Consider the following 97,492-nt stretch of genomic DNA (forward strand, 5'->3'; position numbering starts at 1 on the left):
TAACCAATTCCAATTTTCAGACAAGCCCAGCTGGGATACCTACATTTTAGACAGATAGCAAAAAGCACCGACCACATGGCCGGTGCTTTTTAAGGAGATTATGAAAAATATTTAGGATTGATACTAGTATAACTCACTCAACCTGTTCAGGCATCAGCCTTAAGACCGATTTTACAAAAAAGAACTCCCTTTCGGAAGTTCTTGAATTGTCGAGTAGTCTATCAGTTTGCTTTTATAGTAGTTTGAATTAGGAAAAGGACAGTTTTAAGTTATAGTGTTAATAACCCACTCCTAAAATAACTTTAGAGTTCTCAAATTGACAAACTTAGATATATCCTGTTTCTAATTCACTCGACTATAGTAATCGCTTCAAAGGTTTGGGGAACCTTTGAAGGCTAGAGATAGTGCGAACCAAGTTCGCTTCAAAAGAGCCGTACAGCTTGTAAAGCAAGTCACATTCGTGAAGTACAGCTCTCAATATGAAAAGAACCCCCTTTCGGAAGTTCTTGACTATTCATTATTTACCAAGAGCTGCTGCCATTGTCGCTGCAACTTCTGCTTCAAAGTCGTTTGAAGCTTTCTCGATACCTTCGCCTACTTCGAAACGAGCAAATTCTACAACTGAAGCGTTCACTGAGTTCAAGTAAGCTTCAACTGTTTTGCTGTCGTCCATGATGTAAACTTGTGCAAGAAGTGTGTAAGCTTGGTCAACTTGAGTGTTGTCAAGCAAGAAGCGATCCATTTTACCTGGGATGATTTTGTCCCAGATTTTTTCTGGTTTGCCTTCTGCTGCTAATTCTGCTTTGATAGCTTCTTCAGCTGCTGCAATCACTTCGTCAGTCAATTGAGCTTTTGAACCGTATTTCAACAATGGCAATGCTGGTTTGTCAACCATTGCACGGCTTTCGTTGTCTTGTTCGATTTTGTGGTTGATTTGTGCCAACTCATCTTTAACGAATTGCTCGTCCAATTCAGTGTAAGAAAGAACAGTTGGTTTCATCGCAGCGATGTGCATTGAGATTTGTTTTGCAAGAGTCTCATCGCCACCGTCGATAACTGAGATAACACCGATACGGCCGCCGTTGTGTTGGTATGCACCAAATGCTTGAGCATCTGTTTTTTCAACCAAAGCAAAGCGACGGAATGAGATTTTCTCACCAATAGTTGCAGTTGCGTTTACGTATGCTTCTTCAAGAGTTTCACCTGAAGGCATAGCCAATTTAAGAGCTGCTTCGTTATCAGCTGGTTTACCTTCTGCAATTACTTTAGCAGTAGTGTTTACCAATTCAACGAATTGAGCGTTTTTCGCAACAAAGTCTGTTTCAGCGTTAACTTCAACAACTGCTGCTACGTTACCATCAACATAAACACCAGTCAAACCTTCAGCTGCTACACGGTCAGCTTTCTTAGCTGCCTTAGCCATACCTTTTTCGCGAAGCAATTCAATCGCTTTTTCGATATCACCTTCAGTTTCAACCAATGCTTTTTTAGCGTCCATAACGCCAGCACCTGATTTTTCACGCAATTCTTTAACGAGAGCTGCTGTAATTTCTGCCATGTCTATTCTCCTTGTTTGTATTTATAAAATAGAGGAGCGGGCTCAGCCCTGCCCCTCTAGGATTGTTTTTGTGTTTGATAAATGATGTAGAATGTACTCGGACTAAAAAGCTAGAATTTAGATATATCTAACGCTTTTCTTAATGTCTTCGTTACTTATTCAATTGTACTCAGGCTAAAATCTTAGTGAAAAAGATAAACTTCCTTGTATGCAAGCATATTGCGTCAGTTGCCTATTTTCGCTTTTGAGTTTTTATGTTCAAACTTTTACAGTCCACTGGACTGTAAAACTCATACAGATTTCTAAACGCCTTCGTTACTTATTTTCCTTCTACAACTTCAACCAATTCTTCGATTGATTCTGTAGATGCTGGCTCAGTTGCCAATTCAGCTTCAACTGCTGCTACGCTGTCTTCACCTTGGTTGCCTTCGATGATAGCGTCAGCCATTTTAGCTGTGATCAATTTAACAGCACGGATAGCGTCATCGTTAGCTGGGATGATTACATCGATATCATCTGGATCTGTGTTTGTGTCAACCATCGCTACAACTGGGATACCCAATTTCTTAGCTTCTTTAACAGCGATTTGCTCTTTGTGTGGGTCAACGACGAACATTACGTCTGGAATGCGTGGCATATCAGCGATACCGCCCAAGAATTTTTCAAGACGAGCACGTTGTTTGTTCAACAATGCTACTTCTTTCTTAGGAAGCACTTCAAAAGTTCCATCTTCTTCCATACGGTTGATTTCTTTCAAACGAGCGATACGTTTTTGGATTGTACCCCAGTTTGTAAGAGTTCCACCCAACCAACGGTGGTTGATGAAGTATTGACCAGCGCGGATAGCTTCGTCTTTAACAGCTTCAGCAGCTTGTTTTTTTGTACCTACGAACAAGATAACTGCGTCGTTTGCTGCAGCGTCACGGATGAATTCGTAAGCTTGGTCAGCCAATTTTACAGTTTGTTGCAAGTCGATAACGTGGATACCGTTACGCTCTGTGAAGATGTACTTAGCCATCTTAGGATTCCAGCGACGAGTTTGGTGACCGAAGTGTACACCAGCCTCAAGAAGTTGTTTCATTGAAATTACTGCCATGAGTATTTCTCCTTTTTGTTTTTTCTCCTCTCCCGAACTTCGACTTGCAGCCCAACCTTTCGGCAACAAGACCACAATTGGTCCGAGATGAGTATTTGTTGCACAGCAACTCTATTAGTATATCAGAATACCTGTCTATTTTCAAGCAAAATAGTAGAGAAATTCATGAAACTCTGCCATCAAATCCGATTCCTGATTTTATTCAAAGTAGGTTTCGGCAACCACCGCATAGGTCCCTGCAACAACATCCATTTTTTCTAACTGACCGTTAGCATTGATCCTGTAAAAACCTGCTGCTGGGGCTACATTAGGATCAGTCCCCTTCACATTTGGACTGCTGTGGTCTTCTCTAACCTCAATGTAAACCAATCCATCGGATGACTGAACATTTGTAACCACGTGTGATAGAAAATCATCTTTCGTAAAAAGTACGCCATATCTTGTAGCTGCATGCGCCTTGGCCCAGTTAGCAGCCTGTTCGATTGTCAAATTCTTGGTGTCTACAGAAGTATTGGTGGCAGTCACAGAACTGATTTCAGTTGCTACTGTTGAACTTCCACCGAGGACCAAGTTTTCAAAGAAAGCTTGTAATTCCTGGTTCTTAGTTGGTCGGAAATACAAACGCTTCTCTGGGTTGCCTTGATTTTGCTCGGTAATCCAAGCAATCAACTGACCATCTTTAATCGTAAAGAGATACAGATGAGCCAATTGTGATTTTGAAGCTTCAATATCCGAATAGATCCCAACTACTGCTGTTTTTCCTGCCTCTACTTGACCAGTTTCACTCCAAACTAGGTCAGGAGTTTCTCCTAGAAAATCAGGCGTCATTTGCTGCCCTGAGCCACTGAGAACACCTGAGGGCAAGGTCACACCAAAAAAGTCTCCCGTACGACTTGGGCTATAGGATACATAATTTTGGGGAGGCGAGAATGAAGATCCCCACTGGTCAACCACAAAATTCCTCAAAACCTCTGCCTTGCCAGCATCCCAAGGACCGACCTGACTACTTAAACTGCTGGACGTAGATGTTGTGGAACTTTTAGTTGATGTACTGGAACTAGTACTTGTCGAGCTAGAGCTAGCCCTTTCTTTAGATGAGGACACTGCCTCCTGCTTCTGATTTCCGCAAGCTGTTAACATACTTGCAAGAACCATCACAACAAAACTTGATGCGATCAAATTCCGCTTCATTTCCTATCTCCTTTTTCACACTAATCATCCACGCGGTAGAAGTTTTTTGACTAACGCCTCTAGCACTTATGGAGTTCTGGACATTTGCTTGTATTTACATTATCGACAAATGTTCATTTTCCACTTGACCAAATTCACTATTTAAGGTAGAATATTCTTTGTTATGGCGGTATAGCCAAGTGGTAAGGCACGGCTCTGCAAAAGCTTGATCGTCGGTTCAAATCCGTCTACCGCCTTTATTATAGGAATTTATCCGAATTTATACAAGTCAAAAGCCCGATTTTTCGGGCTTTTTTTGATTTTTCATTCGGTTAAATTCGGTTAAGTTTGGTAAAGTTGGTGGGCAAATGGTGGGCAAATTTCTATCTACAATCTAAAGGCGAAAAATATAAAAGAAATCGAAAAAAGTTTTTAAAAACACTTGACTACTGCTAAAAATAACGGTATAATAGATACATAAGGTAAGGGGAGGTTACCTTAGACAAGGAAACGAACAGAAAGGAGTACTAAATGTTTAGGTACTTAAAAAAGCCAATCAAGATTAGAACTGATAAGCTGGTCATCAAACTCAATCTTATCATTCTAACTCTTGAATGGCACATAGAATTGGATAGTGAGTAATCACTATCCACCCCTTCGGGGGTGTACTTAAATATTATCAAAAAATGCTATGAAAGTAAAATACAAAGTAAACAAACATGGTTTTGACTGGAAAGCCTTCTTGGTGTGGTCATTGCTGATTGCATTGCTACTCTGGTTGGTTTTCAAATAAGGAGTATCTATGATCCAAGTATTATCCAAGGAAGAAATGATGAACTTCTTCCAGACACATTCGCGCTATCAAATTGCACAAGCTACAGGTCTTTCTGAGTCCACCTTGGCAAACTACGTCAAAGGTCGGACTGATGTTGGCGGTATGTCTTTTGATAAAGTTATCAAAATAACAGAATACTACAATAGTTTGCATGGAAAGAAATATGGTTACAGAGACCCTAAACTAAAATAGGGTCTTTTTGTGTCCGTAAAAACGGCAATTTTTAAAAATGTCCGTGATAAAGGCAAGTATTTTGCTATCGAATTTTGAAAAAACGCTATTTTTTTGAAATTCGGGCAACAAAAAAAGCCCAGCAGACCGCTGGGCTGAAATTATTTTAGACCTTTGATTAGTTTGTTAACTGTCTCGTCATCCAAGCGGTCTAGATTTGACTTGTGTTGGAAATTATCAAAAGTCGCTTGGGAGATTTGCATATGTGGTACACCCTTGTCCCAAAATGCGACAGGGTCTTTTGCGTCAAGCAAAGCGTAAAATGTACCGCCTGCAACTAATGCAATCCCTCGTCCTGGTGCTGAAATTGTAAACATATCTTGTTCCTCTACTTTCTTTTCTTCTGGTGCCTGTGCACCATTTTTTAGTTGGTCCAAATAACTCTGGACATTTTGCTTAAACCCTACCCAGTTACCATTATCCAATATTCGGTGTGGGCAATATTTGCCAGACCAATCTTGATGCTTGCGGATGCGGTCAACGCCCCAACCCATCTGATGCAAAATAATCGCTGCTAATTTAGCTCCGTTATCCTCAGCTTTTGCATATTTAGGATGCCCAGGAGTCAGACTATAACAAATCTCAATACCGATTGACTTCCGGTTTCCGTTGCCACTGCCACCGTCACCGCAATGCCAAGCGTTACGATTGTGTGGAATGGCTTGGATAGCCTGCGCATCATCAACAGCCCAGTGATAAGATACCTCGTTCCCATTACCAACCATGTAACTGATTTCAGCCAACGCAGAAGCGTTATTAGCTGTATTGTGGATAGTGATATACTCTGCGGTCATTGTGTAAGGACATTTGATATCTTGCTTTTCTGATGGTACAAGCATTTGAACCATTTTAAGGCCTAGATTACTCATGTTCTACTCCTTTACCATCTAAATCATCCGGCTCCGCAAATGTATGCCGGGCAATATTGTCTTGATATTTTTCCTCGTCAAATTCTAAAATTTCGTCAAATTGCATGATTAGTCCTCCTTAATAAAATCGATTTTCCCCTCATCCAAATCTACTTTAATCTTTTCAGACTGGATAATACCGGCAGAATTTTTTCTGGCATCAAGGGTTTTAGGTTCACTTCTAACTAATTTTTCAAGCGCGACAATCACATTTGCAAAAATGCTTGTATCCCCTTTTGCTTTACCGTAGTTTTCAACCAAACTCTTAAAAGTCAAGATTAGATAACCAACGTAAATTGTGTATAGGAAGGCCACACCTGTTTGTTCAGGCAGCAAGACAGACATCGGAATCAATACAGTAAGTAAGATAATCCCCATCATCTTGCGAATCAGGCCGTTAATACCGATTTTAGATTGATAATCTATATCTGGATTAATCATTGCAGCAAACGTACCTGACAAAAAATCAACAATTTCCATGACCACAATTAACCCAAGCAAAAAGAGGACTAGACCGTCCTCTGTTGCAATAAGTTCTCGTAGAAAATCAAACATTCCTGCAGGATGCGGTGGCATTTTAGATAACATTATAACCATGCTTTACGCCTCCGCTCCTGCTGTCGGGTCTGTCCAGTCTGGATTTCCGTTTTCATCAAATTTCATGATCCAATATTCCTCACTGAGCATATCAGCGATATTAATTGTCGCAGCGGTACCCCCCCATTGATTGAAAGCCCAGATAGTTTCCACATCGACAAATTTACGGCGACCATTCACAATTGCAGGACGTTTCTGCACGTCACGGTACATATAGAAGTCTTGCGTTGCCGACTTACAACGGATAAATTCTCCATGTTCTTTCATGTAGGTCAGCGCTGTTGCAAGGTCAAATGGTTGTGTTGTTTCTTCGAGGTTAAGCAATGTGTTGTTAGTAGTTTCAGTCATGATTTTCTCCTTCAATGATTTCGTCCTCTGGTTTAGTAGCTTCATCTAGTTGCTGAGTCAAATCTGCAATCTGCTCCTGCAGACTAGCGATGTTCTGCTGTGCCTCAGTTAGTTGCACAGCGAGCAAGTTCTTCGTCGTCATTTCCTCGGACAGTTTCGTCACGAGGTCGTTATTAGTCAAGCGTAGCGCTTGGTTGATTAGTTCTTGTTGCATATACTTCTCCTATTGAATTTTATTGAATGTGTAATCAAGATTGTCTTTTATGAGGTCGTATGTTTTCTGAGTCATACCACCGTACGCAATCTGATGAAAACATGCTCGAACAGCATCTAAAAACGCTCTTAAGCTTACAGCGTTCTGGCCAACATAATAATCAAATGAATAGACATTTTTCCAGCGGTTGCCTAATCGTCCTAGATCGAACATGCCAGACAATTGTGGATAAAGGTATTGTCTATTTTTAAAAACAAAGCCATCTGATTGACCGCCACCGCCGTCCACGATAAATTCATCGGTGTATGCATAGATTTTATCAATAAGACCGCCATTTGCAGTTGACCGAGATTGGATTTGGAATCCCGTAAAATCTGCAGTACCAATCGACTCATCGTTAGCTCTCCGATTGGCTCCAATGGTTGTATAGGTCGCTCTGTTAGTGTAGGCAAATTTTAAAAATTGCGACTGACCGTTTGTCACACGTCGAATGGCGGATGTATCACTATTGAACTCTATAGATGGACTGCCATTATTAAACGTTAATTTACCCGTAGACAAATCCAAGGTAGTGCGGTCGTTAAACGCTTTTAAAACACCACTCGTTATCTGCGTAGCAGATAAGGTTACAGCTTGGATACTTGTTACAACAGCATCTTTTGCAAAGAAATCTTTCACAAGAAGCTTGTTCGCTGCTAATGCATCAAAAAACGCTTGGTCGACTTTTAATTTTGCGGCGGTAATACTGTTTGCGTCCAATCGTTCCGCGCTAATATAACCGCTAGTAATCTTCCCTGCGTCTAGGCTTGCGATTTTTGCGGATGTAATCACCCCATCTTGGATGTAAGTCGTTCCAGTTATCTGCACCAACTTACCGTCAATCTTAACCGAGCCATCCTTGTTTAGATTAAGCTGATTGAGCACTGTACCCGCGCTGGTCAGATTTTTCACCGCCCACGAATTGCCGAGCTGGTTAACCTGTGTAGCTGTACCGCTGATGGCATCCTTAACATCTGTCTGAAACAGACTATCAGCCATGACCATGCGGGCAACCTTGTCCTTGATACCAGTTTCTGTTGAGCCGATGATACGCTCGTAAAGCTGGGCTGTCTCTTTGACAGATTGGAAATCTACTTGGTTAGCCTTCTGAGATTGCAAGGTCGCAAATCGTCCGTCGACCGTGGTCTTATATTCAGCGATTTTGGTGTCTGTATAGATCTGTTGGTCTTCAGGAGCTGGTGACCAATCAGTCGCAACTGTACCATTTTCCAGTTGATAACCTGCTACACTAAAACCGCCCTCATCTGTGCTTAAGATGGCAAATCGAGGTTTTAATATACCTGACCGAGTAACTTTAAAAGTGATTGTAAACCGCTGAAAGTTGTTCCCGACATCTCGAATTAAAGTCGCACGAGGGACATTTGCAGTCGCAAACCATGTTTCATGCTCATCATACAGATAAAAATAAACGGTTCCTGCGTTTTCTTTCTTGATATAGGCGCTAAAGGTATAGGTGTCCCCTGATTGTACAGAAATATTGGCTATCGGTGAGGCTTTCATGCCACCGACCCAAGTCAGGATACCAGCACCTTTATAAAGTGACTCCTCTAATCGCCACGTACCTTGCTTCTCCCAGTGTGTACCAGAGAAAGTTGCAGTACCTGGAATCAGATTTCGTCCTCCAACCCGCAAACTCTCAAACCTCTGCGTCACACCTCTGGCATTTTCCTCGAAGGTTGACTTAGCCACATAATTGGCTGATATTACAGTCCGTTCAGCAGATAACTGTTTGGCGGTTTCGGTTCGACTGGCGGATAGATACTGTTCGGCTCGTGTACCTTCTTCATTTTTGTAGGTTTCTAGACTTTCCAGCCTTGTCTTGATTGCATCAGCCGTCTGCTGGGCGTAGGTCTTAGCATCTACTGCTTTACCATCTGCCAGTTGGATTTGACGGGATAGTTCTGTGCTAGATTCCTCGGCAGTGCGCTTGTAAGTTGCAATTTCTGAGCGTAGGTCTTCTTCGGCAGCGTGTGGTGTCGTAGCAATATTCCCATCTTCCAACTGCGGGTCACGGATATAGAGCACATCCCCGACCTCCCAGCGACCTGTATGATTATAGAAGATAAAGCTGTGCCAACGGTTAAATTGCACCTTACGACTGCTTGCATACCGCTTCCAACCTGTCGTCACGTCAATCAATTGGCTACTTGCATCTTCAAACGCTTCACAACCATACTTCAAACGAACGGACTTCGAACACTTGATATCCACCGCAAACGTCATCATCTTACCTTGCCAGTCGGCGCCTCTAAGGTCAAAGAAGTCAGCCCCCATACCGCCTGTGCCAGCACCTGTACAAGTCGCTTTCAGGTGATAGCCACTTTTTGCCATAGCATCCACCACTCGCTCAAACTTCCAGCCGGATACGTTGGTAAACAACCTGCCCAGATTAGCAAAACCAAAATCACGGATATAATTCCTCCCACCAACCTGCAAACTCTCAAACCGCTCCGTCACGCCGTCGATTCCACTCTGTAAGTCAGCGGTCTTGCGATTGATACTATCAATCTGCCCTGTCTGAGTATTGACAGTCTGTGTCAGAGCCTCGTATTGGGTCCTCGTTTGGTTCAAGGTGTCTTCTACCGTCTTGGTTCGACTGATAACACTAGTGATGTCTCCTGTGGCTTTAGACACGGTTTTAGAGAGTTCTGCGACTGTTGACCTCGTCCCATCTGCCAGAGTTTCAACTGTCGTCACACGATTGGTCAAATCCGTCTGAGCCTGCGCCTGTGCCAATAATGTCCTAGCCTGCGACGCAACATCGGTCCGAATTGTCCCCACCGACTGCTCCATCTGATTGACTTTTGTAGTTGACTGATTGACCAAATTTGTCAGCGCAACCCTGGTTTGCTCAATATTCGCTTGTGTACTTTCTGCAATGTTTTTTGCCACATTAGCCAAATCTGTTGAAGTGCCAGCTTTACGCAAACTCTCCTCGATTTGCCTATCCTGCTCTTGCTGATTGGTTTGAAATTGACTATCTAGCTCTTTGATGCGAGTAGATATTTCCCGCTTGATAGTATCCGCATAGGCTTCTGCTTCTGCTTTTGATTTTTCGATACCGTCGTTGATTTCCTCGACTCGCTTTTCAAATTCAGCGTCGAAATGGCGGTTTGCATTGTCAATTTCCTTCTGCAGTTTCTGTTCAAAGGATGCTGATAATGTATTTGTAGCTTTATCTACACTGCCAGCAACCATACTAGCCACTGTAGAGCCGAATGACTGCGACACCTTACCAAATCCGATTGACTTCAATCGCTTAGACATCGGTCCGAAATGGTAGCTAGTAATTTTCAAACGCAAATCCACATCGAATCGCTCGTGGAATACACTTACCGTGTCGAACAACTTAACAGACACGTCAGACTTACCTTTAACATCCAGATTGATAGAATTTTCTACCAAGTCGCAAAGGGTCGAGCTAAAATACCGTTGACCGTATGCTGTTAGAGTTGCTTCGTCCATAACATCCTGGTCGTTAACCTCGATATCTGCTTCATAGATTTGACGATATTGCCCAATCAACGGACTGTCCACTGTCACAGCAATAACACGGTCTGCCTCACCCTCGGACTGTCCTTGGATTGTCTTTTTGAGATGCAATCGTGTCTTTAAGTTGTTAATGTTCTCAGACTCTTCATAGCTACTGAGATTCTTTTTATACATAAATAGCGACTCATTCTCAATACCGCCATTTTTTAACAGTTTAACCTGGTACTTGTCACGCACCAAGTCGCCACCCCACTGTCCAACAATAGAGTGTTTATCCTTGGTTAAAGCATCCATAACCGAAACATTTGACTCGTTAAACGTATGACGATCCATGATGTCGCTGAAAAAAGTAAACGGACAGTTCCGCTTGATACTACCAGCTAAAGCGGTCATAACTGTCTGCCCTGGTACCCTATTAACCGATATAGTATTGATAGAGTAGTGATTCAAAAGTGTTGCGACCTGCTTAGCATAAACCTGAACATAGCCATTTACTTTCTTTACTTCAAAAATGAAAAACTCTTGCTCGCCGTGCAGATCATCAGCCAGCAGAAAGACTTCCCGTCTAAGCAGATTCCACTTATCATCAGTCAGCGGAAATTTAAAAGATAGTTGGTAGGAACTGTTGGCTTCCTGCACGATGTCATCATCGTAAGCAAGATTGAGCGGGATATTCCCGTCTTTAAGATAGATCAAACCTTATACCTCCAATTCCCCTTAATCGTTATTTTCGTAACTGTCCCACTTGTTGCGACACCGCTCCGACCGACAGGTATCTCGAAGAATGGGCCACGTTTGCGAATGGTGTTTTTCACAGCACCATTCTTGTCATAGATATTTTGTCGCTTATGCCGACAGTCGATGGTCGCACGAGTATCTAGTTCTAACTCCATCAATTGTTTACCAATAGTCAAGGTCACACGACCAGAACCCTCAAGAATAATGACTGGCTCCGAATAGACCGTTCCAGGATTCTGAATAGACCCAGATGAAGTCAAAACGACATCAGCTAGATTTTTGATATAACGGAACGGATGCATGGACACCGTAATTTCCACCTTCCAACGATGTGGCCCGAGTGGCATATAGCTACTAGACACCAAATCACAGTAGAAAAGGCTATCCCTCAGATAGCCAAATTCCACCGTATTATTTTCCGACTGAAAAACCTCAATCAAGCGCATAGCATCTGTCAAATGCCGTAGCGTGATGATAAATGTCCTGTTGTATCCCTCGTAGGCACCCTCACTGACATGTAATTGCCCGTTTGCACCATAGACTTCCACTAACTCAGCCCGCTCAACCGAAGTTTGTGCTTTGCCAAAGTCAAGGACATGGCAATCTGCCAAGGTCGAAGTATCTAAGCCGTTGACGATCATATAGTTCATTAAATCCCCTCCCTTGCCATAATCGCACCTTGATGCATATAGCTATTTTGAGCTAATTTTTCACCGTCCAAATAAACTGCCAACTCCTTATCCACCAAGGCAGACAGGAAGCGCTCAATATTTGCCAAACGAGCACTCAAGCTACTACCTCCATCACTTCCAGCCAAATCACCAGATGATGATAACAAATTTCGACGTACATCCACCGATGCACTTGAAGTCATATCATAAGCCAAGGACTGATTTTCAAAAGGCTTAGCAATTGCTCCAGCCATACCAGAAACGGTTCCCATCACATCCTTGAAACCAACTTGTAAGTTGGTATTTAAACCTTGCATGATAGCAAGACCAGCAGGTTTCAAGAGTACTCGGTCGTATGAGATAGGACCCTTGTTTTTCGCAATCCAATCAGCAATCCCTCCTACAAAACTTGTTACTTCTCCCCACATGGAGCGTAATCCGTTAACGAAACCGCTTAAAATTGCAGCACCAGCATCAAATAGGTCGATGTCCTCAACACCGCCTAGCAACTCAGCACCAATATCGAGTGCTACTTGACCAATATTCCCTAAAATGCTCAGAATTCCACTGATTAGAGTTGTTAAAATTTCCACACCAGCAGACAATATATCTGGTAATTTCGATAAAAGCATCGATAAAAACTCTCCCGCAAGCTCTAACGCTGTGGAAGTGAGTTGGGGTAATTCTTGAACTAATCCATTCACAATATTGACGACAAATTCAACACCCATCTGTAAAATATCTGGAAGATTTTGTGTCAAAAAATCTATAAACATTCCGACCAATTCAATCGCTGCACTACCGATTTCAGGCAAACGCTCAACAATGCCCTGCACCAAATTAACAAGAATTTCGGAACCTTTTTCCAACATTTGAGGCAACGAGCCTTGAATAACTTCCGTAAAAGACCTAAAAATTTCTTGCGCCGATAACAGCAAGTTTGGAATATTTAAGATAATTCCATCAATGAGATTTAAAAGCAAGTCAGAACCCGCTTGTAACATCGTAGGTAAAAAGTTCGCAAATGCAACAACAAGATCAAGAAAAATATAGCTAAATGTTGTCAACAGGTCTGGAATAGCACTGATAATCCCTTGTCCGAGATTAGAAAGTAATTCTACGCCTGTTTGCATAAGTGTTGGAAACTCTTCGATAAACCACTGACGAAAGTTCGCTGTCAGACCTGTAACCAACATTTCAAACTCTGGTAACCCTGTCTCAACTCCAATCACAAGACCAGACAACAGTGCCTTTCCTTGCTCCAAAATCAGAGGCATTGCCTCAGTGATAAACGTTCCAATCGCAGATGGCAAACCCTTGAATACATTCCCAACCATCGGAATAAAGTTTCCGAATAAAAAATTAGACGTTGTCGACGCTAAGGCTTGTAATTGTGGCGTGATATTCTCTCCCAAAGACAAACCTGCAAGTGTATTAGCCCAACTTGCCTTCATTGCAGCAAGCGAACCCGTGTAGGTATTCTCAGCCTCTGCAGCTGCTACACCTGTCAATCCCATGCTTTCTTGGACAAGGTGGATAGCCTCTACCACATCCGCATAGTTACTGATATCAAACTTGCGACCCATAGCAGACGGCAAGCCCTCAGCAGTCGTCAACAAACGTTCCATTTCAGCCTTTGTGCCACCAAAGCCGAGTTTAAGATTATCCAGCATGGCATAGTTGCCACGGGCTAAACTTTGATAGGTCTGTTGGATGACACCGATATCGGTACCCATTTTAGCCGCATTGTCCGTCATATCCATGATAGCCACGTTTGCCATGTTGATGGCCTTGGTCGAATCACCACCAAGAGCCTGTTTCAGGCTAGCCCCCATGGACACTGCTTGTTCAGCGTAGGTGTTCGCGGATATACCAGCTTTATACGCTTCCTTGGCAAAATTCTTAGCAGACTTTTGAGCGCCGTCATAGATAGTATCCAAACCACCAAAAGATTGTTGCAAATCAGCACCAGCTCCAAGAGCCGAACCGATAATTTTCCCAATCCCTGCAGCTGCAAGTGCTCCACTTAAAGCAGAGACGAGCGAGGCGCCAAGACTTGACCCGGCAGATCTACCTGCGCTATCAACTTCGCCACCCAATAATTTTGAAATCGACCCGCTAATGCCTTTTGCAGACGGAACTATCTGCACATAAGCAGAACCCAAATCAGTCGCCATGCTCCTCACCTCCAATCTCTATTTCTAGCGCACGCATAGCACGTTCAAACTCCTCACCAGATGAGAAGACCCTCTCTTCACGTTCCACTTTCGACCCTTCCAAGGCTTGAGCGACAGAGTTTGGACGATTCCGTCCAGCCTGTCCGTCCTTAGTTTTAGCCCAAAAGAGTAAGCGAACCGTATCATAGATACCTGCAAGTAGCAGAGTATCCAAGTCTTCCTTCTGACCAGATAAGACCTTCTTAATCCGTGATTTCTCGCTTAGCCCACAAGCGAAAACAGCTACCCGAGTTATAGGTAGCTGTCGATAATCATATATGCCATAAGTTTCAGCCAAATCACAGATAAGAGCATTCTCATCTACCGCAATCATTCTGGCGAGGATTGCGAGTTTTTTAAGTCTTTGACTTGTTCAAAGACATCCTTGATTTCAGCACCAAGAGCAAGAATAGGCACCAGTCCTTTTTCTGTACGGACATGCTCCTTGAGTTTCTTCGCTTCTTCACCGAGTAACAAATTGACAATCCGAATCATGGCACTGCTGTCTCCAGCTTCTTCAGCAGCGATTGCCTCAAAAAGCTCATAGTTTTCCAAACGGTCTTGGTCAATGCTAAGCACAAGACCTGTACTAGTTTTTACTTCAAACATTCAAACCTCCTTACGATGACGATGGCGAGCTTATTCCTGTTGACTCGCTAGCTCCCTTAATGTACTCATAGTGTGTATTGCCTTTGCTATCTGGCAGAGCTTGGATAGTGGTTTCATAACCAGCCAAGTCACTGTCGGCGTAGGTAATCTCCCCAACCTCCAGCACCTTAGCATTTGGGATGACAATCCGCTTCTTCGCACCATTTTTCAGCAGCATATCCACTACCAATGGATGCGTAGGCAATTCCTTAGAGTTGACCTCCACAGTAATCCCTGATGCAAGGTCGCCTTTCACATTTTCAGGACCATAGACCTCTTTTAAGACATCCACATTTAACACCTCAATGAGTGTGTAGGTAAATTTGTCTGATTTTCCTGTTTGAGGAGTATCAACCACATCACCGCCCCAGGCTTTCAGTTCTTCCGATTCACGAGTATCCTCGTTGGTCAACCCATCCTCTGAAATGTAGCCTAAGTTTTTAAAAGCTGTGTTTAGCTTAGTAGTCGCATTGGTCGGCAAGCTCGTTCCCGTTGGAGCTGAGGAAATCGCCCCAGCAATATCAGGTTTTGCCGATGACACAAGTTTTGCATCTGCCATTTAACAGTCTCCTTTTCAAAAATAAATAAAATCCACCACCGCCTGATAGCGATAGCGTTTGGTTTCCGTATCTGTAAAATTATAGTCCGAGTTCAACTCAACCCTGCTGATAGACGGCAATGCCACCATCTTCTCAACGGCTTGTTTGACCTCTTCATTCAAAAAGGCAGCCTCTTCCAAAGACTGCCCATAAGATTGTATCGCCAAAGTCGCTTGATTCAGATGGTTCTTCTTGCCACCGCTCGTCTTTTCAAAAATCACAAAACGCTCAGGCATTCCCTCCTGATGTTCCGTATAGACAGGCACAGAAAGATGCTCGGTTAAAAAGTTCAACGTGATGACTTCAATCATGACTTCACCGCCTTTAACAAGGTATTGTGCTTCTTGTTGTCCCGTTTAGCTTGAAAGCTATCCGCATAGACCATAGCGTTGGCACGAGTCTTACCGACATAGATATCCGATTCATATCCATCGCCTGCACGGTTTCGGATAGCATTTGCCTTGTCAGTCAAAACTGCCTGCATCTCAGGCGACTTTAACAAGTCACGGACACCTGCACGGTTCAACTTAAATTTCATGCTAGCCATATCGTTCCACCTGCACTTTCTTATTCCATTCAAGCGGGATCAGATGGTCAAGACCTTCCAGCGGTTCACCAACTGTTCGCCATCGCTGACCGAAAAAACGAACTTCCTTGTTCGTCCAGTTGTGAACATCGCCTTTAGGAATTGCAAGAGTATAGACAACTTTTTTACCAGTCAGATTGATTTGATTGGTGATATCCTCAGTTGATGCAGGAGCAATCAAGACATTCTCAACCACAATCTCCACATCTGCAGTCTTTGGATGACCAAACGAATCCTTGCCAATAACCTGTTTGTCAATCAAGACAATCGGTATACCTTTAATCCGTCCCATAAATATCCCTCGCTCCAAAACGTTGTTTCTTCAATCCTAATCGCTTCAGCTCGCTATCTTTGATAAAGAGCCCTCCGCCAGGAACCAAAAACGAACCAGACACCGAATAACCAAGAGCTGACTCGTTAAATTGAGTCATAGGTTCTTGGTCTGTTGATGTCATGAGAGTACGGGCGACCACATCTACCGTGACAGATTTGACAACAGAAGCAAAGACAGGATTGTCCGAAATCAACGCATCCAAATCCTTCCCGACTTTTTGAGCTTCATAACGAATAGAGTTTGACACAACTTCAAGCAGGGCTTCTGCCCGCTCCGTTTCGTCAAATTTCAACACCCGCCACAAAGTTTCCAAATCGGATATTGTCGCAAAAGGAGTCATAAGCTACTCCTCTTCATTCAGATTCTGGCTTTCTTGGTAAAGTTGCAACAACTCATCTTTATTCGCTTTCGGATTAAATTCAATCCCCAATTCGGTCAACATCGACTTCAATTCAGGCACTGTCGGAGTTTTTTGAACATCCTTCTCTTTAACTAGTTCCCAATCGCCTTTTAGTTCGCTATCTGTGACAACAACCGCACCTGTTTCTTTATGTTTATAAATAGCCATAGGGCACCTCCTAAGCTTGTTCGACACGAGCAAAGGCAGTTTCATCAAGGATACCCCAACCGATAAACGCCTCTGTACGTAGCAAAATCTCATTGTAAGCTTTCAAATCACGACCTGAGCCATCTGGATCACCATACTCAATGATTTCCATCGGGATATTTTCAGCATACCCCCACTTAAATTTATTTTTAAAGTCGCCCACAATGGCATGGTCAGTCTTGGCAGTACCGACAGTCACGGTTAGCGTCTTGTTGATGTCAAGGTCCATGTTGAAGAAGTTATTTGGTCGCTGACCAAATCGGAATTCTGGGTACATAATACCATCAAATTTATCCTTGATTTTAGACATAGCCTGACCTGCAACTGGTGACATGGCAATACCGGTCACTTCGTTTCCGTTAATAACAATAGTTTGAACAGCTGCATCAATGTTGTCATCGATTTTATCTGCACTATAGGTAATAACATTTCCTGTAACTACACCATCAAAAGAATTAGTCGCTTTAAACGATGCATCTGTTAAAGATTTTGGTTCAAGACCATGTAATGCAGCGATGTCAAAAGCCTCTGCCATCTTTTTGGCGAATCCATCGGCATAGTGTTTCAAAAAGTCCAACTGCTTCTCTTCTGATGCGTATTTAAATTCATCAGTCAAACGGGCTTGATAGACAAACTTAAGTGGTTTGATTACTTTTGATGTGACCGTAGCTGAACCAGCTCCCTTTAACTCCCCTTCCCCAACAATCTGTGCATTACCATCCAGATTAAAGATGAATTGCTCGGTACCATTGAATGGAATTGGAGTTTGAGTCGATAGTTTAGCAAGAGTCGAATGACCTTGAACCTTCGACATAATTTCTTTTACTAATTCTGATTTAAAAAGTGTTCCAGCTTTCATAGATGTTGGCATAAATTATTCTCCTTTATTTAGATCTTTTATAACGTCTCGCCATGCGGCGTCTTCGCCTTTTACTTCTGGCTCAATACTTTTAAGTGGTGGAATTGGAGTTTGTGGTTTCATGAGACTTGCAAAGCGTTCAGCATCAGCCGTAAGGCTTGCTTCATCTTCGCCCTGCAAACGATCAGCAAATTCAATAGGCAAGCCATATTTAAGAGCAATAGCCGTCTTCGTTTTCGCAGTTTCATAACCTGTAATAATTGACTTATACTCCTCGATTTGGCTTTCAAAATCAGCTGCAGTCTGATTTGATTTTGCGACCGTTTCTTTGAGCCCAGCGTTCTCCGCTTCCAACGTTGAAACACGGGATTTCAGTTCGTCATAGTCAGCATATTGCTCTTTCAGACGATTTAAACGAGCCTTGATAATCGTATCTAGCTCTTCCTGTGTTTCGATTGCTTTAAATTCAGACATATCAATGTCTCCTTTCTCCTGCTTTCCCGGCAGTTCGGTAATATTTTTTGCATTAAAAAAGTCAGGTCGCCCCTGTCCACTTAATACCTAATCTGTTGCTTTTTCTTAGGCTTGGTTGTAGCACAAGCCCAATGTGCCAGCAAAGCACTGTCCATTAAACTAATATCCATATCGTCAAAATGCGAGCGATAGCCAAAACCACCATTTGAGCCAATGTTCCGCTTGTCACAGTTGGTCACAACCTTTGCCAACGACGGTTGCCCGTTATGACAAATCGTGTGCTGGTAAATTCCCTGCTCCCACATAGAGTTAGCAATGATGATTTCCTTGACGGTTGGCAAGATGACATTACGGATTTTAGAGTCTTTCAATTCCTCTTCTAACATCTTCTGCCCACTAGCTCCGTCAATGACAATCTGAGCCACATCTGCCTGCTTCAAAAAGGCTACCAGCCAGGCACTACCATTCCGCACAGATTGACAGTCGATAGTTTCCACAAAAAATTGACTGTCTTCTGTCCGAACAGCAATAGACAAGGCTACGTTGGTGCCGTCCTGCCCAAACTTGATGCCAGCAAATAGCTTGCCAGTCAGCTTCGGCATATCGTCAATCTTGAGTGCGTTCCACTCAGTCTCAGATATAGCTGATTTCTGGTTGTAAGTCGGCCAGAAACCCAAACGCTGTACATTATGGTCTAACTTGTCTTCGCCAAGCTCAGCCTCAATCTTCCTCTCGTTGAGATGATAGCCCATGGACGGATTAGAGTTGTACCATGCTGCTACATCGTCAATCTCTTTCTCTTGGTCCACAGACCATTCAGCCCAACCCGAATACTTACCCTTGCCAAACAGACAGGTCTCACGGTATTTGGTAAATACCGTACCGCTTGAAACGGGTGTCGGAGGAGTTCCACACATGATTGTCATCGGATTGTCCGAGTCTGTAACAGTGTACTTTAGAGCTGATTCCTGCTCTGTCGTGTACTCCTGCGCCTCGTCAATGATGAGTAGGTCAAATCCCTCACCAAGACCACCATTGGATGTTCTGGTACGAAACTGGACCACACCACCAGTCTCATAGAGTTCGATTCGCTCCTGCCCCTTGGCTCGAATGGAATTAAAATCCTCACCGTCCACATAGCCCATCTTTTCCAGATAACGCTTGACCTTCTCAAAGGACGAATGCGATGTAGAAATGCGATGGGCTGTGTGTAGGATATTCAGCCCATTGTGCAAGCCCCAAATCTCCAGCATATAGAGGATTTCAGACTTACCATTCCGACGTGGGATTGAGTAACCAAACTTTTGATGTACCCACAGGCCATTCTTGTCGACAGCCATGATTGGATTGAGCAAATTGACCTGCCAAGCGTAGCAAGACAGACCTGTTCGCTCATAGAGTTCTATCGCTTCTTTGGCTTTAGAATTTCGTTTAACGTATTTGAGTATTACCGATTGAGTAGGATTTTGATTGCCAAGTTTCTTTCTTGCCATATTTTCGTCCTTTCAATCGTCTGCCTAGTTTTCTGTCATACGGCAGGACAAAAAGAAACCGCCTCGAATTCGACACGGTTCCTATTGCATTTCTTCCAACAAAATAGCTTTACCAACTTCCAACATTCCTAATGCTTCCAGACTACTGTTTCTGCTGTAAGAGACGTTAATCTGATTATCTTTATTCAGGCTAACGATAACGATTGATTCAATATTGGCAACAGTGTCTAATTCAGCCTTGAGGATGCCACGGCAGCCGACACCTCGTTCTTTGTTCTTTGCTAATTCATCAATAGTAACTACTTCGGCCATCACTTCCTCCGTTTATACCATGGTTTCTTAAGCTGTTTGACTTCACGCTCTAACGTTTCAATCCGTTTTTCGTACTCTTCAAACTTACGATTGATGGTCTGGATGTTTGTAGATTCAATGCCTTTCAGATTATCCAAACGATTTTCCAAACTATCAAGTCTAGCAACATGTCTATTCAATCTAAACATAATCCATTCCATACAATCCCATAATTCTTTGAATGGTTTGTATTTCTTTTTGATACGCTTGTTCATAGCATCCTCCTTTCCAGAAATTATAATCTTTTAGTGACCTTACCGCACTTTTTGCAATAATAAAAATCAATCTTATAATGCCCTAAATCTTTGAACCAAAAATCATGAACACATAAGAAAGTCTTGACGAACCATTTTTTTATTTTACTTAGTTGGTACATACTCCCTCCTTTTTTTTGCAACAAAAAAGCACTCGATATCTCGAATGCTTAGTAAAATACGTTTTCTGGATCTGGCTCAATCGGGACGCCACTGTCTATTGCTTTTTGGAGGTCGCCAATAGCTGACTCCAAACAATTTTTCCAATAAATTGGGTAATCGTGAGGTTCCCACAAAAAAACATTGTCCAATGAGTGTTCGCCAAATTTTTCAAGATAAATTTCTACTTTCTCGTCATATTTTTGACGAAGTTGTTGATGTAATTGATCCATAACTTGTCACACTTTCACAAATAATCCGATAATAAAGTTTAGGAATTCAGGGTCGTCATTGATTGTCTTTTTCTCATAGCTCCAATTCTGCCTATTATATGATTTAACAAATAGTTCCTCCGGAACAAATATTCCTTGTAGTCCCATTGTAAATACCTCAGCAGCATCACGATAATATTTACCGATATATGGATCAACGAAATCATCTTTCTTCGTGACTTCTCTCGGTCCATATGAGGAACCTGGGAAAATATCTTTGAGCCGTGAATCCATTTCTCCAACAGTACGTTGGTCTACCCAAGCTTTCTCTAAACGAACCAAATCAGGGGTTGCCCATTCTACCAAATGTCCAATTTCGTGGAATGGAGTAGATTGTCTAACTCCATTAGTTGCAATAACAAGATTTACATCATAGCCAGAGAAATATCCGCGTTTTCTTTTAATGGCTGACAGTTGTTTCCCGTGTTTCTGTGGTATTTTAGCCCATTCTTTTGGATAATACGAAAAAGCATTTTGCAATTGGTCTTTTACAACCTTAGAAGAACCTTTAGCCCAAACTTCTTTAGGAATTTCTCCGCCAATATCACGAAAATTTGAAAAAATCTCCTTGAGTTTTGCGTTGTTTCCGATATGTTCTGATACGTTAAAGTGATAATTGATTCGCTTCCCTATCTCAATTATATCATTTGGAGTGGCTGTTGTCATGTTAATCTTAGCAATATCCTTTTTGAGTTGCAAAACACCTTCACTAAACACTGCTTCAGAGACTCTTTTTTCAGCTTCTTCTTGTTTTTTTTGCTTCCGCCACAACTTACTCCAAATATCCTGAATTTTCCCATTCTTTGGATCATAATCCACTGTGCATCTGCATCGTTGATGCCTGCGATAGGCATCTTTCGGAACTTTTGGATACTGGTAGATTCCAACAACTTCGCGACACCAGTCACAGCATTTGCCACCTTCTTTGCGGATAATCTGAGGAGATAGTCCCGAATCGTAATGAAACTCTGCATTTGCTTTGATACTATCATCCACAATCGACTGCGTGAAATTGACAATCGGTTCCTGCAACATCCAAGCAACCTTATCAAAATCATCTTCGAATGACAAACGATTGACAAGACCGTCAATCCTGTCCTGATTGATTTCTGGCACCTGCACCTGTAGACCAATATTTGCAGACTTATTCAAATCCTCCTGGACTTGAGTAGTATAACCACTCACAAGCTCGAAATTCCGCCCTAGCGTGTCCGCCAAGAGCCTATCCGCTATGTTGTAGTACATTTTACCGTCTGGCAACTTATCGCCCCTTACAGACGAACTGAGAGCCTCTGCCAGAATGTCTCCAACCTCCAGAGCAAAATCATTTGCTGTGGCATAGGTCGCCCTCTTCTTTTTCAACTCCTCAAAAGCACGACGGACAACCTCACTCTTACCATAGGATGCTTCAAACTTGTCCTGCACTTCCTTTAGCAAGTCTGGTAACATATCACGTTCCATTCGCCGTCACCTCTGGAATCACAGGTTTAGCTTCACTGTCACCAACAATTCCCGTCAAATCACGGATAGTCTCAGCTGTGATATAACCTGGCAAAGCTTGGTTGATTTTGATAGCACCGTCCCCTAGCATCGTCAGCGTCGTAGCATCAGCTTCAAAGAGTGGTTCCCATTTAGGAACAGTCTTGACAAACTGTTCTCTCAAAAACGGATACTCATCACGCAAGCAGACAGCGACATAAGCAACATTCAATAACCCACTGCCCAAACTACGTTGAGCTTTTCTACCAGCTAATCGCAAATTCTCATGACTAGCTTTGATTGCCTCTACCGATGATGGATTGTCCGACACAAAACCAAGGTCATCTAATGTCAACCCCATTTCCCCAGCAAATCCAGCTGCTGCAGTCCGCAACTGTTCCGTAAATGGACTCATACTTGCCGTGGTAAATTGTCCAATGCTCGGCACGTCACCATCGTCATCCTTAGTAAATTCCAAGAGACTTGTCACAGTCGCTTTCCATTTATCCATTGGTTCCGCATCTTGGCTTGTGCCCAAAACATATTTCTGTGGGAACGAGTAAAACTCTGCCGTCACATCGGCACGTTCCAAAGTCCTCTTAGCATACGATTGATAGTACATACCTGCACGAGTTATCCGACTACGACCAAACGGACGAACCGCATCTGGTCTATGTATCACGGGAACAAGCAATGGCCGACCTGTTGGATTGGTAATCGGAGTGAACGTTGCACCCGAAATATAGATTGTTTGCTCTGCCGTAAAGTAGGCTTCGAGTTTCGGGTTGCCATTGTCGTCCCTTTGTAAGACCGCATAACCTTCTGTCAACAGCCCTGTAATTGGGTCTAAGATACCTGTCGCATTGCTGGATTCAATGACTTGCAGACGCACCTTATCCTCAACCTTGGACAGGTAGACAAAACTACACGAACCTATCAAGGACGATAGAACCACAGAGTCGAAAAAGACATCTGGATTATTCTGCTGAAAAATATCATTGACTTGAAACTGGTCATTGTCAAACTCACGGAAAACCAATCTGTCCGCTAAGCTATCCACACCTTTCGCACACCAGCCCAAGACCGACCGATACTGTTGACGGATATTTGGTGGAATGGTAATCCCGAACGAGCTATCTTTATGCTGCATAGCATACTGCTTGTACCTCAAATCAACACGAGGTTTCACCTCGTTTAGCTTTCGTCTGAGGTATCCAATACCTTTGTATTCCAATCTGGTCTCCTTTCAATTTTGGCGCGAGAAAAAATGTACAGTGACGGCGTGAAGCTCTGCCGAGGCGGTGGGGAGGGTGGTACTCCCCTATGTTCTCAACCTCGGTACTTCGTCCAATTCATACTTTGTGGTAAATTTCGATTGCCAACAACTTTCGTTCCATTTACCTTATCGTCAGCAAATAGTTTATCGGACTTCTGCCGATTGCATTGCCAGTGAGCAAGTTGAAGATTGTTAATATCCGATGGATGTCCATTGCGATTGACAGGGATGATATGATCTATCACAGGACTTAATGGATGCGGATAACTTAATGACTTATCAACGAGGTTTCCGCAGATTCCACATGTGTTTCTTGTCTTAAGAATTATCTTCTTGTTTTTCTCAAAAGCTACCCGATGCGGACCACTTCTGTCTGGTCTAGTTTCAGCCATTTTTTACCTCCTGAAACACCTGTTGAAAGTAACATATCTTATATTCTGTTACGTTCGCTATAATCTACTCTAAGCTAGATACATCAAGACTTCAGCTGCATTCTAAAAAAATGAAAGTAACATGCTTTTATTTTGTTACATTCAATAGTCAAACGTCAGTATTGCCTCATCCAATTCATCCTGCTGATAACCAATGTAAATCAGGGTTATTGTTGGAGTTGAGTGGTTGAATATTTTTTGTAATGTGACCACATCATGTGTCTGGATATAGTAATGATATCCAAATGTTTTCCTCATGGAATGACTACCAAGGTTTTCCAGCCCGATATGTTGACCAGCTTTCTTGACAATCTCCCACGCTGTCTTCCGTTGGATTGGGGCGAACTGAACACCATTACGTTTGTCGCGTTTTCTACTTGGAAATAGAAAGTCATAATCTTTCAGTTCTTTATTTTCTATGTATTGATTTAGGGCTTTTCTTAGCTTTGGATTGATGGCAAATGGCTTGGCTTTCTTGGTCTTCTTCTCGACCACAAACACCCTGTCCCCTTTAACATCTTTGACTTTAAGGCCAATGAAGTCACTGATCCGAATACCAGAGTAAATCCCAAACATGAACAAGATATAATCTCGCTCGTTTCTCTCTTTCAGATAATCTTTGATACGTTCGATATCATCAACGTTCCGAATAGGTTCAACAGACCGCACTTGCTCACCTCCAATCATAAAAAAGACAGGTCAATGCCTGCCTAGTTCCTGTTGTCTCATACTACTATTTTAGCATTGAAAATTGTATATTTCCTGCGGTCTTAATCCGTTTAAACTTCGCTCAAACTCCGCCCAAACTCCGTTTTTCAACCAACAACACACCTCTACGGTAAATCTCTGCAAATGAAATCAATGCTAAATTAAGTAATTCATGATAGCGAGTTTCCTCATAACCGATTTTTTTCATGATTTCTTCTCTGGGTATTGGATAGGGTTTGAGATATTTAAAAATCAGTATCAATCTTAGCTCTGGCTGTAAAATATGTGAAACCGAATATTCTATGGCTTCTAGCTCATTAACTGCCTCGACATGATTAAGTGCCAATTTCTCAACTTGTTGATTTGGTTTTGAAACACTTTGTCTAGGCTCAAAAGTGTATTGCTGAGTAATCTTCTGTTCCTGAAAATCATTAGCAATGTTTCGCCACATTTTGTACTTTTCAAGAGTGCTCTCTGCTTTCTCTATCGTCTTCTTCGTGTCCAATTCTGCTACAATCAATAGAATTTACCAACCTTCCTACTCCCTCTGCAAATGTAATGACTGCTTTGTATAATCCATCAATCACTTGTGCACAACATATAGCGACATTTTGGGCAATCTGTTCAAACGAAATATCATTTTCATTCAACCATCGAATCAGCTGTTCAAGTTCCTTCTGTCTTCTCAACTCTTCTTGCTTAGCTTTCTTCTTCTTGATTCTTTTGTTCATCTTTCTGCTCCTTGTAACCAGATAGATACTTGATGCACTCTGCGAAATAGGCACAGGCTACCCACACAATAAATGCAGTCAAAAATGGATGCTGGGCCATAAACTCGTAACCATTCATCAATTTTCTTCTACCTCCGAATAATATTTATCACCTTTCGCCCTTACTTCTTGAAAATAGGCTCTGTAGCTTTCGTCTTGAATGTCATCAAGGTTGATTTGCTTTGCCACTTCATATACTGGTTCGTTATAGTCACAGCAATGTAAATGCCACAACTGGTTCTCCTGCAAAGTGTTTCGATTGAAACCGCATGAGCTTTGAGCTGCTGCAAAAACAAGTGCTGTCAATAACTCTTCATCAAGCTGAATAGTAATCATCTCGCCCTCCATTTTCTAGTATTAGCCCTTTTCTTGGCTGTTTCTCTAGCCATTTCGTCCCAGACATAGTCAGCGTTTTCCAACATGAGGTCGACGCATTTGTCCTTCAGGGTCTCAATTTCAATTTCTTGACGCTCGATGTCTTTGTATGCACGGTTGTAAAGTTCATCTTTCAGGAACTCATTTTCTTTGAGCAACTGAACTACATCAATTTCAATCTTACATCCATAATCTGGTAACAATCTAATTCCATTTAAACTCATTTAATACCTCCTGTAATTTTTTTAAAGTGATTTTTACATAAATCCATGCCATGAAATCTGTTTGAGCAACTGTCACAGAGCAGCTTATCACAAGTAAGAAACCTTGGTTGCTGATTTTTAAATAAACTGAAACTTCGATAGAATGTTATTCCTGTCTGACCAATTATAAAATCACACAACTTTGTTGCTCTCCTCTTGTAGCATTCATAGCATATATCATGTTTCGGTATGAATTGGACAATGTTGGTCGTCATCTAACACCTCCATGTCAAATCCACTATCAATAAATCTATACGTCAATTCTGGATTGATTCCATTGCCTAATCTTTGATAAATCAAAACTATATCCTCATCTGAAAAAAGTGTTCCTAAGTAGTAATTAAAAGATTTTTTGATAACTTCTCTAAATAAGTTATTCCTTTTCTGACTACGAAACGGTTGACCTTTTACTATTGTCCTACTGCACCACATCAATAATTTTGCGATGATGTCTCTTCGTGATTGTACTCCTTCCAAACTAAAATACGTGTTTGTTTTTGGAATCAGTATCACTTCCAGGTTCGCATTTATAAATGACCTTGGAAATAAGCCGAGCAGTTCTTTTAGTTCATTCATTAGTTCAGTATTCATTTCTTCCCATAGCATTCGTAATTGTAGGCAAAATATAGATTTTCGCCTATCGGATAGTAATAGACACCGTGGTAATCATCTTCAGAATAACCACAAGATTGATCGCAGTATTCTCCGTCAAATTGCTCATCTCCGTAAGCACTGTGACAAATAATAAAACAACTCCGTAAGATACTATCAGATTCAATATTGATTAAAAAATCATTGATTCTCTTGTATTTACGAACACAATTTTCCACGAGCTTTTTCGGATAATGACCATTTTCAATATCTCGAAACTCAGCCATGAAAACTATCTCGCTGTCCAATTCCGTCCATCTTCTTGCCAAGCGAATGATCTGTTTTGGAATTTTATATGCTGCCTTTTGCTTTTTCTTTTTTATCCGTTTGTTCATCATATCCTCCTAAAACGGCAACCCGTCATCTGTAATATCCATCGGCTGGCCGCCGAACCCTGGTGGCATTTGCTCGTCCATACTTGAATAGTTAGCAGTATTATCACGCTTTTCAAGCACCTGGAAACTTTCAGCGACAACCTCGGTCACATAAACCCTCTGCCCTTGCTGATTTTCATAGCTTCTGGTCTGGATTCGTCCAGTAATGCCAATCAGATGACCTTTCTTGGTCCAGTTGGCTAAGTTTTCGGCCTGCTTGTTCCAAATCACGCAATTGATAAAGTCAGCTTCACGGTCGCCAGCAGCGTTCTTAAAATTACGGTTGACTGCCAGGTTGAAGGCTCCAACTGCAACATTGTTAGGCGTGTAGCGTAGCTCCACATCTCTGGTCAATCGACCAATCAGTACAACATTATTGATCATGTAACTCCTCCTCCATCAACTCAGGATTCTCATCAAACTTTACCTCATTAAGCACAGCACTGACTAGCCTGCCGTTAATTTTGACTACAGCAACTGGTCTTGCATACGGTTGACCGAACAAATCTGTGCCAGTATCTTGAAATATACCAAGAAATTCAGCCCGCCTCCATTCTTTGTTAATCCTTACCCTACATTGCTCAGAGTGGTAGCCTACAGAAATTTTTCCTTTCATGTTCTAGTCTCCTGCAGAAAAATCTTTAATTTTTCAAAATTGATAATGGCCACTTCTTCAACCCTATATTTTTCAACATCAAAACTCGGGTCATCTTTTCCAAATTCTTTTTGGATTGATTTTCTAGCTTCTGAAGGCAAGGAGAATACACTGGCACCATTTCTCAAACTGAGTATGTTACCGTTTTCGGAGATAACTCTATAACCAATATCATATGGTCTAATGATAGTTGGTACTTTGAAGCTCTTAGAATCATCTTTTAATGTCTGCTCTAGTGTTTTGACCATCACTCCACCTCCACCTTCCTAAAGATATATTTGTCAGCAAATTCTTTCTTGTAGCGACATTTGGTCACTCGCATGGCATCGTCCTTGTTTGTTGTTGGTACATTCGGATTGGCACTGTGCAGATATACTGGCACAGCTTGACCATCTTCAAATGCCATAAAGTCTTTAAATTCAAGTATTCCTACTGTTCTGTGCATTGCTTTTCCTCTTCCTCAATCAACCAATCAAGGTTCTTTCTTGCTTTTTTCAGGTCTTCCAGACCGTTTTTCTTTTGATAGCGTAGCTGATACTTCAAGGCATTTCCGAGATGAAAGCCTTTCAGTTGTTCTGGTGTCATGAAATTTCTAAGTACATCAATTGACTCCATGCCGTAATTACCTTGGTAATGGCTTGGACTGTTCACGTTGTCATGAATAACCCTGAAACCAAACTGACCTTCATCAGTCAGTGTATTTAATCGCTTAGTCGTAAAATCACAATGCGTCATCAACTCCCACGTCCTTTCAGAAAATTCGGTATTGGATCGCCTATGTTAATTTGGTCATATTGCTTTTTAGTGACCATAAATTTCCCATAGGCTCCAACCGTCACGATATATCTACTTTGGATAATTTCCTTGTCCGTCACAGTGCCAACCATTTCAGCACCCGCATTGTCAACTCGATAGACGATGATTTTTGGTTGCTCAATCTTAGAATCTAGCTTGTCAATCTTATAGATGATCAGCAATGGTGTTGCCAGGATGGATAGTAAAATGCAAAAGTTACCGATAGCTGTTAATGTCTTTCTCACAAGTCTGCATCCTTCACAAATACTCCGTCAATCATCTTGCCCTTTCGGTCCTTGATTTCGTCATAGGCTATCTTTAGACAAGTATCAGCCGTTGTGCAATTATGGATAGCAACAGAATGGATGTTGCTGTGTAGCATAATCAAATCTGGCTTGATTAGTGGTGTCTTGGTTTCATCGTAAAATACATGCTTGTGTAATTTGTTGGCGAGATTGCCAAGACTGGCAACCATTAGCAGCAATTCCATTTCTTCTGGTGTCGCTCGAATGTCTGCACCATTCTTGATCTGCAATTCCAGACCAGTCAAGACAACTTGCATGTCACCCAAGGAATCCTTAATCAAGTCAGACTTGCCTTTGGCAACACCTTCAAATAATTCTCCAGCTTCTTCCATGAGTTTTTCAAATTGTTTGACTGGATTGGCTTCGTGTAAATTGCGGTCGATAAACCATTGCTGGACCTTTTCATCAAGTGTTTTAGTCATTTTCAATCCCCCATTTATTTGCTAAGTATTCTGCATACCAGTTTTCGTCTCCGATGTTAATAATAGTTTCTTTGCTGATGACACCATTTTCAATTAAGTCATCTAGCGCCTCAGCTTTGGCCATCATCAAGTTTCCCTCCTTGATTGGCAATGTCATCATTTGTCCTCTAGTCATTTTGTATTTCCTCCGTTAGTTTCTTAGTTATCAAGTAATAACAATCAACTGCTCCATAATCAATCCTGATAGTATTTCCACTCATACTTTTGCGAAAACGTGGATTGTTGATAGCTGATGATGATTTTTGGTGTGCTTTGAGTGCATCGATAGCATCCTGGACCTGAACAAAGTTTCCAAGATGATGTCTGCGATATCCATTGAAGATAAAATATAGCTCAATCATATAATTTAATAAAATCCTTATACACCCTGCTAAATATCTCAATCACAAGTTTTTGAGGTATATTTGACCTCTCATTGTATGACTTTGAAAAATGTCCCCATTCGATTTCCTGTTTAATGATTTCATTTTTCAAATCTAAGTTGATATTGCTAGCGAACTTTGTAGGTTTTTGAAGTGGATAATCATAGTTGTTATACCTTGTGATGTTTAGGTAAGGTAACTTAAATCCCATAACATCCTCAATGTACTTCCATAGCCGACCACTTGCAGGGTTTTCAATAATGAAATATCTGGGATTGTACCGCTTGATAATCTCAACAGTGTTGAAGGCACATAATTCTCCATTCACACGCTTCATGAACTGTCTATCGTACTGATAATTGATATAAGCCTGTTCATAGTCGGACTTATTCCTGATTGTGAACATACTAGCCTCACGCTGTGGTACGAATAAACTATCTGAAAGGTCTTCTTGTTTCCAACAGGCATTCCCCTCATTCATGGCACTTGCGTTGGACCATGACTCGCATGGTGGACTTGCGATTATTAGGTCAGGTTTTGGTAATTGATCCAAAGTGTCAAATAGAGTGTTGTCCCCAAAAAGCCTGCTATAGTCAGCTAAATTCAAGTTGATAAAGTGATTGTTCTTGTTTTCTATGTCTATGCCAATCGGATAGATGTCAATGTTCGCCCCCCCTGAACGTTTAAGTGTAGCAACTCCTTTTGTGTAGGAACCATTGCCACTATCAAAGAGAGCCCAAACTATCATTGCTTCAATATCAATACCTCCTATCTTCCGTCTCTTTCGGATATGCAAAGCTGTTTCCGACCACACCTTCCAAAATCCGACTGGACAAGGCACCGTTGCCATAGTCATCTGCATACAAGGTTTTAATTTCCTTGCTGGTCAGATTCGTGTTGATGATCGTGTTGCTTCGTTTGTCCAAAATCTCGTAGAGTATCTGATGTGTCCACTCGTTATTGCGAGTATCAGCCTTCCGACTCTCTTTTCCAAGATCATCCAAAAATAGAAAGTCAACCTTGCTGAGTAGCTCAATCATTTCAGCTTGAGAGTAGCCATTTTCTGTATGGAAACTCTCCTTGATTTTGGTAAAGAGAGTGACCAGCGATACAAACAGCACCGACCTCGGATGTCCGTATGCCTTGAATTGCTCGTTCATGTACTTGGCCAATCCGTATGTCAGATGACTCTTGCCAACTCCTGACGGTCCAGTCACAATGGCATTGCCGAAGCCCTTATGTCGATAAAATTGCTCAATCCTCTTGGCAAAATTGATAGCCTTCTGGTCAATGTCAGCCTTAATCTCATAGTTATCAAGGCTCTTGCTTTTCAGCTTGTCAGATACCAGACTGTCTCTCTCAAAGACTGCGTAGGTATCAGCAAGCTTGTTGTTGACCTTGCTCTGACTGTTCAGTTTACTTTCAAAGGTCTGGATTGCTGCCTTGGTGCATTCTGGACATTGCTTGAGTTCTTCCATCTGTCCCTTAATAGGTACCTTGGTCAACCAAAGCTGACAACCGTGGACCTCACAGGTTTCGTCCAAGACTTGTCTGGTCTGAAAATTTTTGAATGGATTCATCTAAAAGCCCAACCTTTCGTCAACTTCTGTAGCATCGTTCTTTTTACTTCTGGGTGGTTGCTGATTGATGTAGTTTTCAAATTTTGTCCCAAATAAAGTAACAGGTCTCAAGAACTTGGCAAATTCCGTTCCTTGCCATTCGCTAGTTTTAGTGTCAATAACCTGTTTGAAGTCTTCAAGCGTGTAGCCTTCTTTCAACCTGGCATTGATATGTTTCTGTGTAGCTTGTGAGCCAGCAGTAAATCTAGTCCCAGCAACTTGATTGAGATAGAGAATCACTTCTGAAACAATATCTATATTATTACTCTTCTCAGTCTTATTCTTCTCAGTCTTATTTCCCTGTAAAATTTCCAGTTCTTGACCTGTATTTTCTACAGTTCCTAACTGTAAAATTTCCAGTTCCTGACCTGTACTTTTTACAGTTCCAGTAACTGCACTTAGATACAGTCTGTTAGGGAGGTTAACACCCTGGCGAACTTCTTTCAATAGCCCGATATTTGACAATTCCTTTTTGATTTTGATGACTGTCTTCTCACTTGCTGACAAGTCAAGCATGAATTGCTCATTTGTGTAGTATTGGAAAACTATACCGTCCGAGTCATACCATTTGTTTTTTAGAGACAACTGCAAGCGGTCATAGAGTAAGCCGTACATAAACTTGGCTGCCAAACTCAGTTGATTATACTTTTGATCGTGAATCAATGGCTTTGGGATTCGTATAAAAGCTATGTGACTTTCAACATCTGTCTTCCTAATCATCCTCATTCCTCCGTATTTGTAAATTTGGTGTATTCCTTGTGGAAGTACATCTTGACTGTCCCAAGGTCACCATGCCTATTCTTCTTGATGATCAGCTCAGTCAAGTTCTTTTCTGGCTGATCGTCCTTTTTGTCCTGGTAATAATCATCACGATAGAGAAAGGCTACAATATCAGCATCTTGCTCAATACTGCCTGACTCTCTCAAATCGCTCATGATTGGTCGTTTGTCCTGACGTTGCTCAACACTACGAGAAAGCTGTGACAGAGCGATAACAGGCACTTTCAATTCCTTAGCAATAATCTTCAATTGACGGGAAATCTCAGACACTTCCTGTTGCCTATTGTCCGAACGTGACCCTTGTATCAATTGCAGATAGTCAATGACAATCAGACCTAGGCCTTCTGTTGCTTGGGCTAGCTTTCTAGCTTTGGACCTAATTTCAGCTATTCTGATGCCAGCCGTATCATCGATGTAGATTGGTGATTCTGCCAGTTGCCCTTGGGCATATATCAACCGTTGCCATTCAATCGGTGTCAGCTTCCCTGTCCTGATGTGATAACTCTTGATAGTGCCTTCAGCTGCAAGCATACGTTCAACTAAGCTCTCTGCACCCATTTCCAAAGAGAATATAGCCACAGGCTTATTAGATTTGCAGGCGACATTCTGGGCGATGTTGAGGGCAAATGCCGTCTTACCCATTGCAGGTCTAGCCGCTAAGATTATCAACTGGTCCTCATGCAGTCCAGTTGTCAGCTTGTCAAAATCTCTAAATCCAGTGGCAATTCCCGTCACATCGCTTGACACATTTGAGCGTTGCTCAATCTTGCTATGGCTATCCAAAATCACATCATAAATTGGCTTGAAACCTGTATTGTGATTGGAATTGCTGGCATTAACCAAAGCTTGTTCCGCCCTGGCAATCAGGTCATTGGCAGACATTTCACCAGTATAAGCACCTGTAACCGTATCTGAGAGATTAGCAATGACTTTCCTTAACAGGGCCTTCTCAGCGACTGTCTTAGCGTAAAATTCAGCGTTAGCGCTGGTTGGCACAGCGTTGATAATCTCAGCAATGTAGGCCAATCCTCCAACACCGCTCAAGTCTCCCTGGTCTTCCAGAGCGGTCTTCATCGTGACCGCATCAATCGCCTGCCCATTGTCAGACAAGGTCTGCATGGTCCGAAAGATAATCTGATGTCCTGGTCTGTAGAAATCTTCTGGTTTTAGATGCTCAGCTACTAAGACAATTTTGTCTGGGTCAATGAAGATAGAACCAAGGACTGCCTGCTCAGCCAAGACATCATGTGGTAGAGTTGCTATGTTGTCCATTCCTCTCCTCCCACATTTCAGTCACTATGCCCTTATTCCAAAGGTCCTGTTGATAAACTCTGGCTTCTTGCCAGGTATCAAAAGACTTCTTGTAGTGGTACTTCCGACCACGACTCTTTTTATTTATTTTTGCCACAATCCAGACCATAGCTAGACCTCACGATCTGCTAATAGCTCGGCTTGGCATCTGTTAACCTTCTCTAAATGCTCAATCCGTCTATTTAACTCTTGGATTAGCCTAGCTTTACCAACACATTCCTGTTCTTTCAGGTCTGCCAACTTCTTAAATTCCTTGACCCTATACCTTTCGTATGCCAACTCACGTTCCAGCTCATGTTGGCTTTCAGGAATGTAGTCATCTTCCTCAACGCTCAAAAACTTTTTCATCATGTCCCAAAATTTCATTCTATCCTCCGTAATATCTGTGGATTTGAAGATATCTCAAATTCCGCTCTGGTTGCTTTTCTTCAATCACTGGCTCCCTGACCTCTATTTCAATCTCAACAGGTTTACGAATCAGCCAGATTAAGATTGGGGTCAAAATAGCAATAAATGCCAAACCTTGCTCAGCTGTCAACATCAATTCTTCTGTCATATCGCTGTCCTCTGCCAATTATTGTGATACCATTCAATCACTGCATCACGAGGGTACTTCTCGCGAGCGTTCGGAATACGTGGGAAATCTTTGTGGCAATTAAATCGTGCATCAAAACTTCCCGTATCCTTTGTTCCTAAGAGCATTTCAGCACATTGCGACTTGTTGAGTTCCATTGGATATCGCCTTTTTTCATCGGTCACTATGTGCATGACCTTCAACGCTCTGTCCATTAGCCCAGCTTCAAACTGGTCCAACATTTGAATCATTAGATCATTCATAAAGTCCTCCAACCTAATCTTGTTTAGGCAAACTTGGAATCACTAATGCACCCTTTCGATTAATGAAATATTGAATAACAGAAGGATGATCATCACTCCATCGACCGTTATATGTTTCTAAAAAGAGTAATAAGAGTCGTTTTTTAGAATATCCTTCAATAGTTTCACTATTCACATTTGATTTTTTTAGTTGGGATAGCATTCTATCTTCAGAAAATACTGAGGTTGTATAAAGAGTCCAAAGCACAGATTGTAGAAATGGTTTATTTGGTAATTTTGTTTCAGATAATACCCTTTCATAAAACTTGCAAAAACTTCTTAGCTGTTTCTCATTTGAAAAAATGTAGTCTCCATCTTTTAATCTTGTAATAACTTGAGTACCTGTTCCGTCTCTACGACCAGCACCCGCAGTAATTACCATCTTATCGCTCAATAAATCATTTTCTTCTAAAAAATTCATTAGTTTTATGAATTCGGTATCACCCTCTAATGAGTAAGAATAGACATAATCACGTAACCCCCAATTCACTGCGGAGGTATTCATTGAAATAACCGTCTTGAAGTCTGCGGTCGGATCAATGATGTAGCGAACTGGCTTACGATGTTTTTTGAGGTAATACAAGCGATGTTGGCCATCAATCACTTGTAACTTATCATTTACCAAAATTGGTTGCCGTTGCCCCTGTGAAAGAAGTTCATCCTCTAACTTACTATTCTCTGTGATTTTTCGATTACTTAATTTACTAAAAATGCTATAGTCTGTTGTTATTAATATTTCATTTGATGTTTCATTTGATTTCATGGTATAATCCTCTTGTAATATTTATTTGTGAGCCTGATTGCCGTCAGGCTTTTTGTGTTGTATTCCAGTAGTTTTCCAAGTTCACCGACATGATCGCTGCTAGATTCTTCTTCTCGGTTTCAATCTGTCGCCTATATGGTACCAACCCATCCAATCTCTCATGCTCTGACTTAGGCAGGTAATATCCATTTGGCTTAGTCTTCTTTGCTACTATCGGATGATTAAAATTAACCCGCAAGCTTTCAATCACTTCTTCCAAGCTACGCTTTGAAATGCTGAATATTAGCCGTAGTTCACTTGCTTGGATTGGCAAGTCGTAACTAGCATTATTCTTGATAGCATTGAGAACTTTGATTTCCAAGTCATTCATTTCCCTAGATACTGTCATGCCATTTCCTTTCTGATTTTTCCCAGTGCCACCACAGTCTCCCAAACATCTAGCCCCTCGAGGCTATCAACTATCAGTTGACTGAGCTGGTAGTTTTTCTTTTGCCAGTTGGCGATCAATTTACTTTCCATGTTCTCTCTCCTTTCTACGCAGTAAACACCGCATTACCTTGTTTGTCCAAGTAGCCAATGACTGTATGGCTGTTTGCATAGCCACATCGTGGGTTAACCCTTGGAAACCGCATCACTTCTTTTAAGATGAGCGTTCTTTTTTCGTTACAGTCGTAGACTGTTAGAAAACCTTTCTCTTTCAGAGAATTTGTTGTTTTATTGCGTTTTCTTATGAGTTCAATTCCTGACATCTTTTTCTTCCTTTCTAGTTTGTTAGTTGGATAGTTTCCGTTCGGGAACGCTATCTTCAAAAAAAATTCCTAATTCATCTCTTGAAAATCCAAGGATTGCGGCAATATTCGCGAACTCATTTACGCCGATATCTACCAAACCATTCTCTCGTTTAGCGTATAAAGCACGGTCTTTCCAGCCCATACGGTTTGCCACTTCATCTTGGGTTAGACCTTTTGCTATACGTTCTGCTTTTAGACGTTTTAAATTTATTTTCATTCGTACTCCTTTCTTGATAACTTTTATCGTTCCCGTTGTGGAACATTTTTAGTATATGCCTTTCGTTCCGTTTTGTCAACATTTTTTGCAAAAAAAAAATAAAAATATTATTTTTTTGCTTTTGTTTGTGTTTTTTTGGGAACGATGTTATAATGAATTCAAATTGAAAAAGGAGTAAAAATATGAGGACCAATGAAGAAATAATCCAAATATTGATGGATAAATTGGGAGAAAAGAATATCTCAATGAGTGAGTTGGCCCGTCGTACAGGAATTGCCAAATCAACACTTTCTAGATATTTTAATAAAACAAGAGAGTTCCCGCTAAACCGTGCCGATACTTTTGCAAAAGTATTAGGTATTACAACTGAGTATTTACTTGGTATGGAAGTGACACCCACAAAAGAACCTACTCCCACAATCGACCTCTCAAACCTACGCGAGCGTGTTGTCTTATTCGACGGCAAACCACTCTCGGATGAAGATGTAGAGAAAATCACCAAGATCATTGAACTATCCTTGGAGGTTAGTGCTAGTGAAGATAGATGAACTGTTAGAAGAATACAAAGTTAAATTATTTGTTTATCCAGACGATATGTGGGATAGGCCTGGACTTTATTTTCCAGACTTACGAACCATCTATATATCCGCCGCACTCACTAAAGCTGAGCGAGAACGGGTAATATTGCACGAACTTGGACACATCAACCACAATCCTGTCAATTACTCTCGATGCTTACTGCAGTATGAGAATCAAGCTGACAGATTTATGGTTAGAGAACTGCTCAAGGAATATCTTAGTAAGTACGACCCGAATGATTTTAACTGGTTGTACTTTGCAAAAACTAACAAAATCGCAACCAGCTGGGGCGAGCGAATGATACAAGAAGAATTTTATAAATTGGTTAGTTAAGGAGATTACATGACAGAGATTTATAACGACTCATTTAGACTTATGGGTACCAATTATCATCAAAAAGAAGCCCTTGAGATCATGAAGAAGCTCTCTAAGAAAAATAACTATCTGACAATGTCAGATGAAGGCATCAAAGAATACATTTTAAAAACATACTCAAATGTGTATGAATATAAGTATCTTGAGACAAATGATATTATTTTGGTACGAGAGCCAAAAAATCCACATGATACGAATGCTGTGAAAGTCTTAGCTGGAGGGCTGTTTGCCGGTTATCTTCCTGCAGATATTGCTAAAAAAGTAAATCGGTACGTTGGCAAATCTGATTACAATATTAAGGCAACCTTACATGGTAGAGGTGGAAAGTTCAAAACCTTAGATGACACTTTGACCAAAGTAATTTCGGATGAAAAAGAAATATCGTTTAGACTGGATTTAGTAGTAAACAAGGTTCCAATTCCGAAAAAATCTGCATCTTCAGTGGATAGTCTTGCTTCACCAGTTCAAACTACCAACAGTTTCTGGCAAAATCTTTTTCTAATTCTGTCATTTTTGTTAATATTAATTGGGATATTATTTGTCTTAGTAGCATTTAGTTTCCTGCTTAAGCAAAAAATATTAGAATTTTTTGTTGGGTTAGTCATTGGAGTATTGTTTTTTGCTCCAGCAACTGCCTATAAATTGATTTTCAAAAAATAAAAAAGCCCTACGCTCAACTTTGGCCGGTCAGAGCGTAAGGCGAATCGTATAAGAAAAATTGCCAATCTGGCAAGTCTTTTCTTGTACTCATTTTATCAGAAATGAGGTAAAAAAACAAATGGCATCAGTTAGAAAAAGGGGTAAATATTATGAGTACCGCGTTGTTTATCGTGACAGTCTCGGGGAAAGGCATGAAGCGACTTGCGGTGGCTTCAAGACCAAAGCACAAGCAAGAGCAGCTGGGCAAGAAAGAGAAGTCGAGCTTCGAACTTCTCCCATGTCAAATAATGATGTCACTCTGCTTGACTACTACATAGCTTGGGCAGAGCTATATAAAAAACCACACGTTGTTAAAAAAACATGGAATTCCTACGAACAAACCCGAAAGCACATCAGCAAATATTTTGGTCACATTAAACTGAAAGAGATGTCCCCTGTACGCTACCAAGAATTTTTAAACCGGTTTGGCTCCAAGTACGCACAAGACACTATTGAGCGGACACACTATCATATTAAATCAGCTGTCAAAATCGCTGTCCGTGATCAGCTCATTCCATCGAATTTTACGGAAGGGGCTGTGGTTAAATCTCAGAAAGAAAAAAAGCCAGAGGCTGAAAGTTATCTTGAAGAGGATGAATACCTCTACGTCATCTCAAAAACGCAAGAGAACCCTCAATATATTTCACACATGACACTCTATATTTTGGCGGTTAGTGGAATGAGGTTTGCTGAAGCTATGGGGTTGACTTGGGATGATATTGACTTTGAAAGACAAGTCTTTATAGTTGTTAACACATGGGACTATTCTGACTCACAAGATTTTAGTGCTACAAAAAATGAACAATCTGTAAGAGAGATCCCCTTTAATGATAACGTCGCTAAGCATTTACTCAATTTTAAAGAGCATTACTGGAAAGAGAATGAAAAAGGTCGTATCTTATTCGGAGCGTCAAATAGAGCCACAAATACTGCTCTGAAAAGAATGGTAAATAGAGATGTCCATCCACATACTTTAAGACACACATATGCTTCTTATCTCATTTTCAAGGAAGTCCCAGTTGCAAGTATCTCTAAACTGCTAGGACATAAAACTATTTTGATAACTTTGAAAGTCTATGCCCACCAGTTTGAAAAGATGAAAGAAAAACACCATGCAGAAGTACGAGGTATCTTAGCAGACATTCATTAGTTGGTGGGCAAACGGTGGGCAAATAGCCCTAAACCCTTGATATACCAACGGTTTCAAATCCGTCTACCGCCTTTATTATAGGAATTTATCCGAATTTATACAAGTCAAAAGCCCGATTTTTTGGGCTTTTTTGTTTTGTTATTTGGTAAAATTCGGTCAAAACAGAAAAAGATTTTGGACACCCAAAATATCAACAAACTCCCCATAGCTTGTCGCTATGAGGAGCATGGATATATTACAACTCAGCAATCTGGCTCAAATTAACTTCAGCAATGGTATCATTACCAAACATAGAGATAACCATCTTAACCTTGTTGTTGTCGATTTCTGTAATTTTACCTGTGTAGTCTGTGAAGGCACCGTCGATGATACGAACAGTATCGCCAACTTTGACATCAATATCAAATTCTTGAACGGTTTGACCCATAGATACCAAGATTTGACGGATTTCTTCTTCCAAAAGTGGAGTTGGTTTTGAACGGTTACCGTGTGAACCCACGAAACCTGTAACGTTTGGCGTGTTACGCACTACAAACCAAGCTTCATCCGTCATAACCATTTCAACCAAAACATAACCAGGGAAACGGTTTTCTTCCACTTCCTTGACCTCACCGTTCTTTTCAACCTGAACAGTCTGAGTTGGAATTTCTACACGAAGGATGTTTTCCAACATGTTATAAGTGTGGGCACGTTGGAGCAAGTTTTCCTTCACTTTATTTTCATATCCTGAGTAGGTCTGCAAAACAAACCAGCCTTTATCAAAACTATCGTACATTGTTACTTCCTTTCTTTGGAAACACGGAATTTTTAGACGCTAAAAAAAGCCCGAAGGCTTTCGCTTTTCTTTATTATATCACTTCCATTTTACAAATGGCAAGTATTTTCTAGAAAAGATTGATCAAGCTCATGATTCCTCGTGACAAAATCAAGTCAAAGAGGTAAACCACCGCTACGAAAAAGGCAGTATATTCCACTACAGACACGAAATCCGTCCAGCTCTGCTTACGAGTTGGCCAAGACGTATCTTTTAAAATGCGGATAATGTCTTTGATAAATTTCATGCGTGACTCCTATCTGGTTTCCTTGTGAACAGTGTATTGTCCACAGTGTTTACAAAATTTATTTACTTCTAACCGTGTTGGCTTGGGATTGCTCGAAAGGCTGATTGAATAGTTTCGAGAACCACAAACAGTACAGGCTAGGCTTGCTTTTTTTAGTGCCATAAAGCCCTCCATCCTTTTCATTTTACCATGTTTTTATGGATTTGACAACTCTCCAAACCAAGACGTAATGTTATCCCACAAGGTTTTTGCTCGTTCTGGTAACTGGGCATCGATTAGATTTTGTTTGGTTTGCTCAATCAAGTTTTTCGCCTGATCTGAAATTTCTTGTACCTGCTCTTGACCAAGGCTTGATTCAGTTTGCGCAGCTTCATCTGGAGCTACTTCTACAATACCATTTTGTGCATAGGCATTTTCTACTTCGAATTGAGTTCCTGCAGTATATGGCAAGATTGAATTGGCTACAGTCTGGAAGACCGACGGAGCCATCCAGTAGCTACTGCTATCTATATAATGATTTTCATCTGTCTGCTCAAAACCAACCCACTGACTGATGACCAAATCAGGTGTGTAGGCAATATGCCACTGATCATTGACAAGATTGACATCAAAACTCGTTTCGGTTGTTCCTGTTTTCCCAGCAATATAATAATTGGCCGCATCTGCTGTCACTCCCGTACCATTGGTATAGGTTCCAAGCATCATTGCTGTCATCTTATCTGCGACAGAGCGGTCAATCACCTTGGTACTTGTTTCTCGATGCTCTGCTAAAACCTTTCCACTAGCTGTTTCAATACGAGTGATGAGGTGGGCATCCTTCATCACACCCTTATTCGCAAAAGTAGCGTAGGCCTGGGCCATTTGCAGAGGATTAGTCTCCACTCCAGAACCAATTGAAACACCCAAAACTTTCTCGACATTTTCCATATCAAGTCCAAACTTTTGTCCATACTCGAAGGCTTTGTCAATCCCCAAGGTGTTCACTATATAAGCTACTGGTAAATTGTAAGATAGAGCCAAAGCTTGATACATTGGAATGGTATCAGAAGTCGAATAATCATAGTTATGCAAGGTGTAATCGCCGTAGGTTTCTGTATGGTTATCCAGAGCCATATCAATCGACCAGCCCGCCGCTACTGCTGGAGCATAGGCAACAAGAGGCTTAATCGTTGAACCAGGACTGCGCTTGGCTTGTGTCGCAAAGTTGAAAGTCCGAAAGACCGCATCCTCTGAACTGTTAACTCGACCAACCAAGGCGCGAACTCCACCAGTCCTAGGGTCAAGAGCTACGCTGGCAGCCTGAGCATGGGTACCATCAAAACTTGACGTTGGGAACATAGTCTCATCATTAAAAATCACCTGCATGCTGGCTTGAGAATTTTGATCCATCTCTGTGTAAATCCTATAGCCGTTATTAATAATGTCTGATTCTTTCAGTCCGTATCGCTCAATCGCCTCAGCAATCACAGCATCAAAATAGGATGGATAGGAATAATTGCTTTGTTTCCCTGTATAGGTATCTGAAAGCTGACTGGCTAGGTCTACTTGGAAACCTGCATCTGCAGTCGCCTGATCAATATAACCAGCATTGACCATATTTTGCAGGACTGTATCCCGACGATTAACTGCATTTTCTAGAGAATAATAAGGATTATAAATCTCAGGTCCCTTGAGCATCCCTGCTATGACGGCCGCTTGCTCAAGAGTAAGATCACTGGCTGGAATACCGAAGTATTTTTGGCTTGCATCTTCCACTCCCCAGACCCCGTTTCCAAAGTAGGCATTGTTGAGATACATGGTCAGGATTTCTTGCTTGCTGTACTTTTTATTGATTTCAAGGGCCAAAAAGAATTCTCGAGCCTTTCGACTGATGGTCTGATCCTGAGTTAGAAAGGCGTTTTTAGCCAACTGTTGCGTAATAGTTGAACCACCTCCAGACCGACCTAACGTCAAGGCAGCCAAAATTGTACGCTGGTAATTAATGCCCGAATTTTTGTAGAAGCTCCGATCTTCTGTAGCGATAACGGCATTCTCTAAATTATCAGAGACAGCATCCAGCTCTACATAGGTCCCCTTCTGACCAGACAATGTCCCAGCTTCCGCACCATCTTTATCGTAAATAATCGTTGTAGCTTTTAGCGCCTGCTGTAAATCACCAACATTAGCTGTCTTTGCAAGGAAAAATAGATAGCCACCTACTGTAAGAACTGTCAGGACCATTAAAATGATTAAAATTTTAGTCAGTTGATAACGGCGCCAAAATTTACGAATCGGCTCCGGAATACGTGAATTTTTCTTTGGTTTATCAACAGAGCCACGATTTCCCCTGCGGTGACGGCTAGGTCGGTCTTCATGATCAATTTGGAAATCTTCTGGAACTTCAATCGGCTGATGTTGCAAATCGTCCATACTTTACCTCTTTCTAGTGAATTTTGTACCATTATACACCATTTCCTAAAAACTAGCAGAAAAAAGCCTGCGATAACTTGTGACAACAGACAGGGAATTTTTTCCAAAAATATGATAAAATAGGGTCATTCTGAACAAAGAAGAGGATTCCCATGACACAAGTATATGATATTACCATCATCGGTGGCGGACCAGTCGGTCTCTTCGCCGCCTTCTATGCCCACCTCCGTCAAGCCAAGGTCAAAATCATTGACTCCCTTCCCCAACTGGGTGGCCAGCCTGCCATTCTCTATCCTGAGAAGGCCATTTTAGACATTCCAGCCTTTCCAAGCCTGACGGGACAGGAGTTGACCGACAACCTCCTTGCCCAACTGACTCCGTTTGACACCACCATCTGCCTCAATGAAACCCTGACTGCTATCGAACCTGGGGAGGTCATTACCCTAACGACCAACAAGGGCAAACACCTGACCAAGACTCTGATTATCGCCATGGGTGGCGGGGCCTTCAAGCCTCGTCCGCTGGAGATTGACGGTGCCGACAGCTTTGACAACGTCCACTACCACGTGTCTAACATCCAGCAGTATGCCGACAAGGACATCGTCGTCTTGGGTGGCGGTGACTCTGCGGTCGATTGGTCCCTGGCCTTTGAAAAGATCGCCAAGACCACCCAGATTGTCCACCGACGCGATAACTTCCGAGCCCTCGAGCACAGCGTAGAAGAGCTCAAGCAGTCCAGCGTTACTATTCACACACCTTTTATCCCTAAAGGGCTTTCCGGGGAAAATGGCAGAGCTTCTGCCATTGATTTCGATAAGGTGAAGAGCGAGGACAAGCTGACCTTGTCTTTTGACCACCTCTTTGTCAACTACGGTTTCAAATCATCTGTCGGCACGCTGAAAGAATGGGGCTTGGAACTCAATCGCCACCGCATTGTCGTCAACAGCAAGCAAGAAACCTCTGTCCCTGGCATCTATGCCATCGGTGACTGTTGCTTCTACGAGGGTAAAATCGACCTGATTGCGACTGGACTGGGCGAAGCCCCAACCGCAGTCAACAATGCCATGAACTACCTCAATCCAAACGAAAAAGTGCAACCCAAGCACTCGACCAGCCTATAAGATGAAAATTGATATTCGCATTCCCCAAGTCTTTCCCCAACTGACTGTCAAGGAAGTCTTGGAAGATTATTTTCTCATTCCCAGAAAAATCCGCCACTTCCTCCGCACCAAGAAACACGTCCGTGTCAACGGTGAGCTGATTAACTGGCAGAGTCCGATTGCCGCAGGCGACTTGTTAGAATTGACCTTTGACCAGGAAGATTACCCTGAAAAAAGCATTCCTCTGGGACAGGCGAACTTGGTGGAGGAACTCTATCAAGATGAGCATTTGATTATCGTCAACAAGCCCGAAGGCATGAAAACCCACGGCAATGAACCAACGGAAATTGCCCTGCTCAACCATGTATCCGCCTATGTCGGTCAGACCTGCTATGTGGTCCACAGACTTGATATGGAAACCAGCGGAGCCATTCTCTTCGCCAAAAATCCCTTTATCCTGCCCATTCTCAATCGGCTCTTGGAAGACAAGGTCATCTACCGTGACTATCTCGCCCTCTGCCAAGGCCAGCTAAAAAAGACACACTGGACTATTACCGATAAGATTGGACGGGATCGGCATGACCGCAGAAAGCGGGTGGTCGATAATCGCAAGGGACAGGTGGCACTGACCCAGGTCCGCCTCTTGAAGACCCTTGGTAAAAATAGTTTGGTCTCTTGTCGCCTCCAGACAGGAAGGACCCACCAGATCCGAGTTCATCTAGCCCACCACGGTCACGCTCTAATCGGCGACCCACTTTACAGTCGAGTCGTAGCCCCCCGCCTCATGCTCCACGCCCAAAAACTCAGCCTGACCCACCCGCTGACACTCGAAGAAATCAGCGTGGAAGCACGGTCGGAGAGTTTTGAAAGAATAGTAAAAAAGAGCTGAAAAACCAGCTCTTTTTTGCATGTATGTTATTCAAAAATATTTCCCAACTCTACATCGACTCGGTTTTCCTTGACATTGATGTCGGTCACAGCGAGCAAAGACTTGTAGTTAGCTACGCTACGGTCCCCTTTTTGGTTTTCTGCAAAGACAGCCACGCCTACCAAGGTTGAGTCAAACTCAGACAAGAGGCTAATCATACCATTGATGGTGCCACCATTTTTCAAGAAATCATCGACGATTAAGACACGGCTTCCTGCCTTCAAACTACGCTTAGACAGGAACATCTTTTCGATACGGTCGCTCGATCCTGACACATAGTTGACAGAAACGGTTGAACCTTCTGTGATTTTCAAATCACGACGCACAATAACAAACGGTACATTAAGGACATTAGCAACAGCATTGGCCAAAGGGACCCCCTTTGTCGCAACTGTCATGACAGCATCAATCTTTTCTTCCTTAAAAGCATTAGCAATGATACGACCGACATTTTTCAAAATATGTGGTGTAGACAGCAAGTCAGATGAATAGATATAACCGCCTGGCAAGATACGATTACTTTCAGCCATCTGATCACGAAGGGCCTGTGCAATTTCGACAGACTCTGCCTTAGAGATCGATGGAGTAAAAACAACTCCTCCACTGGCACCAGTAATGGTTTCAATATGCCCGATAGAGCTTTCCTCGAAAGCCTTTTTAATGATGGCAATATCCTCTGAGATAGATGACTTGGCAGATTCATACTTTTCCGCAAAGGTATTCAAACTAGTTAATTCATAAGGGTGGTTGATGAGGTAATTGGAAATGACAACCATACGCTCACTTCTTCTTAATTTCATATTGTTCTCCTTTTTGGCTTTTTCCTATTATAGCACATAAAAACACAAAAAGCGAACCTTTTTTCTTGAAAAAGTTCGCTTTTTCGTATTTAGCTATAAACTTGTAGATACCACGTTGGAATCCAGCGAGTAAAGTCCGCATACCATTCTGAGATGGTGGCTGCCTGTTCCTGCATCAAGGGGATTTGGAGGGGATCTACGCGCTCTGCCCAAGAAAGAGCGCCTAGACTATTTACTGTTACATAAAGAGCCATGAGTTTCCAAAATTCCTCTGGAATAGCCCCCTCAAAATAGGCATCCACCTGACCACGCGCAAAGGCTGGAGACAAGTCTGCCGTAAAAATCAAACGGTTGAATTCTTCCCAGGGATCTCCTATATCATGTCGATCAAAGTCTAAAATTTTCAGTCTTCCATTCTGGCCCCGTAGAAAGTTCCCTGTATGAAAATCACCATGATGGTAGGCAATTGGTCTTCCCTCAAGCAAGTGACGATTAGCCTGAACAAAGTCTATCATAGCCTGAACATTTGGATAGGAATGACTAGCTACTTGGTAGGCAGCTAATTTACTGTCAATCTTAGCCTGATAAAAACTGTTCCAGTCCCGTTGGCTTTGGTCAATCGGTAGGGCATGCAAGGTTCGCAAAAACTGCCCTGACTGACAGCCCAAATCATATAAGACAGAATCAGACAAACTAGAAGCCACTTCATTCATATCCTGACCCTCCACCCATTCATAAAGGGTGTAGACTGACAAGTCATCCGCCCAAAAACTTAGTGGCTCTGCCACAGGCAGGTCTTGTCCAAACAAGCTTTGAACCAATCGAAATTCTGCTTGCTTGGTCTCATAGGCTGTCCGCTCGGCTATTCGCAAAAGCCCATAGCGACCATCTTCTAGTTGGACCGTGTACTTTTGGTCCGTGGACCAGCCTTTGGTGAGGGGCTGTCGAGACACTATCCTAACTGCCATCAGTCGATATTTGGCCTATAGAAAGCGCGGTTATCCATGGCAAAGATACGGTTGGTCATCTCGCCTGGACCAACCTTGTCCAAAGCGGTCAACATCATCATCATTTCTGCATCGATATTGTCAATCATGTGGAGGATTTCCGCCTCCATAATCTGCGGACGGACGGGACTGCCATACTCCAGCAAACCGTGGTGGCTGAGGATAACGTGGCGAAGAACAGTCACTTCCTCCAGACTGTCGTCGATACCCAATTCCATCAGGATCTTGGTAATCTCTTCATCAATCAGGGAAATATGCCCAATCAGATTGCCACGGACAGTGTAGCCTGTGTTATCAGGTCCGGTCAGTTCAATCACCTTGGCTAGGTCATGCAGCATGATTCCTGCAAAAAGCAAACTCTTATTGAGCTGGGGATAGATGTCACCAATTTTATCTGCCAAGCGGACCATGGTCGCTGTATGGAAGGACAGGCCTGAATAGAAGGCGTGGTGGTTGGTCTTGGCAGCTGGGTAGGAATAAAATTCCTTTTCGTACTTGCTGTAAAGAGCACGGACAATCCGCTGCCATGTGGCATTTTCGATGCGGAAAATCATCTGGCTCAAATAGTCTTTGGTATCCTTGACATCCACAGGTGGTTTTTCCTTAAAATCTGCAGGGTCGTTGGGCTCGCCTGCCTTTGGCAAACGAAGAACCAGTTGATTGACCTGGGGGGTGTTGTTGTAAACCTCACGGCGTCCCTGCACGTGAACAACTGTCCCAGCAGTAAAATCCTTGATTTTCCCTGGCTGGGCATCCCAGACCTTGCCTTCAATCTCACCTGTATCATCCTGGAAGGTCAGAGCAAGGTAGTCTTTGCCTGCTCGTGTTTGACGGACATCTGCGGTCTTGATGAGATAGAATCCTTCGAAGAATTCATCTTTTTTCATTTGGTTAATTTTCATTATCTTCCTCATCTAATGGGGACAGGCCAAGCAGTCCCTTGGTTTGGTCATCTTCGTACAGGTCAATGGTACGAAGACTACGCTCGATAGCGTTGGTGCGAGTGGTTAGGAGTTTGTCAATATTGCTGCTAGCCTGATTGAGTTGTTTCTGAGCCTTAAGCAAGAGGTCAGAAAACTTGCCAAATTCCAGCTTGACATTGCCCAAGACCTTGGAAATATCATCGGCCGACCGTTGAATATTGAGGGTTTTAAAGCCGACGGAGAGAGAATTGAGCAGGGCAGAAAGGGTGGTCGGTCCTGCTACCACGATATTTTCCTGACGGCGTAGGTCATCAAAGAAAATGGGATTGCGGACCACTTCTGAATACAGCCCTTCGGTTGGCAAGAACAACACGCCAAAGTTAGTCGTTTCAGGCGGATTAAGGTACTTGTTCTGAATATCCTTGGCAAAACGTTTGATAGCAGCCAAGAGATTTTTGCGATGGAGGTCAATCTGGTCCTTGTCCCCACTTTCGTAGGCTTCTTCCAAGCGGTAGTAATCCGCCAGCGGAAACTTGGAATCGATTGGCAAGTAGATATAGTCGCCTTCCGTGCGTCCTGGTAGCTTGACCGCATACTCCACGCGCTCACTAGAGCCTGAAACCGTGGCAAACTCTCGCTCATATTGGCTAGGTGTCAAAATATCCTCGATAATCTGTCCCAGCTGTAATTCACCCATGATGCCACGGGTTTTGGTGCCAGACAGCACCTTGTTCAGACTGCCCACATCACGCGCCACCGTCTGCATTTCTCCCAGTCCCCGATTGACAGACTCCAACTGTTTGGACACTGTTTCAAAGGAGGCTTGTAGACGGGTTTGCAGGGTTTTCTCCAGCTTTTCCTCAACTGTCTGCCGCATTTCTTCCAGGCGTTTTTCATTGGATTCCTGAATAGCCTGCAAACGGCGGTCGGTGGCATCTCGTGTTTCCAAGTGGCTCTTATTCAGCTCTTGACGGATGTCGGTTAGCTGTTGGTAAAGCTCCGTGCGGAGTCTTTCCACTTCCTGATGAATGGCCTGTTGCTGTTTGAGGGTTGCATTTTCTAGTTGATAGCTGAGCTGATCAGACAAGTTGTCTGCTGTGTCTTCTGCCTGATCTTGCAAAAGCAGGGCCAAGCTCTGCCATTTTCCATAAAGAAAAACCAAGGCAAGCAAGACCAGTATCAGCAAAATAAGTAATACAATATCCATCTAATCCTTGTCCTTACTGTAGATAAGGACCACGTAGCCCTTATCCAGTTGAATGTCTATGTCTCTATCTATAAATTCGTTAGAGGAATAGCATTTTTTGAAAAAATAATTGCTGGCATCCAGCGGGTACTTGGCATGACGAATGGTCAGGCAACTCTGGTCCGACGGCATAAAGGAAATGTAAGTCATGTCAGTAATCGGCGAAATCCTATGACTGCCAGCAGGTCGAAAACGGACGATGTTCTGACTGTCCACCAATTCAATCTGCTCCATATAGGTTGCCATGTCAGGCTCTGCAGCCAGAAAGAGATTGGTCATCATGTGATCCATGCGGCCACCCAAGGCTCCGTATATACGAACCTGGGCCTGCGGATAGGCCTTGAATACTTCCTTTAAAGCCAGCTCCAAGTCTGTATCATCTTTTTCAGCAGGAGCTTGCAAAAAACGCTCTGCTTGAGCCTTTATCCGCCCTAATTCTTCAGGTGTCACCGAGTCAAAATCACCGATGGCCCAGTCAAGAGGCAGGGAATGGTCCAGCAGACGAAGAGAGCCTGCATCTACCCCCACATAGAGGTCGGCAGGCTCAGGAAGGCAGTCAAAGGAACCGCCTGCAATGACAGCAATCTTAGTCATGGAGGGCAGCTCTCAATTTGGCAACGTTGGCATCCAAATCGCCTTTGAAGAGGTAGGAACCTGCCACAAAGACATTGGCACCCGCATTTTTGGCTGAATGAATGGTCTTGTCGTCAATCCCGCCGTCCACTTCGATGTCAAAGTTCAAGCCTTTAGCTTCACGGAGTTTAACCAAATCCGCAATCTTCTCAGCCACTTCTGGAATGTAGGCTTGTCCACCAAAACCTGGGTTGACCGTCATGAGCAGAACCTGATCCACCAAGTTGAGCACCGGCTCAATGGTCACAAGAGGAGTGCCTGGATTGATCACCACACCCACCTTCATACCAGCCGCACGAATTTTTTGGAGGGTCCCATGCAAGTGAACCGTTGCCTCTGCGTGAATAGTCAAGATATCCGCACCTGCTCGAGCAAAGGTCTCAATATGATTTTCAGGATTAGACACCATGAGATGGCAATCAAAAACCAGCTTGCTATGAGGACGCATAGCCGCAACCACATCCGCTCCAAAGCTGATATTTGGCACGAAATGACCATCCATGACATCAATGTGCACATACTCCACGCCTGTCTTTTCTAGACGCTTGAGCTCTTTTTCAAAATTTGCATAATCTGCCGCCAAAATAGACGGGGCAATCTTATAATGTGACATAGAGTACCAACTTTCTATTTGAATTTCTTACTTACCTTGGTATAGGTTTCACGCTGATTTTGGATTTCGCTGAGGAATTGGAGATAATTGTCAAAGCGACTTTGGGAAATGGCAGAGCTGGCAACAGCTTCCTTGACCGCACAATCCGGCTCATGGGTGTGGGTACAGGTCCTAAATTTGCAGTCCTGGCTGCTTTCCGCAATCTCTGGGAAACAATCTGTCAGAGCCTCCGCCTCCTTGACTTCATAGTCTAGGGATGAAAAACCTGGCGTATCCGCAATTTTCCCACCGAAGACATTGTAGAAACTGACCGCACGAGTGGTATGGCGACCACGCCCCAGACTATCTGAAATCGCACCTGTTTCCAAGGCTAATTCTGGTGCAATGCGATTGAGAAGAGTCGATTTACCAACCCCTGTCTGCCCCATAAAGACCGTCACCTTATCCTGCAATAATGGCGTCAATTCCTCCAAACTATAGACAAAAGGATAGCCAATTTTCTCATAGATAGCCTTGAAGGCATCCATCTCCGCCCGTTCTTCTACCAAGTCCATCTTAGAGATATAGATAATGGGATCCATATCCTTCTGTTCAAGGAGAACTAGGAAACGATCCAGTAGATTGGCATTAAAATCAGGTTCCTTGGCCGACATGATAACCACAGCCTGATCGATATTGACGATAGGAGGTCGAACCAAGCTATTCTTTCTCTCGTGGATTTTTAAAATATAGCCTTCTGAGTTTTCCTCCGCAGAAAAGTCCACAAAATCACCCACGTAGGGCGTTTGACCTTTCTTACGAAAATTTCCTCTGGCTCTGGTTTGATAAATCTGTCCATCTGCCTCGACATAGTAAAAACCAGCCAAGGCCTTGATAATTCTTCCTTGCAATGAAGACTCCTTTGTGTGTACTTGTTCCTATTATACCAAATTTCCTAGGAAAAAGGGAGTAAAGCCAAGTCCTGCACAGCTAGTATTTTCTTGCCAATGGGAATATGTGCACTAGAAAAGCCCTCAAACGAGAGCTTTCTTGGTATACATAGATGGACTAGTCTCTTTTGCGTGATGTGGCAGCTAGTCCGAGACCTGAAAGACCGGACAAGATGCCTCCTAAAACTAGGAGCATAGAGCTACTATCACCTGTTTTTGGCAAGGTTTTGGCAGTAGTCTGAGAGCCTTCCTCTGGTTTAACAGCAGGAGTGCTTGGAGCGGACTTGTCTACCTTTTTCTTGTCGGTTGTTACGACTGGTTGAGCCTTACCAGCTGTCTGGTCAGTTAAGGACGAGGCATCTGTTAGCTGTTCAACTGGTTTGTCTGTCGGAGTGTCAACTGGTTGTTCGACCGGCTGTTCGGCTGGGGTTTCAACTGGTTGTTCTGCCGAGGTTTCGCCTAGTTGTTCAGCTGGTTTTTCAACTGGAACTTCGACCGGCTGTTCAACTGGTTTAGTTTCAGCTGGTTTTTCAGCTGGAGTTTCAACTGGTTTTTCAATTGGGGTTTCAACTGGTTTTTCAGTTGGTTGTTCAGTTGGTTGTTCGGCTGGAGTTTCAACTGGTTGTTCAGTTGGTTGTTCAGTTGGTTGTTCGACTGGGGTTTCTGGAGCGGCGTCCTTAATCATCCAGAATTGAACCCATGCAAAACCAGCAGAGTTTAGTTGCTTTAAGGCATTATCATAGGTAAGTTCATAGGTTGGACTAGTGTATTGGTCCAACTTGTATCCATCAACTTTGGGTGTTTCTACCGTCTTTGTTTCTCCCGGGTTGATGGTAACATAGTAATGAGATAATGGACCATCAACTTCTGAAATTGCACCTATTAGTACCGAAATTGGTTTTTCAACTGGCTGGTCAGCTGGGGTTGCAACTGGTTGTTCAGTTGGTTGTTCGACTGGTTGCTCAGTTGGCTGGTCGGCTGGCTTCTCAACTGGTTTTTCTGTTGGTGTTGTAGCTGGTTTTTCAGTTGGCTGGTCTGTCGGAGTCTCGGCTGGCTTCTCAACTGGGGTTTCCACTGGTGTTTCAACTTTCTTATAGAAAAAACCTGTAGCTGGAACCCAATCTGTGTCATGCCAAACATTTTCGCCAGTGAAACTATCATAGGTTACAACCGTCTCAGCCGAAGACCAATCGGCAAGGACGTATCCATCTATATGAGGAGCCTTCTCTATTATGGTTTCTCCTTTGGAGATAGTTCCCTCTTTATAGGGGGCAATGCTCGTATATGATGGAACACGAATTACACCATCTTCTGGGATATCATCTATATAATAATAAATTCGATAGGTGACAGTCTCTACTGGCTGATCTTCTGCATAAACTACAGCCTCTCCTACAAACTGGCTACCAGTAGGAATACCTACCCCACCCAAAACAAGGCTAGACGTAAGGGCTACGCCCCATTTAACCAATTTTTTTGCATTCATCATATTTTCCTAAGGTCTCTTGACCTTTCCTTTCCTTTTAAACATCTTATAAACCCCTGCTACAATAGGGTTTGTAGGTGTTTTAGTTAAGGGTCGTTAACTAAAACAAGGAAAAATCAAAAAAATGCCGACCTGGAAAGGCTTGAAAAACCAGTCAAATCAGCATTTTGAATGTTTTTTATTGATGACTTTGATTGTTTTAACAGACGACCGTCTACTAAAACACACATATTCGCCTACAGTTTATCATTTTGTGCTGTTTCTGTCAAAGAATTATGTGCTTTTTGACTGCGAAATGGGATATTATTTCGTTTTAAGACATGATAGATGGTCGCTGTTGAAATATTCAACTGGTTGACCATGTCTCGGATGGTTGTTTCTTCTGCCACATAGCTCTGAATCACTTGTTTTTCTTTTGATTTTGAAATACCCTTATTGCCCAATTTTACACCACGTTCTCTGGCCTTACGCAGACCATCTTTGGTGCGGTCAGAAATGGCTTGGAGTTCCCATTCTGCCACATAGCCTAGCATGAGGCAGAAGAATCGACCTGTCAGCGAGTCTGTTTCGATTTGTTCGTGGACGGATTGCAGGCGGATATGGTGGCTAGTCAAGTCTGAGATGATAGCAGACAGATGGAGCATCTTTCTGGTTAGGCGGTCTAGCTTATAGACTACAAAACTGGTCTCTATCCCGCTTTCAGCACAGGCTTTGGCTAGCCTGATAGCTTTTTGAAGTTGTGGGCGGTCTTGATGACCTCCCGATTCCTTTTCCATGTAGAGTCTGTCACAGAAGTGTAGGGCTTCTTTTTGAACTTCTAGCCCCAGTTCTTGCCGATTGTCCCTCGAACTCACACGAGCGTAGCCAATGACGACAGTGCCTTTTTCTTGGTATTGCTTGATGATTTTCTTCATATTTTCCTCCTTGTTCTACTATTGTAGCGGGGATTGGTATAAAAGGTCTGATGAACATGTGATCATGGTTTGATAATCATTCCATTTTCCCCTAGCCAAGTCAAGAAAAAAATAGTATAATAAAAAGCAAGCGGAGGTGGTGGAACGGCAGACACGCATGCTTCAGGCGCATGTGCCCATCGGGTGTGAGGGTTCAAATCCCTTCCTCCGCATGATAAACGAGAAACCCCAAGTCAGAGTTGATGACTTGGGGTGATACTTTATGCTAATTATTTGGCTTCAAATCATTTAAGTAATGTTATCCAGTTTTGCTTTGAATGCAAGATACGGGCTACAAAAACCTGATAGCCCTCTATGAAATAAAAAACGAGATAATGTTCTATCGGCATATAACGGTAGGGCTTTCCATCGGCAGTTAGGTTGCCAAATCCTCTGCTAGATACCAAGGGACAGACTTCAGGGAATAGCTCTAATATTTCCAAAGCCTTCAATATCAAATCAATTTTGCTAGCCGCTGCTTGTTGGCTGTAAAAATTGATCAGAATGTAATCATATATAGCCTGCAAATCCTGTTTGGCTCTATCAGAAATAACAAGCTCATATTTTTTCTTATCAGTCAAGACCAAATTCCTTTCTGACAGCCACGAGAGAACTTGTCTTACCTGCTAGAATATCCTGATGCCCTAACAAGATTTCTTTCTTTAACTCTTCAAAAGCAATCTTGTTGCTATCCTCCCTACTGTCTTTTGTGACAAATTCTTGGGCATCAATAGTACCTGTCGCAATTTTTCTCAAGGTCGCATTCAGCACATCTGAAACTGTCATGCTTTCTCCTGCTAATAGCTCCTTTGTCTGCTGATAATAAAATGAATCTGCCCTAAAGTTTACCTGTTGTGTTGCTCCCATTATTCCCAACTCCTTTGTATAGACGTTTTGTACATACAGTTTACCCCTTTTTCAGAAGTTGGTCAAGATATTCGCTAAATGGGAGTGGGAAAGAACTCGACCATTCATAGAAGAGTTCGTCAACAAGTCCTTATTTCCAGTTGTTGAGCTGAAACAGTCTATTCCCAGACTGTTTCACTCCCACCCCCGCATAGCTCCAACAGTCAGAGTAGTGACTGTTGGAGGTTGGAGATAGAGCGAACAAGGTTCGTTACAAAAAGGTTCAGTGAACCTTTTGAGGTTGGAAATAGAGCGAACTTTGTTCGCAACAGTCGTAATGATCAGATTTGGAGTATAAAACACGAATTGCTGAGATTTGCTTCGCAAATCCTATCTCCAACCTTTAACAGTCTCCCAGACTGTTAAAGCCAATCAACCACTGCGCTGAGATGTTGACACTAACTTTGAGAAGCGGTGCTGGGCTTTTTGCTCAACCTCATTTTTATATCTTCTCACGCAATTTCCCATCACGCATTTCCAAAACCACATCAAACATGTCTAGGATGGCAGGGTCTGATTGGTGCAAGATAGTAATGATGAGTTTGTCCTCCAACTGCAAAAGGTGGGTCAAGACCTGTTTGGTCAAGGCAGGGTCTAAATGGGCGGTCGGTTCATCCAAGAGCAAGATGTCCTTGCCGCTCATCAGGGCACGGAGCAGACACAGGGTATTTTTCTCGCCACCACTCAAGAGACTGGGATCGCTTGTTGTACGCAAGGTGTCCTGTAAACTCGTTGGCAAGCTCCTTAACAAGCCAAGCATGACATCTCTTCCCTTCTCATAGGTTCCAAAAACAGACACATTGTTTTCAAAATCGGTATGGTAAAGATGCTCAAACTGGCTAAGATAGAAGGCGGTAGCTGCTTCCATTTCATGTGAAACATCATGTTCCAAATAGGAAACACTTCCCATGTCCATAGCCAGTTCCCCTGCCAACACTCGTAGAAAAGTCGATTTCCCGCTAGCTGACGGGCCAATGATGGCATACTTTTTCCCCTTGTCAAACCGATAGGAAAAATCTGCTACCGCTAATTCTCCCACACGATAGGCCACATCCCTGACTTCCAAAGCTGTCACCTTGGGATAGCTTGGCACTTGCTCAGACAAGACCTGACCAGCAAGATAATCTTCTAAATTAGCGACCGTTTCCTTGGTCGAATGGATATAATTGACATCCAAAAGGATGTATTTCATGGGATAGATGAAATTTTCAACATAGCTAAAAGTCGCAATGGCAGCACCGATGGTCAACTTTTTTTGTAGCAAGAGGTAGCCGACCAAGCCAAAAGCCGTTAATTGCACCAAAAACATGGAAAATCCATTGACGACATTGGCCAGGGTTTTGAATTGCCCAAAGCGAAAACGGGCCTGTTCACTTTCTTCTACCGACCGATGGTGGACACGACTGATGGAGCCGAAGGTTTCACTATTAACGCGGTTCTTAGCAGAAAAGAGGTCAGTCACCACCTGAAAATAGCGTTCCAAACTCTGTAAAAATGACCGCTGACGCTGAGAAAGAGGACCCGAAATCCACTTGGGAATGAAAACCGCCAAGGCAGATGACAAAATAATGCCTACCGCAACCAGCGGATGAACAAAGAGAAAGAGGGAAACCGCATAGATGAACATGCTCAAACTAGAGCGGATAATGTCCATGAGGGGACTCAGGTAACTCTCCTCAATGGTTTCCAAATCGTTGTCAAAAATGGATAGATAGGCAGAGACATTCTTCTCTGAAAATTTGGCTAAAGGCTGTGATAACAAGCTGTTTGCCAGACCTTTTTTAGCCGTGACATAGAATCCCTGAGACACCTTCCACTCATAAACCTGGGAAATGTACTGAAAGACTGAATTGGCAATGATGGTCAAAGCGTAGGCCAACAAGAGCCAGACAAGTCCTGTCCAGCCCATCTGAAAAATATGGTCAAAAAGATACTTATTTAACTCAGGTAATACGATATTGGTCAAACTATATAAGATATGGAAAACCAACTGAATAGCAATAACAAACCTCAATTGATAGATGATTTTTTTCATAACTCCTCCTAGATAGGAACAAACGGACAAAAATTAATTGCTCTCCCCAATCCGTACCACCCCATCATAACGAGAAAGAATCTCATCGGACACGCGGTGGGAAATATGAATGAGCGTCTTATCAGCTAGAGAGGTAAGGTAGGCTTCAATTACTGTATAGGTTTCCTGATCCAAGGCAGACAGACTTTCATCCAGCAACAAGATATCCTTATCTTGCAGCAAGGCACGGATCAAGAGCAGGCGTTGCTTTTGTCCGCCAGACAGGCCGCTATCATCACTAATTTCCTCGCTCAAAGAAGCATAACTTGGGAAACGACTGTCAAGGTTCATGGTCTTAATGAGAAACATCAGCCTATCTTCTGGAACTTCCCGTCCCATTGTCAAATTGTAGAGAACCCTATCATGGAAAAGGGCTCCCTCTTGTGGCAAATAGGCAATCTTGTCTTGAATGGCTTGGTAGGATAAGTCTGAAAGAGAGGTTTTATCAAAGTAAATATCCCCTGTTTGCAGTTGGCTATTCTTGGTCAAAATAAGAGCCAAGGAAGATTTGCCAGAACCACTTTCCCCAAGAATTAAATACTTCTTACCACGTTCGAACGCTACGGTCAGGTCTTCAAAGACCTGCTTCTCACCGATAGCATAACTAGCCTTGACCAGTTGAATACTCTGGAAAGCTGAAGCTAGTTCCTGCCCCTTCGTTTCTTGACCCCAAGTAGATAGCTCAAACTCTTGCTTCAATTTCTTAACGGCATGCCTATCCAAAAAGGCTGCCGCAATGCTATTTATGGGATCCACCAACTGCTCTGAAATGGTCAGAATAGCCGTCAAACCTCCGATGGTCAAGGCCCCAGAAAAGACTTGAAAACCACCGATAAAGATAATCGAAAGAGTGGTCAGATAAAAGACAAAACCGACTAAGAGCCGCATGGTTACTGTCGTTCGATTGGCCTGATTGACCTTGTCATTGACTGCTTGATAGCGATCGTTCAGACCATCTAAAACTTGCTGTCTTTGGCGGCTATTTTTCACTTGCAAATAACTCAGAAAGACATCTGAAACCCTTGTATTATAGACCTGCTGACTGTCCGAAATCGCTTCCTGATTGAGCCTTCTCCTCTTTTTAAACAAATAGGGAATCACAACTGGCAAGAATGAGATCAGAATCAAGAAAATAGCTGTCAGACCATCCAAGCTAAGCAAGGCTAGACTGGCAATGCCAAAGGTACAAGCACCTTGAAAAATCGTAAAGAAAGCGTCGTAATAATCTTCTTTCACCGTCTCCAAATCATTATTGAGCTGGGAAATATAGGCCCCTGCCCCCTGGTCAACAAACCGCCTAAAAGGTAAATCAAAAATTTTCCCAATAAAGGTCGCCTGCAATTGGAAACCTACTTGATTGAGATAGCTGACATTGGCAATCTGACGAATGTATTCAAAGATCAGCATGACAAGGACAGTTAGCCCCATCAGCACAAAATAAGACACAAAGGCTTGTCTATCTCCAGCTGCAATAGCATCAATAATGTAGCGATATTGGTACAGAAAGCCAACATTGAGCAGGGCTACTGCAAAAATACAAGTTAAGGTTAGCCAAAAATTCCTCTTTTTCATTTCCCCTCCATCGTTTGATAGATTTCTAAGCAAACATTTGGTCGCTTTCATCTATATTATAGAATAGGAATTGGAGACGATTTTATTCGTCCCCTATATGCAACTATTTCTCGTTCGCTATTTTTTCAAGTATCGTTTCATACCAATCTGCTATATTCTGGCTATCGACCGCTCGTAAAAGTTCGATACACTTTCTCATCTCCAAGATAGCATTGGCACTTCCTGTTTTTCGATAATCATAAAAAGCCTTACCAAATTTAAATAAAATGCGTTCAAAAATTTCCGTTTCATCGAAAAACAGACCTTTGATGGTCTTTTCAAGAAAGATTGCGTCGGCAAGTTCCTTATGTTGAACGCTGACGAGATAGGCACTAAGTAAAATTTGAGAAACTGCCAATCGATGTAGTTTCATTTCACGATAAAACTGTGTACGACCAATTAGTTCCCTGCAAAAAAGCATCATAGTCTGGTGTTCTAATTCATCCATGGTATTGGCAAATAGCAAGAGCTCGTAATAACTCCAGTTGTCCACTCGAAATAAGTAATCCGTTAAAAAGGCTGTATCTTCTTTCGAAACAACTACTGTCTTATCTAAGTCGCTCAGTTTATACGCGATTAAAATAGCATTCAACCGATGAAACTCCCTACGAGAATCTCTTTCTGCTTTTGCTAATTGTTCAGACAAGATTTTCTTTATGGTTACAACATCTCTGATATAGATGGATTGTTTTAGTTGTTCCAAAATTCTAGTCAGCTCATCTTTTTTGAAATCCTGACTGGCATACACGAACTCGTCCACATCCACATTCATTTCTGCCAGCACACCAAATAATTTACTAACAGTAATGTCGGATTCTCCATTTTCAAACCTAGAAAGTTGAGAAGTAGAAATATGTCCCTTGGCGACCTCCGCCAAACTCTTCCCCTTTCCCTCTCTTATCAATTTTAATGTCCTACCAAAACGATTCATGCTTTACCTCTACACTCACGATTAAAAAATCATTTGTAAACATAATTATTATACCACAACTCCCCATGTTTGTGTGTGTTTTCACATAAAGAAGAAACCAAGCCAGCTATCTGACTTGGTCTATTTTTATTCTGTCGTTTCAGTCGCTACTTTGAAAAAATCTTTGTATTTCAAAAGGTAGCCTTTTCCTGTAGATAGGTCATATTGGACCAGTTTGAGTTCTTCTGCAACTTTCGCATCCCGCTCAGCCTGTCCTACTCGGTCCTTATGAAGTACTTCTGTCAAGAGGGCATAGTAAGGACTGACCTTGTTGTTGGTCGTCTCCAGCATCAGTGCATTCATGTCGCTAGAATTGACCAAATCATAATGGTAGTCTTCCGTTTCAAAATTACTCCACACGAAATAATCTGTCTTATATTGCAGACTTGGATCGGTCACAAAGGCTGACTCTGGATACAAACCTGGTAGGTGGTCACCGTAAAAAACAACTGTCACTTTCTTATCCAAGGTCTTAAGCTGATCCAGAAAATCTCTGGTTGCCTGATCCGTAAAGGATAGAAGACGAACATAGCTGGTCAAATTTTCATTTTCCTCAGCCGTGAAGCCCTCACCCGATGCTGTAATACTTGCAGGCTCAGCTGAGTTCCACTGCACATGGTTCTGCATGGTAATAGCCGACACAAAGCTGGTATCAGCAGAACGTACCTGATCCAAAATCAAGTCATAGGTCTTCTTGTCACTGACAAAATTCCCCTGATAATCCTCAGCCGTCACAGTAAGAGGATACTTGGCACTATTGAGAGTGTAGAATTGCTCAATCCCCAGCTGCTTATAGATAGAATTTCGGTTGTAACTGGTATCGTAGTAAGGATGGATGGCGATACGATTATCTGCTGGATAGAGGTCGCTGATACTTGGCAACTTCTTCATATTTGGTGCTACATCCAAATAGACTGACGAAATAGAAGAATTATAATTGTAAAATGGCAAACCACTATAAACCTGAAACTCGATATTAGCCGTACCACCACCATAGTGGTCACTCTTCATCAAGCCACTGGTAGTCTGACTCATGATGTACTCAATATTTGGAAGGACATTCTGGCTAAGGGTCACACCCGGAATCCGACGCGGGTCAGCCAAACTCTCACTAAGAATGTAGATAACTGTCTGGTCAGTCAGTTGACCTGTCCGTTCTGCATTGATTTCCTCAGCCAAGGCGGTGTACTTCTTCACAATAGCCTTCATGGTCTTCTCAGAGTAATTCTCAGGCATTTCCATACTGGTCTTACTGAGTTGCTGCAACCAGAGGAATGAAAGAGTGCGATAACGAGCCACAAAAGCATAGCCCTTCCAGTCTACGTTCCGCCAGTTATTGACCTGAGAAAGAATAGGAATCCAACCAGCAATCTTGTGGTCTTTTTCATTGCGAATTGCCCAGCCCATTCCTAAAATCAAGGATACGATAACTGAAATTCCTGCCAGCCTTTTCCAGATAGAAGCGACAATCCTTCCTTGGAAGTAGTTCTTATGAATTTTCCGATAAAGAAAGAACAGAATCACTAAAAAGAATAGTGATATGAGTACAACACGCAGACTGATAAAGCTGAGAATCATCCCCATATTACCAATCCATTTGAAATCATTTGGGGTCAATGGCTCCGAACGATAACGGAATTTTAGGAAATTGGCCGCTATCAAGGTCACATTTAAACCAGCAATGACAGCAACCGATAGGATTTGACGGTTGATAACTAGGCTAATGATGACATTGAGAAAAAAGAGGCAGGCAATTTGAAAGACAATAGCACCCGGAAAGAGATGGCGTGTGAAATAAGAACCAGTCGCTCCAGCCATTGAAGCCTGATAACCGATATGCGACAACATAGCCATAGCCAGGCTAATAAAGAGCATACTGTGAACGTTGGTCCGATTGGCCTTAAACTCTACAAATGCCTTATGAAGATAGCGGAGAAATATATAGGTCCCTATAAAATGAATAGGTGCAAACAATGGTGTCTGGCTAAAGAATTCTACATAAGAACCTTTCTCAACCAAACTCTCATAATGGCTATCTTTCCAATAAGAGATAGCTAGAGGGCTGAGAGAAAGCAAACTGGTCAAGAGCAAATAGCCATCTGGTACCAAGTGATTGGCTGACCACTGGCTTAATTTTTCTCGAATTCCCGTCTTCTTCCGCCATAAAAATGCCAACAATACGGGAAGAGCCAACATCAATAGAAGCTCAAATTGAAAGAGATTATTCCGAAAAATATTCCAGGGTTGATATTTCTTGGCATTGAGCCGATAGACTAGATTGACAAGATACAGAAAGCCTAGAAAATAGCCGACATACTTGGCAAAGCTCTTAGTCTTGATAAACTGTTCGTACTTATCCAGCAGGACCAGGATATAAAAAGTAAAAATAAGATAGGCAAGTAAGGGCAGGGGGACAAACCAGAGCGGAAAAGATACACCGCTTAACAAAAGGGCCCGCCCCATCGCCAGCAAAACGGTCATAATCATAACCAGAATAAATTGCTTGCTTGCCTTTGGATTGATTTGTTTCATAACATTTCTCTCTTAGGAAAGGTTTGATTTTCGGTAAATAAAGCCGTAGTACATCGACCAGATTAGCCATCCAGTCAAGCTAATCACGATAACAGGCAGTAACCACCACTGTTGCTTGTAGGATAGGACAAGGGTATTCTGCCCTTTTTTGCTGGTAACCGTTGGTACTCCAATAGTGGAAAGAATCATATCTTCTCTATCTAAAACGGTATCATTCAAAATAAGCTGACTGTCTTGGTAAACAATAACTGGTACCGCAGTTTCTTCTGCTTCTGACGCCGTCCAAGTCACCACCAGCTGATCGCCGTCAACTTCTTTGATAAACTCTTGATTTGGTAAAATCACTTGGTCACGATAGGTAAAATAGGTATTGTCCGACTCTTCATTGGTCAGATGTCCCGTCTTCTCTGATAGATCTGGTACATAGTCAGGTGTGGATTTCTGAGCAATGTGGATAAATTCACCCAAGTCTTTAGAATGAAATGAAGCCTGTAACTCTTCCGTCGTCCCGTACAAGGTCGTATGAATTCGTTTTTGTAGGAAGGTATCGCTATAGTAATGTCCTTTGATTTCCTTATAACTCTGATTCCAGAGGAAAACAACCGAAACAAGCAAAGAAATAACAGTCAAACCTGAAAAGATTTTCTGCATTTTTTCTGACAAGCCTGAAACCTGTACCCCCACAACTGCCAACAACAAGGCATTGGCATATAGGAAGAAGCGGAAAGGAAATTGGATCAACTCAACTAAATCGATCCCCTTGCCAGCTACTAATTGCCAAGGGAAGAGGTTGGTTGACAAAATCAAAAATACTGCGTAGGTAAGAGCAAGACCAGCCAGAACCAGCGATTGTTTCTTCCAATTTTTCACTACAAAATAGAGATAGATTCCAAAGAAAATTGGCAATGGATAGGGATAGTAGAGAAAGGCTGTTTTGAGCCATGTTACGGTATTGAGGACAAATTTCTTGTTAACAAATGGTGGTACCAAAGTGTTGGTCGCGTTGATATAAATAAGCGGCAACCAGATATTGATGGTCAGAAGCAAAAAAATTCCTACCGATAGAGCTACTTGCCCAATAATCTTCATTTTTTGGTCTGATTTCCACCAACCAATAAGGAAGAGTACACCATAGGCAATGACCAAGAACAAGGTCGATAGCATATGAACCTGCAACATGAGTCCTACCGCTCCTGCCATGAGGAATATCGGTACTTTTTTAGTCTGTAGGAAACGGACTGCAGGGATTAAACAAAGCGGAAAGAGAGCCACTCCCCAGCTGGTAAATCCTTGGGTCGCCCACCAATACTGAATGGAGTAGGTCGTCACAAAGAAGAGGGACAAGAGAACGGAGTGAACATACTTGACCTTGACCTCGCGCATGAGCAGGTAGAGGGAGGTGGCACTCAGAGTACCCAAGAGAAGATTGGATAAAATCTGATAGCGGAACCAGGTCCCACTCAAGAGTACCAAGGCTCCCTGTAGATAGGCAAAATAAGGCCCATAGAGAGCATTGACAATCCGTCCTGACTGCTGATAGCCATACAAACTGATAATATAGGAGAAATTGCCCTCCTTCATCTGCATAGCCGCATCATAGAAACGATTGTAGTGGAAAATCAAGTCCGCACCTGTCACCATCCCCTTAGTTAGCAAGTGGGGAACCAATAATAATAAAGAAAAGCCCACAAATAGGCCTAGGGCTACTAAATGGGGATGCTTTTTCAGCATAGTTTTTAACATATAGATACCTTCATAAAAAAAGAGGGAAACCCTCTCTTGTTTTTGTAAATATTCTGCCAATTTGCAGACAATATTTTTCAAAAGTTAGTCACATTTCAGTATAGCAAGCTTTCCACCCACTGTCAACGAACAAGGCAAACAGAAAAACAATTTTCCATTAAAATAAATATTGATTGCAGATTTCTCCGCAATCAATACTTGCTTATAAACCGACTTCCTGAAGGCTGTCAGACAACCGTGCGAAGTCAGTCATAGAAAGTGCTTCCCCACGGACACTGGCTTCCAGCTCTGCTATGCCAAGTGCCTGCGTCAGCTTGTCCTTGACCTCTTCGGACTTGCCGAAATGGTTGGTCAGGTTGTTCCACAGGGTCTTGCGGCGGTGAACAAAGCTGGCCTTGGACACCCGGAAGAAGAAATCTTCGTCCTTGACACTGACCAAGGGTTGCTCGCGACGGACCATTTTGAGAATGGCGGAGTCCACGTTTGGTGCGGGCACAAAGACGGTCCGAGGCACGATAAAGGCCACCTTGGCAGTCATGTAGTACTGGACCGCAATGGACAGGCTGCCGTAAGCCTTGGTGTTTGGCTCGGCAGAAATGCGATCGGCCACCTCCCGCTGCATCATGACCACGAACTCGCTGAAGGGAATCTTGCTCTCAATCAGGTGCATGAGGATAGGGGTGGTGATGTAGTAGGGCAGGTTGGCCACGACCTTGATGGGCAGGTCAGGATTCTTGAAATTCTGAATCTGGGTCTGCAGATCGGTCTTCAGGATATCTTGATTGACCACGGTCACATTGTCAAAGCGACCCAGGGTGTCCGCCAAAATCGGAATCAGCCGGTCGTCAATCTCAAAAGCCATGACCTCAGCGGCATTCTCTGCCAAAAACTCGGTCAAAGCTCCGATTCCAGGACCAATCTCAATAACATTGACATTCTGGTCAATCTCTGCCGTGTCCACAATCTTCTGTAAAATATTGGTATCGGTCAAAAAGTTCTGACCGAAAGATTTCTTAAAGGTAAACCCGTGGCGTTCCAGGACGGCACGAGTAACGTTTTTGTCTGCGATTCTCATGTGTGTTCTTTCTTGTTTTTATTTCGCCATTTCACTTAATCGTGAAACAACACTTAACTTTCTCATAGTGGCTGTAATGCCCAACTGTTTCTCTAAATAATTGGTATTTAGTTTTTTCTTTCGAGCATCTCTCGGAAGATACATGTATAGACATCGACTTCCCAGACGCAACTCCTCATCGCCAAAGTCTTGGTGCAATAATTTGTTTAATTTTTCACCATTTATCTCATCATTGGTAAAGACCAAATGAACACGAGAAGGATCATAGCCCTCACCAAAAGAATTTTCCGCAACTGCTTGTGTTAACTCCATCTGATGTTTGACAATGATCGCTAACTCTGCACCTATTTTTTCTTTAATGGTTTGATGGATAAGCCGACTGAGTTGTTTATCTGATAAATCAGTTTCACAAACAACATTTCCACTTTGAATATAGGTTTGAACAGAAGTTAAACCAACTTCCGTCAAAATTTCCGCCAGATAGGACATCTTGGGAATTTTATTTTTACCAACAGGGGTAACACCTCGAAGGAGGGCAATTTTTTTCATTTGTTAATCCCCCTCACCCATAATAGTCCTTTAGCGACAGGATGCACAACCGATCGGATTCCACCATATAAATCAACCGATTCTCCGCATCAATCCTTCTTGACCAGGCACCCTGATAATCATACTTCAAAGGTTCTGGCTTGGCAATACCTTCAAAAAGATGTCGTTGCATATCCTTGATAATCTTATTGATTCTCTTCAGTGTTTTCTTATCCTGACCCTGCCAATAAAGATAGTCTTCCCAGGCGTCGTCTGTAAAATGAATTCCCATGTTAGTCTGCCTCTATCAGATTGCGTTCTTGGGTTTGTCCCGCTTTGACTTGAGCCATACCACGCAAAACTTTTTGAGACAGATAAGCGTTCCGAGCAACAGCAAGGGTTTCTTGTAAGCTATCCCACTCACTCTTTGACAGTACAACAATATCTTCCTCAGGATTTTTATTAACCACGACCAAAGGCTCAAACTCGTCATTGACCTTTTTCATGTAGTCCTTTAAGTGATTTCGAAAATGGGAATATACAATAGCTTCCATAAGCAATACCTCTCATTATTTCTAGGCTTACTATAGCATAGAAAAAAAGAGTTGTCAAACTTATTGTACAACCCTTTAGCGATTCTCCACCTTCCACTCACCGTCTTCAAACCAGTAAAAATTCTCTGTCAGCTGTGGCTGTTCAAAGATTTCCAGCATGGTTTCAAAACCGTCTGCCAACGAAACATTCTTCAAATCCGCACGATCAATCCAGAAAACCTCGCCCTCATCTGAAGATTGGATAGAGCCTGAAAAATGGCTAGTTTTATAGCAAAATACCAGATAGCGATAATGGTCAGTCAGATCCGTCCAGTTTTGAATGCCACAGAGTTCGAGATTGGATACCGTCAAGCCCGTTTCTTCTTTGACCTCGCGGACGACGGAGGAAACAATGCTCTCGCCACGTTCAACATGGCCCCCAGGAAAAGTCACACCTGGCCACTTTTCAGATTTCCTATCCTGGACCAATACCTGCTGACCGTCTGTAATCATACACATATTGGTTAGGATGACTTGCTCTGTCCTACTCATGCTCCCTCACTTCAACAACTTCACATAATCACTCTTGGTCGCAAAAAGGTGACCCACTCGCACTTCATTTTCTACCACGCGATAGAGGGCGATGTAGTCTTTTCCAATGACATAGCCTCGGGTTAGATGAGGCGGGTCTATCTGTTTACCAAAACGGTTATCGGCGTTAAAGCCACGTTCAGGAAAAATTTGCAAACTCTCCAAAGCTTGGACAATCATCTCAATTCGTCTTTTGGCAATTTCTTCTGAGAACTGTTCCGAGAAATAGGCGTAAATAACTGCCAATTCCTTCTCCACTGCTGGAGCAAGTATCACTGAATAAGACTCAAATTCCATACTTCTCTTTGACACTTTCTAGGCTGATCCCTTGACCTGCTTCGATCGCCTGCTGATTTTCCTGGATTTCCTTTTGAAGTTGTAAAAACAACTCTTCTCTTTCCAACTCTTCTTCTGTCAGAATGGGCAACTCATTTTTTACAGCGATGTTTTGTAAAAAGAGGTTAAAACCAGCAGTCAAATCCAGCTGGTTCATAGCAAATATTTCCTTAGCTTTTTCTAAAAGTCTGGAATCAGTTTTGAAATTTACTTGGGCATCTTTTTTTATAGTTATCAATCTAGTCCACCTCCTAGTTTTCTATATTGTAACACGAATAGATATCAGTAGCAATCTTCAAAAAAGCAGAAATAGTAACATTTCCGCTCTAGATTCCCTATCTCCCCAAATCATCAAAATAATAGAGATTCAAAAATTCTTCCTCAGTAACAGGACGTTCAAAATTGTAAAACCAGCGATAGACTTCCACGGCTGGTCCATCAAACTCTATCCTGTCGTCCATTTCTTGCACACCGGCAATATGAAACAAACGGCTCTGCTTCCAAATACCATCCGCATTGACATAGCCATCTTCAACTAAACCACGCAAATAGTCTGCTAGTTTGTTCTTATCAACCTGCTCATCCTCCCAAACAAGGACATCAGCCGGCAGCAAGTAGGTCACTTCTTCATAAGATGAATGATTTTCATAAGAAGGTTCAAACTCGTTTTTTACCAAGCACTTAACAGCGTAGACCCTATCCATGATAGCTCTCCATAGCCTCTTCCACTTCTGCCAAACTTATCCCAAACAATTCCAATCGTTTGAGGAGTTGCTTGCCGTTGCAGTAGCCGATGCGGAGTTTTTCTCCCAGATACTCCCTCCGCCTGCGACTGTCTCCGCCCATAAGCAAGCCTAGGCGCATTAGGTCTGACTTGCTGATGTCAAAGTTATTTTCATCATCATAGTAGCCACGCACGCCTGCTAGGGCCTTTTCCAAGTCCTCAAAGCTGGCGTGCTCAATGCCCAAGGACCGCCCTTTTGTCTTGGACTTGGGGGCAGCCTCGTCCCGCTGTAAAAAAGCGTGTTTGACCGTGGGAATGGCCTGCATAATGATCTTTCGAATCCGCTCCCCATTGTAGTCTGGGTCAGTAAAGACAATGACGCCCCGCAGGTTATGGAGTTTCTCGATGCGTTCCAAGTCATCGTCTGATATGGCAGAGCCTCTGGTTTCGTAGGTATCCACCTCATAAAACCGCTTCAAGTTTGCTGTATCGTCCTTGCCCTCGACAACGAGGACTTCTTGTATCTTAATTTTCTGAGTCAATTCTGAACAAACTCCTTGCATTCTCGTAGGTCGCTCTCGCCACTTCTTCGACCGACTGGTTGCGAAGCTGGGCCAGCATATCCACCACATATCTGGTGTAGCCGGTACGATTTTCCCGACCACGCTTGGGAACAGGTGCCAGGTAGGGCGCATCCGTCTCGACCAGGATTTTTTCTAGGGGCAATGCTTGCGCCGCTTCCTGAAGTTCGACAGCTTTCTTGAAGGTCACTACTCCCGAGAAGGAGATGTGCATGCCCAGGTCCATGAAGGCCTGAGCCTCCTCCAGCGTGCCAGAGAAGGAATGCATAATGCCTCCACGCGAGCCGACGCCAACTTCCTTGATGATCTGGTAAGTATCTTCCAAAGCATCACGAGTATGAACCACAAAGGGTAAATCCAACTGCTTGGCCAGCTCCATCTGTCGCTTGAAAACACGAGCCTGGGTTTCCTTATCTGCCGTCATCCAGTAGTAGTCCAACCCAATCTCCCCTAGGGCAATGACCTTGGGATGTTTAAGAGCCTTGAGTAGATAACGTTCAACTTCCTCATCATAGGTGCCAGCCTCAGTCGGATGCCAGCCCAGTGTCAGATAAATTTCAGGGTGCTGGTCAGCAAGCTCCATAGCCTTGTCAATGGTTGCACGGTCAAAACCGACCACATTGTGGAGGGTGACCCCCATTTCCTTGGCAAAGTCTAATTCTTCTTGGACCCGACCGTCAAACTGCTCTACGTTGAGGTGGGTGTGGGTGTCAAAAATTTGTATCATCGTTCCATCACTTTCTTTCCTACTATTGTAACATATTTCAGAAGATTCTTATGAGAAGAAAAAAACCAGCAGACTCGAGTTTCTGCTGGCTTCTCTTTTCATCTTCTTATGCTACTGTAAGAACTTTACGTCCCTTACGGCGGCGAGCAGCTAACACGCGACGGCCGTTTTTAGTTGCCATACGGCTACGGAAACCGTGTTTACGCGCGCGACGGATTTTACTTGGTTGAAAAGTACGTTTCACGATGAATACCTCCTCTTAGATTCTTGTATTCGTTTAGCCGGCTAGTTTTGATCAGTTACTAAACATACCAAACTATTTTATATAAATTCTGTTCGTTTGTCAAGCTATTCTACCATACTTTTAGGAAAGAATCAGAAAATCATTGAAAAAAGAGGACTAGCCTCTTTTTAATCATGATTTCCTTCAATATCTACAACGACATAGCGGTTCGGCTCGCTACCTTCTGAATAGCTTGTCAAACCATCCATTTTAGAGATAATGCGGTGGATAATTTTACGTTCGCTACTTGACATCGGATCTGTATGGTAGGCTTCCTGCTCTGCCAAAACACGTTCTGCCAATTTTTGTGCGTAGCCTTGAAGCACTTCAGCACGGTGTTCTACATAGTCATTCACATTGATAGTAATGTAGAAGTTACGCTCATAGCGATTATATAAGAAGTTCTGAGCCAAAAGTTGCAAAGCCTTTAAGACTTTTCCGTGATAACCGATGACGCGTCCTGGTTCATTGGTATCCACTTGAATATTGATTGTACGGCGATTATGACTTGTATCAATACGCGCCTCAACATCCATATCATCCAGAATTTCTTGTACATAAGCTGTCACTTCCGAAACAACTTGTTCAATATCATACTGGGGCTCAATCTTAATATCTAAATCAGCAAAATTATCTGCTTGATTTTCTGAGACGACTTCTTGATTTACGTCTTCCTTAGCAGATGTTGTTGCATCTGTAGTAGTTAGCAAATCCTCTGAAAGAATTTCAATCCGACCTGTTTCTTCCAAAATCGTTGTCGCTTCTTTTTCATTTTTCAAAATCTGCGCTTTAATATCATCATCAAGCGTTTGACCAGACTTTTCAAATTCTTTCACCGCTGCAACAACTTTTCCTAGGTCAATTGTAGCCTCTGAAACGCTTTTTACTGGTTCATTTTGTTCATTAATTTCATCTGGAACGCCACGAACTGCTTTCTGATTAGCCTTAACAACCGTTGTTTCATTGATGACATCAATATCCACAATCGCTGGCTTTCTACCGAAACCAAGGAAACCTTTTTTCTCACGCGCAACCACAGTAATATGTGCTTTTTTTCGAGGAATATTTAGCTCTACCAAGCCATTTTGGATGGCCTCTTCAACACTTGCTCCTGTAAATTTCATCTTCTCTCTCCTAGTTTTCCTATTTCTTTTTCTGTGCTTTTTTCTGTGCCCGTCGGATTTTTGCCTGACGCTCTTTTTCCGCATCAATTTTCGCTTGACGCTCTGCTATTATTTTAAACGGATTATTGAACACCAAGGTTTGAGCAACCTGATAGGCATTTGACACTGTCCAATACAAAGCCACCCCACTAGCAGCTGCCACAGCAAAGAAAAAAATCACCACGGGCATGGCATAGGTCATAATTGTCATAGCCATATTCTTCTCAATTGCTGATTTATTGGTCAACCATGAGCTGAGGAATGTAAACACTGCAGCCATAATCGGCAAAATAAAGAGCGGATCCGGCTCCCCAAGATTTAACCAAAGGAAGTGACCTACTTTCAAGGCTTCAACACGCGTCAGAGCTTGAAAGAGGGCCAAAAGGATTGGCATTTGAATAAAGAGCGGAATCATGGACGCTCTCATGCTAACGCCATTCTCTTTGTAGAGAGCTTGCGTTGCTTCATAGAGCTGCTGGCGACTTTCCATATCCGTTCCTGGATACTCCGCTTGCAACTTTTTCAGCTGAGGTTGAAGCTCCTGCATCTTCCGTGAGGAATTCATCTGTATTTGGAACAACGGCAACAGAAGGGTTCGAATTAAAATGGTAAAAAGTATAATACCGATTCCAATTTGACCGTTGATAGATAGGAACTGAATAATGCTGGCAAACCAGTAAATTAATCTATCCCACGCATCTGTAGATTGACTGGTCACTGGCCCTGTTCCGCAGGCTGTTAAAACAATTAGAGATGCTACCAGTAGACCTGCCCATTTAACTTTCTTTTTCAATCACAACACCTTCCTGGTATAGTTTAGCTAGTTTCAAAACATGGATGAGGTTTTGCTTCATTTCTTGATAGGACAATTCCTCTACACCTTTTCGAGCAATGATAACAAAGTCATCTGCTACCAGTTGATGTTGGCATTCAATTAAGATGTGACGAATCCTGCGCTTAATCTTATTTCGCATGACAGCGTTTCCCAATTTTTTGCTGACAGATAAACCTACTCGGAAATGCTTTTGCTCTTTAGATAATCGGTAGACAACAAACCTCCGATTGGCGACATTGTTTCCTTTTGTAAAAATGTCATTAAAATCTCGTTCACGCTTGACACGATAGCTTTTTTTCAAAATGCCTCTCCATCTTCCAAAATTACTTCTATTATACCATAAAATTCAAAAAAGCCAATAAACATACCGTTTAGAGGCCTTTCGAAGCGATTATTTGTGCTTTTGCTTGCTGAATTTGCTGGCGAATGGATTCAAATCCAGTTCCACCTAGCGAATTTCTGCGTGAAACGGCTGTTTCCGATTCTAAAGCTGTATAAATATCCGGTCCAATGACAGGCGACAGCTCTTGATAACGTTCCAAAGGAACATCTTGTAAATAATAGCCTGCCTTGCTACATTCCAAGACCAGTTTTCCAACAATCTCATGCGCTTGGCGGAAGGGCAGACCTTTACTAGCCAAATAATCAGCCAACTCTGTCGCATTTGAAAAGTCCTTCTCTGTCGATTGAGCCATCCTTTCCTTATGGACTGTCATAGATTGCAACATCCCTGCCAAAATATCGATAGATACTAAAATCGTTTCCGCACTATCAAACATGCCTTCCTTGTCCTCTTGCAAGTCCTTGTTATAGGTTAAAGGCAGGGATTTCATGACCGTCAAAAGTCCCACCAAGTTTCCATAAACCCGACCCGTTTTTCCCCGAATCAATTCTGCCATATCTGGATTTTTCTTCTGTGGCATGATGGAAGAACCTGTTGAAAAGGTATCGGATAGGGTGACAAATTGGTATTCATGTGAACACCAGTTAATGATTTCTTCACACAAACGGGACATGTGCATCATGAGAATGCTGGCATTGGAGAGGAATTCCAGTATAAAATCACGATCAGACACAGCATCAAGAGAATTACTATAGGGCTTAGCAAATCCCATCAAATCCGACGTCATCTGACGGTCAATCGGAAAGGTTGTCCCTGCCAAGGCCGCCGCACCAAGTGGGGATACATCTGTATGCTGCATGTTGAATACAAAGCGCTCACTGTCGCGGCTGAACATGTTGTAATAGGCTAACAAGTGCTGAGCAAAACTAATGGGCTGGGCATGTTGCAAGTGGGTATAGCCGGGCATGATTGTTTCCACATGCTCCTGTGCAAGGTCTACCAAAATCTGACGTAGGTTGGTCAATTTGTCTACAACTTGAAAGAGTGTATCCTTCAGATAGAGGTGCATATCGGTCGCTACTTGATCGTTACGAGAACGAGCTGTGTGGAGTTTGCCTGCAACTGAGCCTATTTTATCCGTCAATAGACTTTCGATATTCATGTGAATGTCTTCGTTACGAATATCAAAGACCAGCTTGCCAGCCTCATAGTCTGCTAGCAATTCTTCCAAACCAGTTTGAATAGCCTGAACTTCTTCTTGATTGATAATCCCTGTGGCTCCGAGCATCTTGACATGGGCTAAAGAACCCTGAATATCATACTTGGCCAGTTTTTGATCAAATCGGATGGAAGCTCCGAATTCTTCTACCCATTCCTCAAGACTGGCTTCAAAGCGACCACCCCATAATTTCTTTGCTTCCATACACTCCTACTTTCTAGTCTTTTTTATGAATTTCTGCATTGACCTTGGTTGGTAATCCCCAAAGCTTGATGAAACCAACTGCTGCATCTTGGTCAAAGGTATCTGCACTGGTATAGGTTGCCAAATCTTCGTCATACAGCGAATTTGGAGATTTCCGAGCGACAACTTTAGCTGTTCCCTTATACAATTTCACTTTTGCGGTGCCATTCACGACTGATTGAGTTGCTTGCAAATAAGCTTTCAAGGCCTGGGTTGCTGGATTGAACCACAAGCCATTGTAAATCAAGTTAGAGAGTTCATTTGAAACAATCGGTTTGAAATGCGATACTTCGCGCACCAAGGTCAAATCTTCAATTTCCTTGTGAGCTGTCAAAAGGGTAATAGCTCCTGGACACTCGTAAATTTCCCGTGACTTGATCCCAACTAGACGATTTTCCACATGGTCAATCCGACCTACACCATGCTTGCCTGCAATGACATTGAGTTTTTGGATGAGATTTGCCAGGCTGAGCTTTTCTCCATTTACAGTAACGGGTACGCCCGCCTGAAACTCAATATCGACATACTCAGGAGTATCTGGTGCATTTTCTGGTGCAGTTGTAATACCAAAAGCATCTTCTGGCGCTTCATTCCATGGATTTTCCAGGACTCCGCACTCATTGGCACGGCCCCAAAGATTTTGGTCAACGGAATAAGGGCTATCCAAATCTGCTGGGACTGGTACACCATTTTCCTTGGCGAAGATGATTTCTTCTTCACGCGCCCATTTCCATTCCCGAACAGGGGCTACAACTTTCAAAGTTGGGTCCAGGGCTGCAATGGCTACCTCAAACCGCACCTGGTCATTTCCCTTACCAGTACAACCGTGGGCGATAGTGGTTGCTCCTGTCTTATGGGCCATTTCCACCAACTTTTTGGAAATCAAGGGCCGACTGAGAGCTGATACCAGCGGATATTTTTGCTCATAATAGGCATGAGCTTGCAGGGCTGGTAGGACATATTCTTGAGCAAATTCTTCTTTCACATCCAACACATGGGACTCAATGGCACCAATGGACAGTGCTTTATCATGAATGAATTCAAGATCTTTCCCCTCACCTACATCCATACAAACCGCAATCACATCATAGTCTTTTTTCAACCATGCAATCGCAACTGAAGTATCAAGTCCACCAGAATAGGCTAAAATCAATTTTTCTTTTGTCATAAGCAATCTCATTTCTTTTTATTTTTATAAAACTTAGTGACTATTATAGTGTATATTTATACTTTTTGCAACATAAATATACAAATTTTTGAAAATTTTTTGTATGGTTTCAATATTGATTTGAAAATAAGCAAATGAAGAGGCGACTGACGTCAGCTTTCTAGCTCAATAATCCTCCAATCATTCCAATACGCAAACACCCGCAAGATACTTGTCTAACACTTCCATGTTTGATATAATGAATAACCAATCTAGAAAAGGAGCAAAATATGGAAATCTGGAACGCCTACACAGCCGACGGTCACTTGACCGACCACACCCTCACACGCGGAGAATCCATTCCCGACGGCCTCTACCACCTGGTCGTCGAGTGCATCATCCGCCACCGCGACGGCAGCACCCTCTTCATGAAACGCGACAGCACCAAACCCTCCTACCCTGACTATTATGAAGCGACAGCAGGAGGTTCGGCCTTGTTTGGGGAAATAGCAGAGCAGGCCATTTTGCGCGAAGTCCGCGAAGAGACAGGCATTGAGCTGACAGCTGACCAACTCCGCCACCATACACACTTTGTCGCCCATGACGACCAATGCATTTTCCACTGCTACTGGGCTGAAACCAATTGGGACAAATCCACAATCCAACTCCAAACGGATGAAACCAGCAACTACATCTGGGTCCCACAAGAAGATTTAAAAGACTTTTTAGAAACAGAACTGGTTATTCCAAGGCAGAAAGACTATGTGGAGAGGCTGTTTTTAGACCAAGAAAAGTGCAAGAGCGAGAATGAAACTCAGTAAAAGATGAGATAAAAAGTGACTGAGACGATTTCTCCCAAAAAGAACACGACCGCCTATCACTCTCACCCCGCAAGCCAATAATAAGCCTAATATAAATCCCAAAACTGTCTGCCAGCCCAATAAACTGAGCAGAACTGGGCAAGCATATAAAACCAGTAACCAGCTAGGAAGTTGCTTGCGATATACCCAAGCAGATACAGGCAGTAGCCCCAAGTAGAGCACAATCAACCATTTAACAACAATAATCATATAGAACTCCTTTCCCCACCAATTTATCATGAGGGGCTAAGCCCCTGTCAAGAGGACATTATGAAAACAGGACAAGTCATGCAACAATTCGGTATCAAACGGGATACGCTTCGTTTCTACACAGAACAAGGACTGCTACAACCGCAATTGATTGACGGCAATTACTACTGGAACGAAGAAGAAATCAACAACCTAGAAAATATCCTAGGACTTCGCCAATTAGGTTTGTCCGTCAAAGCCATTATCCGCATCAAGGAACTACATGACAGCAAATGCGGCAGTCTCGAACAGCTAAAAGAAAACAGACAGGTCATACTGGATGAAATTGTCGACCGTGAAAAACAAATCCTCCTGCTCCAAGAACAGAAGGAAAATCTAGAAAATCTACTCCAGCAGATTGAGGAAAAATTACAGAATCTATAACAAAATCCCCATCGTCACTGAATAGGACATTGGGGATTCTTTTATTTCAATCCAGCAACTAGACTTGCAATATCAGCTGGTCGAGTACGACAACACCCTCCAACTACCTTGGCACCCAGTTTGTGCCACACAAGAGTATTGTCCAGAAGAGAATGGCTGCCGTCTGTCTTTTCCTTCCAAGTTTGAGTGGCTCCATCATAGACTTCTCCAGAATTTGGATAGGTCACAAATGGTTTATCCGTTTTTTCTCTCAACTTGCCAAGAAAAGCTGTGTAGAGCGAAGGAGCTGTACAGTTAAGACCAACCGCCAAAATCTGCTCACTGCTGTTAACCAGCTCTGCTATTTTTTCAATAGCCGTACCGTCAGAAATCGACTGCCCGTCTTGTGAAGTGAAGCTAATATAGGCCTCTATCTCTGGAAAATCCTCTGCCAGCAACTCTACTAAAGCTTGTGCTTCAAGAACATTTGGAATAGTCTCCAAGGCTAAGAGTTCAGCCCCCTGTTCTAAGAGGAGTTCGATTCTGCGACGGTGGAAAGCCTTCAACTCCTCCAAACTGATGTTGCCATAATCACCTGTGTACTCCGAACCATTGGCTAGATAGGCTGCATAAGGACCAACGTCACCTGAAATGAGAGGATAGGTTCGTTGTGCTTTTTCAGCTTCAGACAATTCGGCCCAGACTTCATCACGCGCCTCCTTAGCCAAATCAACTGTCAGACGAATCAATTTTTCAGCCTCGGCCTGTGACAAACCAGCTTCCGCCAAACCTTCAAAGGTCGCCTGATAGGTTGAAGTCGTCACCAAGTCTGCTCCGGCACGAATATAATCCTTGTGGATATCCTTGATGTACTGGGGATTTTCCAAAAGATATTTGGCAGACCAAAGCTTGCCCGATACATCATGACCTCGAAATTCCAATTCCGTCCCAAGAGCACCGTGTAAAATGATGTATTCCTTTTGTTCTAATAATTCCTTAAAACGACCCATAATCTCCTCCTACCACTTTTTAAAGCGGATATAGTGATAAATATAGCAGCCAATCATGAATGGCACACCAAAGTAAAGACCAGCACGCTGCGAAGGATCCCAACCTATTCCGATGATAGAAATAACTAGCAAAATGACAGTAATCCATGGCAAGGTCGGTGAGAAGGGCGTCTTGTATTCCAATTCATCTTCACTGTGAGTTTTCAAAAATTCACGACGGAAACCGATTTGTGCCAATGGAATGGCCAACCAAGCAATCACAACCGCAAAACCAGCAATGGAAACCAGAGCAAGGAAGATGGTATCTTCAGCATAAATTGACGCAATCAAGGCGATAACAACACCAATCATGGACAAGATCATGCCACGCATTGGAACACCGTACTTGTTGATTTTAACCAATTCCTTACTAATCATGCCTTCATTGGCCAAAGACCAAAGCATACGACTTGAAGCGTAAAGTCCTGAAGTTGAGGCTGATAAGATAGCTGTCAAAATTATGAAGTTCATAATATCAGCAGCGTAAGGAAAACCAATTTTGTCTAAGACAAGTACAAACGGTGCTTCAGTTACACCTGCTTCTGACATAGGAAGTAGGGCTGCCAAGACTACAATGGTCAAGACGAAGAAGATAACCAAAAGACCAATTGTTGATTTAATAGCTTGCGGTACAGCTTTTTGGGGATTATCTGTCTCCCCTGCCGCAATTCCGATCATTTCTACACCTGAAAAGGCATAGTTAACCGACAGCATAACTGAAATCAACCCAACTAAGCCGTTAGGAAGTAAGCCTTGTGCTGTAATATTAGTAAAGAGCGGCGCAGCATTGGTTCCCTCAAATGGCAAAATACCAAAAATAGCCAAAGTCCCAAGCACGATAAAGGCTGCAATGGCATAGACCTTGATAGACGAGAGTGCATCCTCCGCCTTGGCAAACCAACCAACAGAAAGGGTATTTAGCCCAAAGACAATAACTGCAAAAATCGTCGCAAAAATCCAAATCGGCACACTAGGAAACCAGCGCTGCATGAGCTGGGCTGCTCCGACGAACTGAGAAGCTAGAGCGACTACCCAACAAAGCCAATACATCCAGGCCACCATGAAACCAGTACCTGGACTGATAAACTTGGTCGCATAAGTATGGAAAGATCCAGTCACCGGCATTGCAACCGACAATTCACCCAAAGAGAACATGACCAAGTAAACCATGACAGTTCCGAAAAGATAAGCCGCAACAGCTCCAAAAGGTCCTGCCTGTGCAATGGTATAGCCTGAACTTAAGAACAAACCTGTCCCGATAACCCCACCGATGGACAACATCTGCAAGTGGCGACTGTTCATCTCTCGATTAAAAGTACCCTGATTTTCAAAATTATGATTTTCCATAAACTCTCCTAAATACTAGTGATTTATTTATGATAACACAGTTTTTCAGAAAATCGTTATACCGTTTTCAATACAAGTGTTATAGTTATCAGTTATAGCAAAATCCCCGCTATCACAGGACAGCGGGGATTACTTGTCTTACAAACTCTTCAACATATTATCAATATGCTGGATAGATTTTTCACGGCCGAGCAGGTAGATGGTATTTGGCAACTCTGGTCCGTGCATTTCGCCTGAAACGGCGATACGGATTGGCATGAAGAGGTTTTTGCCCTTGATGCCAGTTTCTTTTTGGACTGCCTTGATTTGTGGGAAGATATTATCTGGTTGGAAATCTTCGTCAGTCATGGCTTCCAATTTTTCCTTGAGAGCATTGAGGACCGTTGGGACGGTTTCACCCGCCATGACCTCTTTTTCTTCGTCCGTCAATTCTGGGAAATCAGAGAAGAAAAGGTCTGTCAACGGAACGATTTCGTCCACAGAAGACATTTGTGGTTTGTAAAGTTCCACCAATTTTTCTGCCTTGTCTGTCAAGCGACCCGCTTCTTCCAAGAATGGCTTGGCAAGGTTGAAAATGGTCTCCAAATCAGCTTTTTTGATGTACTCATTGCCCATCCAAGCCAACTTTTTCGGATCAAAGGAAGCTGGTGACTTGCTGAGGCGTTTTTCGTCAAAGAGTTGGATAATCTCGTCTTTGGAGAAGATTTCTTCCTCGCCACCCGGTGTCCAACCCAAAAGCGTGATAAAGTTGAAAACAGCTTCTGGCAGGTAGCCTTTTTTGCGGTAATCTTCGATAAAGGCCAGAGTATTGGTGTCACGTTTGGACAACTTTTTACCCGTAGCAGAGTTGATAATCAAGGTCATGTGGGCAAATTCTGGTGCTTCCCAACCAAGTGCTTCATAGACCATCAATTGCTTCGGTGTATTGGCAATGTGATCGTCCCCACGGATAACGTGCGAGATTTCCATGAGATGATCGTCCACCACCACGGCAAAGTTATAGGTTGGATAGCCGTCACGTTTCTGGATAACCCAGTCGCCACCGATGTTGCCACCTTCGAACTCGATTTCGCCCTTAACCATGTCATTCCACTTGTAGATACCTGTTTCATTGACGGCCAATCGAACAGTTGGGACAATGCCAGCCGCCTCACGCTCTGCCATGTAGGCCGCTTTTTCATCTTCAGACATGCCTAGGTATTCATTGATGTAGCGAGGAGTTTCACCCGCAGCTTCCTGGCGCTCACGCTCCGCTACCAACTCTTCTTCTGTCACGTAAGACTTGTAAGCCTTGCCTGAAGCCAAAAGCTCATCCACGTAGGTTTGGTAAATGTCCAAACGTTCAGACTGACGGTATTGCTCATGAGTTTCTGGACTCTCATCCCAGTCAATTCCCAACCAACGCAGGTTTTCAAGCTGAGAACGCTCACCGTCTTCCACATGGCGTTTGCGGTCTGTGTCTTCGATACGAATAAGGAAAGTACCGCCGTGATGACGGGCAAAAAGATAGTTAAACAATGCTGTACGAGCATTTCCGATATGCAACAGTCCCGTTGGACTTGGTGCGTAACGCACACGAATTGGTTTAGTCATGTTTCTCTCCTGTAAAATTTTCATACTCAATGAAAATCGAAATCAGACTAGGCGATGCAGACGAAGATAGAACTGAAGTTCATCAAGTCAAGTCAACGACGTCTGAATTTGATTTTCGAAGAGTAGCAATCAAGAACATTATAGCATAGATAAGCATAAGAAGATAGAAAAAATCAGCCTAGATAGACTGATTTTGAGGTGTTTTTTGGTTGCGTGCCAGCCAGTAGAGGACATAAAGGACCAAGAAGCCAGCAGCCGCTAGGAAAAATCCGCTAATCTGATCGACTGTTAGCACCAAGACCAATCCCGAAACCAATAGTCGAGTAAAGGCTTGACCTAGCATAAAATAGGTTGATACCGCTCCGCCAATGGTCGCCAACTGCTCCTCTGGCATAGAATTGACAAACTTAGCGTTAAACTTAGGTCCACTAGCTCCAGAACTAATTCCCATTGTAGTAAGGAAGAAGAAAATAATTGGCAGTTGATGTAGTAGCATTCCGACAAACACGCCAAGAAGAGAGAAAGTGGCTGCCACTTCCAGCGTCACCATGCTGGTCTTTTTGAAGAGGCTAAAGACCAAGGTCGAGCCCAGAATATGTCCAACAAAGAAAATCAAAATGGTCAGGGCAAGAGTTGTTTCAACATTGAGGAAGACGAGGCTCGGGTCTTCGCTAATCAAGAGGACCAGAATAGGATAGAGAATAGCACCACAAGCATTGATAATCGGACTGGTAATCAGGACCAGACGGAACTCGGGAATCTTGCGCAGCTCCACGACCGCTTGCTTGAAAGAAGCCAAAATCCCTGGCCCCTTGGGTCCCTGCTCGGGCTGGCTCGGCTGCTCTGCTATTTTCAAAGGCTGCTCCGTCAGGAGTTTGCGAAAGGCTGGCGTCAGTAGCTGCATGATGAGAAGGGCTGCCAAAAAGGTGCCGGCGTTGAAAAAGGCCAGATTTTGATAGGACAGCAGACCAACCAAGATGGCAGAGAGGGCCTGAAAGGCGATGTTGAGGAGGCTGGTCACGGTTTGGCGAAAGGCTGAGTACTGTTCCCGCTCTTCCTTGGGCGCTACGCGCAATCCCAGAGGTGCATAGAGCCCGTTTTCATAGAAGCCAGCGAAGTCTGCAAATACATTGAAGCTAGCAGCCACTACGACAATCCAGAGGGCTGGCTCAAAGCCCATGCAGAAACCGAGGATGAGGTAGAGGGCCACACGAAAGAGGAGAGTCAACTTAATCGTGCTGATTTTGTTGACCGTCTTGTCTGCCAGATAGCCTGTAAAGAGGCCCATAAAGCTAGGGAAGATTTCCGAGAAGGTCACGATTGCCAGCGCCAGACGGCTGTTGGGCACCAGCAAAACATAATTCATCAGGGCCAGATAATAGACCACATCACCAAAATTGGACAGCATATCCGCAGTCAGTACCCATAGATAAGTAGCATTTTTCAAAATCTTTTTCATGATAATTCCTTTCTTCTGTACAATTTCCAGAATATTCCGACTTTTTATTCTGCAGAGGAGCCTGGATAGACTACTCTCTGTTCACTCTAGGTGTAATAGATATTCAGAGTAGAGAAGGCCATATCTCCTGTGATACGCAGCATCTTTTCCCCCATACCAGTTGCATAGTTATTGACAGCAGACATGGAACTATCTAGCTCCACGACCGCCTGCCAATTTGTCGGCAGATAAAGATCAACTGACGCGAAGGCCGCATCGATATGAAATTCAGCCCTATCTCCCAGAATAATCGCCTGATCAAAGTAAACCATACTAGAGCCAAAGGCCACTTCCACACTATCATGGAGAAAATTATCATCATGAATGTAGCGAGTTGAAGAGCCAAAAGCCGTTTCCCGTCCCTTATCGCCAATGACACCTGTACTGGTTATTTGCTTCTTCTTTGGCTTGAACAGCAACTGCAAACCTGCACAGGCTAGACCAGCACCCACAATCAAGGTCCAAGTGTCGATATCCACCCAGTCAAAGTGATTGTTAAGAGCGATAAAGAGCCAGGTCCCCAGTACAAAACTAAAAATCAGCTGTTTCTTGATGATTGCCTTTATCAGAAAGTAGCCCAGACCCACCAACCAGACCAATTTCCAGAGCGAAATATCCATATCTGGCAGATAATCTTGAAACAGGACCAAGCCTGCCAAGACCAGCAGAGCAATTCCTAAACCATTTTTTTTCATCTTCCTACCTCACTTCTTGTAACTTTTCTTTTAATAAATGGTAATAATGCCGCGACACATGGACTTCCTTATGGGTTTTGTAAAAGGAAATCCGACTGGTGCCTGAGAAGGACTTATCCAGCGAATAGATCGCCTTGCTATTGGCAATCGTTGACTTGGAAACCCGACAAAAATAAAACGGCAAGTACTCCTCCAACTCATAAAGTTTCATCTTCACTTCGTAAGCATCGTCGCCTGTATGAGCAAAAATCTTGGTCCCATCCGTTTCGAAGAAGAGCACCTGACTCAAGGATAGGAAATATTCACTCGTTCCTTTGTAAAAGACAAGTGAGGGGCGACTTATCTGTTGCAAGGCCTGTTGAATCTGTTCAATTTCCGGTCCCAACTGACTGGTTCGAATAAGAACTTCAACCTGATCCAAGCTATCATCAAATTCAATCCTAACTTTCATAGCTCCCTCCTTTTTGATAGCTCTATTATACCAGTTCAGCTCCCAATTACAAGGGCATTTCAGTAAGTGGTAAAAAAGGGTGGGTAAGTGGTAAACATTCATCATTAAAAGTCGCTAGAATTCAAGTATCTATTTCTCCATCTTTTCAGAGACAGTTCACCTCTAACAGATTACTTTTTATACTCAATGAAAATCAAAAACAAACTAGCTCCAAAGGTTTGAGGAACCTTTGGAGCTTGGAGATAGAGCGAACGTAGTTCGTTTCTACTTACGCAGATAGAACCCTGTTACTATTTTGTTTCAAGGTAACAGGCTGGGAGTGGGAAAGAACTCGACCAAGATAAAAAGAGTTCGTCTTCCCACCCCCGCACAGCTCAAACTGTCTGGGAGACAGTTTGAGGTTGGAGATGAAGCGAACTCTGTTCGCATCAGTCGTAATGGCCAGATTTGAAGTGCAAAACACGAATTGCTGAGATTTGCTTCGCAAATCCTATCTCCAACCTTTAACAGTCCACTGGACTGTTAAACCCAATCAACCACTGCGCTGAGATGTTTCCACGAACTCTGAGTAGTGGTCCTGGGCTTTTTGCCCAGCCCCACTCATCAAATCAAGTCAACAACATCTGATTTTGATTTTCGAAGAGTATTAGTCAATAAGGTGACAAAACGATAAAGAATATAGCATAATAAGAGCCAGCCAAATATCGTTATATAAAAGACGAAGCTGAATGAGTGTTGTTGGTACTGCTTCATTTCTTCTTGACTTGTCTGTTTTGATTGAGCATCTCCCTCAGCTACATCCGGCTGACGATAGGCGTTAACCAACAAGCGATAGTCAAAAGGAGGAACTAACGGATCACACGTCAACAGCGTTAACATATCTTGATTTTCAACAGGCAATAATTTTTGCCAATCGGTCGCCTTTATCACTTCTGTATTTTTAACCAAATATGTCAGTGTTGTCCCACCGATTTCAATAAAAATCTTATCTCCTTCTTTTAGCTCCGTTAAACGGAAAAAACGAAGATCTGTATACCAACTACGATGACCTGCAATGACACTTCGGTGCCCCATACCACCAACAGGTAAATCTGTTCCAATAATAGAAGCCACCCCATCATTTAAATGCTGGCTAGTCGCTCCGATATAAATTGGCTGGCGAATTTCAATACTTGGAATGCTTAGATAACCAATCACACCGTCTTCCAAATTAGGAACAACAACAGAATGACTATCCGAACTATTCTTTTCTGCAAAAGGGTCAATTGTTGGGATATCTCCGCTATTGATTTGTTCTTCATAAGTATCAATTGCCGCTTTTTGCTCTGCTGAGAATGATGTTGAACGACTTTGGTAGGACTGATAGTGTCGATAAGTTTGAAACTCATGCACAGACATATTTGTCAGTAAGATTAATGGCATTAATAAACCAATCAGCATGAGAATGTAGCCTATTTTTTTCATGTTCCTCCTCTCACCTTCTGCTGCTTTCTCTTACGTCGAAGGTACAAAACCCCAAAAATCAACAGCATCAGCAGGAAAGCAACTAAATAGGAAAGACTCAACATATCTAAAAAGAATATCGGCTTTTGCTTAGCTGCAACTTTCGGCTCATAAGGAACACGATGCCCACGCACTAATAAACGATGGCTGTTAATCATATACGGAGTACAGGTCAATAAGGTCGCGTAATCTTCTCCGGATTGAACCATGACCGGGTCGAAGTCACTCGGTTCAACAATCAAAATCTGATCCACCTCATAGGCTAAGGTTTCTGCTATATTGTGGATATAGAATTGATCACCAATTTTTAAGCGATCGAGATTGGTAAACAAGGAGGCATTCGGTAAACCACGATGGGCTGAAATGACTGTATGAGTACTTTCTCCCCCAACCGGCAATGACGACCCCTCTAAATGTCCAGCTCCTTTTTGTAATACATCTTCGGTTGTCCCAGCATAAATGGGAATCTGCTCATTTATTTTTGGGATTTCCACAAAACCAATTTTTTCCTTCACCTCAAGCATGCGTGCATATTCTGCAATCCCAGCCTTTTCCTCTTCTGAGTATGGATCTTGCATTTTGCTTGGATCCAAGGTCTGATTATACGCCCGCGCCTTCTCTAATCGCTTGGAAACTTCTTCGCTCGGGAGCTGTTGTGCTTGCTCATAAAAAGATTCTACTTCACGGTCTGACTCATATCGATAATAAAATTGAGAAATCAACGGATATACCGTAATAAGCAAACCAAAGACAAATATCAGTTTTAAAAGTATGGATTGTTTGGACAATCCTTTTTTATGCTGTATACGCTTCTTCACCACTCTTCACCTGTTTCTTCTTTTTCCGCCTTTTTGTAAATAGGAAAATTAATAAAATGATAATCAACATTCCTAATGCATACAAAAGATAGCGAATAAGAATACGCATTTCAGCATTTTCAACTGTTTTACGATAATCTTCAGCAACATAAGGAACACGATGCCCACGCACTAATAAACGATGCGTGTTTACCATATAAGGTGTACAAGTTAATAACGTTGCATAATCCTGTCCAGGCTTTACCAAAAGCTCTTCAAACTGTGTCGGTTCCACAACTAAAATCTGATCCACCTCATAGGCCAAGGTTTCTGAAATATTGTGGATATAAAAAGTATCCCCAATCTCAACCTTGGTCAAATCTGTGAACAAACGCGCCTTTGGCAAACCGGTATGAGCTGTCAAGACTGTATGGGTATCACTTCCCCCGACCGGCAAAGATGTCCCTTCCAGATGCCCAACTCCCTTTTGCAAAACTGACTCGGCTGTTCCAGCATAAATCGGAATCTTGGCATCAATTTTAGGAATTTCAACATAGCCCATTTTCTCATGCAATTCCAACATCCTCGCATACTCTGCCCGCCCAGCTTCGTGACGTGACTTAGTATAAGGATCTTCAGCAATGATATTGTTTAAACTCTCGTTGAAAGCATGAGCTAAATCAATTCGCTCTTGAACCTCTTTAGGTGTTAAATTCTTCTTCTCCTGATCGAAAGACTCTGTCAACTGACCAGCTTCATAGCGATAATAAAAATTTGATACATGAGGATAGAGTAAAATCCCCATCCCAATCAGAAAAACCAAGTAAAAAGGAAGGTTACTCTTCTTTTTTTTCTTTTTAGTTTTACCTGATTTCTTTTGGTTTACAACCTGATTTTCTTTTTTCTTCATCATTTTTCCATTATATTCTATAGTATTGCAGAGTTGAACATTTCTCCAAATATCCTCTATTATACCACAATCCGATTCTCAAACAGAAAAATCCCATCGCCACAGATTCAACCTGACAATGAGATTTTTCCTTTATTCGTAGTCTGTCAAACATTATCGTTTCGTATAGGTTACCAAACGATAGCCTAGCAAGAAGAGAATAATGCCTAGCGATAAAACCGCTATGACCACCGCATTCCCTGTATATGGGATTTCAATACCGGGAGGTGTGACGGGTTTGTTCTTGATTTTAACAATTTCAGACACATGTGAATCCGAAGTAATTTCAAAAGGAATCGTATCTTGGGCTAGAATATAGCCTGCAGGAGCCTTGACCTCTTTCAGATAATAAGTACCATAGGGAAGAGGTCCTACAACAAACTGACCGTTTGCTCCAGAAGTAACATGATAGGGAAAGCCGTCGACTATCACTTCCTTCAATTCTCCGTTCACTTCCTCAAGAACTACAAACTCTGCACCAGATAAGGGGGCAGTACTTGTAGATACCTTTAGAAATGGCTTACTTCCTTTTTCTTTGCTAGGCCTTCTTACCTTAGCCTCAATCCGCGCAACACTGCCGTCAACTTTCATCAAGAATGGGACAACCTCGAGACTCGTAAGAGTTCCCACTTGTCGGACATAATACCAACCTTTCGTCAAGCCCTGAAAAGTGGCCTGACCTTCTGAAGTAAGGACTTGCGAGGAAATCGGCTCTCCGTAGAGTTGGTTCAACTCGGACCGACTTTTTTGATATAAAGTATCTGCCAACCGTTCAGAAGAGGCTGGCTCTTCTGCAGCGATATACCAAGCCTCCAAGCCTGTCGAAACTTGACTGGCATCTATTCCATCAGGAAGCGGAATATGAACCTGAACATCAAAGGAATCTTGTGCTTGAAGTGAAAGCGAGGGCAGTGACAATACACAAATAATAGCTATGAAACAACATACTAGCTGTCTGATTCGTCTCATCTGTCCCTCCTTTTCAACGGATATTATGCCTCTTCAGATTGGCGTTTTTTCATAGCGATGAATGCAAATACCATCACACTCAAACCAACAACTGTGAAGACAAGGGTACCAATACCACCAGTTTGTGGGATGGTTACTTTTTTGTTGTTTACACGTGTGTGGCCATCAATTGCAGTCTCTGAATTATCTGTCCAAGTACCAAGACCTACTTGAAATTCAATTGGTGAAGTAAGAAGTGCGTATCCATCTGGAGCTTTTGTTTCGACAAGTTGGTAAGTACCAGCATTAAGACCTTTTACTTCAAAATGACCATCTGTTGATGATACAAATGTGAAGGCAGCTGATTGACTTGAAACCCAAGTCCATTGCATGTTCATCGCTTCATAAGCAACGTCGCGAGCCGCTTTTTTAGTCTCAATTTCATTTTGAGGTTTCTTTTCATTCACAGCTGCTACATAAGCATCTTCTGCATTTTGATAAGCAGACATTTGAGCTGTTCGAGTTGTTTCATCTTTCAACGCAAGGAATTCACCGGCTGCATTTTTTACAACGAATTTTGCACCAACAAGTTTTGTTGCAGCTGATTTATCAACATTATCATCAGTCTTCACAAAACGTTTACCATAAGTGATAACTTTTGGCTCTTCTGGCTCAAGTGGATCTGGGTTAGGGTTTTTCTTGTTTTCTACATTGATAGTACCAGTAGCACCATTTGTGTAGTTAGGAAGTGAACCTGGAACGCTAGTTTCCTCGATGACGATGTATTCTTTAGTATCGTCAAGACCTGTTAATTTACCTGATGTAGTACCTGCTTGGAGTGTGATTGCACCCACACGTACACCAGTTTCTTTTTCATACACACCGAATACAACGTCTTTTTGAGTTGTTCCTTCACCCCAAGTTTTTTCAACTTTGATTTCACCATTTACCGGTGTTGTTGATTTTGGTTCTGAGAAGTCGCTTGGACGGTTACCATAAATCAATTTAACTTTGTTAGGGATCTCTGTATCAACAGCAGCAGAATCATTCAATGTTGCTTTGTAGGTCAAAGTGAAGTTTACATCACCTGCTTTAGCAGCAGTTTCCAATTTAGCAAGACCGTCATTTGTCAATTTAACAGTAAAGCCACGTTTTGTTTCAACCAAGCTGTAGTCAGTATCAGTTAAGCTTACTTGATCTGAAGAGATAACCAATGAACCAGTCTTGAAGTCAAGACCTGCAACCATGGTATCTTCCCAAGCAAATGTTTTGTAGGCTGCATCTTTTGGAACAGTTGTTGTGATTTTATAGTCAATATCGTCTCCGATATTCACACCTTTTGTATCCGTGGTATCGTCACCAAAAGTTTTTGTGATTTCAGGTTTATCTTCAGTGTTCTTTGGATAAACGTTCAAAGCATCCGTAGTATTGAAGTAGCCAGTACCGTCAACTTTAGCTTGTGGTAATTCAAGTTTGAATGGTACAGCTTTCATACCAGTCAACTCTTTATCTTGGTTGTAATATGGTGAGTTTTCTTTGTCTTCAACGAAGATGTAAGTTCCCTCAGGAAGAGTGAATTCTGCACCATTTTCTGTTGTTGGAACACCAGTATTATATTTTTGAACAAGCTGATAGTTATCAGTATCGCCAGAAATACCAAGGTCAGCACCTGTCTTTGTACCTGTAGCTGCTGGTACTTTTTCCCATACTTTAAAGTTTACTCCAGCAACTTCTTTTGCAGATCCACCGAAATAATCTGTCAAGTTATCAATTGTATTACCATTGTATTTGGTAAAATCTTCACTATATGTAAAGCTGTTAAAGTCTGTTTCGTTCATAACGATTTTGTGAACGATGACTTTTGTATCTTGAGTAGCTGCATGAGCTACTGGAACAAGATTTACCAGCGTGCCAAACACTGTCAATAGCGTGGCAAACACTGAAAATAATTTCGTCATTTTTTTCATGAATGTTCTCCTATTTTTAATCTTTTGTGCATTAGGTATTATATAAGGTTTTTCCGACGTAACTCAACGGCTAAAGCTACTAACATCATCACCCCCCCTAATGCAATATAAGGAATAATCCCTACACCACCCGTTTTCGGATATTCTCCTTTGCGGAGGTTTTTCACAATAATCAGGTGAGGATCCGTATTGTCTAGACTGATGAGGTCACCTCCATCTTGGATAGTGATGGCTCCATCTGCGCCTATATCAATATGGATTTCTTTTTCAATCTTTTGATAGCCGTCTGGTGCTACCGTCTCTTTCAAAATGTACGATTTCCCTACTGGCAAATTGTCAAAGAGAACTTCATCTCCTGTTGTCGTTGTTGTCTTAACAACTGCTGTCGCTTGTGCATTCCCACTTTCTTTCAATTCAAATGTCGCTTCTAGACGCTGATCTGAATCACGATACGAGCGTTTTGCCAACTTGAACTGAGAGGTTGTTCGGGTATTTTTCATAGTAAAGACGACAAGACGATTCGTATCTGCTCGAGACAATGATACCGTCTCGTCTGGATTATGAAGAAGGATAGAGCCATCGTGGTTAATCTGGAAGCGGTATTCCTTCTGATTGAGGAGATAACCGGAAGGAGCCTGGTCTTCTTTTAGGATATAATAGCCAGGCTCAAGATTCGTCTGATAGATACCAGCACTTGTCACACCTTGAGCCAATGCCGTATCCCCTTTTGTCCAGTTAACATCTGTCTTATAGATTGAGAATTGAGCATTATCAAGGAGAGTCGCCTCATTTGTACTATCCACTTTTTTGATTTGGAAGTTAAAAGTACGAATGTTTTTGGCAACCATGACAAGCGTATCCCCCTGCCCTGTCTCAACGGATACAAGAGCCTGATCTGCATCAAGGAGCGTCAAGCGTCCGTCCTCCCCAATCCGAAGGCGCGTATCTCTGATTTTTGTGTAACCTGATGGAGCTTGTGTCTCTCTAAGGACGTATTCTCCAGGTGGGATATTTGGAAAATCAATTGTGTTATCCAAGTGAGAGTAGCTACCACCCACAAGGGCTGTCATACGACCGTTGATGAGCACTTGCACCATATTGCTACCATCTTCGTTTGGTCCCTCAGATGGATAGAGAGCAAATCGAGCACCAGATACTCCGTTAGTTGGATTATCATAGTCTCGCTTCTTAATCTTCAAGAGATAGGTCTTCACATTGTTCTTCAGTGTGATTGAAATGACTTTATCATCAGAAAGTGGCGCGACAGCAATAAGGTCGTCGGCATTTTCTACTGTTGTAGTCCCATCCGTAGCGATAATTAGTTTGTACTTGGTTCCATTTGTCTGGAAGCCTGCTGGGGACTGGGTTTCTTGTAGATAGTAGGTACCCGGTGTCAAGGCTGGAATCTCTACTTCCCCAGTCGTTCCTGTCACCAAGTCACTTCCAACCTGCGTGCGTCCATCCTCGCCATAGAGTTTGAAGGTTGCATTTGCAAGTCTGCGGTTCTCATCCCTGCTATCAACCTTGATAATCTTCAGTTTCGGTTTGAAGATGTTGGTGAGTTTGAGATTTATCCGTCCATCTTTTGTATTGATTTCGGCATTGGTCGGTGCGCCGTCTGCTAACCGAACTTGACCATCTGCTCCAACGATAATATCAAACGGTTGAAGCAATTCGTAACCAGCTGGTGCAGACAACTCACTAATCGTATACGTTCCCTGAGGAAGTTTAAAGACAGCGTTGCCAACGTCATTGGATTGGGTCCACCACGTCAAGGCTTTGTTTGCGGTATCAATCGTTGCTTGATAATGTTGGATATGCCAATTATCATCGCTAAATAGCGGAGCTGGTCCATTATTTTTTGCCTTGATTTGCAGCTGAACTCCTGCCAAATTGATCGTCGGATCTAGATTGCTAACCTTTTCGATACTGAAATCTGTAAACGGTCTGTTCTTAACGACAAGTTCTATCTCGTTATTGGCATTCACAGCTTGACTTTCCAACAAGTCTTGTGGTCCTTCCACAATCGTAATTTGTCCATCTAGACTGATGGTCAATTTGATTTTCTGGATCGGATTGTAGCCTGTTGGGGCTGTGACCTCTTTGAGGACGTAAGTGCCAGGGCGCAAATTGCGGAAAGTAAGGCTGTTACCTGTCTGCGTGGTATTGCCTTGGTCTAACTTAGTAGACTCATTCTCATTGTAGAGTTCGAAACGGGCATCAAGTCCTGTATTTGGATTTGCAAGGTCTCGTTTCTTGATAAGCAAATTGTAGGTGAGTAATTCGTTTTTCACGAAGATTTTCAATACATTTGCAGTAGCGGTGTCAATCGTAACCTTATCTGTTGAATCAACGAGGGTGAAGCGGCTCACTGTCTTCATCTGACTTCCGCTGTGTGTCTCCTGTGCAGTTGTCAAGTCTAGTAAGACTGGACCAGCTAAAGCACGATAACCAGTTGGCGGTGCGACTTCGACAAGGGCATAGCGTCCCAGTACCTTGGCTTGTAAAGCCTGACTTGCTTGACCATTTGTCAATGTAAAGGTTTGGACGAGATTGCTTTCTTGAATGGCTGCTGCAGCGTTCGCAGTTGTCGTCGCATCATCCACCTTATAGAGTTTGAAGGTCACAGACTGGTTAATCCGAGCGTTACTCATATCCCGTTTTTCCACTTGAATCTGTGGATGCTGGATATTGCCAATTGGATATTGACCAGTTGATAATGCGCCAACGGTTTCTGTAGCTTGAGCTGAGACGGTCAATTCGCGAACGACGTACCATTTGTTGACGACTTGGTCTTCATTTCTCACACGAATGTAGCGAGCCACTATGTCCGTGTCCAACTCAACCAATTCATTGGCTGTATAAGTGGACAGTGGGAAATAGGTGCGTCCGTCTATTGAGTACTCAAGTGTGAAGCGGTTGAATCTATCCAGCGGATTGTTCTGATTGCCTTGCAAGTAGTGAATGCGGCGGACACGTTTCACACCTTGTAGGTCAACCCCTAGATAGGCTCCAGCAGGAATGTTGTTTCCTTGCCCGTTGAAGTTTGAGTAGGTAACTGCTGTCGTGTCATTACCATCAATCGCATTTCCATCTTGTCCAGACTGGATATTCGATAAGTCGCCTGACTTGATGAGGGTTGCACCTGCGACACGTTCGCTCGGAGCTGCGTTCGCTACTTTATAGAGAGAAACTCCTGAGCGACTCACAGATACCTTATAGGTAATCGGCTCGGCCATATAGCCTGCTGGTGGCGCTGTCTCGACAAGGGTATAAGAACCGTAGGTCAGGTTACTAAAGACGAAGTCTGTATTCGCAGCTTGTGTGACAGTCACTGGTCGGAAACTTGTGTCGTTGTCTTTTGACAGCGTAAAGGTCATGTTTCCTGTAATGAGACTAGCTAAGCTTTCCAGACCCTTGATACGTTTGGAAATGCGAAGGGTTTTCTTACTGTCGTTTTTCACCGTGAGCTCAAGCGTATTGCCACTTGATGCACCAACTTGTAGAAGCTCCGTATCTCCTGACAGGATTTGTAATTGACCCGCCTGCGTGATTTCAAGTCGAACTGGTTCTACTTGGATGTAGCCTGATGGCGGTGTTACTTCTTTCAAGACATAGATACCTGGCTGCAGATTGCGGAAAGTGAGGCTATTTCCTGTCTGCGTGGTATTGCCTTGGTCTAACTTAGTAGACTCATTCTCATTGTAGAGTTCGAAGCGGGCGTTGAGTCCAGAATCGGTTGTCAAGTCTTTCTTGACAATTTTAAGGTTATAGCTTTTCAGTGTATTTTTCACTTTTATACTAATAGCATTTGCAAGAACCCCAGCAACACCAGGCAAATCTGCTATGCTGACCGAATTGGTTGAACTTAAAACTCTAAAACGTGTCACAGCTTTCTGTTGCGTCAACGCATAAGCTTGCGTTGTTTCGTATAACTCTAGCAACACTGGACCATCCAAACCATCATAACCTTCTGGTGCCTGAGTTTCCACAAGAACATACTTTCCAAGAGCGGTCGCAGTTAACCTAGTCATGTCACTTTGACCTGTAAAGGTCAAGGTTTGCACAAGATTGCTATCATCAAGAGTAACACTCGATACAGTATCAGCTGTTGTATTGTCGTCAACTTTATAGAGCTTGAAGGTGACAGGTTTTGAGATTTGGTTGTTATTACTATCTACTTTCTCAATTTTGAACTCTGGATTCTCGATGTTCCCAATTTTAATAATATTGGCTGTATCATTACTTCCACCTGCTTCAATCGTTTGGGTAGCATCTCGGACACTTACTTGTAATTCACGAATTCCCAACCATCTATTTGTTCCTGTCTGTAGATTTCGTACACGAATGTATCGTGCATAGACATCTACCGATTGAGTAAGGTCAAGCGTTGTGAAGTCACCGAGTGATTGGTAGGTGATGCCATCTGATGAATACTCAAGGGTATAGCTATCCATCTTGTCACGGTCACTACCGTCTGTGGCATTTTTACCTTGGGCAAAGAGAATCTGAGTCACACGTTGAACCGAACCTAGATCTACTCCCCACCATTGACCTTCATTCAATGTCGAGTTCGACAGTCGATATAATGCTCCAGTTGTCAGATTACCGTCTAGCGCCTTATCTTCTGTACTAGAACCGTGGGTTGTGGTAGCTGCAATTTCAGCTGACTTTATGACACGTAATCCAGTCGCAAGGTGACTACTAGTATCTGAATTAGGGTAGAAGCGCACGCTACCATCTCTATCGACCTGTATCGTGTAAGTTTCTGTCGATTTGATATAGCCTGATGGTGCTTGAGTTTCTGTCAGAGTATAGACCCCAGGCTGAAGGTTTTCAAAGATAAAATCTTGGCTTGCAGCCTGCTGTTTGACGATGGTGACGTTTGGATCATCATTCTTGGTCAACGTAAAGGTCATTTGCCCAGTGATAAGATTGGTCAAATCACTAATCCCCTTGATACGTTTACTAACTTTGAATCTGCCAAGTGGGTAGTTCTTTACTTTTATTGTAATCGTATCTGGTGAGCTCGTTGTCACATCAATACCTTCAAGATAATCACTAGACACTTCTACTACACCATCTGCCCGAATGGTAAATGGTACCAAACCTGATAAGCCGATATAACCAGACGGAGTTGTTTCTTCTTTGATGTAGTAAGTTCCAGGAGCAAAGTTTTTAGGGAAACTTACTTCTCCATTGGTAAAGTTTGAAATTTGTCCATCAATGACATTCCCTTGGCTATCGGTGATACCGATGCGGGTCTGCACTGTTACTTTTTGTCCAGTCAGTGCATCGACTTTCTGCACTTTAACCTTATAAGTTGGAGGGCGGTTAGTGATTTGACTGCCTCCTGATGCAAAGGTAATCGCACCTGTGTCAGAAACGGTGAATCGAGCGGCAGCTGTGGTTAGCTTCCTATAACCTGATGGCGCGCTGGTTTCCCAGAGTTCATAGGTTGTCCCACCTTGCAGGTGATCTACTCGAAGTTTCCCTTGTGCATTTGAGGTCAACCCTGTCAACACACGTTTGTAGCCTGTTTGGGTCATCTGACGAAGTTCAAACACTGCATCAGCGAGTGGCTGACCTTGCTCGTTTACCTTGGTAAACTCGGTACTGAAGTCCTCATCCACAACATTGATGCTAAAGTTACCGTTGACAACTTCGATGGCTCCTGTCTGAGTATTGGCAGTATCTGTTAACTTACGTATTTTCAGCTCTCCATTCTCTTCATAGACTTCAATATCTATTGGAGAAATTGTTTTATAGCCTGCTGGAGCTTTTGTCTCTGTCAAGGTATAGGTCCCTTTTGTAAGATCAGAGAAAATGAACTGACTCGCAGGAATCACATCACCTATGGTAATGTCATAATTGCCACCATTTTTGCTCTTAAGTCTGAAGACCGCACCTTTTAGTGGCTGACTTTCACCAAGCTCAAACTTATTGATTTGTAGTGTAGTTGGCTTGGTGTTGACAACTTCTGTTGGACTATTGGCATCGTATTTTTTACCATCAATGGTAATGTTTTGACTATTGGTAACAACAATCGTGTGTTCTGTCGGGTCTAAGATATAGCCAGGTGGCGCACTTATTTCTTTAAAAGTGTAGGTTCCAGCTAAGAGTTCTGAGAAGGTAAACTCACCATTGGCATTGCTTCGTACCGTTTGATACGGCTTTTTATTGGCGTCGTAAAGGGTAAATGCCGCTCCTTCGAGAGCTTTCTTTTGACCATTTTCGATACTAACTTTTTTCAGTTTTAAACTATACCAGTCTGTCGGATAGGCACCACCACGTGCTGTCGTCTCGGCGGCACGGCGATAAATCTTCTGCGCCCCTCCAACACCACTATAAAGCGCTTTTTGAGCACCATTATAGTAGTAACCTCCATTGGTCGCAGCACCTTTTCTCATCTTGATACGAGCAACCAATGCTTTATTCTGAAGGTTCTCATAGTAAAACTCAAGCGTATAGTTAGAAGTAAAGCCGTCAAACGATGGATTAGATGTATTCTCTTGCTTAATGTAGACTGCTACACCATACGTTGTCCCTGGTATGTAATAGTGATACTGAGTATGTCCGTTTTTACTAGATGTCCCTTTAAAAGTCATCTTCACCGGATTCGTGTAGGAAGCTGCGGCAGTCGCATCTGCAATGTAAAACTCAATATCCGTCCCCACACTCTGGTCAGTATTTCCATAGGTATACAAACTCATCTGTGGATGAATCAAATCCCAAAAATTGTTTGATCTCGTACCTAAATAATCACCGCCTGTGTTATACATCAGGTCCCAAATGATGTAATCTTCCCCTTGTTCATACTCGTATTTGTTCACCCCATCAAACTCATGGAGATCCCCTTGACTAGAGCCATTATTTGTGGCATTGAGTGTCCCAGTCGTGCTAATCGTTTTATTGTCATAGGAGAACGATGCCCCCGTATAACTTCCTGTAAAGTTCAGTTGTTTTGTAAGAATTGTTGATTTAGTATTTTCCCATTCATACCACTTTGGAAGGACGGGGTCAACACCTGTCAGATAAGGACCTCTAAAGGAAGTGTCATTATTTTTTTGAATGATGTTACTTGGTTGACTTCCGATGGTATACCAACCGCTATATTCTGAAACAGAGTAAGCGTTCTTTGTCAAGACAAACTTGAGTTCTCTATCTTTTGTATGATAGACCTTCGCAATCTCTCGACCGTTATTATCATAGACTGGTGTCCACTCTTGATTTGGATTGGCTGGGTGATCTAGTTTCAATTCCTCTGGAATTTGAACTGTAAAGCTGTCCCCTTCCTGAGCATACGGCGGGATTTTGAAACCAAGTTTCAAAGACCCACTGAATCCACCCCAAACCGTACTACCACTTTGGTACTTAATATAGTTAATATCAACTGGTTCAACAGAGGTAATTCCGTAGTTGGTAGGAGTTCCAGGAGGACCTGGAAGTGTCGATGAAGACTCGTCTTTTTTGTTATTGAAAAGGTAGGTCAAGCTTTCGAGGTCAAAGGTAGCCGATGCCAGAATGTAGCCAGTAGGTACGGTTTCATTGACTTCATAGTGAATCCGCTTCTTCATCGCTGTCGCACCTGTCCCTGAGAATTTAGGAACATCATTTACCGTAATGGTCGCCTGACCTGCAGACAATGTTTTGGTTTGGTTGACAGTACCACCAGTGATAGTGAAGCTTGTATTTACTGGTGTTGCTCCGTTTACCCAATTTTTCTGGATTTTTATATCACCTTTCAGTGCTTCTAGTTGTGCTCCTGAAATAGTATGGTTAAGTTTCTCGTTTATAACATTCGTTACTGTCTTAACCAGAGCGATAGCACCTGCTGGTACATTGCTAACCGTAATCTGATTCCCAATCGGAATGACCGTTTCAGCTCTAGTTTCAGTATAGGTTCCATTGCTTGGTTCATAGATGTAAACTTTGTATTCATGGACAGCTTGTGAGCTATCTAAAGCAACGTCGAATGTAAACGTTTGTGAATCTGTAGTATCATTTAACTGCGAACTAGTCCATTCGATGACTCTATCATTGCCATCACGATACTTACCAATGGTACGGTTGACGTTCGATGCATTGACAGTCTCGACTTTTAAATCACCCAACACTCCACCATCTTCTTGAGCTGGAAGTGTAATGGTATCTGCTGTTGATAAGGTACGCGTTTCAGCTTGACTTAAGGTAACTGACGTACCATTATAGGTAAGTTTACTTCCTTTTGGAGCGTTAACCGTTACTTCGGAACGATAATCCAAACTATAGTTATCACTTGGAATCACTACAGGAGTTTCAATCGTATAGACATAAGTCCCATTTTCAACCGGTAAGTTATCTGTTGCCGATTTGAAATTGTCGGAACTTCCAAAGTAGGTCGTATTGGTTGTTATCGGAGTGCCATTTTTTGTGACCGAGGTAATTCGTGGTTCTCCTAGGCCTGAGTCCGTTGTGGTGGAGAAGGCATTTCTAATAGAGGTGATATTGCTATTGGCGCCTCCTACCGTAGTCGTATACTCCCAGATGATTTTTGTGGTATTAGTAGCTGAGTCAACTACTACCTCCTTTTTCTCTAAGACTCCATCTTGGGAATAACTTTGATAGACCCCTGGAATAGAAATTGTGATGGGCTTGAAGATGTACTTGAAGATAGACTCTTCACGTGTATAGGTAGTTGTTGTTCCATCTGGGTTTGTAACAGTTGTTGTAGTCGAATAAGAAGCTGCTTCTGTGACAGCTCTCCTGCTTCGAGAAGAACGGCTAATACCACCATTCTGTCGTTCCGATGCATTCTTTTCAGTATTGGTAACACGAATCGTCCTGGTTGTTTCTGCCTCTGTCAGTTCCACCGTTTCAATCTGTTCAGCGATTGTATAATCTGAATTGGAAGTGAGTTGCTTTATCGTGTAAGACCCCAGTGCGATATTTTCAAAGGTCACATTTCCGTTTAAGTCCGTCTTCCCTTTCATCGTTTGCTCTGGATGAGCGACCGATGAGATCTCAAACTCACTTTCGGTCAAGGGCACCTGAGGGTCAGGGTTATTCTCTTCATAGGCTCTCAGCTGAATAGTAATACTGCCGGGACCTCTAGGAATCACAGTTGAGGCATTTATTTCCGTCGTCTCTTGGTTGGTAAATACAGATTGATTTTCTTTGAGAATGGTCAGGTAATGCTCGTTGGTCATTGCGACCATTTCCCCAGTCTGAACCTCGGAAACCTTTTTGAAAATAAAGACATGCTCCTCAAATCGCTTACTACTGTCACTTGGGTCTGTAATTAAAGCAACAGAGCGATTGGCATTCGGTTTGATTCTTAAAGAATAGTACCCTTCACCATACACAGGCAACTGTTCTAATCCTTTCGCAAGGGAATCTTCAGTTTCTGTAGTAGCTTTTCTGTCATCTTCATTATAAGTCTCATCTCGGTAGAAACCTTCAGGAAGTATGTCCTGTCCTTGGTCATTTTGACCCAAAGCCAGACCGCTTTGCAGAATCAAGGTTAATCCTTGCTCATCTATTACTCCTTCCGCAACTTTAAGTTTAACAGCTAATTGTTCGGAATTCGTTTGTTCCTTATCAATGGTGAGCGATAACTTAGTGGTATCCTCTTGATAAGATTTTAAGTATGTATCGCGTATCATTGCTTCTTCCGAAGTCGTTTCTGATAAGGCGATAGCTGTTGTCGTTATAGAGTCTATGACTAACAAAGCAAGTAGAAACTTGCTTACTACTTTTACCCACGATTTCAACTTATTTCTCTCTCCTCGTAAAAATAGAAAAAAATTACCCCCCCCCTTAAATATTTAAGGAGGGGTAATTTCCTTATTCAGTTTACCAGTATAACATACCTATTTAGGAAGTTCAAGCCAAATTTCTGAAAGTACACGCCATACGCATAAAAAATTTCAGTAAATTCTCAAAGCAGTCTAACACCAAAACTGGAAATTAGACTGAGACAAAAAAATAAGGTAGAACTTACTATGGGACAAGTTGGTAACTAATAAGAGCACCTCTATAAACTCCAAAAATTGCAAATTTGGAGTTACGAAAGCCTTGTTAAATCAACATTTTAAATTTTATAGTCATTTGAATTAACTTTGATACATCGTCACA

The 97,492-nt window shown here is 42.6% G+C and carries 114 protein-coding genes and 2 tRNA genes (1 of these 116 running past the window's edge); 12 read left to right on the top strand and 104 right to left on the bottom strand.

Annotated features, from left to right (window positions below; translation table 11 throughout):
* On the top strand, positions 1-58 hold the end of the coding sequence (locus F9856_RS01115; RefSeq protein ID WP_202105452.1) for a GNAT family acetyltransferase. The gene continues 644 nt to the left of window position 1, outside the view; 58 of the gene's 702 nt are visible here — the last part of the coding sequence; the start codon falls outside the window, past its left edge; the stop codon is at positions 56-58.
* Between the two features lie 459 nt (positions 59-517).
* Here the strand turns inward: F9856_RS01115 and tsf are convergent, their stop codons facing one another.
* From tsf to F9856_RS01130, 3 genes are all read right to left on the bottom strand, one after another.
* On the bottom strand, positions 518-1,558 hold the full coding sequence (gene tsf / locus F9856_RS01120) for a translation elongation factor Ts (RefSeq protein WP_024377741.1): 1,041 nt from the start codon (positions 1,556-1,558) through the stop codon (positions 518-520).
* Positions 1,559-1,877: 319 nt separating this feature from the next.
* Positions 1,878-2,654, bottom strand: coding sequence for a 30S ribosomal protein S2 (rpsB, locus tag F9856_RS01125; protein WP_029176166.1), 777 nt, complete (start codon positions 2,652-2,654; stop codon positions 1,878-1,880).
* Positions 2,655-2,852: 198 nt separating this feature from the next.
* Complete coding sequence (locus F9856_RS01130) at positions 2,853-3,845, bottom strand: DUF4767 domain-containing protein (protein WP_202105453.1); 993 nt, start codon at positions 3,843-3,845, stop codon at positions 2,853-2,855.
* 165 nt (positions 3,846-4,010) lie between these two features.
* On the opposite strand from F9856_RS01130, the gene F9856_RS01135 reads away from it, so the two are divergent.
* Positions 4,011-4,081: transfer RNA gene (locus F9856_RS01135), tRNA-Cys, on the top strand.
* 545 nt (positions 4,082-4,626) lie between these two features.
* Complete coding sequence (locus F9856_RS01140; protein WP_024398726.1) at positions 4,627-4,851, top strand: helix-turn-helix domain-containing protein; 225 nt, start codon at positions 4,627-4,629, stop codon at positions 4,849-4,851.
* A 140-nt stretch (positions 4,852-4,991) separates the two neighbouring features.
* Here the strand turns inward: F9856_RS01140 and F9856_RS01145 are convergent, their stop codons facing one another.
* From F9856_RS01145 to F9856_RS01395, 52 genes are all read right to left on the bottom strand, one after another.
* The gene (locus tag F9856_RS01145; RefSeq protein ID WP_202105454.1) at positions 4,992-5,759 is read right to left on the bottom strand and encodes an N-acetylmuramoyl-L-alanine amidase family protein; all 768 of its coding nucleotides are present in this window, start codon (positions 5,757-5,759) and stop codon (positions 4,992-4,994) included.
* A gap of 108 nt (positions 5,760-5,867) precedes the next feature.
* Entirely contained in the window at positions 5,868-6,353 is a 486-nt protein-coding gene (locus F9856_RS01150; RefSeq protein WP_202105519.1) for a phage holin family protein, read from the bottom strand.
* Between the two features lie 45 nt (positions 6,354-6,398).
* On the bottom strand, positions 6,399-6,743 hold the full coding sequence (locus F9856_RS01155) for a hypothetical protein (RefSeq protein WP_202105455.1): 345 nt from the start codon (positions 6,741-6,743) through the stop codon (positions 6,399-6,401).
* Positions 6,736-6,957, bottom strand: a complete 222-nt coding sequence (locus F9856_RS01160) for a hypothetical protein (protein WP_202105456.1) — start codon at positions 6,955-6,957, stop codon at positions 6,736-6,738. The genes F9856_RS01155 and F9856_RS01160 overlap by 8 nt, the downstream gene beginning before the upstream one ends.
* 9 nt (positions 6,958-6,966) lie before the next feature.
* Positions 6,967-11,205, bottom strand: a complete 4,239-nt coding sequence (locus F9856_RS01165) for a phage tail spike protein (RefSeq protein WP_202105457.1) — start codon at positions 11,203-11,205, stop codon at positions 6,967-6,969.
* On the bottom strand, positions 11,202-11,897 hold the full coding sequence (locus F9856_RS01170) for a phage tail protein (RefSeq protein ID WP_202105458.1): 696 nt from the start codon (positions 11,895-11,897) through the stop codon (positions 11,202-11,204). Before F9856_RS01170 ends, F9856_RS01165 begins: the two co-directional genes overlap by 4 nt.
* Complete coding sequence (locus F9856_RS01175; protein ID WP_202105459.1) at positions 11,897-14,095, bottom strand: phage tail protein; 2,199 nt, start codon at positions 14,093-14,095, stop codon at positions 11,897-11,899. The genes F9856_RS01170 and F9856_RS01175 overlap by 1 nt, the downstream gene beginning before the upstream one ends.
* Positions 14,085-14,468: a DUF5361 domain-containing protein gene (locus tag F9856_RS01180; RefSeq protein WP_024419284.1), complete on the bottom strand. Its 384-nt coding sequence runs from the start codon at positions 14,466-14,468 to the stop codon at positions 14,085-14,087. The genes F9856_RS01175 and F9856_RS01180 overlap by 11 nt, the downstream gene beginning before the upstream one ends.
* On the bottom strand, positions 14,465-14,743 hold the full coding sequence (locus F9856_RS01185; RefSeq protein WP_024419285.1) for a hypothetical protein: 279 nt from the start codon (positions 14,741-14,743) through the stop codon (positions 14,465-14,467). The genes F9856_RS01180 and F9856_RS01185 overlap by 4 nt, the downstream gene beginning before the upstream one ends.
* A 10-nt stretch (positions 14,744-14,753) precedes the next feature.
* The gene (locus F9856_RS01190) at positions 14,754-15,341 is read right to left on the bottom strand and encodes a phage tail protein (protein ID WP_202105460.1); all 588 of its coding nucleotides are present in this window, start codon (positions 15,339-15,341) and stop codon (positions 14,754-14,756) included.
* A 15-nt stretch (positions 15,342-15,356) separates the two neighbouring features.
* Positions 15,357-15,692: a hypothetical protein gene (locus F9856_RS01195; protein WP_202105461.1), complete on the bottom strand. Its 336-nt coding sequence runs from the start codon at positions 15,690-15,692 to the stop codon at positions 15,357-15,359.
* Positions 15,689-15,928 carry a hypothetical protein gene (locus F9856_RS01200; protein WP_061842805.1) on the bottom strand — a complete coding sequence of 80 codons (240 nt, stop codon included), beginning with the start codon at positions 15,926-15,928 and terminating at the stop codon, positions 15,689-15,691. The genes F9856_RS01195 and F9856_RS01200 overlap by 4 nt, the downstream gene beginning before the upstream one ends.
* On the bottom strand, positions 15,921-16,259 hold the full coding sequence (locus F9856_RS01205; RefSeq protein ID WP_202105462.1) for a hypothetical protein: 339 nt from the start codon (positions 16,257-16,259) through the stop codon (positions 15,921-15,923). The genes F9856_RS01200 and F9856_RS01205 overlap by 8 nt, the downstream gene beginning before the upstream one ends.
* Entirely contained in the window at positions 16,246-16,641 is a 396-nt protein-coding gene (locus tag F9856_RS01210; RefSeq protein ID WP_202105463.1) for a phage Gp19/Gp15/Gp42 family protein, read from the bottom strand. Before F9856_RS01210 ends, F9856_RS01205 begins: the two co-directional genes overlap by 14 nt.
* Before the next feature lie 3 nt (positions 16,642-16,644).
* The gene (locus tag F9856_RS01215; RefSeq protein WP_024376862.1) at positions 16,645-16,869 is read right to left on the bottom strand and encodes a hypothetical protein; all 225 of its coding nucleotides are present in this window, start codon (positions 16,867-16,869) and stop codon (positions 16,645-16,647) included.
* 10 nt (positions 16,870-16,879) lie between these two features.
* Complete coding sequence (locus tag F9856_RS01220; protein ID WP_202105464.1) at positions 16,880-17,779, bottom strand: phage major capsid protein; 900 nt, start codon at positions 17,777-17,779, stop codon at positions 16,880-16,882.
* A gap of 3 nt (positions 17,780-17,782) precedes the next feature.
* Entirely contained in the window at positions 17,783-18,241 is a 459-nt protein-coding gene (locus F9856_RS01225) for a capsid assembly scaffolding protein Gp46 family protein (protein ID WP_202105465.1), read from the bottom strand.
* Between the two features lie 80 nt (positions 18,242-18,321).
* Entirely contained in the window at positions 18,322-19,734 is a 1,413-nt protein-coding gene (locus F9856_RS01230) for a terminase large subunit (protein ID WP_202105466.1), read from the bottom strand.
* An 81-nt stretch (positions 19,735-19,815) separates the two neighbouring features.
* Complete coding sequence (locus F9856_RS01235; RefSeq protein ID WP_172063527.1) at positions 19,816-20,046, bottom strand: hypothetical protein; 231 nt, start codon at positions 20,044-20,046, stop codon at positions 19,816-19,818.
* Positions 20,046-20,300: a hypothetical protein gene (locus F9856_RS01240; RefSeq protein ID WP_044777298.1), complete on the bottom strand. Its 255-nt coding sequence runs from the start codon at positions 20,298-20,300 to the stop codon at positions 20,046-20,048. The genes F9856_RS01235 and F9856_RS01240 overlap by 1 nt, the downstream gene beginning before the upstream one ends.
* A gap of 209 nt (positions 20,301-20,509) precedes the next feature.
* Positions 20,510-20,731, bottom strand: coding sequence for a hypothetical protein (locus tag F9856_RS01245; RefSeq protein ID WP_202105467.1), 222 nt, complete (start codon positions 20,729-20,731; stop codon positions 20,510-20,512).
* A gap of 6 nt (positions 20,732-20,737) precedes the next feature.
* The gene (locus tag F9856_RS01250; RefSeq protein WP_172063528.1) at positions 20,738-22,231 is read right to left on the bottom strand and encodes a hypothetical protein; all 1,494 of its coding nucleotides are present in this window, start codon (positions 22,229-22,231) and stop codon (positions 20,738-20,740) included.
* The gene (locus tag F9856_RS01255; RefSeq protein ID WP_202105468.1) at positions 22,221-23,483 is read right to left on the bottom strand and encodes a hypothetical protein; all 1,263 of its coding nucleotides are present in this window, start codon (positions 23,481-23,483) and stop codon (positions 22,221-22,223) included. Before F9856_RS01255 ends, F9856_RS01250 begins: the two co-directional genes overlap by 11 nt.
* Before the next feature lie 95 nt (positions 23,484-23,578).
* The gene (locus F9856_RS01260) at positions 23,579-23,917 is read right to left on the bottom strand and encodes an HNH endonuclease (protein ID WP_105158342.1); all 339 of its coding nucleotides are present in this window, start codon (positions 23,915-23,917) and stop codon (positions 23,579-23,581) included.
* A gap of 141 nt (positions 23,918-24,058) precedes the next feature.
* Positions 24,059-24,625: a site-specific integrase gene (locus F9856_RS01265; protein WP_202105469.1), complete on the bottom strand. Its 567-nt coding sequence runs from the start codon at positions 24,623-24,625 to the stop codon at positions 24,059-24,061.
* A 121-nt stretch (positions 24,626-24,746) separates the two neighbouring features.
* Positions 24,747-25,184: an ArpU family phage packaging/lysis transcriptional regulator gene (locus tag F9856_RS01270; protein ID WP_105158343.1), complete on the bottom strand. Its 438-nt coding sequence runs from the start codon at positions 25,182-25,184 to the stop codon at positions 24,747-24,749.
* Positions 25,126-25,395, bottom strand: a complete 270-nt coding sequence (locus tag F9856_RS01275; protein ID WP_202105522.1) for a hypothetical protein — start codon at positions 25,393-25,395, stop codon at positions 25,126-25,128. The genes F9856_RS01270 and F9856_RS01275 overlap by 59 nt, the downstream gene beginning before the upstream one ends.
* On the bottom strand, positions 25,364-25,513 hold the full coding sequence (locus F9856_RS01280; RefSeq protein ID WP_202105470.1) for a hypothetical protein: 150 nt from the start codon (positions 25,511-25,513) through the stop codon (positions 25,364-25,366). Before F9856_RS01280 ends, F9856_RS01275 begins: the two co-directional genes overlap by 32 nt.
* Positions 25,513-25,770, bottom strand: a complete 258-nt coding sequence (locus F9856_RS01285) for a hypothetical protein (RefSeq protein ID WP_202105471.1) — start codon at positions 25,768-25,770, stop codon at positions 25,513-25,515. Before F9856_RS01285 ends, F9856_RS01280 begins: the two co-directional genes overlap by 1 nt.
* Complete coding sequence (locus F9856_RS01290; RefSeq protein WP_236659517.1) at positions 25,767-26,033, bottom strand: hypothetical protein; 267 nt, start codon at positions 26,031-26,033, stop codon at positions 25,767-25,769. The genes F9856_RS01285 and F9856_RS01290 overlap by 4 nt, the downstream gene beginning before the upstream one ends.
* A gap of 216 nt (positions 26,034-26,249) precedes the next feature.
* Entirely contained in the window at positions 26,250-26,663 is a 414-nt protein-coding gene (locus F9856_RS01295; RefSeq protein ID WP_202105472.1) for a hypothetical protein, read from the bottom strand.
* Positions 26,660-27,058, bottom strand: a complete 399-nt coding sequence (locus F9856_RS01300; protein WP_202105473.1) for a hypothetical protein — start codon at positions 27,056-27,058, stop codon at positions 26,660-26,662. Before F9856_RS01300 ends, F9856_RS01295 begins: the two co-directional genes overlap by 4 nt.
* 9 nt (positions 27,059-27,067) lie before the next feature.
* A complete protein-coding gene (gene ssb, locus F9856_RS01305) occupies positions 27,068-27,481 on the bottom strand; it encodes a single-stranded DNA-binding protein (protein WP_202105474.1) in 414 nt (137 codons plus the stop codon).
* On the bottom strand, positions 27,471-27,713 hold the full coding sequence (locus tag F9856_RS01310; RefSeq protein WP_202105475.1) for a hypothetical protein: 243 nt from the start codon (positions 27,711-27,713) through the stop codon (positions 27,471-27,473). Before F9856_RS01310 ends, ssb begins: the two co-directional genes overlap by 11 nt.
* Complete coding sequence (locus F9856_RS01315; RefSeq protein ID WP_202105520.1) at positions 27,710-28,000, bottom strand: hypothetical protein; 291 nt, start codon at positions 27,998-28,000, stop codon at positions 27,710-27,712. Before F9856_RS01315 ends, F9856_RS01310 begins: the two co-directional genes overlap by 4 nt.
* The gene (locus tag F9856_RS01320; RefSeq protein ID WP_202105476.1) at positions 28,000-28,197 is read right to left on the bottom strand and encodes a hypothetical protein; all 198 of its coding nucleotides are present in this window, start codon (positions 28,195-28,197) and stop codon (positions 28,000-28,002) included. The genes F9856_RS01315 and F9856_RS01320 overlap by 1 nt, the downstream gene beginning before the upstream one ends.
* Positions 28,182-28,487: a DUF3310 domain-containing protein gene (locus F9856_RS01325; RefSeq protein WP_202105477.1), complete on the bottom strand. Its 306-nt coding sequence runs from the start codon at positions 28,485-28,487 to the stop codon at positions 28,182-28,184. Before F9856_RS01325 ends, F9856_RS01320 begins: the two co-directional genes overlap by 16 nt.
* Positions 28,487-28,792 carry a DUF1372 family protein gene (locus F9856_RS01330; RefSeq protein WP_202105478.1) on the bottom strand — a complete coding sequence of 102 codons (306 nt, stop codon included), beginning with the start codon at positions 28,790-28,792 and terminating at the stop codon, positions 28,487-28,489. Before F9856_RS01330 ends, F9856_RS01325 begins: the two co-directional genes overlap by 1 nt.
* Positions 28,789-29,280 (bottom strand): MazG-like family protein, encoded by a 492-nt coding sequence (locus tag F9856_RS01335; RefSeq protein ID WP_202105479.1) that lies wholly within the window; start codon positions 29,278-29,280, stop codon positions 28,789-28,791. Before F9856_RS01335 ends, F9856_RS01330 begins: the two co-directional genes overlap by 4 nt.
* On the bottom strand, positions 29,267-29,449 hold the full coding sequence (locus tag F9856_RS01340; RefSeq protein WP_202105523.1) for a hypothetical protein: 183 nt from the start codon (positions 29,447-29,449) through the stop codon (positions 29,267-29,269). The genes F9856_RS01335 and F9856_RS01340 overlap by 14 nt, the downstream gene beginning before the upstream one ends.
* Before the next feature lie 218 nt (positions 29,450-29,667).
* On the bottom strand, positions 29,668-30,444 hold the full coding sequence (locus F9856_RS01345) for a DNA methyltransferase (RefSeq protein ID WP_202105480.1): 777 nt from the start codon (positions 30,442-30,444) through the stop codon (positions 29,668-29,670).
* A gap of 10 nt (positions 30,445-30,454) precedes the next feature.
* Positions 30,455-31,276, bottom strand: a complete 822-nt coding sequence (locus F9856_RS01350) for an ATP-binding protein (RefSeq protein ID WP_202105481.1) — start codon at positions 31,274-31,276, stop codon at positions 30,455-30,457.
* A complete protein-coding gene (locus F9856_RS01355) occupies positions 31,277-32,035 on the bottom strand; it encodes a conserved phage C-terminal domain-containing protein (protein WP_024402309.1) in 759 nt (252 codons plus the stop codon).
* A gap of 2 nt (positions 32,036-32,037) precedes the next feature.
* Positions 32,038-33,366: a replicative DNA helicase gene (gene dnaB, locus F9856_RS01360; protein WP_202105482.1), complete on the bottom strand. Its 1,329-nt coding sequence runs from the start codon at positions 33,364-33,366 to the stop codon at positions 32,038-32,040.
* A gap of 150 nt (positions 33,367-33,516) precedes the next feature.
* Positions 33,517-33,771, bottom strand: coding sequence for a hypothetical protein (locus F9856_RS01365; protein ID WP_044675260.1), 255 nt, complete (start codon positions 33,769-33,771; stop codon positions 33,517-33,519).
* 1 nt (position 33,772) lies between these two features.
* A complete protein-coding gene (locus tag F9856_RS01370; protein ID WP_202105483.1) occupies positions 33,773-33,961 on the bottom strand; it encodes a hypothetical protein in 189 nt (62 codons plus the stop codon).
* A complete protein-coding gene (locus F9856_RS01375; RefSeq protein WP_044675092.1) occupies positions 33,958-34,242 on the bottom strand; it encodes a hypothetical protein in 285 nt (94 codons plus the stop codon). Before F9856_RS01375 ends, F9856_RS01370 begins: the two co-directional genes overlap by 4 nt.
* A gap of 13 nt (positions 34,243-34,255) precedes the next feature.
* Entirely contained in the window at positions 34,256-35,044 is a 789-nt protein-coding gene (locus F9856_RS01380; RefSeq protein ID WP_172034489.1) for a ParB N-terminal domain-containing protein, read from the bottom strand.
* A gap of 43 nt (positions 35,045-35,087) precedes the next feature.
* Positions 35,088-35,432, bottom strand: coding sequence for a hypothetical protein (locus F9856_RS01385; RefSeq protein WP_202105484.1), 345 nt, complete (start codon positions 35,430-35,432; stop codon positions 35,088-35,090).
* Positions 35,429-35,563, bottom strand: coding sequence for a hypothetical protein (locus F9856_RS12270; RefSeq protein WP_268933438.1), 135 nt, complete (start codon positions 35,561-35,563; stop codon positions 35,429-35,431). Before F9856_RS12270 ends, F9856_RS01385 begins: the two co-directional genes overlap by 4 nt.
* A gap of 14 nt (positions 35,564-35,577) precedes the next feature.
* Positions 35,578-35,793, bottom strand: coding sequence for a hypothetical protein (locus tag F9856_RS01390; RefSeq protein WP_024379264.1), 216 nt, complete (start codon positions 35,791-35,793; stop codon positions 35,578-35,580).
* A gap of 22 nt (positions 35,794-35,815) precedes the next feature.
* A complete protein-coding gene (locus F9856_RS01395) occupies positions 35,816-36,052 on the bottom strand; it encodes a helix-turn-helix domain-containing protein (RefSeq protein WP_202105485.1) in 237 nt (78 codons plus the stop codon).
* A 182-nt stretch (positions 36,053-36,234) separates the two neighbouring features.
* Between F9856_RS01395 and F9856_RS01400 the strand changes: the two genes are divergently transcribed.
* From F9856_RS01400 to F9856_RS01415, 4 genes are all read left to right on the top strand, one after another.
* On the top strand, positions 36,235-36,600 hold the full coding sequence (locus tag F9856_RS01400; protein WP_024379266.1) for a helix-turn-helix domain-containing protein: 366 nt from the start codon (positions 36,235-36,237) through the stop codon (positions 36,598-36,600).
* The gene (locus F9856_RS01405; RefSeq protein WP_171942900.1) at positions 36,587-36,964 is read left to right on the top strand and encodes an ImmA/IrrE family metallo-endopeptidase; all 378 of its coding nucleotides are present in this window, start codon (positions 36,587-36,589) and stop codon (positions 36,962-36,964) included. The genes F9856_RS01400 and F9856_RS01405 overlap by 14 nt, the downstream gene beginning before the upstream one ends.
* A 9-nt stretch (positions 36,965-36,973) precedes the next feature.
* Positions 36,974-37,666 carry an HIRAN domain-containing protein gene (locus F9856_RS01410; RefSeq protein ID WP_202105486.1) on the top strand — a complete coding sequence of 231 codons (693 nt, stop codon included), beginning with the start codon at positions 36,974-36,976 and terminating at the stop codon, positions 37,664-37,666.
* A gap of 118 nt (positions 37,667-37,784) precedes the next feature.
* Complete coding sequence (locus F9856_RS01415; RefSeq protein WP_172093305.1) at positions 37,785-38,855, top strand: tyrosine-type recombinase/integrase; 1,071 nt, start codon at positions 37,785-37,787, stop codon at positions 38,853-38,855.
* A gap of 235 nt (positions 38,856-39,090) precedes the next feature.
* Here the strand turns inward: F9856_RS01415 and nusG are convergent, their stop codons facing one another.
* From nusG to pbp2a, 4 genes are all read right to left on the bottom strand, one after another.
* Entirely contained in the window at positions 39,091-39,630 is a 540-nt protein-coding gene (gene nusG, locus F9856_RS01420; protein ID WP_002940254.1) for a transcription termination/antitermination protein NusG, read from the bottom strand.
* A gap of 109 nt (positions 39,631-39,739) precedes the next feature.
* Positions 39,740-39,916, bottom strand: a complete 177-nt coding sequence (secE, locus tag F9856_RS01425; protein ID WP_002940255.1) for a preprotein translocase subunit SecE — start codon at positions 39,914-39,916, stop codon at positions 39,740-39,742.
* A gap of 9 nt (positions 39,917-39,925) precedes the next feature.
* Positions 39,926-40,078, bottom strand: coding sequence for a 50S ribosomal protein L33 (gene rpmG / locus F9856_RS01430; protein ID WP_002940258.1), 153 nt, complete (start codon positions 40,076-40,078; stop codon positions 39,926-39,928).
* Positions 40,079-40,111: 33 nt separating this feature from the next.
* The gene (gene pbp2a / locus F9856_RS01435) at positions 40,112-42,325 is read right to left on the bottom strand and encodes a penicillin-binding protein PBP2A (RefSeq protein ID WP_202105487.1); all 2,214 of its coding nucleotides are present in this window, start codon (positions 42,323-42,325) and stop codon (positions 40,112-40,114) included.
* Positions 42,326-42,477: 152 nt separating this feature from the next.
* On the opposite strand from pbp2a, the gene F9856_RS01440 reads away from it, so the two are divergent.
* Together F9856_RS01440 and F9856_RS01445 are read left to right on the top strand one after the other, a co-directional pair.
* Complete coding sequence (locus F9856_RS01440) at positions 42,478-43,446, top strand: NAD(P)/FAD-dependent oxidoreductase (RefSeq protein ID WP_202105488.1); 969 nt, start codon at positions 42,478-42,480, stop codon at positions 43,444-43,446.
* 1 nt (position 43,447) lies between these two features.
* Entirely contained in the window at positions 43,448-44,314 is an 867-nt protein-coding gene (locus F9856_RS01445; RefSeq protein ID WP_202105489.1) for an RluA family pseudouridine synthase, read from the top strand.
* A 26-nt stretch (positions 44,315-44,340) separates the two neighbouring features.
* Here the strand turns inward: F9856_RS01445 and purR are convergent, their stop codons facing one another.
* The 9 genes from purR to F9856_RS01490 all read right to left on the bottom strand — a co-directional run bounded on the left by purR (position 44,341) and on the right by F9856_RS01490 (position 52,904).
* Complete coding sequence (gene purR / locus F9856_RS01450) at positions 44,341-45,153, bottom strand: pur operon repressor (RefSeq protein WP_024375765.1); 813 nt, start codon at positions 45,151-45,153, stop codon at positions 44,341-44,343.
* An 89-nt stretch (positions 45,154-45,242) separates the two neighbouring features.
* Positions 45,243-46,121 carry an aminoglycoside phosphotransferase family protein gene (locus tag F9856_RS01455; protein ID WP_202105490.1) on the bottom strand — a complete coding sequence of 293 codons (879 nt, stop codon included), beginning with the start codon at positions 46,119-46,121 and terminating at the stop codon, positions 45,243-45,245.
* Positions 46,121-47,062 carry a 3'-5' exoribonuclease YhaM family protein gene (locus F9856_RS01460; RefSeq protein WP_202105491.1) on the bottom strand — a complete coding sequence of 314 codons (942 nt, stop codon included), beginning with the start codon at positions 47,060-47,062 and terminating at the stop codon, positions 46,121-46,123. Before F9856_RS01460 ends, F9856_RS01455 begins: the two co-directional genes overlap by 1 nt.
* Positions 47,052-48,290: a DNA recombination protein RmuC gene (locus F9856_RS01465; RefSeq protein WP_202105492.1), complete on the bottom strand. Its 1,239-nt coding sequence runs from the start codon at positions 48,288-48,290 to the stop codon at positions 47,052-47,054. The genes F9856_RS01460 and F9856_RS01465 overlap by 11 nt, the downstream gene beginning before the upstream one ends.
* Complete coding sequence (locus tag F9856_RS01470; RefSeq protein ID WP_202105493.1) at positions 48,291-48,923, bottom strand: thiamine diphosphokinase; 633 nt, start codon at positions 48,921-48,923, stop codon at positions 48,291-48,293.
* The gene (rpe, locus tag F9856_RS01475; RefSeq protein ID WP_009910898.1) at positions 48,916-49,575 is read right to left on the bottom strand and encodes a ribulose-phosphate 3-epimerase; all 660 of its coding nucleotides are present in this window, start codon (positions 49,573-49,575) and stop codon (positions 48,916-48,918) included. Before rpe ends, F9856_RS01470 begins: the two co-directional genes overlap by 8 nt.
* A gap of 14 nt (positions 49,576-49,589) precedes the next feature.
* Positions 49,590-50,465 carry a ribosome small subunit-dependent GTPase A gene (rsgA, locus tag F9856_RS01480; RefSeq protein WP_002940273.1) on the bottom strand — a complete coding sequence of 292 codons (876 nt, stop codon included), beginning with the start codon at positions 50,463-50,465 and terminating at the stop codon, positions 49,590-49,592.
* Positions 50,466-50,622: 157 nt separating this feature from the next.
* Positions 50,623-51,990: an LPXTG cell wall anchor domain-containing protein gene (locus tag F9856_RS01485; protein ID WP_202105494.1), complete on the bottom strand. Its 1,368-nt coding sequence runs from the start codon at positions 51,988-51,990 to the stop codon at positions 50,623-50,625.
* A gap of 236 nt (positions 51,991-52,226) precedes the next feature.
* Complete coding sequence (locus F9856_RS01490) at positions 52,227-52,904, bottom strand: recombinase family protein (RefSeq protein WP_202105495.1); 678 nt, start codon at positions 52,902-52,904, stop codon at positions 52,227-52,229.
* 130 nt (positions 52,905-53,034) lie between these two features.
* On the opposite strand from F9856_RS01490, the gene F9856_RS01495 reads away from it, so the two are divergent.
* Positions 53,035-53,116 (top strand) — tRNA-Leu (locus F9856_RS01495).
* A 72-nt stretch (positions 53,117-53,188) separates the two neighbouring features.
* Here F9856_RS01495 and F9856_RS01500 read toward each other — a convergent pair.
* The 23 genes from F9856_RS01500 to F9856_RS01610 all read right to left on the bottom strand — a co-directional run bounded on the left by F9856_RS01500 (position 53,189) and on the right by F9856_RS01610 (position 73,128).
* A complete protein-coding gene (locus tag F9856_RS01500) occupies positions 53,189-53,524 on the bottom strand; it encodes a type II toxin-antitoxin system RelE/ParE family toxin (protein WP_029173734.1) in 336 nt (111 codons plus the stop codon).
* Positions 53,517-53,810: an antitoxin gene (locus F9856_RS01505; RefSeq protein ID WP_024379282.1), complete on the bottom strand. Its 294-nt coding sequence runs from the start codon at positions 53,808-53,810 to the stop codon at positions 53,517-53,519. Before F9856_RS01505 ends, F9856_RS01500 begins: the two co-directional genes overlap by 8 nt.
* Positions 53,811-54,291: 481 nt before the next feature.
* Positions 54,292-55,884 (bottom strand): ATP-binding cassette domain-containing protein, encoded by a 1,593-nt coding sequence (locus F9856_RS01510; protein WP_202105496.1) that lies wholly within the window; start codon positions 55,882-55,884, stop codon positions 54,292-54,294.
* Positions 55,885-55,917: 33 nt separating this feature from the next.
* A complete protein-coding gene (locus tag F9856_RS01515) occupies positions 55,918-57,495 on the bottom strand; it encodes an ATP-binding cassette domain-containing protein (protein WP_202105497.1) in 1,578 nt (525 codons plus the stop codon).
* Between the two features lie 103 nt (positions 57,496-57,598).
* The gene (locus F9856_RS01520) at positions 57,599-58,465 is read right to left on the bottom strand and encodes a helix-turn-helix domain-containing protein (RefSeq protein ID WP_024409470.1); all 867 of its coding nucleotides are present in this window, start codon (positions 58,463-58,465) and stop codon (positions 57,599-57,601) included.
* Between the two features lie 126 nt (positions 58,466-58,591).
* A complete protein-coding gene (locus F9856_RS01525) occupies positions 58,592-61,036 on the bottom strand; it encodes an LTA synthase family protein (RefSeq protein ID WP_202105498.1) in 2,445 nt (814 codons plus the stop codon).
* Positions 61,037-61,048: 12 nt separating this feature from the next.
* On the bottom strand, positions 61,049-62,779 hold the full coding sequence (locus F9856_RS01530) for a hypothetical protein (RefSeq protein WP_202105499.1): 1,731 nt from the start codon (positions 62,777-62,779) through the stop codon (positions 61,049-61,051).
* Positions 62,780-62,981: 202 nt separating this feature from the next.
* Complete coding sequence (gene rsmA, locus F9856_RS01535) at positions 62,982-63,854, bottom strand: 16S rRNA (adenine(1518)-N(6)/adenine(1519)-N(6))-dimethyltransferase RsmA (protein ID WP_202105500.1); 873 nt, start codon at positions 63,852-63,854, stop codon at positions 62,982-62,984.
* An 18-nt stretch (positions 63,855-63,872) separates the two neighbouring features.
* Positions 63,873-64,403 carry a DUF1697 domain-containing protein gene (locus tag F9856_RS01540; protein ID WP_024419185.1) on the bottom strand — a complete coding sequence of 177 codons (531 nt, stop codon included), beginning with the start codon at positions 64,401-64,403 and terminating at the stop codon, positions 63,873-63,875.
* A 13-nt stretch (positions 64,404-64,416) separates the two neighbouring features.
* Positions 64,417-64,674: a Txe/YoeB family addiction module toxin gene (locus F9856_RS01545; protein ID WP_024419186.1), complete on the bottom strand. Its 258-nt coding sequence runs from the start codon at positions 64,672-64,674 to the stop codon at positions 64,417-64,419.
* Between the two features lies 1 nt (position 64,675).
* Positions 64,676-64,936 carry a type II toxin-antitoxin system Phd/YefM family antitoxin gene (locus F9856_RS01550; protein ID WP_029693774.1) on the bottom strand — a complete coding sequence of 87 codons (261 nt, stop codon included), beginning with the start codon at positions 64,934-64,936 and terminating at the stop codon, positions 64,676-64,678.
* A 75-nt stretch (positions 64,937-65,011) separates the two neighbouring features.
* The gene (locus F9856_RS01555; protein WP_202105501.1) at positions 65,012-65,467 is read right to left on the bottom strand and encodes an 8-oxo-dGTP diphosphatase; all 456 of its coding nucleotides are present in this window, start codon (positions 65,465-65,467) and stop codon (positions 65,012-65,014) included.
* Positions 65,468-65,473: 6 nt separating this feature from the next.
* Positions 65,474-65,803 carry a type II toxin-antitoxin system RelE/ParE family toxin gene (locus F9856_RS01560; RefSeq protein WP_202105502.1) on the bottom strand — a complete coding sequence of 110 codons (330 nt, stop codon included), beginning with the start codon at positions 65,801-65,803 and terminating at the stop codon, positions 65,474-65,476.
* Positions 65,793-66,080: a hypothetical protein gene (locus F9856_RS01565; RefSeq protein WP_002940311.1), complete on the bottom strand. Its 288-nt coding sequence runs from the start codon at positions 66,078-66,080 to the stop codon at positions 65,793-65,795. Before F9856_RS01565 ends, F9856_RS01560 begins: the two co-directional genes overlap by 11 nt.
* A gap of 97 nt (positions 66,081-66,177) precedes the next feature.
* The gene (locus tag F9856_RS01570; protein ID WP_202105503.1) at positions 66,178-66,546 is read right to left on the bottom strand and encodes a hypothetical protein; all 369 of its coding nucleotides are present in this window, start codon (positions 66,544-66,546) and stop codon (positions 66,178-66,180) included.
* The gene (gene rnmV / locus F9856_RS01575; RefSeq protein WP_202105504.1) at positions 66,539-67,108 is read right to left on the bottom strand and encodes a ribonuclease M5; all 570 of its coding nucleotides are present in this window, start codon (positions 67,106-67,108) and stop codon (positions 66,539-66,541) included. Before rnmV ends, F9856_RS01570 begins: the two co-directional genes overlap by 8 nt.
* Positions 67,092-67,874 (bottom strand): TatD family hydrolase, encoded by a 783-nt coding sequence (locus F9856_RS01580; protein WP_079761367.1) that lies wholly within the window; start codon positions 67,872-67,874, stop codon positions 67,092-67,094. The genes rnmV and F9856_RS01580 overlap by 17 nt, the downstream gene beginning before the upstream one ends.
* A gap of 106 nt (positions 67,875-67,980) precedes the next feature.
* Positions 67,981-68,118 carry a 50S ribosomal protein L34 gene (rpmH, locus tag F9856_RS01585; RefSeq protein WP_002939016.1) on the bottom strand — a complete coding sequence of 46 codons (138 nt, stop codon included), beginning with the start codon at positions 68,116-68,118 and terminating at the stop codon, positions 67,981-67,983.
* A 167-nt stretch (positions 68,119-68,285) separates the two neighbouring features.
* The gene (gene jag / locus F9856_RS01590; protein WP_044765292.1) at positions 68,286-69,281 is read right to left on the bottom strand and encodes an RNA-binding cell elongation regulator Jag/EloR; all 996 of its coding nucleotides are present in this window, start codon (positions 69,279-69,281) and stop codon (positions 68,286-68,288) included.
* Positions 69,282-69,300: 19 nt separating this feature from the next.
* On the bottom strand, positions 69,301-70,113 hold the full coding sequence (locus F9856_RS01595; protein ID WP_002940331.1) for a YidC/Oxa1 family membrane protein insertase: 813 nt from the start codon (positions 70,111-70,113) through the stop codon (positions 69,301-69,303).
* Positions 70,097-70,456: a ribonuclease P protein component gene (rnpA, locus tag F9856_RS01600; RefSeq protein ID WP_202105505.1), complete on the bottom strand. Its 360-nt coding sequence runs from the start codon at positions 70,454-70,456 to the stop codon at positions 70,097-70,099. The genes F9856_RS01595 and rnpA overlap by 17 nt, the downstream gene beginning before the upstream one ends.
* Before the next feature lie 70 nt (positions 70,457-70,526).
* Positions 70,527-71,921, bottom strand: coding sequence for an argininosuccinate lyase (gene argH / locus F9856_RS01605; RefSeq protein ID WP_172101246.1), 1,395 nt, complete (start codon positions 71,919-71,921; stop codon positions 70,527-70,529).
* A gap of 13 nt (positions 71,922-71,934) precedes the next feature.
* Positions 71,935-73,128 (bottom strand): argininosuccinate synthase, encoded by a 1,194-nt coding sequence (locus tag F9856_RS01610; RefSeq protein WP_029943586.1) that lies wholly within the window; start codon positions 73,126-73,128, stop codon positions 71,935-71,937.
* Between the two features lie 269 nt (positions 73,129-73,397).
* Here F9856_RS01610 and F9856_RS01615 point away from each other — a divergent pair, with 269 nt between their 5' ends.
* Positions 73,398-73,928, top strand: a complete 531-nt coding sequence (locus F9856_RS01615; RefSeq protein WP_202105506.1) for an NUDIX hydrolase — start codon at positions 73,398-73,400, stop codon at positions 73,926-73,928.
* Here F9856_RS01615 and F9856_RS01620 read toward each other — a convergent pair.
* Complete coding sequence (locus F9856_RS01620) at positions 73,887-74,177, bottom strand: hypothetical protein (RefSeq protein WP_202105507.1); 291 nt, start codon at positions 74,175-74,177, stop codon at positions 73,887-73,889. The two genes, F9856_RS01615 and F9856_RS01620, sit on opposite strands and share 42 nt — an antisense overlap.
* Positions 74,178-74,237: 60 nt before the next feature.
* Here F9856_RS01620 and F9856_RS01625 point away from each other — a divergent pair, with 60 nt between their 5' ends.
* On the top strand, positions 74,238-74,600 hold the full coding sequence (locus F9856_RS01625) for a MerR family transcriptional regulator (RefSeq protein ID WP_202105508.1): 363 nt from the start codon (positions 74,238-74,240) through the stop codon (positions 74,598-74,600).
* Between the two features lie 41 nt (positions 74,601-74,641).
* On the opposite strand, the gene mmuM is transcribed toward F9856_RS01625, so the two are convergent.
* The 12 genes from mmuM to F9856_RS12105 form a co-directional block, all read right to left on the bottom strand.
* Positions 74,642-75,589: a homocysteine S-methyltransferase gene (gene mmuM / locus F9856_RS01630; protein ID WP_202105509.1), complete on the bottom strand. Its 948-nt coding sequence runs from the start codon at positions 75,587-75,589 to the stop codon at positions 74,642-74,644.
* A gap of 9 nt (positions 75,590-75,598) precedes the next feature.
* Positions 75,599-76,975: an amino acid permease gene (locus F9856_RS01635; protein WP_202105510.1), complete on the bottom strand. Its 1,377-nt coding sequence runs from the start codon at positions 76,973-76,975 to the stop codon at positions 75,599-75,601.
* Positions 76,976-77,113: 138 nt separating this feature from the next.
* Positions 77,114-78,568, bottom strand: a complete 1,455-nt coding sequence (gene gltX / locus F9856_RS01640) for a glutamate--tRNA ligase (protein WP_202105511.1) — start codon at positions 78,566-78,568, stop codon at positions 77,114-77,116.
* A 178-nt stretch (positions 78,569-78,746) separates the two neighbouring features.
* The gene (locus tag F9856_RS01645; protein WP_202105512.1) at positions 78,747-80,027 is read right to left on the bottom strand and encodes an MFS transporter; all 1,281 of its coding nucleotides are present in this window, start codon (positions 80,025-80,027) and stop codon (positions 78,747-78,749) included.
* An 86-nt stretch (positions 80,028-80,113) separates the two neighbouring features.
* A complete protein-coding gene (locus F9856_RS01650; RefSeq protein WP_202105513.1) occupies positions 80,114-80,761 on the bottom strand; it encodes a hypothetical protein in 648 nt (215 codons plus the stop codon).
* Positions 80,762-80,765: 4 nt separating this feature from the next.
* Positions 80,766-81,212, bottom strand: coding sequence for a LytTR family DNA-binding domain-containing protein (locus F9856_RS01655; protein WP_202105514.1), 447 nt, complete (start codon positions 81,210-81,212; stop codon positions 80,766-80,768).
* Between the two features lie 603 nt (positions 81,213-81,815).
* Positions 81,816-82,676 carry a class C sortase gene (locus F9856_RS01660; RefSeq protein WP_032510669.1) on the bottom strand — a complete coding sequence of 287 codons (861 nt, stop codon included), beginning with the start codon at positions 82,674-82,676 and terminating at the stop codon, positions 81,816-81,818.
* Positions 82,673-83,533, bottom strand: coding sequence for a class C sortase (locus F9856_RS01665; RefSeq protein WP_202105515.1), 861 nt, complete (start codon positions 83,531-83,533; stop codon positions 82,673-82,675). Before F9856_RS01665 ends, F9856_RS01660 begins: the two co-directional genes overlap by 4 nt.
* Positions 83,511-84,422, bottom strand: coding sequence for a class C sortase (locus F9856_RS01670; protein ID WP_202105516.1), 912 nt, complete (start codon positions 84,420-84,422; stop codon positions 83,511-83,513). The genes F9856_RS01665 and F9856_RS01670 overlap by 23 nt, the downstream gene beginning before the upstream one ends.
* A gap of 153 nt (positions 84,423-84,575) precedes the next feature.
* Positions 84,576-85,430, bottom strand: a complete 855-nt coding sequence (locus F9856_RS01675; RefSeq protein ID WP_172056536.1) for an MSCRAMM family protein — start codon at positions 85,428-85,430, stop codon at positions 84,576-84,578.
* Between the two features lie 23 nt (positions 85,431-85,453).
* Positions 85,454-87,376, bottom strand: coding sequence for an isopeptide-forming domain-containing fimbrial protein (locus F9856_RS01680; RefSeq protein ID WP_202105517.1), 1,923 nt, complete (start codon positions 87,374-87,376; stop codon positions 85,454-85,456).
* A gap of 38 nt (positions 87,377-87,414) precedes the next feature.
* A complete protein-coding gene (locus F9856_RS12105) occupies positions 87,415-97,128 on the bottom strand; it encodes a SpaA isopeptide-forming pilin-related protein (protein WP_236659519.1) in 9,714 nt (3,237 codons plus the stop codon).
* Positions 97,129-97,492: the final 364 nt, after the last annotated feature.

Source organism: Streptococcus suis, assembly GCF_016743335.1.
GTDB lineage: Bacteria > Bacillota > Bacilli > Lactobacillales > Streptococcaceae > Streptococcus > Streptococcus suis_Y.

Excerpts from the sequence above, each read along its gene's own strand:
- tsf (WP_024377741.1), bottom strand. The coding sequence starts at position 1,558 with ATGGCAGAAATTACAGCAGCTCTCGTTAAAGAATTGCGTGAAAAATCA.
- rpsB (WP_029176166.1), bottom strand. The coding sequence starts at position 2,654 with ATGGCAGTAATTTCAATGAAACAACTTCTTGAGGCTGGTGTACACTTC.
- F9856_RS01130 (WP_202105453.1), bottom strand. The coding sequence starts at position 3,845 with ATGAAGCGGAATTTGATCGCATCAAGTTTTGTTGTGATGGTTCTTGCA.
- F9856_RS01140 (WP_024398726.1), top strand. The coding sequence starts at position 4,627 with ATGATCCAAGTATTATCCAAGGAAGAAATGATGAACTTCTTCCAGACA.
- F9856_RS01145 (WP_202105454.1), bottom strand. The coding sequence starts at position 5,759 with ATGAGTAATCTAGGCCTTAAAATGGTTCAAATGCTTGTACCATCAGAA.
- F9856_RS01150 (WP_202105519.1), bottom strand. The coding sequence starts at position 6,353 with ATGTTTGATTTTCTACGAGAACTTATTGCAACAGAGGACGGTCTAGTC.
- F9856_RS01155 (WP_202105455.1), bottom strand. The coding sequence starts at position 6,743 with ATGACTGAAACTACTAACAACACATTGCTTAACCTCGAAGAAACAACA.
- F9856_RS01160 (WP_202105456.1), bottom strand. The coding sequence starts at position 6,957 with ATGCAACAAGAACTAATCAACCAAGCGCTACGCTTGACTAATAACGAC.
- F9856_RS01170 (WP_202105458.1), bottom strand. The coding sequence starts at position 11,897 with ATGAACTATATGATCGTCAACGGCTTAGATACTTCGACCTTGGCAGAT.
- F9856_RS01175 (WP_202105459.1), bottom strand. The coding sequence starts at position 14,095 with ATGGCGACTGATTTGGGTTCTGCTTATGTGCAGATAGTTCCGTCTGCA.
- F9856_RS01180 (WP_024419284.1), bottom strand. The coding sequence starts at position 14,468 with ATGATTGCGGTAGATGAGAATGCTCTTATCTGTGATTTGGCTGAAACT.
- F9856_RS01185 (WP_024419285.1), bottom strand. The coding sequence starts at position 14,743 with ATGTTTGAAGTAAAAACTAGTACAGGTCTTGTGCTTAGCATTGACCAA.
- F9856_RS01190 (WP_202105460.1), bottom strand. The coding sequence starts at position 15,341 with ATGGCAGATGCAAAACTTGTGTCATCGGCAAAACCTGATATTGCTGGG.
- F9856_RS01195 (WP_202105461.1), bottom strand. The coding sequence starts at position 15,692 with ATGATTGAAGTCATCACGTTGAACTTTTTAACCGAGCATCTTTCTGTG.
- F9856_RS01200 (WP_061842805.1), bottom strand. The coding sequence starts at position 15,928 with ATGGCTAGCATGAAATTTAAGTTGAACCGTGCAGGTGTCCGTGACTTG.
- F9856_RS01205 (WP_202105462.1), bottom strand. The coding sequence starts at position 16,259 with ATGGGACGGATTAAAGGTATACCGATTGTCTTGATTGACAAACAGGTT.
- F9856_RS01210 (WP_202105463.1), bottom strand. The coding sequence starts at position 16,641 with ATGACTCCTTTTGCGACAATATCCGATTTGGAAACTTTGTGGCGGGTG.
- F9856_RS01215 (WP_024376862.1), bottom strand. The coding sequence starts at position 16,869 with ATGGCTATTTATAAACATAAAGAAACAGGTGCGGTTGTTGTCACAGAT.
- F9856_RS01220 (WP_202105464.1), bottom strand. The coding sequence starts at position 17,779 with ATGCCAACATCTATGAAAGCTGGAACACTTTTTAAATCAGAATTAGTA.
- F9856_RS01225 (WP_202105465.1), bottom strand. The coding sequence starts at position 18,241 with ATGTCTGAATTTAAAGCAATCGAAACACAGGAAGAGCTAGATACGATT.
- F9856_RS01230 (WP_202105466.1), bottom strand. The coding sequence starts at position 19,734 with ATGGCAAGAAAGAAACTTGGCAATCAAAATCCTACTCAATCGGTAATA.
- F9856_RS01235 (WP_172063527.1), bottom strand. The coding sequence starts at position 20,046 with ATGGCCGAAGTAGTTACTATTGATGAATTAGCAAAGAACAAAGAACGA.
- F9856_RS01240 (WP_044777298.1), bottom strand. The coding sequence starts at position 20,300 with ATGAACAAGCGTATCAAAAAGAAATACAAACCATTCAAAGAATTATGG.
- F9856_RS01245 (WP_202105467.1), bottom strand. The coding sequence starts at position 20,731 with ATGGATCAATTACATCAACAACTTCGTCAAAAATATGACGAGAAAGTA.
- F9856_RS01250 (WP_172063528.1), bottom strand. The coding sequence starts at position 22,231 with ATGGAACGTGATATGTTACCAGACTTGCTAAAGGAAGTGCAGGACAAG.
- F9856_RS01260 (WP_105158342.1), bottom strand. The coding sequence starts at position 23,917 with ATGGCTGAAACTAGACCAGACAGAAGTGGTCCGCATCGGGTAGCTTTT.
- F9856_RS01275 (WP_202105522.1), bottom strand. The coding sequence starts at position 25,395 with ATGAACAAAAGAATCAAGAAGAAGAAAGCTAAGCAAGAAGAGTTGAGA.
- F9856_RS01280 (WP_202105470.1), bottom strand. The coding sequence starts at position 25,513 with ATGAATGGTTACGAGTTTATGGCCCAGCATCCATTTTTGACTGCATTT.
- F9856_RS01285 (WP_202105471.1), bottom strand. The coding sequence starts at position 25,770 with ATGATTACTATTCAGCTTGATGAAGAGTTATTGACAGCACTTGTTTTT.
- F9856_RS01290 (WP_236659517.1), bottom strand. The coding sequence starts at position 26,033 with ATGAGTTTAAATGGAATTAGATTGTTACCAGATTATGGATGTAAGATT.
- F9856_RS01295 (WP_202105472.1), bottom strand. The coding sequence starts at position 26,663 with ATGAATACTGAACTAATGAATGAACTAAAAGAACTGCTCGGCTTATTT.
- F9856_RS01300 (WP_202105473.1), bottom strand. The coding sequence starts at position 27,058 with ATGAACAAACGGATAAAAAAGAAAAAGCAAAAGGCAGCATATAAAATT.
- ssb (WP_202105474.1), bottom strand. The coding sequence starts at position 27,481 with ATGATCAATAATGTTGTACTGATTGGTCGATTGACCAGAGATGTGGAG.
- F9856_RS01310 (WP_202105475.1), bottom strand. The coding sequence starts at position 27,713 with ATGAAAGGAAAAATTTCTGTAGGCTACCACTCTGAGCAATGTAGGGTA.
- F9856_RS01315 (WP_202105520.1), bottom strand. The coding sequence starts at position 28,000 with ATGGTCAAAACACTAGAGCAGACATTAAAAGATGATTCTAAGAGCTTC.
- F9856_RS01320 (WP_202105476.1), bottom strand. The coding sequence starts at position 28,197 with ATGCACAGAACAGTAGGAATACTTGAATTTAAAGACTTTATGGCATTT.
- F9856_RS01325 (WP_202105477.1), bottom strand. The coding sequence starts at position 28,487 with ATGACGCATTGTGATTTTACGACTAAGCGATTAAATACACTGACTGAT.
- F9856_RS01340 (WP_202105523.1), bottom strand. The coding sequence starts at position 29,449 with ATGACTAGAGGACAAATGATGACATTGCCAATCAAGGAGGGAAACTTG.
- F9856_RS01345 (WP_202105480.1), bottom strand. The coding sequence starts at position 30,444 with ATGATAGTTTGGGCTCTCTTTGATAGTGGCAATGGTTCCTACACAAAA.
- F9856_RS01350 (WP_202105481.1), bottom strand. The coding sequence starts at position 31,276 with ATGAATCCATTCAAAAATTTTCAGACCAGACAAGTCTTGGACGAAACC.
- F9856_RS01355 (WP_024402309.1), bottom strand. The coding sequence starts at position 32,035 with ATGATTAGGAAGACAGATGTTGAAAGTCACATAGCTTTTATACGAATC.
- dnaB (WP_202105482.1), bottom strand. The coding sequence starts at position 33,366 with ATGGACAACATAGCAACTCTACCACATGATGTCTTGGCTGAGCAGGCA.
- F9856_RS01365 (WP_044675260.1), bottom strand. The coding sequence starts at position 33,771 with ATGAAATTTTGGGACATGATGAAAAAGTTTTTGAGCGTTGAGGAAGAT.
- F9856_RS01370 (WP_202105483.1), bottom strand. The coding sequence starts at position 33,961 with ATGACAGAAGAATTGATGTTGACAGCTGAGCAAGGTTTGGCATTTATT.
- F9856_RS01375 (WP_044675092.1), bottom strand. The coding sequence starts at position 34,242 with ATGAATGATCTAATGATTCAAATGTTGGACCAGTTTGAAGCTGGGCTA.
- F9856_RS01380 (WP_172034489.1), bottom strand. The coding sequence starts at position 35,044 with ATGAAATCAAATGAAACATCAAATGAAATATTAATAACAACAGACTAT.
- F9856_RS01385 (WP_202105484.1), bottom strand. The coding sequence starts at position 35,432 with ATGACAGTATCTAGGGAAATGAATGACTTGGAAATCAAAGTTCTCAAT.
- F9856_RS12270 (WP_268933438.1), bottom strand. The coding sequence starts at position 35,563 with ATGGAAAGTAAATTGATCGCCAACTGGCAAAAGAAAAACTACCAGCTC.
- F9856_RS01390 (WP_024379264.1), bottom strand. The coding sequence starts at position 35,793 with ATGTCAGGAATTGAACTCATAAGAAAACGCAATAAAACAACAAATTCT.
- F9856_RS01395 (WP_202105485.1), bottom strand. The coding sequence starts at position 36,052 with ATGAAAATAAATTTAAAACGTCTAAAAGCAGAACGTATAGCAAAAGGT.
- F9856_RS01400 (WP_024379266.1), top strand. The coding sequence starts at position 36,235 with ATGAGGACCAATGAAGAAATAATCCAAATATTGATGGATAAATTGGGA.
- F9856_RS01410 (WP_202105486.1), top strand. The coding sequence starts at position 36,974 with ATGACAGAGATTTATAACGACTCATTTAGACTTATGGGTACCAATTAT.
- F9856_RS01415 (WP_172093305.1), top strand. The coding sequence starts at position 37,785 with ATGGCATCAGTTAGAAAAAGGGGTAAATATTATGAGTACCGCGTTGTT.
- nusG (WP_002940254.1), bottom strand. The coding sequence starts at position 39,630 with ATGTACGATAGTTTTGATAAAGGCTGGTTTGTTTTGCAGACCTACTCA.
- secE (WP_002940255.1), bottom strand. The coding sequence starts at position 39,916 with ATGAAATTTATCAAAGACATTATCCGCATTTTAAAAGATACGTCTTGG.
- rpmG (WP_002940258.1), bottom strand. The coding sequence starts at position 40,078 with ATGGCACTAAAAAAAGCAAGCCTAGCCTGTACTGTTTGTGGTTCTCGA.
- pbp2a (WP_202105487.1), bottom strand. The coding sequence starts at position 42,325 with ATGGACGATTTGCAACATCAGCCGATTGAAGTTCCAGAAGATTTCCAA.
- F9856_RS01440 (WP_202105488.1), top strand. The coding sequence starts at position 42,478 with ATGACACAAGTATATGATATTACCATCATCGGTGGCGGACCAGTCGGT.
- F9856_RS01445 (WP_202105489.1), top strand. The coding sequence starts at position 43,448 with ATGAAAATTGATATTCGCATTCCCCAAGTCTTTCCCCAACTGACTGTC.
- purR (WP_024375765.1), bottom strand. The coding sequence starts at position 45,153 with ATGAAATTAAGAAGAAGTGAGCGTATGGTTGTCATTTCCAATTACCTC.
- F9856_RS01455 (WP_202105490.1), bottom strand. The coding sequence starts at position 46,121 with ATGGCAGTTAGGATAGTGTCTCGACAGCCCCTCACCAAAGGCTGGTCC.
- F9856_RS01460 (WP_202105491.1), bottom strand. The coding sequence starts at position 47,062 with ATGAAAATTAACCAAATGAAAAAAGATGAATTCTTCGAAGGATTCTAT.
- F9856_RS01465 (WP_202105492.1), bottom strand. The coding sequence starts at position 48,290 with ATGGATATTGTATTACTTATTTTGCTGATACTGGTCTTGCTTGCCTTG.
- F9856_RS01470 (WP_202105493.1), bottom strand. The coding sequence starts at position 48,923 with ATGACTAAGATTGCTGTCATTGCAGGCGGTTCCTTTGACTGCCTTCCT.
- rpe (WP_009910898.1), bottom strand. The coding sequence starts at position 49,575 with ATGTCACATTATAAGATTGCCCCGTCTATTTTGGCGGCAGATTATGCA.
- F9856_RS01485 (WP_202105494.1), bottom strand. The coding sequence starts at position 51,990 with ATGAATGCAAAAAAATTGGTTAAATGGGGCGTAGCCCTTACGTCTAGC.
- F9856_RS01490 (WP_202105495.1), bottom strand. The coding sequence starts at position 52,904 with ATGAAGAAAATCATCAAGCAATACCAAGAAAAAGGCACTGTCGTCATT.
- F9856_RS01505 (WP_024379282.1), bottom strand. The coding sequence starts at position 53,810 with ATGGGAGCAACACAACAGGTAAACTTTAGGGCAGATTCATTTTATTAT.
- F9856_RS01510 (WP_202105496.1), bottom strand. The coding sequence starts at position 55,884 with ATGAAAAAAATCATCTATCAATTGAGGTTTGTTATTGCTATTCAGTTG.
- F9856_RS01515 (WP_202105497.1), bottom strand. The coding sequence starts at position 57,495 with ATGAAAAAGAGGAATTTTTGGCTAACCTTAACTTGTATTTTTGCAGTA.
- F9856_RS01520 (WP_024409470.1), bottom strand. The coding sequence starts at position 58,465 with ATGAATCGTTTTGGTAGGACATTAAAATTGATAAGAGAGGGAAAGGGG.
- F9856_RS01525 (WP_202105498.1), bottom strand. The coding sequence starts at position 61,036 with ATGAAACAAATCAATCCAAAGGCAAGCAAGCAATTTATTCTGGTTATG.
- F9856_RS01530 (WP_202105499.1), bottom strand. The coding sequence starts at position 62,779 with ATGTTAAAAACTATGCTGAAAAAGCATCCCCATTTAGTAGCCCTAGGC.
- rsmA (WP_202105500.1), bottom strand. The coding sequence starts at position 63,854 with ATGAGAATCGCAGACAAAAACGTTACTCGTGCCGTCCTGGAACGCCAC.
- F9856_RS01540 (WP_024419185.1), bottom strand. The coding sequence starts at position 64,403 with ATGAAAAAAATTGCCCTCCTTCGAGGTGTTACCCCTGTTGGTAAAAAT.
- F9856_RS01545 (WP_024419186.1), bottom strand. The coding sequence starts at position 64,674 with ATGGGAATTCATTTTACAGACGACGCCTGGGAAGACTATCTTTATTGG.
- F9856_RS01550 (WP_029693774.1), bottom strand. The coding sequence starts at position 64,936 with ATGGAAGCTATTGTATATTCCCATTTTCGAAATCACTTAAAGGACTAC.
- F9856_RS01555 (WP_202105501.1), bottom strand. The coding sequence starts at position 65,467 with ATGAGTAGGACAGAGCAAGTCATCCTAACCAATATGTGTATGATTACA.
- F9856_RS01560 (WP_202105502.1), bottom strand. The coding sequence starts at position 65,803 with ATGGAATTTGAGTCTTATTCAGTGATACTTGCTCCAGCAGTGGAGAAG.
- F9856_RS01570 (WP_202105503.1), bottom strand. The coding sequence starts at position 66,546 with ATGGATAGGGTCTACGCTGTTAAGTGCTTGGTAAAAAACGAGTTTGAA.
- F9856_RS01580 (WP_079761367.1), bottom strand. The coding sequence starts at position 67,874 with ATGATACAAATTTTTGACACCCACACCCACCTCAACGTAGAGCAGTTT.
- jag (WP_044765292.1), bottom strand. The coding sequence starts at position 69,281 with ATGAAATTTACAGGAGCAAGTGTTGAAGAGGCCATCCAAAATGGCTTG.
- argH (WP_172101246.1), bottom strand. The coding sequence starts at position 71,921 with ATGGAAGCAAAGAAATTATGGGGTGGTCGCTTTGAAGCCAGTCTTGAG.
- F9856_RS01610 (WP_029943586.1), bottom strand. The coding sequence starts at position 73,128 with ATGACAAAAGAAAAATTGATTTTAGCCTATTCTGGTGGACTTGATACT.
- F9856_RS01615 (WP_202105506.1), top strand. The coding sequence starts at position 73,398 with ATGGAAATCTGGAACGCCTACACAGCCGACGGTCACTTGACCGACCAC.
- F9856_RS01620 (WP_202105507.1), bottom strand. The coding sequence starts at position 74,177 with ATGATTATTGTTGTTAAATGGTTGATTGTGCTCTACTTGGGGCTACTG.
- F9856_RS01625 (WP_202105508.1), top strand. The coding sequence starts at position 74,238 with ATGAAAACAGGACAAGTCATGCAACAATTCGGTATCAAACGGGATACG.
- mmuM (WP_202105509.1), bottom strand. The coding sequence starts at position 75,589 with ATGGGTCGTTTTAAGGAATTATTAGAACAAAAGGAATACATCATTTTA.
- F9856_RS01635 (WP_202105510.1), bottom strand. The coding sequence starts at position 76,975 with ATGGAAAATCATAATTTTGAAAATCAGGGTACTTTTAATCGAGAGATG.
- gltX (WP_202105511.1), bottom strand. The coding sequence starts at position 78,568 with ATGACTAAACCAATTCGTGTGCGTTACGCACCAAGTCCAACGGGACTG.
- F9856_RS01645 (WP_202105512.1), bottom strand. The coding sequence starts at position 80,027 with ATGAAAAAGATTTTGAAAAATGCTACTTATCTATGGGTACTGACTGCG.
- F9856_RS01650 (WP_202105513.1), bottom strand. The coding sequence starts at position 80,761 with ATGAAAAAAAATGGTTTAGGAATTGCTCTGCTGGTCTTGGCAGGCTTG.
- F9856_RS01655 (WP_202105514.1), bottom strand. The coding sequence starts at position 81,212 with ATGAAAGTTAGGATTGAATTTGATGATAGCTTGGATCAGGTTGAAGTT.
- F9856_RS01660 (WP_032510669.1), bottom strand. The coding sequence starts at position 82,676 with ATGAAAAAAATAGGCTACATTCTCATGCTGATTGGTTTATTAATGCCA.
- F9856_RS01670 (WP_202105516.1), bottom strand. The coding sequence starts at position 84,422 with ATGAAGAAAAAAGAAAATCAGGTTGTAAACCAAAAGAAATCAGGTAAA.
- F9856_RS01675 (WP_172056536.1), bottom strand. The coding sequence starts at position 85,430 with ATGAGACGAATCAGACAGCTAGTATGTTGTTTCATAGCTATTATTTGT.
- F9856_RS01680 (WP_202105517.1), bottom strand. The coding sequence starts at position 87,376 with ATGAAAAAAATGACGAAATTATTTTCAGTGTTTGCCACGCTATTGACA.